We start from the raw sequence: 115,343 nt of genomic DNA, 5'->3' as shown, positions 1-115,343 counted from the left end.
AATTTGTCGGCAGTTTAAAAGATTTATCCAATATTAAAGTTGTAGGATTGATGACGATGGCTCCCCATACGGATGATGAACCTTTCTTAAGGGCCTGTTTCAGACAGCTGAAAACCATTCAGGAAGAAATCCGTTCACTTAATCTCCCATATGCCCCATGTACGGAATTATCCATGGGTATGAGCAATGATTATGTGATTGCAATTGAAGAGGGTGCCACATTTATTCGTATTGGAACTGCATTAGTTGGAAATGACTGAGAGGGGATGAATACAAATGGGTATTAAGTCAAAGTTTAAAACGTTCTTTTTGCTGGATGAAGATGAATACGAATATGAAGAAGAAAAGTATGAAGAAGAAGAATACGAGGAGAAAAAGCCCATGAAGTCGCAGCTTTCAAATTCAAAGCAAAATGTTGTGAGCCTTCAAAGTGTCCAGAAATCTTCCAAAATGATTCTTGTAGAACCAAGAGTATATGCAGAGGCGCAGGAAATTGCAGACCATCTGAAGAATCGACGCTCAGTCCTTGTAAACCTGCAGCGGATACAGCATGACCAGGCGAAGCGTATTGTCGACTTTCTCAGCGGGACGGTGTATGCAATCGGTGGTGACATTCAACGTGTAGGCGATAATATTTTTCTTTGCACACCTGACAATGTTGAAGTGAGCGGAAATATTTCTGAGTTCTTAAAAGAGGAAGATTTATCAGACTCGAGGTGGTAATGTAAATTATGGTAATGCTTTATGAAATTTTGTCTAAATTAATCCAAATATACTCTTGGGCGTTAATCATTTATATTTTAATGTCCTGGTTCCCGAATGCCAGAGAGACGTCGATCGGACAGTTCCTTGCAAGGATCTGTGAACCGTATTTAGAACCGTTCAGACGGTTTGTCCCATCGATAGGTATGATTGATATTTCGCCAATTGTGGCATTCATTGTGCTGAATCTTGCTCAATCCGGGTTGTACCAATTATTTAGATGGCTTATTTAATCAGTACTATGATAAGGAAAGATGCCTATAAAGGACTGAAACCGGTCAAACAGTTTCGGTCCTTTTATTTTGGGTAAAAACACAGAGGGGGTGAAAGTATGTCTTCGATCTATCAACATTTCAGGCCGGATGAAAAGGAGTTTGTAGATGCGGTACTCGAGTGGAAGCAGACAGTGGAAGGTCAATATACAGCGAAAAGAACGGACTTTTTGGACCCGAGGCAGCAGCATATTGTCGAATCCATCATTGGTCAAAACGATGAAATCATTCTATCCTTTTTTCCTGAAAATTCGGAGCGGAAACGAGCTTTATTGTATCCACCTTATTTTCAGCCAGAGGAAGAAGATTTTGGAATAAGGGCTTTTGAAATACAGTACCCGTCAAAGTTTGTTACAATAGAACATAGACAGGTATTAGGGACCTTGATGTCACTTGGATTGAAAAGGGATAAGTTCGGGGATATCCTGACAGGAGAGGATACCATTCAGCTGATGCTGGCAGATGAAATTGCAGATTATGTCCTAATGGAACTGACCCAAATAGGGAAAGCCAAGATATCTTTAAAGGATATACCACTGAGTGAACGAATGGAAAGTCGGGAAGAATGGCAGGAGAAAACGACTACCGTCAGTTCAATGAGACTGGACGTCATCCTTGCAGCAATCTATAATGATTCCCGCCAAAAGGCTCAAACCTTGATCAAAAGCGGACATGTAAAAGTGAATTGGAAAGCAGTTGAAAATCCCTCCTTTGAAGTCGAAGCTTCCGATGTTCTATCTGCCAGAGGGTACGGAAGAAGTAAGGTACTATCCGTTGAAGGAAGAACAAAACGGGATAAATGGCGAATCTCTGTGGGGATTCTGAAATAATTTAAGAAAAATAAAGGAATTCTCCCACATACTGTCGAAATTTTAGTTATAATAAATATGTAATTCACCAAGTACTGGAGGTGGCTCCCATGCCTTTAACGCCATTAGACATACATAATAAAGAATTTAGTCGTGGCTTTCGTGGTTATGATGAGGATGAGGTTAACGAATTTTTAGATCAGATTATTAAAGATTATGAAATTCTGATCCGCGAGAAGAAAGAAACGGAAGAACGTTTAAACTCCTTGAATGAACGTTTAGGTCATTTTACAAGCATCGAGGAAACGTTAAATAAGTCAATCGTCATTGCTCAAGAAGCAGGGGAAGAAGTCAAGCGGAATGCAATGAAAGAATCAAAGCTGATCATTAAGGAAGCCGAGAAGAATGCTGATCGCATCGTTAATGAATCACTATCCAAAGCCCGTAAGATTGCCATTGAGATAGAAGAACTCAAGAAGCAGTCAAAGGTGTTCCGTACTCGTTTCAAAATGTTGATCGAAGCACAGCTTGATCTTCTAGATACAAATGACTGGGATCAGTTAATGGAATTCGATTTGGATGCAACGGATTTAAAAACTTTAAAAGAAGAAGAGACATTGTCTTGACGAAAAGAGCAATACTTTCATATAATTGAACAACAATCTTAATTGTATTAATAGGCTAAGACAGGGACAGTACGTACTTATCATGAATCCTTTCTAGCGAGTCGGGGACGGTGTGAGCCCGACAAGGAAAGAAGCCCGGAAGATCACCCTCGAGCCCTGCTCATGAAATTTCTCTTAAAGAGTAATGAGCGGCGATTTATTCACGTTACGAATCAACAAGTGAGGACCATTTTCGGTCTTTATGAGGGTGGTACCGCGGGAAAGGCTTTCTCGTCCCTATTCAGGGATGAGAAAGCTTTTTTTTATTTCTTGAAAAAGGAAAGTTCACCCTGCCTGATTAAGAAGTGAAGGATATAGAAATGATGCTAATTAAGAGAAACGATTAGGAGGATGATTTCATGGAATATAAAGATACATTACTGATGCCGAAAACAGAATTCCCGATGAGAGGGAACTTACCGAAGCGTGAACCGGATACTCAGAAAAAGTGGGAAGAGATGGACATCTATCAAAAGGTACAGGAAAGAACGAGTGATCGTCCTTTATTCGTCCTTCACGATGGGCCTCCATATGCCAACGGGAATATCCATATGGGTCACGCATTGAATAAGATCCTGAAAGACTTTATCGTACGCTATAAATCCATGAGCGGTTTCCATGCCCCATATGTTCCAGGATGGGACACTCACGGTTTGCCGATTGAGCAGGCTTTAACGAATAAAGGCGTAAAGCGTAAAGAAATGACGATCGCCGAATTCCGTAAATTATGTGAAGAGTATGCGTATGAGCAAGTCGATAATCAACGTAAGCAATTTAAGCAATTAGGTGTACGGGGCGATTGGGAAAATCCGTATATCACATTAAAACCTGAATATGAAGCACAGCAAATCAAAGTTTTCGGTGACATGGCGAAAAAAGGTTATATCTACAAAGGGAAGAAGCCTGTCTACTGGTCACCATCAAGTGAATCAGCCCTTGCAGAAGCTGAAATCGAGTATCAGGACAAGCGTTCCCCATCCATTTATGTTGGTTTTGCCGTCACAGAAGGTAAGGGTGTCCTTGACGAAGGGACCCAACTCGTGATCTGGACGACCACACCGTGGACCATCCCTGCGAACCTTGGGATTGCCGTACATGGGGACTTGAATTATGTCGTTGTAAATGTAAAGGGAAACAGCTATGTCGTAGCCGAAGATTTGCTTGAAGAGGTTGCGGAGAATCTTGAATGGGAAAACCATTCTGTAACCAAAAAGGTCAAGGGTGCAGAACTCGAACATATCGTGGCAAAACATCCCCTGTACGATCGTGACTCCCTTGTAGTCCTTGGTGAGCATGTTACGACTGATTCAGGTACTGGCTGTGTTCATACAGCTCCAGGGCACGGGGAGGATGACTTCCTTGTAGGGAAGAAATATGGACTGGATGTTTTATGTCCCGTTGACGATAAAGGGGTTATGACTTCAGAAGCTCCGGGGTTTGAAGGTTTATTCTATGATAAGGCCAATAAACCAATCACCGAAAAGCTTCAGGAAGCTGGGGCATTACTGAAATTAAACTTCATCACTCACTCCTACCCGCATGACTGGAGAACGAAAAAGCCGGTTATATATCGAGCGACGGCACAATGGTTTGCATCCATCGATAAATTCCGCAAAGAATTACTCCAGGCGGTAAAGGAAACGAAATGGGTTCCCGCTTGGGGAGAAACACGTCTATATAATATGGTCAGAGACCGTGGAGACTGGTGTATTTCCCGTCAGCGTGCATGGGGAGTGCCAATCCCGGTATTCTATGCTGAAAACGGTCAGGAGATCATTACAGATGAGACGATCGATCATGTGTCGAAACTTTTCCGTGATCATGGATCAAACATCTGGTTTGAGAAAGAAGCAAAAGAACTGTTACCTGAAGGGTTTACACATGAAGGCAGTCCGAATGGGAAATTCACGAAAGAACAGGACATCATGGACGTTTGGTTCGATTCAGGATCTTCCCATCAGGCTGTTCTTGAGGAAAGAGATGACTTACAGCGTCCTGCTGACCTTTATCTGGAAGGATCCGACCAGTATCGCGGTTGGTTCAACTCCTCATTGACGACAGGCGTAGCCGTAACGGGTAAAGCCCCATACAAAGGCGTGTTAAGTCACGGATTCGCCCTTGATGGCGATGGAAGAAAGATGAGTAAATCATTAGGGAACGTCGTTGTCCCGGAAAAGGTAATGAAACAGCTTGGAGCGGATATCCTTCGACTTTGGGTGGCGTCTGTTGATTATCAGGCAGATGTTCGAGTTTCTGATCCAATCTTGAAGCAGGTGGCTGAAGTTTACCGTAAGATCCGTAACACCTATCGCTTCTTGTTGGGGAACCTTTCTGACTTTAACCCTGAGACAGATGCGGTATCCTTTGAGGGATTAAGAGAAGTAGATCAATTTATGCTCGTGAAGCTGAATGATCTAGTGAAGAATGTGAAAAATTCGTACGATAAATATGAATTCGCAAGCATCTATCATGCAGTCAATAACTTCTGTACATTGGATTTAAGCTCATTCTACCTGGATTTTGCAAAGGATGTTCTGTATATCGAGTCAGAGAATCACTATGAACGCAGAGCGATTCAGACGGTATTGTATGAAAGCCTGGTGGCCCTTACAAAACTGATGTCTCCAATCCTTTCCCATACAGCAGATGAGGTTTGGGCATATATCCCGGGTGCAGAGGGTGAAAGTGTCCAGCTGACCGATATGCCTGAAGTACAACAACTTGCAAATGCGGATGAATTGAAGGAAAAATGGAACACTTTCTTAGAATTAAGGGACGATGTTTTAAAAGCTCTTGAGGAAGCGCGTAATCAGAAGGTGATCGGTAAGTCATTGACGGCTAAAGTGACCCTTTATGTAAATGATGAAACGAAAGGCTTACTCGATTCCATCAAAGAGGACTTAAAACAGCTGTTCATTGTATCAGCCTTTGAAATCGGAGGAGCGGTGAACGAGGCTCCGGAGCATGCGTTAAGCCTTGGTGAAAACAACATCGTCGTTGAAAAAGCTGAAGGTGAAACATGTGACCGCTGCTGGATCGTAACAACAACAGTAGGAGAGGATAAAGATCATCCAACACTTTGCACACGCTGTGCATCTGTTGTGAAAGAAAGCTATTCTCATCTGGCATAATGGAAATAAGTAAGAGGTGACCTGTCATGTGGCAGGTCCCTTTTTTGTCTTTATATCCAACGTTTCAAATTCCATAATTGCTATATCTTGCAACACAATATTCAGGGTCATTTCCCCCATACTATAAATGGAGGGATCAAGATGACATATGACCGATACACATCCATTGTAGAAGAGCTGATAACATCTTTAAAAGAGCTTGAAGCAAGTCAATCTCAACACCCTTTAATCCAGCAATATATAAACGAAGAAATCACCGAGGTAAAACAGGCACTGAATCGTGTCCGGGATAATCAATACGGGTATTGTGAATTGAGCGGGCAGGAAATCCCATTCGATCACATGTTGATGAACCCAACCTGTACGACGATCGAAGATGCATACGAATGGAGAAGGTTTGGGAAGATCTCATCTTATTCTTAAATTTCTCCCGCGTTTCCATCGTTCTTCTCCAGTTTAAGTGTCTTTATTTCCCCTTTTATGCTAAAATGCAAAGGTAATCATTTAAAGATGTTCGGAGGTTGCCTTTGTGTATTATTATTTAGTGGCTTTGGTTGTAATTGGATTGGATCAATTAACAAAATGGTTGGTTGTAAGAAGAATGACCGAAGGAGAAAGCATTTCGATCATAGATAATGTCTTTTATCTTACTTCTCATCGGAATCAAGGTGCAGCATGGGGAATACTCCAAGGACAAATGTGGTTTTTTTACATTATTACAATAATAGTGATTGTAGGTATCGTGTATTATATGCAAGTCCATGCAAAAGGACATTCATTGTTTAGTCTGAGTCTTGCTTTCATGCTAGGCGGTGCAATTGGAAACTTTCTTGACCGTGTCTTCAGAAAAGAAGTGGTCGATTTCTTAAATACATACATCTTTTCCTATGATTTCCCGATTTTTAATATTGCCGATGCAGCATTAACCATTGGAGTAGCACTGTTACTGATTTATATGTATTTAGACGAACGAAAAGCAAAGAAGGAGAACAAAAATGGAAGTAATTCAGCACAACATACTTGAGGAAAACCAGGGAGAACGAATCGATAAGGTCGTAAGCCAGTTGAATAAGGATTGGTCCCGTTCCCAGGTTCAACAATGGATTAAAGAAGGTCATATTAAAGTAAATGAAGAAGCGGTCAAACCTAACTTCAAGTGCCCGTTGAATGCAGTCATCACTGTATCGATTCCGGAACCGGAAGAATTGGATGTAGAGCCGGAAGATCTTAACCTTGATATCGCCTATGAAGACGGGGATGTCATCGTCGTAAATAAGCCGAAAGGGATGGTCGTCCACCCTGCACCGGGTCATTATTCGGGCACAATGGTGAATGGATTGATGCATCACTGTAAGGACCTTTCAGGCATCAATGGCGTGCTGCGACCAGGGATTGTCCACCGTATTGATAAGGATACATCGGGATTGCTGATGGTGGCGAAAAATGACATGGCTCACGAGCATTTGGTCAATCAGCTTGTGGAAAAATCCGTTACAAGAAAATACACAGCCATCGTTCATGGTCTGATCCCCCACGAATACGGGACGATCGATGCCCCGATCGGCAGGGATCCCAAAGACCGCCAGAGTATGGCCGTCGTGGATAATGGCAAACAAGCGGTCACGCATTTCAAAGTGCTGGACCGATATAAAGATTTCACTCTCGTTGAATGTGAATTAGAGACAGGCAGAACCCATCAGATCCGTGTGCATATGAAATACATCGGTTTCCCGCTGGCGGGTGATCCGAAATATGGCCCGCGAAAAACGTTGAGCATTGAAGGACAGGCCCTTCATGCCGGCGTGCTTGGGTTTGTTCATCCCAGAACGGAAGAATATATGGAGTTTCATGCGGAGTTACCCGAAGAATTCACGAAATTGGTTAAGCATCTTGAAAATAACCGTTGACAAATTTCGACCTGCCCTTTAAGATGGTATTAATTGAATAAGTAACCTTTAATACGGTCCCGTGAGGCTGAGAAGGAGCAGTGTACGACCAAAATTCTTTGGCGTGCAATCAGATCATAACGATAAGTGTGCCCTCTCATCTCTACGGTGAGAGGGATTTTTTATTGAAATAAATGAAAATGAGGTGGCGAAAATGACAAAGAAAGCAACGGTACTGGATCAACCCGCCATTCGAAGGGCGCTCACACGGATCGCCCATGAAATCATCGAACGAAACAAAGGAATTGAAGATTGCGTCCTTGTCGGAATCAAAACAAGGGGCATTTATATCGCCAATCGATTAGCCGAGCGGATCCATGCGATTGAAGGGGAAGAAATCCCGGTCGGAGAAATCGACATCACCCTTTACCGTGATGATTTAACGACGAAAACAGAGGATCATGAACCAGAAGTGAAGGGTTCTGACCTTCCAGTTGATATTACAAACAAGAAAGTCATTTTGGTGGATGATGTCCTATTCACCGGAAGAACGGTCCGGGCAGGGCTAGATGCCTTAATGGATCTCGGCAGGCCAAGTCAGATTCAACTGGCTGTGCTGGTCGACCGTGGACATAGGGAATTACCGATACGGGCGGATTTCGTCGGGAAGAATATTCCGACATCAAGCTCTGAGAAGATCATGGTCGCATTATCAGAAGTCGATCAGGAAGACATCGTTGCCATACACGAAAAAGAATAGCGGAAGTCCTTTTAAGAGTGGTCCGGTGAGGCTGACAAAGGATGGGAATGAAGGTAGAATCAGGCCTTCTTGTACCCTCTTTGTGCCCTCTTTAGGACAAAGAGGGTTTTTTAATGGGTAAAAATGGGTATTAGAGGAGGAAACAAACATGAATCAAAATCAACAAGTCGTATTAGACGTAGAAGAAGTACCTAATATAGGAAAATGGATTACACTTAGCATACAACATCTATTCGCCATGTTCGGAGCAACGGTGCTGGTCCCGTTCCTGGTTGGATTAAGCCCTGGGGTTGCTTTGATCTCAAGCGGACTCGGAACACTTGCCTACCTCCTGATCACGAAGGGGAGGATCCCTGCTTACCTGGGGTCGTCATTCGCTTTCATCGCACCGATCCTCGCTGCCAAGAGCCTGGGAGGACCGGGGGCTGCCATGATGGGGAGCTTCCTTGCAGGAATCGTATACGGAATCGTCGCGCTGCTCATATCAAAGCTTGGATTGAAATGGCTGATCAGGATCCTCCCTCCGGTTGTGGTAGGGCCCGTCATCATGGTAATCGGATTAGGTCTTGCCGGAACGGCCGTCAATATGGCCATGTATGAAAATCCGGGAGCAGAACAATTGGTTTACAGTAACACGCACTTCATGGTAGCTCTTGCCACATTGGGAATCACGGTCATCTGTTCGATTTACTTCAAAGGATTTCTCGGGATGGTCCCGATCCTCGCTGGTATCATCGGAGGATATGTCATCGCGGTTTTCGCAGGGCTGGTGGACTTTCAACAGGTAATCGATGCTCCATTCTTCCAAATGCCGGACTTCTTTGTCCCGTTTGTCGATTACACGCCGAGCTTCTCTTGGGAAATCGTAGGGATCATGGTCCCGGTTGCACTTGTGACCCTGGCAGAACATACAGGGGACCAGATGGTGTTAAGTAAAGTCGTAGGACGAAATTTCATCGGAAAGCCGGGTCTTCACCGCTCCATCCTGGGGGACGGGGTAGCGACTGTGATCGCCTCCTTCCTGGGCGGACCGCCAAATACAACGTATGGTGAAAACATAGGAGTACTTGCCATTACAAGGGTGTTCAGCGTTTTTGTCATCGGCGGGGCGGCAGTACTTGCCATCATGTTCGGATTTATCGGCAAGATAACGGCCTTGATCGGTTCGATTCCCTCAGCGGTCATGGGTGGGGTATCCATCCTGCTGTTCGGGATCATCGCTTCAAGTGGCCTCCGTATGTTGATCGATAACAAAGTGGACTTAGGGAACAAGCGAAATCTAGTCATCTCGAGTGTCATCCTTGTAATCGGAGTCGGAGGGGCATTCGTAAAGATCAACGAGCAGGTTTCCCTTTCAGGAATGGCCCTTGCGGCAATCGTTGGGGTATTCCTAAATCTTGTCCTGCCAGGCAGGGAAGAAAGTGAAGGAAAGAACAACTTATTCGAAGAAGAGAAAGCTAAGCATGATGTTGCTTAAATAGAAACACCTTTTAACATGGTCCAGAGAGTCTAAGAAGGGTGAATTTGAACAAGACATGCGGGATTTTTCCGCACTGTCACTGTTGGTATGTTCAAAAACACCCTGTCGGGAAGATGACAGGGTGTTTTTTTTGGAAGAGAAGAGAGGAAAGGGTTGTCTCATGATGAAGAACTTGTTGACGATGAATGACTTATCAAAAGAAGAAATCATTCAAATACTGGATCAGGCGGAACGTTTTCAAAAAGGGGAAACCTGGGAGTCCGGGACCAGGAAATACGCTGCCAATCTTTTCTTCGAAGCAAGTACACGTACAAAATGCAGCTTTGAAATGGCGGAAAGGAAACTTGGTCTTGAAGTCATTCCCTTCGAAGCCCAAACATCAAGCATCCAAAAAGGTGAAAGCTTGTATGATACGGTGAAAACATTAGAAAGCATAGGAGTCGATACGGTCGTCATCCGTCACTCCCTGGAACGCTACTTTGATCAACTTACTTCTCTAAACATTAGTGTGATCAATGGAGGAGATGGATGTGGAAATCATCCCACTCAATGTCTGCTGGATCTGTTGACCATCCATCAGGAGTTCGGCCGATTCGAGGGAATCAAGGTATCCATAATTGGAGATATCGCCCATAGCAGGGTCGCCAGGTCCAATGCGGAAGCACTGACAAAACTCGGGGCAGAAGTCTCCTTCTCAGGCCCAAAAGAATGGTTCAAAGCAACAGACCGAGAACACTATTTGCCTGTAGATGAATGCATAATCGATTCTGATGTTATCATGCTTCTCCGTATCCAGCATGAACGTCACGAGATCACATCCACCCTGACAAAAGAGGAATACCATGAAAGCTTCGGACTGACGGAATCCAGGAAAGACAGGATGAAATCATCCGCTATCATCCTTCATCCTGCACCTGTCAACCGCGGCGTGGAAATAGCCGATTCATTGGTTGAATGTGAGCAATCTAGGATCTTCAAACAGATGGAAAATGGAGTATACGTGAGAATGGCCGTTTTAAAAAGAGCACTTGAAATCAACTGACTAGGGGGAATCTGAAATGAATTGGTTAATCCGTAATGCACGAATTGTAACAAAGAATGGTGATCTTGAGACTGTGGATGTCAAGGTGCAAGATAAGAAGATCATCGAGATCGGTTCAGGGCTGAAAGGAAAAGATCATGAGGAGTTTCAAGCAGAAAGGTTAGTGATTACACCAGGCTTTGTCGACCTGCATGTCCATCTAAGGGAACCGGGCGGCGAACATAAGGAAACCATCGAAACGGGAACGAAATCAGCAGCAAAAGGTGGTTTCACCACTATCGCGGCAATGCCCAATACAAGACCTGTACCCGACTCAGTGGAAAATCTTCAGTCCCTTAATCAGAAGATCTCTGAAACAGCAAGTGTTCGCGTGTTACCGTATGCTGCCATCACGGAAAGACAAATCGGGAATAAGCTTAATGACTTACCATCATTAAAAGAAAACGGGGCATTTGCATTCACAGACGATGGGGTAGGGGTACAATCAGCGGACATGATGTATCAAGCCATGAAGATGGCAGCCGGGATCAATGCCTCCATTGTCGCCCATTGTGAAGAGAATACCTTGATTTATGGAGGAGCGGTCCATGATGGGAAATTCTCCAAAGAGCATGACCTGCCAGGCATTCCTTCCATCTGTGAAGCTGTACATATATCCAGGGATGTGCTTTTAGCTGAAGCAGCCGGTGTACACTACCACGTCTGCCATATATCTACAAAAGAATCTGTCCGGGTGGTAAGGGATGCGAAGAAAGCCGGTATCAACGTGACGGCTGAGGTGACACCGCATCATCTTCTCCTCTCTGAAGACGATATCCCCGGGCTTGATCCCAACTTCAAAATGAATCCGCCTCTTAGAAGTAAAGAAGATCGACAGGCTCTCATAGAGGGGCTGTTGGACGGAACGATCGATTTCATCGCCACCGACCATGCGCCCCATACGGAAGCCGAAAAGTCGGAAGGGATGCAGCTCGCTCCGTTCGGAATCGTCGGGTTGGAAACCGCCTTTCCGCTACTTTATACAACCTTTGTGGAAAAAGGGGTCTTTACTCTGAAGCAGCTTATTGACTGGATGACCATCAAACCAAGTGAAGCATTTAATCTTCCGTTTGGACTACTTGAAGTAGGAGGAGAAGCGGACTTTACGCTCATCGATTTGCATGAACCAAAAGAAATCGACCCGGCTGGATTCTTGTCAAAAGGGAAAAACACACCATTCAAAGGATGGGAATGCAAAGGATGGCCGAAAGCAACTTTTTATCAAGGATCTCTTGTATGGAATGAAGGAGGAAACGAACAATGAAAAGACAACTGATTTTAGACGATGGAACGGTTTTCGTAGGAGAAGGATTCGGAGCAAATGAAGTAAGTATTGGTGAAGTGGTATTCAATACGAGCATGACTGGCTACCAGGAAATACTCTCAGATCCATCCTACTGCGGCCAGCTTGTCACCTTGACGTATCCCCTTGTAGGGAACTACGGCATCAACCGGGACGACTTTGAGTCGATCACCCCGGCCATCAAAGCGTTCATTGTGAGAGAAGTGGCGGACTTCCCTTCTAACTGGAGAAATGAATCAACATTGGATGAATTATTAAAAATAAAAGGAATACCTGGATTATCAGGAATCGATACTAGAAAGTTAACCAGGATCATCAGGAAGCATGGAGCCATGAAAGGTATCATTTGTTCCGCTGAACTAGATTACGGGGCAATGCTGGATAAGCTCCATGGTACCGATTTGCGAACAGATCAGGTCAAGCAGGTTTCCACGAAGACGGCGTATGCAAGCCCTGGAAGAGGTTACCGTGTGGTGTTGATGGATTTCGGGATGAAGCACGGGATTCTAAGGGAATTGAACAAGCGTGACTGTGATGTGATTGTGGTACCTTATGATACTTCAGCGGAAGAAATCAGACGCCTGCAGCCTGACGGGATCATGTTATCGAATGGACCGGGGGATCCGAAAGATGTACCCCAGGCGATTGAAACAATCAAGGAACTGCTTGGTGAAATTCCACTCTTCGGTATCTGCCTCGGACATCAATTATTTGCCCTGGCGTGTGGAGGGGACTCTTTCAAAATGAAATTTGGACATCGTGGCGGCAACCATCCAGTCAAAGATTTAAAATCTGGAAAGGTCGCACTGACTTCACAGAACCATGGCTATGCAGTTGATGAAAAGTCTTTAGCCGGGTCAAGATTACAGGTCACTCACCTGGCCATAAATGATGGAACGGTAGAAGGATTGAAACATTTGGACTTTCCGGCATTTACGGTGCAGTATCACCCTGAAGCTTCTCCGGGACCTGAGGATTCCAACTACTTATTCGATGATTTCCTGCAGTTGATGAAAGAAGAGAAAAGAAAGGAGCTTCAACATGCCTAAACGTACAGACATTAAAAGCATCTTGGTTATCGGAAGCGGACCTATCATCATTGGACAAGCGGCGGAATTCGATTACGCCGGAACACAAGCCTGCATCGCATTGAAAGAGGAAGGCTACAGGGTCATCCTCGTAAACTCCAATCCTGCCACGATCATGACAGACGCTGAAATGGCAGATAAAGTATACATCGAACCATTGACACTTGAATTCGTCAGCAGGATCATCCGTAAAGAACGTCCGGATGCGCTGCTGCCTACATTAGGTGGCCAAACGGGATTGAACATGGCTGTTGAACTGGCCCAGTCCGGGGTCTTGGAAGAATGCGGAGTTGAAATCCTCGGGACGAAGCTATCTGCCATCGAGAAAGCGGAAGACCGTGATTTGTTCAGGAACTTGATGAATGAAATGGGAGAACCGGTTCCGGACAGTGAAATCATCCATTCCCTGGATGAAGCCTATCAATTTGTGAACGAAATTGGGTATCCGGTCATTGTCCGTCCAGCCTATACTTTGGGTGGTACCGGAGGGGGAATCTGTCACAACGAAGACGAATTGGTCGAGATTGTAAGCTCAGGACTGAAATACAGCCCTGTCACACAATGCCTTCTGGAGAAAAGTATTGCAGGCTTTAAAGAGGTAGAATATGAGGTTATGCGGGATGCAGCCGATAACGCCATCGTGGTGTGTAATATGGAGAATATAGATCCGGTGGGGATCCATACGGGAGACTCGATCGTGGTGGCACCAAGTCAAACATTAAGTGACCGCGAATATCAAATGCTCAGGAATACAAGTCTGAATATCATCCGTGAGCTGGGAATCGAGGGAGGCTGTAATGTTCAGTTGGCACTCGACCCTGACAGCTTCCAGTATTACATCATAGAAGTCAATCCCAGGGTGAGCCGTTCATCTGCCCTGGCATCCAAGGCGACCGGCTACCCGATTGCAAAGCTTGCAGCGAAGATCGCCGTCGGTCTGACATTGGATGAAATGATGAATCCTGTGACGGGTAAAACGTATGCATCATTCGAACCTGCACTGGATTATGTTGTGACGAAGATCCCACGATGGCCATTTGATAAATTCGAAGCTGCAAAACGAAACCTTGGTACTCAAATGAAAGCAACCGGAGAAGTGATGGCGATCGGCCGGACCTTCGAAGAATCATTATTGAAAGCGATCCGCTCCCTTGAAAGCAATACGTATCATATGGAATTGAGTGACGCGGATCAATTTACAGACGAGTGGATAGAGAAAAGGATCAGGAAAGCAGGGGATGAGCGTCTCTTCTATATCGGCGAAGCGCTGAGAAGGGGAGTCACAATCGAGACCATTCATGAATGGAGCAAGATCGACCTTTTCTTCTTATATAAAATGAATAGAATCATAGAGTTTGAAAAAGAATTGGCATTGAACCCCTTCAGCTTTGAACTTGGACAAAAAGCGAAGCGCATGGGCTTCTCGGATATCACCATGGCACGGTTATGGGGGAGCCCGGAAGCAGATGTGTATACCTGGAGAAAAGAGCAGGACCTTATCCCGGTATATAAAATGGTAGATACCTGTGCAGCAGAGTTCGAATCTGAAACTCCCTACTTCTACGGAACTTATGAAGATGAGAATGAATCAAGGGTCACAGAACGTGAGAGTGTCATCGTCCTCGGTTCGGGACCGATCAGGATCGGACAGGGAGTGGAGTTTGATTATGCCACCGTTCACTCTGTTTGGGCCATTAAGGAAGCGGGTTATGAGGCCATCATCGTGAATAACAATCCAGAAACGGTCTCGACCGACTTCAGTATTTCGGACAAATTATATTTCGAGCCACTGACGGTGGAAGATGTCATGCACATCATCGACCTAGAAAAGCCAAAGGGAGTCGTCGTCCAGTTTGGTGGACAAACGGCCATCAATCTGGCAGATGAGCTGGTGAGAAGAGGAGTCAAGATTTTGGGTACTTCACTTGAGGATCTGGATCGCGCAGAGAACCGCGATAAATTTGAGCATACTTTGAACCAACTCGGCATTCCTCAACCGGAAGGCAAAACGGCAGTTTCCGTAGAAGGGGCACTTGAAATAGCAAAAAGCATCGGTTACCCGGTTCTCGTAAGGCCTTCGTACGTCCTCGGAGGACGGGCAATGGAGATTGTCTACAGGGAAGAAGAGCTGCTTCAATACATGAAAAATGCTGTAAAGGTCAATCCACAGCACCCGGTATTGATCGACCGTTATCTGATCGGCAAGGAAATCGAGGTGGATGCCATCTCAGACGGATCAGACGTGGTCATCCCGGGAATTATGGAGCATATCGAACGTGCGGGAGTTCATTCAGGGGATTCCATCGCGGTGTATCCTCCACAGCAACTCACGGAGGAACAGAAACAGACCATTATCGATTATACGACCAGACTGGCAAAAGGATTGAACATTATCGGTTTACTGAACATCCAGTATGTGATCTCAAAAGGCGAAGTATTCGTTCTGGAAGTGAACCCTCGTTCCAGTCGGACAGTGCCATTCATCAGTAAAATCACAAATGTTCCAATGGCGAATATTGCAACCAAGTCCATCCTTGGTTTATCCCTGAAAGATCAAGGATATAAATCAGGACTGGTTCCTGAAAAACAGGGTGTGTACGTCAAAGTTCCGGTCTTCTCCTTTGCCAAACTTAGACGGGTGGACATTACGCTCGGACCTGAGATGAAATCTACAGGGGAAGTAATGGGGAAAGATCAGACCTTGGAAAAGGCACTTTACAAGGGGATGGTCGCTGCAGGAATGCAAATGAAGGAATATGGCTCCGTGCTCATGACCGTAGCAGATAAAGACAAGGATGAAGCAGTCCTCCTGGCACAACGCTTTATCGATATCGGCTATCAAATCCTCGCAACCAAGGGGACGGCAGAGCATTTGGCCAAGGCAGGTATCACTGTCCGTGAAGTGGATAAGATCGGATCCAGCGGACCTACATTATTGGATATCATCCAAAGCGGTGAAACACAGCTTGTCATCAATACATTGACAAAAGGAAAGCAGCCTGCCCGGGATGGATTCAGAATTCGTAGGGAATCGGTTGAAAACGGAATTCCTTGTCTTACGTCACTGGACACTGCAGAAGCCATCCTGAGAGTGATTGAATCCATGACTTTCTCAGCAGAGGCACTTGACTCACTACCGAAAGTGAAAGAGGCGGTTTATCAATGATCGTTAACGAAAACATGGTTGTGCTTTCTCATGAACGGATAGCTGAAAACATTTATGAACTCGTTCTTCAAGGGAATCTGGTGGATGAAATAAAGGCCCCTGGACAGTTCGTTCATGTGAAAGTAGGGACGGGAATCGACCCTTTACTGAGAAGGCCGATTTCCATCGCCTCCCACGACCCTGAACAACATACCATGACCCTGATCTACCGGGCTGAAGGGAAAGGGACACGACTCCTTACCCTGGTGGATCGTAGTGAAAGGGTCGACGTATTGGGACCTTTAGGAAATGGTTTCTCCGTGGAAGGCCAACGTAAGACCGCACTGTTAATAGGTGGAGGGATTGGTGTTCCTCCCCTCTACGGTCTTTCCAGGAAGCTTGTAGAAAACGGTTGGGCAGTGAAGCACATTCTTGGTTTTCAAAATGAATCAGTCAGCTTTTATGAAGATAAGTTCGGGGAACTTGGGCTCACATATGTTGCAACTGTCGACGGCTCACTTGGGAGTGAAGGATTTGTCACAGATGTCATCTCTGAAGAGAAGCCGGACTTTGATGTGTTTTATTCCTGTGGACCGACACCCATGCTGAAAGCTCTTGAAAGGCAATTGGAGGGCAAACGCGGTTTCATCTCATTAGAAGAGCGGATGGGATGCGGAATCGGGGCGTGTTTCGCCTGCGTATGTCATAAACAGGATGATCCTGAAGGGTCGAGTTACGTAAAGGTTTGCAGTGACGGACCGGTATTTCCAGTAGGGGCGGTGCTTTTATGAAATCATTACAAATCGAATTGCCAGGCTTGTCTTTAAAAAACCCGGTCATGCCGGCATCAGGCTGCTTTGGTTTCGGTCGTGAATATAGTCAGTTTTATGATTTGAGCGAGCTTGGAGCGATCATGATCAAAGCGACGACGGAAGAGGCCCGCTTTGGAAATCCTACTCCAAGGGTTGCTGAAACAAACGGGGGTATGCTGAATGCAATCGGGTTACAAAACCCCGGACTCACCGGTGTGATGGAAAACGAACTTCCATGGCTTTCACAGTTTGATGTACCGATCATTGCAAACGTGGCAGGTTCCCAAGTGGAAGATTATGTGGAAGTGGCAAGGGTCATTTCTTCCGCTGAAAATGTAACTGCACTTGAACTCAATATCTCCTGTCCCAATGTCAAAACGGGAGGAATCGCTTTTGGTACCATCCCTGAAGTGGCTAAGGAATTGACTGAGAAGGTTAAAGAAGTATCACAGGTACCGCTGTATGTGAAATTATCACCGAATGTCTCCAATATCGTCGACATGGCCAAGGCTGTGGAAGCGGGAGGGGCGGATGGACTGACCATGATCAATACACTCCTCGGGATGAGGTTGGATATGAAGACGGGCAAGCCGGTTCTTGCGAACAAGACCGGGGGATTATCCGGCCCTGCCATCAAACCGGTTGCCATCAGGATGATTTATGAAGTGAGCCAGCAGGTGGATCTCCCGATTATCGGGATGGGTGGAATACAATCAGCTGAAGATGTGATTGAATACTTCTATGCCGGAGCCAGTGCCATCGCAGTCGGGACGGCGAATTTCGTTGATCCATTCGTATGTCAGCGGATCATCAATGAGTTACCTCCTCTACTTGAGGAGCTCGGAGTCGAGCATATATCACAATTAACCGGAAGGAGCTGGGGGAAGCATGAATCGAGCACCGTTCATAGCACTTGATTTCCCGACATGGGAGATGACTTCAACCTTCCTGGATCAATTTACAGAAAGTCTGAATGTGAAGGTCGGTATGGAATTGTACCTTCAAAATGGTCCGGCAATCATTGAGAAGATATTAAATAAAAATCATCGGATTTTCCTGGACCTTAAGCTTCATGATATCCCTCATACAGTGTACGGAGCCATGAAAGGACTTGCAGGATTCGACCTGGAGCTGATCAACGTCCATGCTGCAGGTGGCGGCATGATGATGGAAAAAGCGCTGGAGGGTCTCCATGCCGGAACCCCTGCCAATCATAAACGGCCCAATCTGATCGCTGTCACTCAACTGACCTCGACAACGGAAGAACAGATGCAGGAAGAACAGCTTATCCACACTACCATCAATGAGTCTGTCCTGCATTATGCCACTCTTGCGAAGCAGGCGGGACTAGATGGAGTGGTGTGTTCCCCCCACGAATCGGGACTGATAAAAGAACACTGCGGGAATGATTTTTTACGGGTCACTCCCGGGATCAGGTTAGCAGAAGATCACTTAGGAGATCAAAAAAGAGTCACTACACCGCAAATGGCGAAAGAAATGGGTTCTTCCTACATAGTCGTTGGAAGAAGCATTACAGGTGTTGCAAATCCGGTCCTTGCCTATGAGCGGATCGTACATGAATGGGAGGGCAAAGAATGAAACATGAAATCGCAAAGAAATTACTCGACATCGAAGCCGTATTTTTAAACCCGGCGGAGCCATTCACTTGGTCGTCCGGCATAAAGTCACCAATTTATTGTGATAATCGACTGACGCTGTCGTATCCTTCAGTGCGAAACAGCATCTCTGCAGGACTGTCCGAGCTGATCCGAAAACACTTTCCAGAAGCAGAAGTGATCGCCGGGACAGCGACTGCGGGAATTCCACATGCCGCGTGGGTGAGTGAGAAATTAAATCTTCCCATGTGTTATGTCAGGTCAAAGCCTAAAGCCTATGGAAAAGGAAAGCAGATTGAAGGGATCGCAGCCCCGGGACAAAAGGTCGTCGTCGTCGAAGACCTGATCTCCACGGGAGGCAGCTGTATAACTGCGGTTGACGCCTTAAGAGAAGCGGGATGTGACGTATTAGGGGTTGTGGCGATCTTCACTTATGAATTGGAGAAAGGGAAAAAGATGCTTGAAGAGCAAAACATTACATCCTATAGCCTATCCGATTATTCAAGCCTACTTGAGGTGGCGGTCCAAAATGAGATCATCCGTGAAAGTGAATTGGAACAATTGAAGCTTTGGAGAAAAGACCCTGAGACATGGGGGATGTAAGGTGGAAAGCAACTCGTTTTTTGAGTTGCTTTTTGTCATTTTTCTAAATAAAAACACTTTCATCCAGTCAAATCATCACTGAATGAAAGTGCATCTTGACCTATATCAATCTTTTAACGATCGGACCAAATCCAGATCCGGTGTCACGTAAACGGTTTGCTGTCCTTCATAAATGACAAATCCTGGTTTGGCACCTTTTGGTTTCTTGACCTGTTTGACTTCGGTATAATCAACGGGTACGGAGCTTGATTCACGGGCTTTACTGAAGTATGCGGCAATATTGGCCGCTTCCTTGATCGTTTCATCAGTTGGGTTAGGACTCTTGATGACAACGTGAGAACCGGGAATATCCTTCGTATGAAGCCAGACTTCATCTCTTCCTGCAACACGGTTGGTCAAGTAGTCGTTTTGTTTATTGTTTTTACCGACCAGGATCTGTGTCCCGTCAGTTGACGTGTATTGTTCCAGTACGGGCTTTGTATTGGCCTTTTTCTTTTTGGTTTGCTTTCGGACCTTCAGGTAACCCTCTTCTTCGAGTTCCTCCCTGATTTCCTCCACATCTTTCGTTGAAGCCGATTCTAGTTGTTGCAGTAATTGTTCGAGATACACGATTTCTTCCTGTGCTTTTTCAATTTGTTCATGGACGATCTTTATAGCATTCTTGGCTTTTTGATAACGTGAGAAATAATTCTGAGCATTATCGGAAGGCGATTTTTGAGGATTTAATGGAATCGTGATACTTTCCCCGTTTTCGTCATAATAATTGACTACGCTCACCTCCGTCATCCCACGTTCCACGGCATATAGATTCGAAGTAAGGAGTTCACCGAGCAGCTGATAGCGGTCAGCCTGTTGTGCATCGTCAAGCGTTCGCTCAAGTTTCGTTATTTTGTTGACGTTCTTATCCCTTTCATTTCGAATGAACCGCTCCAGGTCATTTCCTTGTTGCTTGACTCGATCGCGTGCAGCCTTCTGATAAAAGAAACGGTCAAGCAGTTCACTCAAGGAAGGAAATGTTTGTTTTTCACCCTGGAGATGTTGAAGGTCCATCCAGTAGAACGTTTCCTTATCTGCTGTGATCAGGGTTGGCGTTAAACAATAGTTCTTTGCATGAGCAATCAAAGATACGAATGACTCGGCAATGGCTGCCCCGCTACCGATTCCGGCACGGTGTACGACTTCCTTCGCGTAAAGCGGTGAGATACCGGCGAAAGATTGGACGATCTGTTTATCAAGCTTACCCGAATTGAAATCAAGGGCACGTAAAACATCTACAGTCTCTGCTTCGAGTGGATCGATTTTATCCTGTTGAGGCGGCAACACGTAGGTATGGCCAGGCAATACAGTACGATGCGTGTTCATGCTTGGTGAAATATGCTTGATGCTGTCAAGAATCATATTTCTTTCTTTATCGACCAGGATGATATTGCTGTGCCGGCCCATTATTTCAATGATCAGTTGTTTATAAGATACATCCCCGATCTCATTTCTGCCCTTCACTTCGAATACAATCATCCGATCTAATCCAATCTGATTGATCCCTTCAATGATCGACCCTTCAAGATGTTTTCTCAGCAGCATACAAAACATCGGTGGGACCGATGGATTGTCATAATTCTCAGCGGTCAATTGAACACGGGAGTAACTTGGGTGAGCGGATAAGAGCACTTTATGGTTCTTTCCATTTGCCCGGATGACCAGGATGATTTCATTTTTATAAGGTTGGTGTATTTTGTTTATGCGTCCGTGTAATAGGTTTTCATTCAATTCTTTCGTCATGTTTCTTGTGAATAATCCATCAAATGACATATATAACATCCTCTGCTTCATGCGATTTCAGTATAGTTTGATTTCTTCCGACTAGGGAGTGGTTGAAAAGTGTATCAAATGTAACCGATTTTATCTCCCCGAAAGGGAAAATGCAAAACATACTTAAATCATATCATTTTTTAGGACGAGTCTGAATAAGAATGCTATGAGAAGGACAACTTTTCGTATCGTAGGAGGAGAGTGACATGGTTGCATGAAATTTCATGAGATGAGACAAGAGGACATAGAGAAGTCATTAAATACCAATTATCAAGAAGGGCTTTCAACAGAAGAGGTAGCAATCAGACGGAAACAATTTGGGTACAATCAATTAGAAGAAGCTGAGAAGCAGTCAGCTTTATTGTTGTTTTTCAGTCAGTTCAAGGACTTTATGGTTCTCGTGTTATTGGCAGCCACCCTCATTTCAGGTTTACTCGGTGAATACATCGATGCCATCGCCATTATTGCCATTGTCTTCATTAACGGCTTTTTAGGCTTTTTCCAGGAACGGAAAGCCGAGAGGTCGCTTCAGGCTTTAAAGGAGCTCTCTGCACCCCAGGTTTCAGTGTTAAGGGACGGTAAGTGGGTAAAAATCGTTTCTAAGGATGTCATCATTGGGGATGTCATCCGCTTTGCAAGTGGAGACCGGATCGGGGCGGATGTACGTCTCATTGAAACAAATAATCTTGAAATAGAAGAATCCGCCCTTACCGGGGAGTCTTTACCCGTCACCAAATCCACAAACCCTGTAAATGGTGAAAATATGAGTCTTGGGGACTTGGAAAACATGGCATTTATGGGGACGATGGTCACGAGGGGAAATGGAATTGGTGTCGTGACTTCGATTGGTATGAAAACGGCGATGGGGCAAATTGCTGATATGATCCAAAACGCGGAAACCATGACGACCCCTCTTCAGAGAAGACTGGAAGAGTTAGGGAAGATCCTCATTACGGTTGCTCTTGTCCTGACCGGATTAGTGGTAGGAATCGGCGTGATACAGGGCCATGATATGTATACGATGTTCTTAGCCGGGGTTTCATTGGCCGTAGCAGCCATACCTGAAGGGTTGCCAGCCATTGTGACGGTTGCCCTTTCCCTAGGTGTTCAAAGAATGATCAAGAAGAAAGCCATCGTCCGAAAGCTGCCTGCAGTGGAAACATTAGGCTGTGCATCGGTGATTTGTTCTGATAAAACCGGAACCTTGACCCAGAACAAAATGACGGTTACACATATGTGGAGTGGAGGAAGGACGTGGACCGTCACCGGCACCGGCTATGAACCAGACGGCCAATTTTATACCGGGGAAAAAAGGGTGACGCCTCACAGTGAGAATGCACTGCAGCAGCTGTTGACTTTCGGGATGCTGTGCAATCATGCCGAGCTTGTGACCCGTGAAAAAACCTTTATCGTCGATGGTGACCCCACTGAAGGGGCTCTTCTTGTAGCAGGGTTAAAGGCCGGGCTTTCCAGGGAATCATTGCAGAAAAAATTCACGATTGTCAAAGAGTTCCCTTTTGATTCCACAAGGAAGATGATGAGTATCATCGTGGTGGATCAGAATGGAAAGCACTTCTCCGTAACGAAAGGCGCTCCTGACGTATTGGTCGGGAAAAGCGAATCGGTCCTGTGGGAGGGAAGACTTCAACCGAAATCACCAGAGATCACCGAAAAAGTAGAAGGTGCCATCAGTGAGATGTCTACCAATGCTTTACGAAACATTGCGATTGCGTATAAACCGATCAAGGATCGTGCTGTTGAAGCGTTGGTGGAAGAGGACGTGGAGGAAGGGGTGACCTTCATCGGTTTACAAGGGATGATCGACCCTCCGAGACCAGAGGTGAAGCAGGCGGTGAAAGAGTGTCGTGCTGCCGGGATCAAGACGGTCATGATCACCGGGGACCATGTTCTGACGGCGAAAGCCATTGCCAAACAGCTGGGCATCTTGAAAAATAAAGACCGCGTCATGGATGGAAAAGAATTAAACCAGATGGAAGTGCCTGAACTGGAAGAAATAGTGGATGAAGTGTCGGTGTTTGCACGTGTATCACCCGAGCATAAGCTGAAAATCGTCAAAGCCCTGCAAAACAGGGGGCATGTCGTAGCGATGACAGGTGATGGGGTCAACGATGCCCCTGCCATTAAATCCTCGGATATTGGAGTCGCCATGGGGATTACTGGCACTGATGTATCAAAGGAATCTTCATCGTTAGTCCTGTTGGATGATAACTTCGCTACGATTAAATCAGCCATTCAGGAAGGGAGGAACATCTATGAAAATATCCGGAAGTTCATTCGATATCTGTTGGCTTCGAACGTCGGTGAAATCCTCGTCATGTTATTTGCCATGATTCTGGCTCTCCCGCTTCCATTGGTGCCGATTCAGATTTTATGGGTGAACCTCGTGACTGATGGTCTCCCTGCCATGGCACTTGGTCTAGATAAGCCGGAAGATGATGTTATGAGAAGAAAACCGAGACATCCAAAGGAAGGTGTGTTTGCAAGGGGGCTAGGGTGGAAAGTGGTCTCCAGGGGATTCTTGATCGGCGGGGCGACGCTGCTTGCGTTCATACTGTCGTATAAGACTCATCCTGATCACCTGGCGTATGCCCAAACCGTTGCGTTCGCTACTCTGGTCATGGCTCAACTGATTCATGTGTTCGACTGCCGAAGTGAAGTTTCGGTGTTTTCAAGAAATCCGTTCGGGAACATGTATCTCGTTTTTGCCGTATTATCTTCACTCATATTAATGCTCTTAGTCATCTATATCCCTTCCCTGCAACCGATCTTCCATACAGTCCCGATCGTATTGAAGGATTGGCTCTTGATCATTGGTTTAAGCTCCGTACCAACCTTTTTGCTGGCAGGGTCATTTTTTGCAAGAAAAAAACAGTGAAATGTGGTATAATCCAAAAGGTAATAGAGAAAATCCTCTATTACCTTTTTTATATAAAGCGATATGTTGTACATAAGTGAGTGCTTCCCCTCTCAATATATCAGCACGGGATGAAAGTGAATTCGGTTATCTTACATACGAATACCGTCAAAGGATTGGATGTGATCGTAATGGTTGTCAGTATGACAGGCTTTGGAAGAAGCAAATCAGACTCTGAACAACATACTGTAACGGTTGAAATGAAATCCGTGAATCACAGATTCAGTGAATGTTACATAAAAATGCCGCGACAATTAATGAAGCTAGAGGATAAAATCAAGAAGCAGGTATCCCAAAATGTAAAAAGAGGGAAAGTTGATATTTTCATTACCATCACTGGGGACGGCCTTGTGCATAAAAATCTTCATATTGACTGGAAGCTCATTCAAGATTATTATCAGTTAGTAAATAAAGTGAAAGAAACCTTTTCCTTAAAAGATGAAGTGCAATTATCCCATCTCTTGAACAGAGAAGAATTCATCATGATTGAAGAAATGGAAGAAGAAAATGAAGAGCTCGAGAATCTGGTATTAAAAGCTGTGGATGAAGCGGCGCTGGACCTTAGAAAGATGCGGGAGAAAGAAGGGGAACTTCTCAAGAAAGATTTTCTCATTCATCTTAGTCGGTTTGAAAAGAATATCATTGAACTGTCCAGTCATGCTCCGGAAGTGGTCAATCAATATAGAGAACGATTAAGAAAGAGGATTGCCGAATACAACGAAGCATCTTTCGACGAAAGCCGTTTGCTTACGGAAGTGGCCATCTTTGCCGATAAGTCTGACATAACGGAAGAATTGACAAGACTTAAAAGTCATATTCAGTACTTTCACTCCACATTAATCGAATGTGGTCCTGTAGGCAGGAAACTGGATTTCATGATCCAGGAAATGAACAGGGAAGTGAATACGATTGGTTCGAAAGCAAATGATTCCCTCATTGCCACCATGGTTGTGGAACTGAAATCAACACTTGAGAAGCTGAGGGAACAAGTGCAAAATGTAGAATAAGAAGTTTAGTTTCCTATCATTCAGGCGAAACTAAACTATTGATTAGGAGGAGCGTTATGTCGATCAAGCTCATCAATATAGGATTTGGAAATATCGTTTCAGCCAACCGGATCATTTCAATCGTAAGTCCGGAATCAGCCCCGATCAAACGCTTGATACAAGATGCTAGGGACCGGGGAACACTCGTTGATGCTACATACGGAAGAAGAACTAGGGCGGTCATCATTACGGATAGCGATCACGTTATTCTTTCAGCTGTTCAACCCGAAACCGTTGCTCATCGTTTGACAGATAAAGAGGATTTAGTAGAAGAAGGGCAGGGTAAATAAATGAAAGAAAAAGGATTGCTGATCGTTCTTTCCGGACCATCAGGTGTAGGGAAGGGAACAGTTCGTAAAGCGATTTTTTCCCAGGAAGATACAAGGTTTGAATATTCCATCTCCATGACCACGCGGAAACCCCGTGAAGGAGAAGTGGATGGTGTAGATTATTTCTTTAAATCAAGAGAGGATTTCGAAGTGCTGATCGAGCAGGGAAAACTGTTGGAGTATGCAGAGTTTGTAGGGAATTATTATGGAACCCCTGTAGATTATGTCCGGGAAACCCTGGATGCAGGAAGAGATGTCTTTCTTGAAATCGAAGTACAAGGTGCACAACAAGTCAGGGATAAATTCCCCGAAGGTTTATTTATCTTCCTGGCACCCCCAAGTCTTTCTGAACTTCAGAACCGCCTCGTTACAAGAGGCACTGAGACAGATGATTTGATCAGGGGCAGAATGAATACCGCAAGAAAAGAAATCGAAATGATGAATTTATACGATTACATTGTTGAAAATGATCAGATTGAACATGCGGTAGATAAGATTAAATCCATCGTTCAGGCAGAACACTGCAAACGGGAACGAGTGCAACAACGATACTTAAATATGCTGGAGGCTGAATAAATGTTAAACCCATCCATTGATTCATTAATGAAGAAGATTGATTCTAAATATTCGTTAGTCAGTATTGCGGCTAAGCGTGCAAGAAACCTGCAAGACACGGGGGATTACCGTTTGAACCGTTATGATTCTCATAAATTCGTAGGTAAAGCCCTTGAAGAAATTCATGCCGGTCAGTTATCTATGAAAGAAAGAGACGCCAAAGCCGTTTATTCTGATGAATAGACTGGCGGATCTTATTGAATAACTCCAGGGGTTGACTCGGAAGATTTCATCATCTTTCGGGACAACCCTATTTTCTTTTTCTATCAATATCCTTCATAATATAAGAAGGATAAAGAGTAATGGGGGAAAGTAGAATGATGCAGGGGAAAAAAATACTATTATGTGTATCTGGCGGAATAGCTGTATACAAAGCGGCAGCCTTGACAAGCAAACTGGTGCAGGGCGGTGCTGAAGTGAAGGTGATCATGACGGAGTCGGCACGTAAATTTGTGGCTCCTCTTACGTTTCAGGCATTATCCCGTCAAGATGTGTATTGGGACACCTTTGATGAAAAAGATTCATCAAAAATTGCTCATATCGACTTGGCGGATTGGGCTGACCTCGTACTGGTGGCACCAGCCACGGCAAACATCATCGGGAAGCTTGCAAACGGGATTGCAGATGACATGATCACAACGACGATTCTTGCAACAACGGCACAGGTGTGGATAGCCCCGGCCATGAATGTACATATGTATGATCATCCAGCGGTAAAACGGAATATTGAAACCCTTTTTGGATTTGGCTATCAATTTGTCGAACCAAGTGAAGGGTATTTAGCTTGTGGGTATATTGGCAAGGGAAGATTGGAAGAACCGGAGAAGGTAGTGGAGCTGGTTGACCGTTTTTTCCAGGACCGTGACAGTGAAAGAAAGCTCCTTGAGGGGAGAAAAGTAATGATCACGGCCGGTCCGACAAGGGAGATGGTGGATCCTGTGCGATTCTTCTCCAATCGTTCAACCGGAAAGATGGGATACGCCCTTGCTGAAGCGGCCGTTTCCCTTGGAGCTGATGTCGTATTGATCTCCGGACCTTCGGTGTTACCGATTCCAGCAGGTGTTGAATTTGTCTCCGTGACCACTGCTGAAGAAATGTATCATAGGGTGCATGAAGTATTTCCATCTGCAGATATCGTCGTAAAGAGTGCAGCAGTCGCCGATTACCGCCCTAAAGAAATATATGAAGATAAGTTAAAGAAAAAAGATGGAAATCTAGTGATTGAATTTGAGCGTACAAAGGATATCTTATTGAGCCTTGGTGAGAGGAAAACACACCAATACCTTATCGGGTTTGCCGCGGAGACGACAAACGTCGAAGCATATGCGAAAGCGAAGCTTGTGAAAAAGAGGGCAGATATGATCGTCGCAAATAATGTGAAAGAAACGGGATCAGGGTTCGGAACAGATACAAATAAAGTATCGATTGTCACGAGTGGGGAAGACGCTCGCGAGCTGCCTTTATTATCAAAGTTAGAGGTAGCCAAAGAAATCTATAAAGAAGCCGTCCGGCACATGAAGAAGGGTTCCTCACATGAACGTAGCTAGCGTCATTGTCGACGTTCCTGCCATGCAGACGGATCGAACGTATGATTACAGTATCCCGGATGAATGGAAAGGCAGCATCGTTCCCGGTATGAGGGTCGTCGTGCCTTTTGGTCCGAGGAAAATCCAGGGATTTGTCATTGCATTAAAGGAAAAAGGGGAAGTCTCGAAACTCAAATCGATCGTCGAACCGATGGATCTCGTACCCGTCCTGAATAAAGAATTACTCGCACTCGGGAGCTGGTTGACCGAGAAGACCCTATGCTTTAAAATCTCAGCCTTTCAAGCGATGCTTCCAGCAGCCATGAAAGCGAAGTATGAAAAATTCCTTCGACTTGAAGAAAACAGGAATCCGGGTGAACTCCATCTCTCCCTCCAACGCTTTTTCCAGGACGGAAGAGAGGTCTCCTGGAATGCAATCGAAGAAAGCGGCCTTCTCCCCCTCATACATAAAGAGGTGAAAAAAGGGTCTGTCGAAGTCATCTACAGGGTGAAAGCCAAAGGGAATAAAAAAACCGTACGGAAGCTTTATCTGAACGTACCGATCGATCAAGTGGATGAAGTGAAAGATGGTTTGCCGCCACAGGCCAGTAAACAAAAACAAATCATCGAATATATGATGGATGCGGCACCAGGTGGTGATGGGATACTCGCATCCACCCTGACGGAAGTGATGGCCACGACTTCAAGTACCGTAAAATCTTTAGTCCATAAAGGGATCCTTGTTGAGAAAAACGTGGAAATGTACCGTGATCCGTTTGAAAACAGAACATTCGAGAAGACATTTCCCCTCTCATTGACTTCCCAGCAGGAAGAGGCGATCGGGCCCATTTTAAGTACCATTGATCAAGAGAAGCATCATACATTTCTTCTTTACGGTGTTACAGGAAGCGGGAAAACAGAGATTTATCTGCAATCCATCCAACGGGTACTCGAGGAGGAGAAAGAAGCGATCGTGCTTGTTCCAGAGATTTCCCTTACCCCTCAGATGGTACACCGCTTTAAAGGAAGGTTTGGTGACGATGTCGCCGTCCTTCACAGCGGATTATCAGTCGGGGAAAAGTATGATGAATGGAGAAAGATCCAACGCAAGGAAGTGAAAGTGGTGGTCGGAGCCCGCTCTGCCGTTTTTGCCCCTTTTGAAAATATCGGGATCATCATCATCGATGAAGAGCATGAAACCAGCTACAAGCAAGAGGAAAATCCACGTTATCACGCACGGGACGTCGCGATCTATCGAGGGGAATTCCATCAATGCCCGGTGATCTTAGGCAGTGCGACCCCTTCACTGGAATCCTTCGCCCGGTCTTCAAAAGGGGTATACGGATTATTGACGCTTGATAAACGGATGAATGACGGCCCGCTTCCATCCGTAGATATTGTGGATATGAGAGAGGAACTCAGGAAGGGAAACCGTTCCATGTTTTCCACCAACCTGTTCGAAAAGCTCCAGGGGAGGCTTGAACGGGGAGAGCAAACTGTCCTTTTCCTTAATCGCAGGGGGCACTCATCGTTCATCATGTGCAGGGATTGCGGCTTTGTCCTGCAATGTCCCAATTGCGACATCTCCTTGACCTATCATCAATTTTCCAATGGGATGAAATGCCATTATTGCGGTTATGAAGAAGGGGTCCCATCCACATGTCCTGAATGTACAAGTGAGCATATCCGTTATTTCGGGACGGGTACACAGAAGGTAGAGGAGGAATTGACGAAGCACCTCCCAGATGCAAGGATCATTCGTATGGATGTGGATACCACAACCCGGAAAGGTTCACATGAAAAGCTGTTAACGGCTTTCGGGGAAGGTAAGGCAGATATACTCCTCGGTACTCAAATGATCGCAAAGGGCCTGGACTTTCCGAATATCACCCTGGTAGGTGTACTCAGTGCGGATACGATGCTCCATCTGCCGGATTTCAGGGCAGCGGAAAAGACGTTCCAATTATTGACTCAAGTAAGTGGAAGGGCTGGCAGGCACACGCTCCCCGGGGAAGTAGTCATACAAACATATACACCGGAGCACTACTCGATCGAATTAGCATCCAATCATGATTATAATCGTTTCTATCAGCAGGAAATGATGATGAGAAAAATGGGTTCCTATCCTCCTTTTTATTACATTACGCTGATCACATTAAGTCATGAAGATCTAATGAAGGTCGTTGATATTTCAGAGAAAATGACGGTTTTCGTCCGTTCAAAGCTATCCGATACAACGATTATCCTCGGGCCGGTTGCATCTCCCATTCCCAGGATCAAAAATAGATACCGCTATCAATGTTTGATAAAATACAAGCGTGAACCAAATCTTGCCAGTACGTTAAAAACAGTACTGGATCAATTTCAGCAGCAATATGCATCACAAGGGTTAACCATCTCCATAGATGTGAACCCTTATATGATGATGTAACACTATTCAAATAGAAAAATGGAGGACAGTTATGGCAATACTTCCAATCGTCATGCATCCCGATGCCATTCTCGAAAAAGAATGTGAGAAGGTAACGGATTTTGATAAAAAGTTAAAGAAATTACTTGCTAATATGTACGACACCATGATTGAAGCAGATGGCGTGGGACTTGCAGCACCACAAGTGGGAATCGACCTGCAGGTAGCGGTCGTCGATGTTGGTGATGATTCAGGAACAATCGAATTGATCAATCCTGAAATCGTACAAGCGAAAGGGTCTCAAACCGATCTTGAAGGATGTCTCAGCTTCCCCGGCCTTTACGGAGAAGTGACCCGTCCTTACTCAATCAAAGTGCGTACGCAAGACCGGAAAGGAAGAACGGTTGAATTTCAAGCCGAGGACTTTTTGGCCAGGGCAATACAGCATGAAATCGATCATCTCCACGGCATTTTATTTACAACAAAAGTAGAAAAATATATCACAGAAGAAGAATTAGAAGGGTATGAAGCTTAATGACGAAAGTGATCTTTATGGGAACACCCGATTTCTCGGTTCCTGTTCTCCAATCTCTCATAGATGAAAAATATGATGTGATCGCGGTTGTGACACAACCGGATCGACCCGTCGGAAGGAAAAGGATACTCACGCCTCCACCTGTCAAAGTGGCCGCTGAAAAGCACGGCATCCCGGTCTACCAGCCGGAGAAGATAAAGAATGAAGAAGAGTTAACCCAAGTGCTGGATTTAAAACCGGATCTTATCGTGACGGCTGCTTTCGGACAAATCCTTCCGAACGCTTTGCTTGAGGCACCTAAATATGGATGCATCAATGTTCATGCCTCACTGCTTCCTGAACTTCGGGGAGGCGCGCCAATCCATTATTCCATTCTACAGGGAAAAGAGAAAACGGGCATCACCATCATGTATATGGTGGAAAAGCTGGATGCGGGGGACATCATAAGCCAAGTGGAAGTGGAAATCGAAGAACGTGATCATGTGGGTACGCTTCACGACAAACTGAGCGTGGCAGGTGCTAAATTACTGATCGACACCATCCCTCCATTACTGAGAGGGGAAATCTCCCCCGTTAAACAGGATGATTCAAAAGCGACCTTTGCCCGGAATATCAAGCGTGAACAAGAGAAGATAGACTGGACGAAAGACGGGGAAGAAATCTACAATCATATCAGGGGACTGCATCCGTGGCCGGTTGCGTATACCACTTTAGACGGCTCTGTCATGAAAGTATGGTGGGGAGAAAAAGTGGACGTGGCCCTGTCATCACCCGGAAAAATCATCGGGGTTGAAGAGGATGGGTTCGTTGTGTCGACCGGCAATTCAACCGGGATCAAAATCACCGATTTACAACCTTCCGGCAAAAAAAGGATGAGTGCAAAGGACTACCTTAGGGGAGCGGGCGCACATATAAAAGCTGGCCTGATGTTAGGAGAAGAATATGAGTAAACGAAATAAAACCGTACGGGAAGCTGCCCTCGATGTCATCGAGGCAGTGGAAAAGAATCAATCATACAGTAATTTACTGCTTCATTCAGTGATCGAAAAAAACGAACTGCCGAGTAAGGATATCGGTTTATTGACGGAATTGACATACGGGACCATTCAACGCAAAATGACGCTGGATTTCTATTTAGCCCCATTCATCAAAGGTAAGCTGGACGATTGGGTTCGTCAATTGTTACGATTATCCCTTTATCAGCTGGTCTACTTAGATAGGATTCCGGATCGCGCCGTATTCTATGAAGCAGTCGAAATCGCCAAAAAAAGGGGACATAAGGGGATCACAGGATTAGTCAATGGGGTATTGAGGTCTGTACAGAGAAAAGGCCTACCGACTCTTGACTCCATCAAAGATCCTGTCGAAAGGGTCGCTATCGAAACGAGTCATCCATACTGGCTTGTCAAGAGATGGTCCGAACAATTTGGTTTAGAGAAGACGAAAGAAATGTGCGAAACCAACTTGATCGCTCCACACCAAACGGCCCGTGTGAATACTACCAGGATCAGCCGTGAAGAGCTCTTGAAGCAATTGGCGGAAAGCGGAAATGAAGTGCAGGAAAGTACGATCGTACCGGAAGCGGTCCAATCTCTTCGGGGGAACCTTGCGAAAACAGATGCATACCGAAATGGGTTATGTACGATACAGGATGAGAGCTCGATGCTTGTTTCTTATGCTTTAAAGCTTGAAAAAGGGATGAAAGTGCTGGATGCGTGTGCAGCACCTGGAGGGAAAACGACGCATATTGCAGAGAAACTCTCCGGAACCGGCGAAGTCCACGCCTTGGATCTCCATAAGCATAAAGTCAAATTAATCGACGAAAATGCTTCCCGACTCGGTCTTTCCAATGTACACACCGCTGCCCTTGATAGCAGGAAAGCAGGAGAGAAGTTTGAAAAGGGAAGCTTCGATCGGATATTGGTCGATGCACCATGTTCCGGTTTAGGCGTTCTCAGAAGAAAACCGGATATTAAATATGCAAAGAAAGAGGCAGATCTCTTATCCCTTCAAAAGATTCAGCTCGATATCCTCTCAGCGGTTGCACCCTTGCTGAAAAAAGGTGGACTACTGGTATACAGCACATGCACGGTGGATCGCAACGAAAATGAAGGAACCGTTTCAGCCTTTCTGAGTGATCACCCTGACTTTGAGTTTCATGCACTCGATCAACTCCCGGAAACAGTGAGACCGTTCATTGACGGGACCCAAATGCAAATTTTCCCACAGGATTTCGGAGGGGACGGCTTCTATATTTCGTGCTTCCTGAAAAAGGATTGAGTCGATATTCATCAAATGTTGAAAGTAAAGCAGGAAAATCCGCTGTGAAAGTCGTAAAAGTACAACAGACCTTTTAGTATGTTATGTGCAGAAGGAACTACTTGAAATAGGTGCAGAAGAAGAGAAGAGGTGACCTAAGTGAAGACGGTTTATTTTACGGACAAAGGGAAAGTGCGGCAGCTGAATGAAGATAGTGCCGGTGTATTCGTGAATCATCATGGAGATCATTTAGCTGTTGTAGCAGATGGGATGGGCGGCCACAGAGCAGGGGACGTTGCCAGTGAGCTTACCATTTCCATCTTAAAGGACTTATGGGAGAAAACCGAGAAATTTCACACCGCTGATGAAGCAGAAAATTGGTTAAAATCAACTATTAACGAAGTAAACAAAGAAGTATATACTTATTCTCAATCCAATTCCGAATGCGAAGGGATGGGTACGACTCTCGTCGGAGCCATCTGTACTTCTTTGTTTGCAACGATTGTCAATATCGGTGACAGCAGAGGGTACATCCTGAATGAAAACGGATTTCATCAATTGACCGAAGATCATACGCTTGTGAATGAATTGGTGAGAAGCGGTGAAATTTCAAAGGAAGATGCAGAGCATCATCCAAGAAAAAATGTCATATTAAGAGCGATCGGTACGGAAGCTTCAATTACGATGGATATTAAAACGATCATGTTCGAAGAGGAAGATATCATTCTTCTCTGTTCAGACGGTCTTTCAAATAAAGTCTCTGAAAAAGAAATGAAAGAGGTATTGGCCCGGGACCACTCCCTGGAAAATAAAGGGGAGTCGCTCGTTCATTTAGCCAATGAATATGGCGGTGAAGATAATATTACCGTAGTAATTGTCGAGTTTGCCGCTGAAACGGAAAGCGGGTGATAACATGATGGAAGGTAAGCGCATCAGTGGGCGTTACAGAATTATTAAACTCATTGGTGGAGGGGGAATGGCCAACGTTTATTTAGCTCACGATGTGATTCTTGATCGTGAAGTGGCCATTAAAATGCTCCGGATCGACTTTGCCAATGAAGAGGAATTCATTAAACGATTCCAACGGGAAGCCCAATCTGCTACTAGTCTTGCCCACCCTAATATTGTGAGCATTTATGATGTAGGAGAAGAGGATGATCTCTATTATATCGTCATGGAATATGTTCATGGCATGACGCTAAAGCAATACATACAGCAACACTCGCCTGTCAATGTCGACAAGGCAATCGATATCATGAAGCAACTGACAATCGCCATGTCTCATGCTCATCAGAATCATATCGTGCACCGTGATATCAAGCCTCATAACATCCTTCTGGATGAAGAAGGAAATGTGAAGATAACCGATTTCGGGATCGCGATGGCCCTTAGTGCCACGTCGATCACCCAGACCAATTCGGTTCTCGGATCGGTGCACTACCTTTCTCCTGAGCAGGCGAGAGGCGGGATGGCCACAAAGAAATCGGACATCTATTCTCTCGGGATCGTCATGTTCGAATTGTTGACGGGCAGATTACCTTTCTCAGGAGAGTCGGCTGTCTCGATTGCCTTAAAGCATTTGCAATCGGAAACACCTTCATTGAAAAGGTGGAACCCGGACATTCCACAAAGTGTGGAAAATATCGTACTAAAAGCAACGGCAAAGGATCCTTTCAGACGCTACGAGAGCCTTGAAGAAATGGATGAAGACTTGTCGACGGCCCTTGATGCTGATCGCATGAACGAACCTAAATTCGCCGTTCCTCTAGATGATGAGGCGACAAAAGCGATCCCTGTCATCACGGATCAAAAGGCATACTCGAATTTAGATGATACGATCGTCCATCACCAGACAAATACAGATGAAGTGCAAACCAAGCCGACCCCACCAGTGAAAGAGGGGAAGAAGGGTAAAAAAGATAAAACAAAACCGCCGAAGGGACAAAGTAAGAAGAAGTGGCCCATGGTGATCATTGGTTTATTCTTTTTATTGATCCTGTTGGGCGTCGCGGCTGTCACGATGGTGCCTGGTTTATTGGGGCCGAAAGAGATAGAAGTGCCGAACGTTTCTGAAATGGATCAAACCGAAGCGATATCCTCAATCATTTCAGCTGGGTTTGTGGTTGGTGAAACAAAAAAGGTATCCGATGAAGAAATTCCCGAAGGATATGTGATCAAGACCAATCCAAAAGCAGGCCGGATGGCGAATGAAGGATCTGCTGTCGATATCTATGTCAGTACAGGTAAAGAAAAAGTGGAAGTCGATGATTATGTCGGCAAGGACTTTGAAGAAGTGTCTGCGGATTTAGAGGATAAGGGATTCACGGTAGAGAAAGAAGAAGAGTTTAATGAGGAAGAGGCCCAGGGGACGATCACGGATCAGGACCCATCACCAGGGGAAGAAGTCGTGGCTGAGGAGACGACGATAACCTTTACGGTCAGTAAGGGGCGGGAATCCTTTGATCTTGACAGCTTGGAAGGGTTCGATCAAACTGCACTCGATAAATATGAAGCATCAAAAGGAATAAATATCATTGTACAAAGTGAAGAATTCTCATCAGAAGTAGAAGAGGGCAAGGTGATTTCCCATAAGCCGGTGGCAAGTACTCCCATTACAAAAGGGGAAACGGTTTATGTGATAATGTCCAAGGGTCCTGAACCTCCGAAGGAAGTACCGACTAAGGAGGTTACTGAAGACATAACCATCCCATATAAAGGACAAGAAGGGAAGCCGCAATCCGTGGAGATATTCATTGACGATAAGGACAGTGACCTTGACGACAGTGATGCTGACCAAGTCCAGGGAATTTATGAAGATACGACCATTACAATGACCTTCACTTTAGAAGAAGGAACCAAAGGGGAATATCTTGTTTTAGTCGACGGTGAAGAGTATAAAAGAGGTACTGTCGAGTACCCTAAAGAAGAATAGCATTCACGTGCCAAGGGGCTGTACCCGGGTTTTTATAGAACCTACGGGACAGTCCTCTTGTTTTCATTTATAATGGGAATGATACATAATGAAGATAACGGAAATATTTAGATAAACGTATGGAATAGGAGGTTTCGAATGCCTGAAGGAAAAATCGTAAAAGCATTGAGTGGATTTTACTATGTGCTCTCAGAAGGCAGTGTGACGCAATGCAGGGGCAGGGGCAATTTCCGTAAAAATAAAATCACGCCCCTTGTTGGTGATTATGTTGAATTTCAAGCAGAGAACAAAACGGATGGGTACATTCTGAAGGTATTGGATCGGAAGAATGAATTGGTACGCCCCCCCATCGCAAATGTCGATCAGGCGATTCTGGTCTTTTCAGCCAGTGAACCTGATTTCAGTCCTGCGCTCCTGGATCGTTTTCTTGTGTTGGTGGAGAGCAAAGGAATCGAACCGCTGATCTGCGTGACCAAAATGGACTTAGTGACGTCGGAAGAAGCAGAAAAAATTGAACAATATGTGAGCGAGTACCGTTCTTTTGGATATGAAGTTTTGATGACGTCTTCCAAAACAGAACATGGCCTAGAGGAGCTGACTCCGTATTTAAAAGATAAAATTTCGGTGTTTGCGGGGCAGTCGGGAGTGGGGAAATCGTCCCTTTTGAATGCATTGAATCCCGAACTGGAGCTGAAGACGGCCATGATTTCTTCCCACTTGGGCCGAGGGAAACATACGACCCGCCATGTGGAACTAATCGATATTAAGGATGGGCTGGTCGCAGATACCCCGGGATTCAGTTCACTGGAGTTTTCAGAGCTTGAAATAGAAGAGCTTCCGCGATGTTTCCCTGAAATGGTCGAAGTGGCCGAAGAGTGTAAATTCAGGGGCTGTCTTCATATCAATGAACCGAAATGTGCCGTGAAATCCGCCGTTGAAGCGGGAAGGATCCCTGATTACCGCTACGATCACTATTTGACTTTCCATAAAGAAATAAAAGAAAGAAAGCCGAGGTATTAAATATGAAAATCGCACCATCCATTCTTTCTGCCAATTTTGCAGAGCTGGGCAATGAAATTAAAGATGTTGAAAAAGGGGGAGCGGACTATATCCATGTAGACGTCATGGATGGCCACTTCGTACCGAATATTACGCTTGGGCCAATGATCGTAAAAGCGATCCGTCCACTAACAGCGTTACCTTTGGACGTACATCTCATGATTGAAAACCCAAGTCAATACATCGAAGCTTTTGCCGATGCGGGAGCGGACTATATTACCGTCCATGTAGAAGCAGACCCCCATCTGCATAGAACGATCCAAATGATCAAAAGCAAAGGAGTCAAAGCGGGTGTCGTCCTGAATCCAGGTACTCCTGCAGAATCGATCAGACCTGTCTTGCAAGATGTCGATATGGTCCTATTGATGACCGTGAACCCGGGATTCGGCGGGCAATCATTCATCCCGTCGGTCGTACCGAAAATTAAGCAGATCCGTGAATGGGCAAATGAAGCCAATCCTTCACTCGAAATCGAAGTGGATGGTGGCATCAACCCTGAAACGGCTGCCGTTTGTGCCGAAGCGGGTGCAGACGTATTTGTAGCTGGATCTGCCATCTACAATAAGAGTGACCGAGGGGCAGCAATCGAAGAGTTGAAGAAATCTCTCGTATAAGAGACGAAGGCTGATCCTTAAGGGTCAGCCTATTTTTATAAAATGGGAGTGGAGGAAATGGAAATCAATATCGTTGCCGGCGGACCGGGTCGATACATACCGGAATTAAACAAATATTGCAGTGATGAAGTCAACTGGGTTGGCGTAGACCGTGGCGTATATACCTTATTGGAGCAAAAGATCGAACCCTATATTGCATTCGGGGATTTTGATTCAGTCAACAAGGAAGAGTGGGAACTGATCCAGGGAAAAGTGCGGGAAGTCAATCGCTATCAGCCTGAAAAGGACGAGACGGACCTGGAGCTTGCCTTGAACTGGGCGATCGATCAGAAACCCGATAAAATTTCCATCTTCGGGGCCACCGGGGGACGGCTTGATCACTTCATGGGTAACCTGCAATTATTAATGACTCCGAAACTTTTAGAAGCCCGCATCAAAGTGGAAATGATCGACGTGCAAAATCGATTATCCCTTGCTGAACCCGGGGAGCATAACGTTGAAAAAAGCCCGGAATTACAGTATATTTCCTTTGTTCCCGTCACCGAAAATGTCGAAGGGATCACCCTCACCGGCTTTAAATATCCATTAAAAAATCGGAATATTTCAAGAGGCTCCACACTATGTATTAGTAATGAACTTATACAATCATCTGGTACTTTTTCCTTTTCAAATGGCATATTAATGGTGATAAGAAGCAGTGATTAAAGCTTCTCATGACCAGGCAGAAAAGAAGACGTACTTAACTGAAACTGCTTGAATAAACTAAACCGTTGTCAAGCGAAACATTACGTTCTTTAGATTGTGGGGAGGGACTAAAAATGCGCTTTTATACAATTAAATTACCGAAATTCTTGGGTGGACTTGTGAGGGCGATGTTAGGAACGTTTAAAAAAGAATAAATGGTTTGTTGGGGATGGCTTTGGTGCCATCTTCTTTTTTTATGGATGATCTAGAGATGAAGGAGGGGACTATTGTCTTTTTTGAGGCGAGCCCCTTCCGCTTTTCTGCGATGTCCAGCTCCGGCGGCTAGGCCCTCGAGGTCACAACTGAAAAATCCCATAAGGCAAAAAGCGCCTTTTGGGATTTCCCAGTTGTGCTTGTCGGGCCTGACCAAGCCGCCTCCGCTTTTCTGGGATGTCCAGCTCCAGGGGCTTGAGGCTCGAGGTCATAAGGCAAGTCACCCAAAAAGGCAAAGAGCGCCTTTCCGGGTGACTTGCCTTATGCTTGTCGCCTCAGAGCGAGCCCCTTCCGCTTTTCGGTGTGTAAAGTATTTTTTCTTGAAAGGTTTTAATTGTAGTATTGCATTATAGAAAGTTGTGTGATAAATTATTAAAGTATCTTTATGATAATAAGCGAAATGTGGAACTGAAATTAACTTCAGCTTCTTGTTAGTGAGGAGGGAATATATTATGGCAAAACAATGCGTAGTAACAGGCCGTAAAGCCAGCTCAGGTAACGCTCGCTCTCACGCAATGAATGCGAACAAGCGTACTTGGGGTGCAAACCTGCAAAAAGTTCGAATTCTTGTGGACGGAAAGCCTAAGAAAGTATGGGTTTCTGCAAGAGCATTGAAATCTGGTAAAGTAGAACGCGTATAATACTTAAAATGGGAAGGCGCCTAATGCAGGCGCCTTTTTTCATTAAAAACCATTTCCTGCACAGACCACTTGTGTAAGCTGATGATTAATCTTTGAATAATAAGGAAAAAATAGAGGGTAAACCCAACAAATGACGCTTGTGATAATAGTTTAGCTTTCAAAAACAGGATACTTATAGTAAAATGTTTTTAGCCAAGCATGTAATTAAAGGGGGAAAACATTCCATGTCCATCGAATTGAAAACGCAGTACGGACAAATTGATATTACGAATGATGTCATTGCAATGATTGCTGGAGGTGCAGCGGTGGATTGCTACGGAATTGTTGGAATGGCTTCAAAGAACCAAATTAAAGACGGTTTCACAGATATCTTACGTAAAGAAAATTTCACTCGCGGAGTGATCGTTCGTCAAGATGAAGAGGAAGTACATATTGATATGTATATTATTGTGAGTTATGGTACAAAAATTTCTGAGATTGCCCATAATGTACAATCCAAGGTTAAATATACTCTTGATAAGACCGTCGGCTTGGCGGTAGATTCAGTAAATATTTTTGTGCAGGGGGTTCGTGTCACGAACCCGTAGTGAGGAGGAAGATTCGTGTCGATTACATCTTTGGAAGGAAAACGTTTTGCCCAGATGGTGATACAAGGTGCCACCAAATTATCTGCCAATGCGCAGCTGGTTGACTCGCTGAACGTTTTTCCTGTTCCTGATGGTGATACTGGAACAAATATGAATTTATCAATGACTTCCGGTGCAAAGGAAGTTCAAAACCATATTCAAGATCATATTGGAAATGTGGCTACTGCCCTTTCAAAAGGATTATTGATGGGAGCAAGAGGTAACTCAGGTGTTATCTTATCCCAATTGTTCAGAGGCTTTGGTAAGGCGATTGAAGGGAAAGAATCCTTATCAAGTGCAGAGTTTGCCAATGCACTTCAAACAGGGGTCGAAACGGCTTATAAAGCGGTTATGAAACCTGTGGAAGGAACGATTCTAACGGTTGCGAAGGATGCTGCGAAAAAAGGTGTTTCTGTAGCTGAGACTGAAAGTGATTTCGTGAAGCTTATGCAGGCAATTGTCGACGAGGCGCAGGCTTCTTTGAATCGTACACCTGATTTACTTCCTGTATTGAAGGAAGTGGGAGTAGTCGATAGTGGAGGACAGGGACTTCTGTTCGTTTATGAAGGGTTCCTTGCAGAGCTTAAAGGGGAAAAGGTTTCGGACCAGGTGTCACTGCCATCCATGAATGACCTTGTGAGTGCTGAGCATCATAAGACGGCTCAGGATTTCATGAGTACAGAAGATATTGAATTTGGATATTGTACAGAATTCATGGTCCGATTCGAAAGTGATAAGCAGTCATTTGTAGAAGAAGACTTTCGCCAGGATTTAAGCAAGTACGGTGATTCCCTGCTTGTCATCAGTGACGATGAATTAGCCAAAGTACATATCCACTCCGAGCAGCCGGGGGATGTATTGACGTATGGACATCAATACGGAAGTCTCATCAATATTAAAATTGAAAATATGAGACAGCAGCACAGCAGCATTGTAGGAGAATCCAAGCCTGCTGTAGCAGAAGCTCAGACTCCGGCCAAGGAAGTCGACTTTGCCATTGTGACTGTATCAATGGGTGAAGGGATTGCCGAATTATTTAAGAGCATCGGAGCAACTTCTGTGATCGAAGGCGGTCAGACGATGAATCCGAGTACGGAGGATATCGTGAAAGCTGTAGAAGAAGTGAATGCGAAGAAAGTCATCATCATGCCGAATAACAAGAACATCATCATGGCTGCCGAACAAGCGGCTGAAGTTCTTGAAATGGAGGTAGCCGTTGTCCCGACGAAGACCGTACCCCAGGGAATGGCTGCGTTACTTGCCTTTAATCCATCAGCTTCTGTAGAAGACAACAAACAGTTGATGACCGAGGCTTCGAAGCAGGTGAAAACGGGTCAAGTCACATTTGCTGTGAGAGATACGTCCATCGATGGCGTTTCGATTTCAAAAGATGACTTTATGGGAATTGAAGAAGGCAAGATTGTCGTTTCGGATTCCGACCGTCAAAAATCTGCTCAAACCCTATTGGAGACAATGCTTGATGCTGACTCTGAGATCTTGACCATTCTATACGGTGAAGATGTGACCGAAGAGGATGTTGAGTCACTCAGAGAGTATGTGGAACAACACTATGAAGACGTAGAAGTGGAAGTTCATAATGGTAAACAACCACTTTACTCCTATATATTCTCAGTTGAATAAGGATTAAAGGAAGGGGGCAGCTCTAAAAGGAGTTTGTCCCCTTCAATTATGTTAGAATGGTAGTAGGAATCGGATGTTAGGTAAGGGGGAAAAGGCATGAAATACAAAAGTGTATTTGATATTATCGGTCCTGTGATGATTGGACCATCCAGTTCTCATACGGCTGGTGCTGCCAGAATAGGAAGAATAGCGAGAAACCTGTTTCGCCGGGAACCAAAATGGGCGACAATCTCATTTTATGGGTCGTTTGCAAAAACGTATAAGGGCCATGGAACAGACGTAGCCATTGTAGGCGGAATCCTTGATTATGATACATATGATGAACGAATTATCGAATCGATCAATGTAGCTAAGGGAAAAGGGATAAAGATTAAATTTCAAGAAGAAGATGCCATCACGGATCATCCGAATACAGCCCGCATCCGTATGGGAGATGATCAAGGTGAAATCGAATTGGTCGGTATTTCAATTGGTGGAGGGAAAGTTGAAATCATTGAACTTAACGGCTTTGAACTCAAACTCTCCGGCCATCATCCCGCAATACTTGTAGTCCATGATGACCGGTTCGGAGCGATTGCATCTGTTTCCAATGTCATTGCCAAGCATCAACTGAATATTGGGCATATGGATGTGTCCCGGAAAGAAAAAGGACAAATGGCTTTGATGACCATCGAGGTAGACCAACCGATAGATGAAGCGGTGATAAACGAATTGACATCACTGCCGAACATTACACAAGTAACACGGATTTCTGATTAATCAATTACAATAATGATAGCGTTTACATAAAGAGGAGGTTATTTACATGTTTCGAAATGTTGCAGAATTGGTTGAACTTGCAGAAAGTCAGAACAAGAAGATTTCTGACATTATGATCGAACAGGAAATTGAGTTTACGGGAAAAACATTTGAACAGGTTTATAGTCAGATGGAGAAGAACCTGGAAGTGATGGAACAGGCAGTGGCAAGGGGCCTCGAAGGTGTCAAGTCCCATTCAGGACTTACTGGCGGCGATGCCGTATTATTACAGAAATACATTGATTCAGGTCGTTCCCTGTGTGGTGATACGATATTGGATGCAGTGAGTAAAGCCGTGGCAACGAACGAAGTGAATGCTGCGATGGGAACGATTTGTGCCACACCAACTGCAGGATCTGCCGGAGTGGTTCCCGGGACACTGTTTGCTGTCAAGAATAAGTTGAATCCAACTAAAGATGAGATGATCCGCTTTTTATTTGCATCCGGTGCCTTTGGTTTCGTGGTGGCGAATAACGCTTCCATCTCAGGTGCTGCTGGAGGCTGTCAGGCAGAGGTGGGATCTGCAAGCGGGATGGCTGCGGCTGCCATCGTCGAGATGGCCGGTGGGACCCCTGGTCAATCAGCAGAAGCCATGGCAATCACATTGAAGAACATGCTTGGTCTGGTATGTGATCCTGTTGCGGGACTGGTGGAAGTACCTTGCGTGAAACGGAATGCTATGGGAGCTGCCAATGCCATGGTTGCGGCGGATATGGCACTTGCAGGTATTACGAGCCGCATCCCATGTGATGAAGTGATTGATGCAATGTACAAAATCGGTCAAACCATGCCGGTAGCTCTTCGTGAAACGGCTCAAGGGGGACTGGCGGCTACGCCGACAGGCAGAGAGCTTGAAGCGAAAATCTTTGGGGTTTCCCTGAATAAACGTGAAGACTCGTAATGAAGGACTGACAATCCAGAACGTTAAGGGGATTGGTGAAGAAACAGCTTTACAGCTGAATGCAATGGGGATACATTCCGTTCTGGATCTGTTGGAATATCTGCCTTACCGCTATGAGGATTATCGGCTTAGGGACCTTGAAGAGGTAGCCCATGATGAACGTGTCACGGTTGAGGGGAAAGTGCATTCGGAACCCGCACTGATGTTTTACGGGAGAAAGAAATCCCGTTTGACCCTGCGGATTCTCGTAGGGAGGAATCTGGTTCAAGCGGTATTTTTCAATCAGCCTTACTTGAAAAAGAAAATCAATCTTCATGATACGGTGACGGTGACCGGGAAATGGGATAAAAACAGGCAAATCATTACGGTTCAGTATTTTCAGTCGGGCCCTCATGATAAACAGGGGGATTTTGAACCTGTATATTCCTTGAAAGGCACAGTGAAAAACAATACACTCAGGAAATTCATCAAGAAGGCTTTCAGTGATTACGGTCATTTGATTCAAGAGAACCTTCCGGGTCATTTAATGGAAAAGTATAAGCTTTCAAGTCGGAAAGATGCTCTGTATCATCTTCACTTTCCTGATTCCACCGAAGATATGAAGCAGGCAAGAAGACGGTTTGTTTATGAAGAATTCCTGTTGTTTCAGTTGAAGATGCAGGCCCTGAGAAAGTTTGAGCGGGAGCACTCAAGCGGCATGCCTCAACATTATGACTTGGAAAAAGTCAAATCATTCATTGATTCTTTGCCATTTCCATTGACGGATGCGCAAAAGCGGGTGGTGAATGAGATTTCAGCAGATATGAAATCTCCTTATCGTATGAATCGCCTTCTCCAAGGGGATGTTGGATCCGGTAAGACAGTCGTATCCGCCATTGCGCTGTATTCAAGTGTAACAGCGGGTTATCAGGGAGCATTAATGGTCCCGACGGAAATACTGGCAGAACAGCATGCGAATTCCCTCATTGAACTGCTGGGACCGATGGGGCTTTCCGTTGCCCTTCTAACCAGCTCTGTAAAAGGCAAGAAGCGTCGTCTTTTATTGGATAAACTGAAAGAGGGAGAGATTGATATTCTCATTGGTACCCATGCCCTCATACAGGATGAAGTCGAATTCAAGCATCTGGGCCTCGTCGTCACCGATGAACAGCACAGGTTTGGTGTCAACCAGAGAAGGGTCCTCAGGGAAAAAGGGGAAAGTCCTGATGTATTATTCATGACAGCAACCCCCATTCCGAGAACACTTGCCATCACCGTATTTGGTGAGATGGATGTGAGTATCATCGATCAAATGCCTGCGGGAAGGAAGTCGATTGAAACCTATTGGGCGAAAGCGGATATGCTATCCAGGGTCCTTTCGTTTATGGATAAGGAGTTAGACCAGGGACGCCAGGCTTATGTGATTTGTCCATTGATCGAGGAGTCTGACAAACTGGATGTGCAAAATGCCATCGATGTGTATAATCAATTGGTTCACTACTTTGAAGGACGTTACAAAGTCGGTCTGATGCACGGGAGACTCCGCCCCGAGGATAAGGATGGAGTCATGAGGGAATTCAGCGCGAACCACCTTCAAGTGCTTGTTTCCACCACGGTGGTTGAGGTTGGAGTGAACGTGCCCAATGCTACCTTCATGCTCATCTATGATGCGGAACGGTTCGGGTTGAGTCAGCTTCATCAACTGAGAGGAAGGGTAGGACGTGGAGAACATCAATCGTATTGTATCCTCCTTGCGGAACCGAAGACCGAGGTCGGGAAAGAGCGCATGAAAATCATGACAGAAACGAATGATGGCTTTGTCCTTAGTGAAAAAGATCTCGAACTGAGGGGTCCAGGTGACTTCTTCGGCAGAAAGCAGAGTGGACTCCCGGAGTTTAAGGTCGCAGATATGGTACACGACTACCGTGCGCTGGAAGTAGCAAGGGACGATGCTCAAGCTTTGATCGCATCGGCTCAATTCTGGAGTGATCCAGAGTTTGAACCGCTCAGGGAGTATTTATCCGGGTCGGGAATATTAGAGGGCGAAAAGCTGGACTAGAAAGGCAGATTGTGAGATTATTTCTTGCAATCTGCTTTTTTAGATTATATACTACTATTAGTACCTAGTACTAATACTGGACGGTGTTAAAATTGAGACTTTCGAAAAAAGAAAGACAGGGAAACCTTACTGACACAATCAAAGTAAATCCTTTTATAACAGATGAAGAATTGGCAGAACGGTTTCGGGTAAGCGTCCAGACAATCCGGTTGGACCGAATGGAATTGTCGATACCCGAGCTTCGTGAACGAATTAAGTACGTTGCAGAGAAATCGTTTGAAGACGAAGTGAAGTCGTTGCCTATTGAAGAGATTATTGGAGAAATTATTGATATAGAGCTGGATCAAAGTGCGATATCCATTTTTGATGTGAAGCGGGAACATGTGTTCATCAGGAATGGGATTGCGAGAGGGCACCACTTGTTTGCTCAGGCAAATTCCCTTGCAGTGGCTGTCATAAATGACGACTTGGCATTAACTGCGAAGTCAAATATCCGTTTTACCCGACCCGTAAAGGAAGGGGAACGGGTGGTCGCGAAAGCGAAAGTGATACATATGAAAGATCAAAAAGACCGAACAACGGTAGAAGTTCAAAGTTTAGTCGGTGGTGAGCTCGTGTTTACCGGTGAATTTGAAATGTATCGCTCTAAAAAATCTGTAAAGGATGAAGAGTAGATGAAGTTAGCCGTTGATGCAATGGGCGGAGACCACGCCCCGAAAGAAATCGTTCTTGGAGTAAAGCGGGCATTACGTGAATTCAATGATATTGAAGTGCTTTTATACGGGGATGAAAAGCAGATCAGTCAGTATATCACCCCGGAAGATCGCCTGACGATCATCCACACCGATGAAGTGATCGAAGGTACGGATGAACCTGTCAGAGCGGTGAAGCGAAAGAAGAATGCTTCGATGGTCCTCATGGCCCAAGCCGTGAAAAATGGGGAAGCGGATGCCTGTATTTCAGCAGGCAATACGGGTGCCCTAATGACGGCAGGATTGTTCATTGTAGGGAGAATTGACGGGATTGAGCGGCCGGCTTTGGCACCGACCCTTCCGACACTTGATGGAAAAGGGTTCCTTATGCTTGATCTTGGGGCAAATGTCGATGCGAAACCTGAGCATCTTGCACAATACGCAGTCATGGGAAGCATTTATTCCGAGAAAGTGAGAGGGATCAGTAATCCTCGTGTGGGCTTATTGAACATTGGAACGGAAGATAAAAAGGGAAATGAATTAACAAAGAAAACGTTCCAATTATTAAATAACCTGCCTATCAATTTTGTAGGGAATGTAGAGTCCAGAGACCTGCTGGACGGACCGGCCGATGTTGTCGTAACGGATGGTTTTACCGGGAATATGGTACTGAAGACCATAGAGGGGACCGCCCTGTCCGTCTTCTCCATGTTGAAAAAAACGTTCACGTCTTCAACGAAAAACAAACTTGCGGCAGGACTGGTGAAGAATGACCTGAAGCAATTAAAGAACATGCTCGATTATACAGAGTACGGTGGGGCTGGCCTGTTCGGACTAAAGGCACCTGTCATCAAAGCCCATGGTTCTTCCAATGAAGTGGCTCTGTACAATGCCATGAGACAAGCAAGGGAAATGGTGAAGCACGACGTTTCCAACACTATAAAAGATGCTATTAATGGGAGTGTGGAATAATATGAGTAAAATCGCATTTATCTTTCCCGGGCAAGGTTCCCAAACGGTGGGGATGGGGAAAGAATTAGCCGGGCAATATCCTGATGTGGAATCCTATTTCAGTAAAGCCGATGAACGTTTGGACACCAAGCTTTCAACGATTATCTTTGAAGGTCCCCAGGAAGAACTTACCCAGACAACGAACGCTCAGCCGGCCCTCCTGACCACGAGCATGGCCATCCTGGCCCGCTTGAAAGCCGAGGGGATTACGGCAGATTATACAGCAGGTCACAGCTTAGGGGAATATTCTGCCCTGGTGGCTGCAGGTGCCATCGGATTTGAAGATGCTGTGTATACCGTTCGTAAAAGAGGGGAATTCATGGAAGAAGCAGTACCAAGCGGAGAAGGAACGATGGCGGCCGTCCTTGGTTTGGGCAGGGAGTCATTGAAAGAAGTGACAGACCTCGTGACAGAAGAAGGGCATCCCGTTGGACTCGCAAACTTGAATTGCCCGGGTCAGATTGTCATCTCAGGTACGGTGCGTGGAGTGGAGCTCTCTTCAGAGAAAGCGAAGGAAGCCGGAGCGAAGCGGGTCATCCCACTTCAGGTAAGTGGTCCTTTCCATTCCCAATTGATGAAGCCGGCTGCCGAAAAGTTCGTTTCAATCCTGGATTCGATTACGATCAAAGACGCAGAAGTACCCGTCATTGCGAATGTGACTGCAGAGCCTGTAACAGGACATGAAGAAATCAAGCGTTTATTAATTGAACAATTGTACTCCCCTGTACAATGGGAAGATACTGTCGAGAAGCTTCTTGAATTAGGTGTGGATACATTCATCGAAGTGGGACCAGGTAAAGTCCTTTCAGGTTTAGTGAAAAAAGTGAACAGACGTGTGAAGACATATGCTGTTCAAGATGAAGCATCCTTACAACAAACCATTCAAGCACTGAAGGAGGAAGCTTAAATGAATTTAGAAGGTAAAGTGGCACTGGTGACAGGAGCATCCCGTGGAATCGGACGGGAAATCGCTCTTGAACTTGCCCGTGAAGGTTGTAATGTCGCCGTGAATTACGCAGGTAGTGAGGCGAAAGCAAACGAAGTCGTGGATGAAATCAAGAGTATGGGCAGAGAAGCGATTGCCGTACAATGTAATGTATCGGATGCTGAAGGTGTTCAGGCAATGGTCAAGGAAACGATCGGCGAATTTGGTTCCATCGATATCCTTGTGAACAATGCGGGCATCACCAAAGATAATCTGTTGATGAGAATGAAAGAAACAGAATGGGATGATGTCATCAACATCAATCTGAAAGGTGTATTCCTGTGTACGAAGGCCGTTACACGTCAAATGATGAAACAAAGAAGTGGCCGGATCATCAATATTTCATCCATCGTCGGAGTGAGCGGGAATCCAGGACAAGCAAACTATGTAGCAGCCAAATCGGGTGTGATCGGTTTGACGAAAACGACAGCGAGAGAACTTGCTCCCCGTGGAATCACTGTGAATGCCGTTGCCCCTGGTTTCATTTCGACGGATATGACCGATCAGCTTCCTGAAGATGTACGAAGTGAAATGTTAAAACAAATCCCGTTAAGCCGTTTTGGCGCTCCCGGGGATATAGCGAAAGTAGTGACATTTGTTGCATCCGATTCCGCATCGTATATGACTGGGCAAACGCTCCATATTGACGGCGGAATGGTCATGTAATGGGAAAAATGAAATAATTTATTCATCGTTTTCATGTATACTCTTTTCATTAGAGGTGGAAATGCTCTATAATACTTGAGGGGAGGTGACAAAAATGGCAGAAGTATTAGATCGTGTAACAAAAATTATCGTTGATCGTCTAGGTGTAGATGAATCTCAAGTAACTCTTGAAGCTTCTTTCAAAGAAGATCTAGGAGCTGACTCCCTTGATGTAGTTGAGCTGGTTATGGAACTTGAAGATGAATTTGACATGGAAATTTCTGACGATGATGCTGAAAAAATCGGCACAGTAGGTGATGCTGTGAACTACATACAAGCAAAGGCTTAATCGTTAGATTGAATAGAGAGGTGGGCGATCCATCTTATATTCTAACCATTTGAAACTTGGTAGGGGTTCAACCCCTACCAAGTTTATTTGTGTTCTAACTTCATTGTTCAAGAAATTTTTGCGTAAATGATTTTTTTAGAATAAACTTGATAGGTATACAATGAGAACATATTAGCAAGGTGGAGTGCCTGATGCGGAAGCAAAACAGAAGTAATGGATTATCTAAACATAAAAATGATTTGAAATTCAAGACATTTCAAAATCAAATGGGAATTCAATTTAAAGATGAAAAACTCCTTAAACAAGCTTTTACTCATTCATCCTATGTGAATGAGCATCGTCGAAAACCATATGAAGATAATGAACGCTTAGAATTTCTCGGGGACGCCGTTCTGGAATTAACGGTATCTCAATTTCTTTTCAAGAAATACCCCATGATGAGTGAAGGGGAACTTACCAAGTTAAGGGCTGCCATCGTATGCGAACCTTCCCTGGTGAAGTTCTCGATTGAACTGAATTTCGGTGAGCTCATCCTATTGGGTAAGGGTGAAGAAATGACGGGGGGACGTGAGAGACCGGCTTTACTCGCCGATGTCTTTGAAGCGTTTATCGGGGCGGTATACTTGGATCAAGGATTAGAAACAGTCATCTCTGTCCTTGAAAAAGTAGTCTACCCAAAAATCAATGTCGGTGCTTTTTCTCATGTGATGGATTATAAGAGTCAGTTACAAGAGCTGGTTCAAAGGGGCAGTGCAGGAATGATCGAATATAGTATCCTGGAAGAAAGCGGCCCTGCCCACAATCGTCAGTTCATTTCAAGAGTGAGCTTAAATGATGAAGAGTTGGGCATTGGAAATGGCCGGTCAAAAAAAGAGGCTGAACAAAAAGCCGCACAGAAAGCTCTGGAAAAGTTAAAACAAAAGCTGGACGCGAAATAGGGGGAAAGAAGATGTTCCTCAAACAACTAGAAGTAATGGGGTTTAAATCTTTTGCAGAAAGAATATCCGTGGAGTTTGTCCCGGGTGTCACGGCTGTCGTTGGACCAAACGGCAGCGGGAAAAGCAATATTATAGACGCAATCAGGTGGGTGCTTGGTGAACAATCAGCAAAAAGCCTGCGTGGGTCGAAAATGGAAGACGTCATTTTTGCCGGAAGCGATTCAAGGAAAGCCCTCAATATAGCGGAAGTGACCCTTGTCTTGGATAACGAAGACGGTGCACTGCCCATCGATTATAGTGAGGTCAGTGTCACAAGGAGAGTCTACCGTTCGGGAGATAGTGAATATCTACTGAATAAACAGCCATGCAGGTTGAAAGATATCATTGAACTGTTCATGGATTCAGGGTTAGGAAAAGAAGCTTTCTCGATTATCAGTCAGGGAAAAGTGGAAGAAATCCTGAACAGTAAGCCGGAAGAAAGAAGAACCATCTTCGAAGAGGCTGCCGGTGTATTGAAGTATAAATCACGGAAGAAAAAAGCTGAAAACAAGTTATTTGAAACACAAGAAAATCTTAATCGTGTGAATGATATCCTTCATGAATTGGAAGGGCAGGTGGAACCCCTCAAGCTCCAGGCTTCCATGGCCCGTGATTATCTGGAGAAGAAAGAGGAGCTGGAGAAGTTCGAAGTCGCTTTGACTGTGTATGATATTGAGGACTTACATAAGCAGTGGGAAAAGCTGAGTGGAGAATTCGAACAGCATGGACAAGAAGAATTGGTCCTTTCCTCTCGCATTCAGAAGAAAGAAGCGGTCCTGACACAAACAAGGGATAAAATTGCGGCGCTCGATGAGTCGATTTCAAACCTACAGGAAGTGCTCCTTTCCACAAGTGAAGAATTAGAGAAACTTGAGGGTAGAAAGCAAGTACTGGTAGAGCGGAAGAAAAATTCGTCCACCAATGAATCACAGTTGAAGCAATCGATTGAAGAAGCTGAAAATCAAATCGAACGTTTAGTTTCCGAAAAAGAAAAAGCAGAACGCGACTTCAAAAGGATCGATTCTGAAGTGTCCGGGTTAAAAGAACTCCTTGTCACGAAGCAGAATCAATTCAAGCACTATAACGAAAACATTGAAGATGTGATTGAATCATTTAAAAGTGATTACATTGAAAAGCTCAATCAACAGGCTTCTGCAAAAAATGAAATCCAGTATCTCAAACAGCAGCTGGAACAGCAATCCAGTCGCAGCGGTCGATTAGAAGCGGAAAATGAAAAGTATGTTTCTCAACGTGAAGACTTGCATTTGCGTCACAGGGAACGATCGAAAGAACTTCAATTGCAAAAAGAACAGATCGATGAGCACATCTACTTGTATCGTGAGGAACAAAAGAAGCTTGAATCCGTGAAATCCAAATATGAAAAGCAGGAGAAAACCCTTTATCAGGCATTTCAATTCCTGCAACACGCGAAGTCCAGGAAAGAAATGCTCGAAGAAATGGAAGAAGACTATTCAGGTTTCTTCCAGGGGGTAAAAGAGGTCCTGAAAGAGCGTTCGGGTCAGTTAACAGGTATTCAAGGGGCGGTAGCGGAGCTTATAACGGTTCCTAAATCATATGAAACGGCTATGGAAACGGCTCTGGCTGCTTCGATGCAGCATATCGTAGTCGATACAGAAGAAGACGGCCGTAAAGCCATTGCCTTTTTGAAGAAACATCAATATGGTCGTGCCACGTTCCTGCCGATGAACGTAATCAAAGGGAAATCCATACCTGAAAGCCAAAAGAATATGCTGAAAGGCCATCCTTCCTTTGTAGGCGTGGGAGCTGATCTGTTGCATTTTGATGATCGCTTTCAAATGGTGATTTCAAGCCTTGTGGGAAATGTCATCATCGCAAAGGATCTAAAGGGTGCGAACGAAATTGCGAAGCTTGTTCAATATCGTTATCGACTGGTTACGCTGGATGGAGACGTAGTCAATCCCGGGGGATCCATGTCCGGAGGTACCGTGAGACAGAAGAAAAATTCCCTTCTTTCAAGAAAAGCGGAACTGGAAGAGATGAAAGAAAAGCTTTCCAGTATGGAAGTTCAGACTGAACAGCTTCAAGCCCAAGTAAAATCACTTAAAGAAGAAAGCAGTTTTCGTGAAAAGAAACTGGAAGAATTGAGAGTGAAGGGGGAGAGATTGCGTCTCAAGGAACAGGAACTCCTCTCCCAACTTCGTGAAATTGAACTTTCCCAGCAGAATCTGGATGAAAGACTGTCCCTGTATGACCTTGAGAAAAAGGATTTTACGTCAATCAAAGAAAAACATGATTCCAGAACGAAAGAATTGGAAGCTTCTCTCAAGAAGATAGGGGAAGAGGTTATCCAGCTTGATCAAAAGATTAATGAGCTGACTCTACAGAAAAATAGTGAACGAACGTCCAAAGACGCTTTGTTGAATGAAATCAGTGACATTAAAGCGAATCTTGCCGCGCGGAATGAACAGCTGGTTAACAGCCGACAGCAGCTGAACCGGGTGCAGGATACGATGGCTGAGACAACCAGGCGAAAGATAAGTCTCCAGGATGACCTGGAATGGCTGCAGACAGAAATGAAGGATAACTTCTCGGGTGAAGAGCAGCTTGGAATCAAAGCAGAAGAGTGTGCTGTGCAAAAGGAAGAAACGTCCAAGTTGATCGCTGTACGCCGGGACGAGCGCTCCAGCCTTCAACATACCATCGATGATGAGGAGTTGGAGTTGAAAGAATTGAAGCGTCTGCATAAAGGATTGGTCGGTGCTCTCAGGGATGAGGAAGTGAAAATCAATCGTCTTGATGTAGAACTCGAGAACCGTCTTGATCATTTGCGGGATGAATATATGCTTTCGTTTGAAGCAGCAAAAGAGGACTACCCCCTTTCCATTGAGGTGGAAGAGGCAAGGAAAAAAGTGAAACTGGTGAAATTAGCTCTGGAAGAGCTCGGGACCGTCAATCTGGGTGCGATTGATGAATATGAACGAGTGAAGGAAAGATACGAATTCTTAGTTGACCAGAAGAATGACCTGACGGAAGCGAAGGACACTCTGTACCTGGTCATTAATGAAATGGACAGCGAAATGATCAAACGTTTTGATCAAACCTTCACCAGCATACAAGAGGAATTTGAAGGTGTATTCAAAGCCTTGTTTGGCGGTGGAAGAGCAGAGTTGAAACTGACCGATCCGTCTGATCTGCTTCACACCGGTGTGGATATAGTGGCGCAGCCGCCTGGAAAGAAGCTGCAGAATCTCGGGCTTATGTCAGGTGGGGAACGGGCTCTGACGGCCATTGCCCTGCTGTTTTCCATTCTGAAGATCCGCCCTGTCCCATTCTGTATACTGGATGAAGTGGAAGCGGCCCTGGATGAAGCGAATGTGCAGAGATTCAGTCAATATTTAAAGAAATTCAGTGATGAAACACAATTCATTGTCATCACCCATCGTAAAGGTACCATGGAAGAAGCCCATGTATTGTACGGGGTCACGATGCAGGAATCCGGAGTGTCTAAACTGGTATCAGTCAGACTACAGGAAACAAAGGAACTACTTGAAACTTAAATAAGGGTGTGGGAAAGTGAGTTTTTTTAAGAAGCTTAAAGATAAATTTACAGAGTCCAGTGATAATGTCACCGAGAAATTTAAAGATGGGTTAAGTAAAACAAGAAACAACTTCACGTCAAAGGTGAATGACCTGGTGGCCAGGTACCGTAAAGTCGATGAAGAATTCTTTGAAGAGCTGGAAGAAATCCTGATCGGAGCGGATGTCGGATTTGATACCGTCATGGAACTCATTGATGAACTTAAACTTGAAGTGAAACGAAAGAATATTCAAGATACGGAAGATGTCCAATCCGTCATTTCAGAGAAGCTTGTTGAGATCTACCAGGGCGATCGCGATGAGGACAGCAGCCTGAATATTCAAGACGATCAACTGACGGTTTTACTATTTGTCGGTGTGAATGGGGTAGGGAAGACGACGACCATCGGGAAAATGGCTCATATGTTCAAGGAACAGGGCAAAAATGTGGTTCTTGCAGCAGGGGACACTTTCCGTGCAGGAGCCATCGAGCAGCTTGAAGTATGGGGTGAACGTGTCGGGGTCCCGGTCATTAAGCAGGCGGCGGGAAGCGATCCGGCGGCTGTGATGTTCGATGCCGTCCAATCTGCCAAAGCGAAAAAGGCGGACATACTCATTTGTGATACGGCAGGAAGATTGCAAAACAAAGTGAATTTGATGAAAGAGCTTGAAAAGGTGAAACGGGTGATTGAAAGAGAAATTCCAGGAGCCCCTCATGAAGTATTACTCGTTCTTGACGCAACCACAGGTCAAAATGCCATGGTACAGGCCAAAACCTTTAAAGAAGCAACAAACGTCTCAGGTATCGTCCTGACGAAGCTTGATGGGACCGCCAAAGGCGGAATCGTACTTGCCATCCGGAACGAGCTCGAAATCCCCGTGAAATACGTGGGTCTGGGAGAAAAAATGGATGACCTTCAACCGTTCGATGCTGAAAAGTATGTATATGGCTTGTTCTCGACCCTCGTCGATGAAGAAGAATAGATCATGATCCACAAGGCAGCCTGCCAGACGATTAGATATAGTCTGGCAGGCTGCTCTACTTTTCTCTATGGAAAATCCATCAGTAACCTTGACAATCGCCCGTAAACACTGTATTCTTCATATGTAAAGGTTTTTCACTTAACAAGGAGGGATATCCGTGCTGGAGAAAACGACCAGAATGAATTATCTCTACGATTTTTATCAATCTTTGTTAACTCCTAAACAAAGAAGCTATATGTCCCTCTATTATCTCGACGATTTCTCTTTAGGTGAAATCGCTGAGGAATATAATGTCAGCCGGCAGGCAGTGTACGATAACATTAAGCGGACAGAGGCCATGATCGAGGAGTACGAAGAAAAGCTTTTATTATTTAAGAAATTTCAAGAACGCAACGAGATTCTTGACCAACTCAGACAAAAAATAGAAGAGCCATCAATCGATTCTTCTCATTGTTTAAAACTCATTGATGATCTTGAAATATTGGATTAGGAGGCGGCATGAATGGCATTTGAAGGATTAGCCGACCGACTGCAAGGTACAATACAAAAAATCCGTGGAAAAGGAAAGATTTCAGAAGCGGATGTTAAAGAAATGATGCGTGAAGTTCGTCTTGCTCTTTTAGAAGCAGACGTTAATTTTAAAGTGGTGAAGCAATTCGTCAAGAAAGTAAGTGAACGGGCTGTCGGACAAGAAGTCATGAAGAGCCTTACACCTGGTCAACAGGTCATTAAAGTTGTTCAGGAAGAGCTTACAAACTTGATGGGTGGCGAACAAAGTCAGATTGCCGTCGCTAAACGTCCACCGACTGTCATTATGATGGTTGGTTTACAAGGTGCAGGTAAAACGACGACCACTGGTAAGCTTGCGAACCTGCTTCGAAAGAAACATAACCGCAAACCGCTGTTGGTGGCTGCTGATATTTACCGTCCCGCTGCCATTAAACAGTTGGAAACGATCGGAAAGCAATTAAGCCTTCCCGTGTTTTCACTGGGGGATCAGGTAAGCCCGGTTGAAATTGCGAAAAAAGCCATCGAAAAGGCTAAAGAAGAACATCACGATTATGTTCTGATTGATACGGCAGGTCGACTTCACATTGATGAAAACCTGATGGGAGAGCTGAAAGAAATCAAAGAACTCTCCAATCCGGACGAGATTTTCCTCGTGGTGGATGCCATGACCGGTCAAGATGCAGTAAATGTCGCTCAAAGCTTCAATGACGCTCTTGGCATATCGGGTGTTGTCCTGACAAAACTCGATGGTGATACCCGTGGTGGTGCAGCGTTATCCATCCGTTCCGTCACTGAAAAGCCTATTAAATTTGTAGGTATGGGTGAGAAGATGGATGCCTTGGAAGCCTTTCATCCTGAGCGTATGGCGTCACGGATCCTTGGTATGGGAGATGTTTTATCCCTCATTGAAAAGGCTCAGGCAAACGTGGATGAAGAGAAGGCCAAAGAACTGGAACAAAAAATGCGCACAATGTCTTTCACATTTGATGATTTCCTTGATCAACTGGGTCAAGTGAGGCAGATGGGTCCACTGGACGAACTTCTCAAAATGATGCCTGGAGCAAACAAGATGAAGGGTCTCGATAAGATTCAAGTCGATGACAAGCAGATCAGTCACGTAGAGGCCATCATCCAATCTATGACCGGTGATGAAAAAACCCACCCTGAAACGATCAATGCTTCCCGTCGTAAACGGATTGCAAAAGGGAGCGGGACATCCATTCAAGAGGTGAACCGTCTTCTGAAACAATTCGAGGACATGAAGAAAATGATGAAACAGATGAGTGGGATGCAAGGAAAAGGCAAGAAAAAAGGGATGAAATTCCCATTTATGTAAGTAATTCGTTCGGTTTTTCAAAAGAAAAATTGAACTGTTAAGAAAAAACACTTTACAAACAAAATACACATTTGATATTATACTAACTTGTGTGAAACTATTCGGAGGTGCTTTAATTATGGCAGTAAAAATCAGATTAAAACGTATGGGAGCAAAAAAATCTCCTTTCTATCGTATCGTAGTTGCAGATTCTCGTTCACCACGTGATGGACGTCAAATCGAAACAGTTGGAACTTACAACCCGGTTGCTAAACCAGCTGAAGTGAAAATCGATGAAGAGTTAGCTCTTAAATGGTTATCAAACGGTGCTAAGCCATCTGACACAGTTCGTAACCTATTCTCAAACCAAGGCATTATGGAAAAATTCCACAATGCTAAAAACAGCAAGTAATCGATTAGATCGATGAAAGATCTTATTCTAACGATTGTGAAACCCCTGGTTGACCATCCGGACTCTGTCCGCGTCGATTTGGATGAAGGAACGAACGGGTTAACTTATAAGTTATCCGTTCACCCCGAGGATATGGGTAAGGTCATTGGGAAACAGGGGCGAGTAGCTAAATCGATTCGAACTGTGGTATACGCTGCAGCAGGATCTTCACAACAGAAGAAAATCTTCTTAGAGATAGTGGAGTAAGAAAGCTTCCTTTAGCCCATTACAACAAGCTCTAAGAATCAGGGGACTGACCCACAAAGGTTACTACTTAGCCTTAAGACGTCAGTCCCCTTTTTCATAGGGTTGACCGCCGTGAAATGGTATACTATCGTCAGTCGGGTTCTAAGCCCCTATATAAGCCGTTTCTCCCCTAGGAACACCCTTAAGGTCATTACTTCAGTGAGGGGTGAATAGAAGGAGGAGGAAAGACGTTGAACGTGATACATACGATAACCATTAAACAAGTCCTCACAGAAAAGAGTAAGGACCTGTTAATGAAACGCTATGAAAATCAAAAGTTTCATCTGAAAAAGGAAAGTGATCAGCTTCAGTTCGAAATGAAAAAGATTGAACGTGGCAAGAAATACCCCACTCATAAATTAAATCAGCATTTTGAAAGAGAATTGAATGAACGGGCAGAGAAAATCAAGCTGTTGGATTTTCAAATGGAACAGCTGAATATCCTCCCGATCGGCAGCGAGCTGAAGGAAAAGGAAGTCCAAGGTATGATGGACATCCAAGTTGGTGACAATTGGGAGGAAGAAACCCTTTCAAAAACGATTGTAATAGAAGACGGTATAGTGAAAGAAATACGTTAATGCAAGAGGTGAATACGATGGAAAAGTGGTTTAATGTAGGTAAGATTGTCAACACTCATGGAGTTAAAGGGGAAGTAAAGGTCGTATCGACGACAGATTTTCCTGAAGAGCGTTATCAGAAAGGGAACACTCTCTATTTGTTCCGGAATGGCCAGGAACCCCTCGGTCTCGTGATCAAATCGCACAGAAATCATAAAAGTTTTGATTTGCTAACGTTTGAAGGGTATGAAAATATCAATGAGGTCGAGAAGTTTAAAGAAGGTATCCTGAAGGTTCAGGAAGACCAGTTACAGGAACTGGACGAAGGAGAATACTATCTCCATGAAATCGTCGGCTGTAAGGTAGTGACGACCTCAGGAGAAGAGCTGGGTACCGTCAAGGAGATTTTGAGCCCGGGGGCGAACGATGTATGGGTAGTGAAGGGTGAGCGAGGGAAAGAGTACCTCATCCCCTACATAGAGGATATCGTTAAAACGGTCGATATTGAAGATCAGCTTATTACCATTGAGCCGATGGAAGGCCTCTTGTCATGATGAGAATTGACGTCCTCTCTTTATTCCCTGGTATGTTCGAAGGGATCTTCGGTGATTCCATCTTAAAGAAAGCCACTGAGAAAGCAGCCGTTACGTATAATGTAATTAACTTCCGTGAGTACGCTGATAACAAGCATAATCAGGTGGATGATTACCCTTACGGAGGAGGGGCCGGGATGGTTTTGAAGCCTCAGCCTATATTTGATGCAGTCGATGCCTTGGGAAAAGATGAAGAATCTGCGCCCCGGGTCATCCTTATGTGCCCGCAGGGAGAACGATATACCCAGCAAAAGGCAGAGGAGCTTTCGAAAGAAGATCACCTCGTGTTTATCTGCGGTCATTATGAAGGCTATGATGAACGAATCAGAGAGCACGTGGTAACCGACGAAATCTCCATTGGTGACTATGTGTTGACCGGCGGGGAACTCGGTGCGATGGTGGTCATAGATAGTGTTGTCCGTCTGCTTCCCGGAGTACTTGGGAATGAGGATTCCCCCATACTTGATTCGTTCTCTTCAGGTCTCTTAGAGCATCCTCATTACACCCGTCCTGCGGATTTCAGGGGGATGAAGGTACCCGGAGAGTTGATTTCAGGAAACCATCGTCTGATAGATGAATGGAGAGAGAAAGAGAGCCTGAGAAGGACCTATGAGAGAAGACCGGATTTATTAGAGAGTTACTCCCTCACAGACCGACAAAAGGCGTGGATAGAGGAATGGAGAAACTCTAAATAGGCTATTGCATCCTGAATGCCTGTATGATATTATATTCTTTGTGGTTCCAGGAGTTAGCTCCTGAAGTCATGGATCCCGATGTTCCGCTGCAATCAATCGCTTTTGTAAGAGCATCTGTTGGAAGGAGTTGAATAAGATGCACAAATTAATCGAAGATATTACGAAAGAACAACTTCGCTCTGATCTACCATCTTTCCGTCCTGGTGATACAGTACGTGTACACGTTAACATCGTTGAGGGTACTCGTGAACGTATTCAGGTTTACGAAGGAGTAGTAATCAAACGCCGTGGTGGCGGTATCAGCGAAACATTTACTGTTCGTAAAATTTCTTACGGTGTAGGTGTTGAGCGTACTTTCCCTGTACACACACCTAAAATCGCTAAATTAGAAGTTATTCGTCGCGGTAAAGTCCGTCGTGCGAAACTTTATTACCTGCGTAATCTGCGTGGTAAAGCGGCTCGTATTAAAGAAATTCGATAAGAACGTAAGAAAAGGAGCTTGGAGACAAGCTCCTTTTCCTTTTTCTAAAACCCTTCGTTCGAGGGAATAGAAAGAGGGTATCGACTATTTTCGGGAAACCACCAATTTTTAATGAGAATTAGAAGAATTTCTAGTAGAATAGAAAAAGATAGAAATAATCATGGGTGGTGGAAATGTGGTTAAAGAAAAAAACGAGTGGTGGGAATGGATGAAGGCCCTGTTAATCGCAGTCGGATTAGCAGCTATCATCAGATTCTTTTTATTTGCCCCCATCGTAGTTGACGGATTATCAATGATGCCTACTTTACATAATGGTGACCGAATGATTGTAAGTAAACTGGGAGAGCCTGAGCGGTTCGATATCGTCGTTTTCCATGCTCCCGAGCAAAAGGATTATATCAAACGGGTCATCGGCCTGCCGGGGGATAAAGTAGAGTATAAAAATGATACATTATATATTAATGGAAAAGCCTATACTGAACCATATCTCAAAGAATACAAAGATCAATTGAACGTCGGTGTCTTAACCGAAGATTTCTCATTAAAGGATATAACAGGTGAAGAAAGAGTACCGGATGGAGAAATTTTTGTTATGGGGGATAACCGTCGATTCAGTAAAGATAGCCGCCATATCGGGACGGTCTCGACCGATGAGGTAATCGGGGACACGAAAGTGATCTATTGGCCTGTTAAAGATTTCGGTTTGGTGAAATAATAGAAAAAAGTGTTTGGAGGTGGTCATATGACGATACAATGGTTTCCAGGGCATATGGCTAAAGCTCGTAGACAAGTTACTGAGAAATTAAAACTTGTAGACATAGTGATTGAATTAGTAGATGCAAGAATCCCGTTATCATCCAGAAATCCGATGATTGAAGAGATCATCGGTCAAAAGCCGCGACTCGTTTTATTAAATAAAGCAGACATGGCAGACACGAACAGGACCAATCAGTGGATTGCCTACTTTAAAGAGCAGGGAATCACCGCGCTTGCGGTAAATGCACAGGCCGGCAAAGGTCTTCAAGTCATCGTGCAGGCTGCTAAAGAAATCCTGAAAGATAAATTCGATCGTATGAAGTCGAGGGGAATGAGGCCACGGGCCATCAGGGCGATGATCGTGGGGATTCCAAACGTAGGTAAATCCACCTTGATCAACAGACTGGCGAAGAAGAATATCGCCAAAACTGGAAATACACCTGGTGTGACGAAAGCCCAGCAATGGATCAAGGTCGGTAAAGAGCTTGAACTGCTCGATACCCCCGGCATTTTATGGCCGAAGTTCGAAGATCCCAAGGTAGGCTATAAGCTGGCATTGACGGGAGCCATCAAAGATACCATCCTGAATTTGCAGGATATAGCCGTATATGGCCTTCGTTTCCTTGCAGAGCATTATCCAGAGCGATTAGAGGAGCGTTACGGCCTCGAAGAGATATCTGAAGAGGTAGTGGATAGCTTTGATAAGATCGGGGCTAAAAGAGGCTGTCTGATGGCCGGTGGAGAAGTCGATTATGACAAGACTTCTGAAATCATCGTCAGGGATATCCGGAATGTTCAGTTAGGACCTATGACATTTGATTTTATCGGTGAAGCTGAAAAAGAAAGTGAATAACGGCAGAGGCTGTATGGAGGGAGTGGATCTCTTTGACACAGCCTCTTTATTTTTGTGCGGGATATCCGATATATACGAGGAGGAACAAAGGTGACGAAAGTACATAGAACGATCAGTGAAATCAAACAATTGATCGGGACACTGAAAGAGTCTGATCCGATTTTGGAAGAATTGAAACAGGATGAGAGAAAAGGGGTTCAGAAACTTCTGCTTCAGCTTGAAAGGGAACGAAAGAAGCAGGCTAAGGAGAAAAAGGAGTTTCAAGACCTCACACGATATGAGCAGGAGCTGCGTCTTCAAGGATTTACCCGCATCGCCGGGATAGACGAAGTGGGAAGGGGGCCACTTGCAGGGCCTGTCGTAACGGCAGCGGTCATCCTTCCCCAAGACTTCTACCTGGCGGGATTGAATGACAGCAAGAAACTTTCAGAAGGAAAAAGAGAAGAGTATTATGAATACATCCAACATCATGCGATTTCAATTGGAGTTGGAATGGTCCACGCGGAGGAGATCGATTCCATCAATATTTATCAAGCGACGAAAAAAGCGATGAAGGAAGCAATCGTCCAGCTGCCGGTTCAGCCTGATTACTTATTGATCGACGCAATGAAAATTGTATCGCCATATCCGAGTCAGTCAATCGTCAAGGGGGATTCAAAAAGCATATCCATTGCGGCAGCTTCTATTATCGCAAAGGTTACGAGAGACAGGATGATGCAGGAATATGCTGGACAATATCCCGGCTATGCTTTCGAGAAAAATGCAGGATATGGAACAAAAGACCATTTAAAAGGACTTGAGCAATTAGGAGTGACCCCACTTCACCGGAAAAGCTTCGCACCGGTAAAAGAGCTTCTCGAGACAAAGGGATAAGCGTTTTATTGTAGGATGAATAACAGGGGACAGGGGGAGAGAGATGACCCACATTCACGGTACTGCAAGGAATCAGACACTTTCCTCCCTTGGTGGAAAACCATTTTCGGTCCAGGGAGGAAAGGTTATCAATATAAAGGTACATAAGTTGATGGGTGATGATCTGGCAGAAGTATCCGCAAACGGTCAGCGGTTCTTGGCAAAGCTTGAAACCCCTTTAAAAGCAGGGGAGCGTCAATGGGTGGAAGTGAAGCAGACAGAGACAGGAATCAGCCTCAAATTGATCCCGTCTCCCCAAGTAGATGGTGAGGGTATAGCTTCTAAGCTCTTGCATCATCTATCCATTTCGGGCGATGAGAAAGCTATGACTTCTTTGGTAAAGGACCTTGTGAAGGATAAGATACCGATTCATAAAGAGATGCTGGTGTTTGCAGGGAAGCATGTGACAGGGAAAGATGCACCTCTTCATTCAAAAATCATCGTGGAAATGGCTAAGAGGAACATGCCATTTACAAACAGGGTATTCCTTTCGATGAAAGCCGGGGAAAAAGGTGATTTTATTTCCCTTCTGGATACTCTTTCTTCAAGGTTAAGCGAAGCGGGAGGAGATGGAGGCACTCTTCAAATGATTCGAAGGATTCAGGAACCCTTGAGAAGGAATATATCTGAAAATCTTGTCATCAAAGCTTTGACGGGTTTAGCGAATTCTTCCCAGACGTACGCAACCCGTTTGGGACATTTCGATGTATTAAAGTCCCTTGGATTCATCCCGGGCGAAACGGTCATGAATCAATGGAAGGAAGGATTAGCGGGCATGATCCTTGATAGGGTCACTTCAGATGGGGAGGGCGAGCCGGCGTCTTTTGAGGGTCTTCGAAGCGGCCGTAACCAGGCTCCAGGTGTGAGTGGGTCCGGTCAAGAATACACTAAATCAGCTTTCTCCCTTGTGGATAAATGGATGAACATCCTTACAGGCTCAGAAACCCGCCTGGAGGGAACCCAAGAAGAGACGCCTGAAGCAGCGGCAAGACAGCTGATCGGATTAGCAGGGAAGGAAAGGCTCGTGGAAATGAACTTTAGCAGGCTTGAACAGATATGGGGGAAAGGTGTCCCTTCATCCAATCAGGAAAAAATCTTTCAGATGCTCTACCATCAGACGGTATCGGACCTGACGGAACAACTCAGGGGAGATGAATTGGCCAAAGTATTAAAAAGGGTGATCGGTGAGTTTGGAATCAACTATGAAGCTCAGGTCCATAAAGGACTTGAGATCCAGGGCAATACGCTGAAGGAGCATCTTATCGGGCTAAGCCAGCAACATCCGGCGACAGACATCCGCCAATTAGCCGATGACATTGTCCTGAGGATGAACCATCAAGTGCTTCACTCCCAGGATCCATCCCCTCTCCTTACAATCGTTCAGCAGTTTCCAATGTATCTGTTCGGACGAAATACGGATATCACGTTACAATGGACAGGAAAAGAGAAGGAAAAGGGAGTCATCGACGGTGACTATTGCCGGGTATTATTTTACTTGAATATGAAGGAAATGGATGAAACCTTGATCGATATGCAGGTTCAACACCGTGTCATTTCACTTACCGTTTGGAATGACCATCCAGCAGCAGAAGCCTTGTCCCAACCACTCATTCCTGATCTGAAAAATGGCCTCGAGAAATTGGACTATCAGCTATCCTCCGTAAAGGTGAAGAAACCCGATAAACACGAAAGCCTCTCAGAAAAGATCTTAGGGGACGAGTCCAACCGAACATTTTCCGGAGTTGATGTAAGGATATGAAAGCCCGTCACGAGAGGAAAGAAGCGATTGCTCTGGGGTATAATCAGCAGGATGGATCAGCCCCGAAAGTCGTGGCAAAAGGAAAAGGGATGATCGCTGAAAATATCCTGTTAAAAGCGGGTGAGCATGGAGTACCTGTTCAAGAGGATAAGAGCCTGTTATCCCTGCTTGGCAACCTGGATATCGGTGAATCCATCCCGGAGGAATTATATGGGGCCGTAGCGGAAGTGTTCGCTTTTATATACCGTTTGGACAAAGACATATCAAAGAAAGAATAACCAGATGGGACTCACCGTGAAGATGAAGGTTGCTAGATTGATTAGGTGAAATATATTTTTTGAGTATAATAATTTATATGCATATCTCACAGTGAAAATGGCGTAATGTGGATGAATTCTATCTAAATATGTTCAGAATTTTTAAATTAATATAATATTTTTAGCATAATGGTAGACATATATACTGTCATTTTATACAATGAAAGCGCAGTCTATTTTTTGAAGAGTTTGATAGGAGGATGGAAAATGAATATCCATGAATATCAAGGTAAAGAAATCCTCAGAAATTACGGGGTGTCCGTACCAAATGGTAAAGTGGCTTTTACAGCTGAAGAGGCAGTAGAAGCGGCGAAGACGTTAGATTCCAGCGTATATGTTGTAAAGGCGCAAATCCACGCAGGTGGACGGGGGAAAGCAGGCGGAGTCAAAATCGCCAAGAGCCTTGACGAAGTGCGTACATATGCAGAAGAATTAATCGGAAAAACTTTAGTTACTCACCAAACGGGTCCTGAAGGTAAGGAAGTAAAGCGCTTACTTATCGAAGAAGGCTGTGATATCAAGAAAGAGTATTATGTAGGTCTAGTACTCGACCGTGCAACTTCCCAGGTTGTCCTGATGGCATCTGAAGAAGGCGGAACGGAAATCGAAGAAGTAGCGGAACAAACACCGGAAAAAATCTTTAAAGAGTACATCGATCCAGTGGTCGGATTAACAGGTTTCCAAGCGAGACGTATTGCATTCAATATCAATATCCCTCAAAAACTTGTAGGAAAAGCGGCTAAGTTCATGATGGGTCTTTACAATGTGTACATCCAAAAGGATGCTTCAATTGTCGAAATCAACCCTCTAGTAGTGACAGGTGATGGAGACGTCATGGCACTTGATGCGAAGTTCAACTTCGATTCAAATGCATTATACCGTCAAAAAGATGTCATCGAATTACGGGATCTTGAAGAAGAAGATGCGAAAGAAATCGAAGCTTCCAAATATGACCTGAGCTATATTTCCCTTGACGGTAATATCGGCTGCATGGTTAACGGTGCAGGACTTGCCATGGCTACGATGGACATCGTGAAGCATTATGGCGGAGATCCCGCTAACTTCCTGGATGTTGGGGGCGGTGCAACGGCAGAGAAGGTAACAGAAGCATTCAAAATCATCCTTTCTGATGAAAACGTTAAAGGTATTTTCGTTAATATCTTCGGTGGAATCATGAAGTGTGACGTCATTGCAACGGGTGTAGTTGAAGCAGCCAAGCAGATCGGTCTTCAAGTACCACTTGTGGTTCGTCTTGAAGGAACGAATGTTGACTTAGGAAAAGAAATCCTTAATGAATCAGGATTGAATATTATTGCAGCTGAATCCATGGCAGACGGCGCACAAAAAATCGTTGAGCAAGTAGGCTGAGAAAGGCGGGGGACTAATGAGCGTATTTATTAATAAAGATACCAAGGTTGTTGTACAAGGAATTACAGGATCAACAGCTCTTTTCCATACAAAGCAAATGCTTGAATACGGTACACAGATCGTGGCAGGTGTTACACCTGGAAAAGGCGGAACAGAGGTTGAAGGCGTACCTGTTTTCAATACTGTGGAAGAAGCGAAGAAAGCAACTGGCGTAAATGCTTCCGTTATCTATGTTCCTGCTCCATTTGCAGCAGATGCAATCATGGAAGCGGTAGATGCCGAGCTTGATTTGGCCATTTGTATCACAGAGCATATCCCTGTATTGGATATGGTGAAGGTTAAGCGTTATATGGAAGGCAAGAAAACACGCCTTGTCGGGCCTAACTGTCCCGGAGTCATCACTCCTGACGAGTGTAAAATCGGGATCATGCCTGGTTACATCCATACAAAAGGTCATGTGGGGGTTGTTTCCCGTTCTGGTACACTAACGTATGAAGCCGTTCACCAACTTTCACAAGCTGGAATCGGACAGTCAACGGCAGTCGGTATCGGTGGAGACCCTGTAAACGGTACAGATTTCATCGACGTATTGAAGGCATTCAATGATGATGAAGATACGTATGCCGTGATCATGATCGGTGAAATCGGAGGTACTGCAGAAGAAGAAGCCGCTGAGTGGATCAAGGCAAATATGACGAAGCCGGTAGTAGGCTTCATCGGTGGGCGTACTGCACCTCCAGGGAAACGTATGGGACATGCCGGTGCGATTATTTCAGGTGGTAAAGGAACGGCAGATGAGAAAATCCGCGTCATGAATGAATGTGGAATTCAAGTTGCGCCGACTCCATCAGATATGGGTGAAACATTGATCAAGGTTCTTAAAGAAGAGGGAATCCTCGATAAATGTAAAACGCATTAATCTTTTATTGAGACTGACGGCTTGGCTGTCAGTCTCAGTTTTATCTATTCAAATGATAGTTAGGAGGCTTTTAATGAAAGGAAACCGCCATCTTGTCTTTCATATTCACCACTGCCGAGGAATTGGCTTGAAAGGAATAAAACGATTAGTTGAAACTCATCAGGAACTTCACTCTGTCCTTACACTCCCTATATCAAAGCTCCAACAGATAACCCGTGCTACTACTACGAATATAGAAACCTTCTATAAAGACCTCCATTCCTTTCCTTCAAAACGCTATATGCAGCTCTATGCCGAGAATAACATAGAGTGGATCACCGTTTATGATGAAGATTATCCCGCCTTGTTGAAAAATGTGTATGATCCGCCATTTCTACTCTTTTTAAAAGGGGACAGGAAACTGCTCCTCTCTTCTCCAAAATTGGCTGTCATAGGTTCCAGAAATGCCACTTCCTACACAGAAAAAGTACTTCACACCATGATTCCACAACTGGTCAAACGTGAGGTTGTGATTGTAAGCGGACTGGCAAAAGGGGCAGATACGATCGCTCATAAAGAAGCGATAAGATCAGGTGGCAGAACGATAGGGGTGCTTGGAGGAGGATTCCAGCATATTTATCCTAAGCAAAATATGGATTTGGCCAATCATATGAAGGATCATCACCTCCTACTTTCTGAATATCCCCCATATATCAAACCGGAAAAATGGCATTTCCCATTTAGAAATCGGATCATCAGTGGGCTCAGTGATGCGGTACTTGTCACAGAAGCGACAAAAAAGAGCGGTACCTATATCACGGCGGATTATGCTTTGAATGAAGGCAGAGAAGTTCTGTGCATACCAGGGTCCATACACGATCCGTTAGCAGAAGGAACAAACGCCCTGATACAAGAAGGTGCAAAGATGGTTCTGACAATAGAAGACATATTCTCAGAGCTCAGGGTATAAACTTTGAAAATATGATGTAAAATCTATTAATAAAGGGATTTTGTGAACATGAAACGATGAATATCACATGTATTTTATACAAAATGGTTGCATTTATGGTAAAACTGTTATACATTTTGCAACAGGTATCAAAAACTGTATATAAGAGAAATAAATAGATAAGAGCAGTACTTCTCTACACTGAAATCATTCTTACACCTATGTGAATGTAAGTGTAAACGTTTCCGTTTGTGCTTGTTGAAAGAACATTCCAAGGTGCTATAAAACAGTGATTATTTTCCTCTTTAAGGAGGCTTATTGGATGGCAGATTATTTAGTAATAGTGGAATCGCCGGCTAAGGCGAAAACGATTGAACGTTATTTAGGTAAAAAATATAAGGTCAGGGCATCAATGGGCCACGTCAGGGACTTGCCAAAAAGTCAGATGGGCGTCGATGTCGAAAATGAATTCGAACCGAAGTATATCACCATACGCGGCAAAGGCCCCGTATTAAAAGAATTAAAAACCGCAGCAAAAAAAGTGAAAAGAATCTTTCTGGCAGCCGACCCCGACAGAGAAGGGGAAGCAATCGCCTGGCACTTGGCTCATAGCCTTGATATGGATACTACATCAGAATGCCGGGTCGTATTCAACGAAATTACGAAGGATGCGATCAAAGAATCATTCAAGCACCCCCGTGCAATCAATATGGACCTGGTGGATGCCCAACAGGCACGAAGGATCCTGGACCGGTTAGTCGGTTACAACATCAGCCCATTATTATGGAAAAAGGTTAAAAAGGGACTGAGTGCAGGACGGGTCCAATCCGTTGCAGTCCGGTTGATCATCGACAGGGAAAATGAAATCAAAGCCTTCACTCCTGAAGAGTATTGGTCCATCGAAGCAGAATTCACAAAAGGTAACGATACCTTCCAGGCATCATTTTATGGCATGGACGGTAAAAAGGTGGAATTGAAAACCGAAGAAGAAGTAAAGGATGTCCTTGGTAAGGTGAAAGGGAAGTCTTTCGAAGTGAATAAAGTCACAAAGAAGGAAAGAAAGAGAAATCCCGCACCACCGTTTACCACTTCATCCCTTCAGCAGGAGGCAGCCCGTAAATTGAATTTCCGGGCAAAGAAGACGATGATGCTTGCACAGCAATTATACGAAGGAATCGAAATGGGGAAACAAGGAACCGTCGGATTTATCACGTACATGAGAACGGACTCCACCCGGATTTCTGAAGTAGCTCAGAAAGAAGCCAATGAATATATCGTGAATAAATATGGCGAGGATTTTATCAAACAGTCTGAGCGTAAAGAGAAAAAACAACAAAAAGCCCAGGATGCCCATGAAGCCGTTCGGCCTACCAGTACCTTGAGGGACCCGTCTTCGGTTAAACAATTCCTTTCAAGAGACCAATATCGCCTGTATAAATTGATTTGGGAGCGTTTCGTAGCAAGTGAGATGGCACCTGCTGTCATGGACACGATGAGTGTAGATCTCGTAAACGGCTCCGTTATGTTCAGGGCATCTGGTTCGAAAGTGAAATTCCCGGGTTTTATGAAAGTATATGTTGAGGGATCAGATGATCAAAAAGAAGAAAAGGACAATTTCCTTCCTGCACTTGAAGAAAAAGATAAAGTGAAGAGTGAAAACATTGATCCCAATCAGCATTTCACACAGCCGCCGCCAAGATACACCGAGGCAAGACTCGTGAAAACATTGGAAGAACTCGGTATCGGCAGACCGTCCACATATGCTCCGACACTTGATACGATTCAAAGGAGAGGATACGTTACTCTGGATAACAAGCGATTTATCCCGACAGAACTTGGAGAAATCGTGCTAGAGTTAGTGAGGGAATTCTTCCCTGATATCATCGATGTCGAGTTCACAGCTAACATGGAACGGAGCCTGGATGACATCGAGGACGGCAATGTGAAGTGGGAAAGAATCATTGACCGGTTTTATCAGGATTTTGAAAAACATCTCGAAAAAGCAGAAAATGAAATGGAGAAAATTGAAATCCGCGATGAACCTGCCGGGGAAGACTGTGAAGAATGCGGTCACGCAATGGTATTCAAAATGGGACGATACGGTAAGTTCATGGCCTGCAGCAATTTTCCTGATTGTCGTAATACCAAGCCGATCGTGAAAGAAATCGGTGTGAAATGCCCTAAATGTGAAAAAGGGAATATCATTGAGCGTAAAAGCAAGAAGAAGCGTATTTTCTACGGATGTGACCAGTATCCCGAATGTGATTTCTTATCATGGGATAAACCGATTGAACGGAAATGTCCGAAATGTTCAGAGCTGCTCGTGGAGAAGAAGCTTAAAAAAGGTAATCAAATTCAATGCACGAATTGTGATTATAAAGAAGAACCTCAGAAATAGTGATGAAAAACGATTGATTGTTGAACAATGAACGAATACAATGGAACGAGGGACTGTCCCAACAGGTGATTTCTCTATTACCTGGTGGGTCAGCCCTTTTGTGTTTTCTCTGAATCTTTGTAACAAAGGATACATATTTTCAATATATAATTATCTTTCTTATCATTGTCCCTTGGTGTACAATGCAAATTGGATAAAGCGCTCGGAATGTAGGAGGTCAACAGATAAATGTCAGTAAATGTTATTGGAGCAGGGTTAGCAGGAAGTGAAGCGGCTTGGCAAATTGCGAAAAGGGGAATAAAGGTCAACCTTTTCGAAATGAGACCCATCATCAAAACCCCTGCCCACCATACAGATAAATTTGCAGAATTGGTGTGCAGTAATTCACTCAGGGCGAATACACTTACGAATGCAGTCGGAGTATTAAAAGAAGAAATGAGATGTTTGGATTCAGTCATTATGGCAGCAGCGGATGCCTGCTCTGTACCGGCTGGAGGCGCACTTGCCGTCGATCGTCATGAATTTGCAGCACATGTTACAAATAAAGTGAAGAACCACCCGAATGTTACCGTGTTTAATGAGGAAGTAACGGATTTACCGGAGGGTATCACCATTGTTGCTACCGGGCCGCTGACGAGTGAGGGTCTTTCTAATCAAATCAAACGACTGACAGGGGAAGAACATTTATACTTCTATGACGCGGCTGCCCCGATCATAGAAAAGGATTCCATCGATATGGACAAAGTATATTTAAAGTCCCGATATGACAAAGGGGAAGCTGCATACTTGAACTGTCCGATGACCGAGAGTGAGTTCAATCGATTCTATGAAGCCCTTATCTCCGCAGAGACGGTGCCGTTGAAAGAATTTGAGAAAGAAGTATTCTTTGAAGGATGCATGCCCATTGAGGTAATGGCTTCCCGCGGGAAGAAGACGATGTTATTCGGCCCCCTTAAGCCGGTGGGACTTGAAGATCCCAAAACAGGTAAACGTCCATATGCCGTGGTACAGTTGAGACAGGATGATGCCGCGGGGACCCTTTATAATATTGTCGGATTCCAAACCCATTTAAAGTGGGGACCTCAGAAAGAGGTTCTGCAATTGATCCCTGGACTAGAGAATGCTGATATTGTGCGTTACGGCGTCATGCACAGGAATACCTTCATCAATTCACCGAAGGTCCTGAAGGATACGTATCAGTTAAAGGATCATGGGAACCTGTTTTTCGCCGGCCAAATGACAGGTGTGGAAGGATATGTGGAATCTGCTGCAAGTGGATTGATTGCTGGTATCAATGCCGCCAAACTCGCAGTTAAAGAAGAACCCGTCGTGTTTCCATTTGAAACGGCCATGGGAAGTATGGCAAGATATATCACTACAGCGAATAAACATAACTTTCAACCGATGAATGCCAATTTCGGTCTTTTCCCGGAATTACCAAAAAAGGTAAAAGGGAAGAAAGAACGCAATGAGCAGCATGCAAACCGGGCCTTGGAAACAATTCAGAACTTTGCGAAAAAAGTGTAAAATTCATTGCAAGGGTTCCCCGGTTGTGTTACTATTTAGTAGCCCTTGTGAGGTGTTAAACATGAATAAGCAATTAGAAGAACAATTACATTCCTTTACTGAATATTTACAAATAGAAAAACATTATTCTGTTCATACATTTGAACAATATCGTCATGATATCGAAGAATTTTACGTATTTATGAAAGAACAAGGTTTACGTTCACTAAAAGATGTCGAGTATTCTGATGCACGACTTTTTTTAACTAAGCTGCATGATCACGGTTTAAAGAGGTCTTCCGTCTCAAGGAAGGTTTCGAGCATAAGAAGCTTTTACCGTTATTTAAATCGGGAAAAGCAACTACTCGATAACCCCTTTTCCTATGTTAATCTTCCGAAGAAGGAACAACGATTGCCTGCCTTTTTTTATGAAGAGGAAATACAGGCATTGCTGGTTGCTTGTGACGGGGACACCCCATTAGAGATGCGTAACCTGGCTATATTCGAACTTCTTTATGCCACGGGGATCCGTGTAAGTGAGTGTACGAATATACAGTTGGGTGACGTGGACCTTGGGATGTCTACGCTCCTGGTAAAAGGGAAAGGGAAAAAAGAAAGGTATGTCCCATTTGGAAGCTTTGCACATGATGCCTTAGAACAATACATATTACATTCCCGGCCGAAGCTTGCGAAGGATGTTTCCCATACTCAATTGCTGGTCAACCATCGTGGTGGAGCATTAACCCAAAGAGGCATCCGTCTCATTTTAAATAAGATTATCGAGAAAGCATCCTTGACGGGGAAGATACACCCCCATATGCTGCGTCACACGTTTGCAACCCATTTATTGAATAATGGCGCCGATTTAAGGACGGTTCAGGAACTTCTTGGACACGCTCAGCTTTCATCCACACAGCTGTATACCCATGTTTCCAAGGATCAGTTACGAAAAACGTATTTAGCACATCACCCACGTGCTTAGAAGAGTTGGAGGTTTAGGAAATGGAACAATTCCACGCAACCACAATATTTGCCGTACAGCATAATGGCAAGTGTGCGATGTCCGGTGACGGACAGGTAACATTCGGTAATTCAGTTGTCATGAAGCATACGGCAAAAAAAGTACGAAAGCTTTTTAATGGAAAAGTATTGGCTGGATTCGCGGGATCCGTTGCCGATGCGTTCACTTTGTCTGAAATGTTTGAAGGGAAGCTTCAGGAGTTCAACGGCAACCTTCCAAGAGCTGCAGTCGAGCTCGCAAAACAGTGGAGGAGCGATAAAGTACTGAGAAAGCTTGAAGCGATGTTGATTGTCATGGATGAAAGCCACCTTCTGTTAATTTCGGGGACAGGTGAAGTGATTGAACCGGATGATGGGATCCTGGCCATCGGTTCCGGTGGAAATTACGCATTATCCGCCGGCAGGGCATTAAAGCAGTATGCCGGAGACCACTTGACTGCAAAGGAAATCGCACGTTCTTCCCTTCAAATCGCTGCCGATATATGTGTATATACGAATAACCAAATTATCGTTGAAGAGCTTTAAGCTATTACAGGTAAGAATTGATATTCTCTCACACTATAGGAAAGTAAGGAGTGTGCCATTTGATGAAGAGTACTGATCACTTAACCCCGAGACAAATAGTTGAACGATTGGATCAATACATTGTAGGCCAAAAGGACGCCAAGAGAGCGGTTGCCGTAGCGCTGAGAAATCGTTACAGACGGAGCCTTCTATCCGATGTATTGAAAGATGAAGTGATTCCAAAGAATATCCTAATGATGGGTCCGACGGGTGTCGGTAAAACGGAAATAGCCAGAAGGATCGCAAAATTGGTCCGTGCCCCATTTGTAAAAGTGGAGGCAACCAAGTTTACGGAAGTGGGTTATGTTGGACGTGATGTTGAATCGATGGTCAGAGATCTGGTTGAGACATCCGTCCGTCTGGTGAAAGAGGAGAAAATGGTCGGTGTCCGGGAAAGAGCAGCTGAAAATGCAAGTCGGCGTCTGGTAGAGCTTGTGGTTCCGTCCAAAAAGAAATCATCTTCTTATAAAAACCCATTCGAAATGATCTTCGGCGGCAACGGGGCACAAGGTACATCTGAAGAAGAGGAAGAAAAGCAGGAAGAGATTTCACTCCAAGAGCAAAGAAGAAGAATGGAAAAAAGACTTGAAAATGGTGAATTGGAAGAGGAATTCATCACAATTGAAGTCGAGGAGCAGCCAGCATCCATGTTTGATATGCTCCAAGGTTCAGGAATGGAACAAATGGGGATGAATATGCAGGATGCCCTGAGTAATTTCATGCCGAAGAAAAAGAAAAAGCGTAAATTGAAGGTGAAGGAAGCAAGAGTTGTGCTGACAAATGAGGAAGCTCAAAAGCTTATTGACATGGATGAAGTAACCCAGGAAGCAATCATTCGTGCAGAGCAATCCGGGATCATCTTCATTGATGAAATCGATAAAATTGCCAGCAAGAGCTCAGGCCAATCTTCTGCTGATGTATCCAGGGAAGGAGTTCAACGGGATATCCTTCCGGTCGTGGAAGGATCGACCATTGTCACGAAATATGGATCAGTGAAGACAGATCATGTCCTATTCATTGCAGCCGGTGCCTTCCACATGAGTAAACCTTCTGATCTTATCCCTGAATTGCAGGGACGTTTCCCGATCAGGGTGGAACTTCAGAAGTTGTCTACAGACGACTTCGTGCGGATCCTTGTTGAACCGGATAATGCCATTATTAAACAATATATTGCTTTAATGGAAACAGAAGGTATACAAATTGAATTTTCTGACGATGCTATTCGTAGACTCGCTGAAATCGCTTATGATGTGAATCAAAACACCGATAATATCGGGGCCAGACGACTTCATACAATCATGGAAAAACTACTTGAAGACCTATCCTTTGAAGCGCCTGATATCACCCTGGAGACGGTAAAGATCACACCGCAATATGTGGATGATAAACTTGGCGCCATTTCAAAAGATAAAGATCTGAGTCAGTTCATTCTTTAAGTTTTTCTTTACCCTTTATGGGGTATAGGTAGATGGATTAAGGATCATATAAAATTAAATAATAGATACACTTTAGTTGTAGTAGGAGGAAACGTAATGAATTTATTAGGTAAAACAAGAACAATCAATGCCATGCTGCAAAAAGCAGCTGGGAAACCGGTGAACTTCAAAGAAATGTCAGAAACATTAAGTCAGGTGATTGAGGCGAATGTATTCGTAGTTAGCCGTCGTGGAAAACTACTTGGCTATGCCATCAATCAACAAATCGAAAATGAGCGGATGAAGCAAATGCTTGCTGACCGTCAATTTCCTGAAGAGTATACTCAAAATTTATTTAATGTACAAGAAACATCTCCCAACCTGGATGTGAACAGCGAATATACCGCTTTCCCTGTTGAAAATAGAGAGTTCTTCAAAAATGGTTTAACGACCATCGTCCCGATCATCGGTGGTGGGGAAAGATTAGGAACATTAATCCTTGCTCGTCTTGAAGAAAGCTTTGAAGATGATGATCTGATTCTCGCTGAATATGGAGCAACTGTAGTAGGGATGGAGATCCTTCGTGAAAAAGCCGATGAAATCGAAGTGGAAGCCAGAAGCAAGGCTGTCGTCCAGATGGCAATCAGCTCCCTTTCATACAGTGAGTTAGAAGCCATTGAACACATCTTTGAAGAACTTAATGGAAATGAAGGACTTCTGGTTGCTTCTAAAATCGCTGATAGAGTCGGAATTACGCGCTCAGTGATCGTCAACGCCCTTCGCAAGCTTGAAAGTGCAGGCGTTATTGAATCCCGTTCTCTGGGAATGAAAGGTACTTACATCAAGGTATTAAATAATAAATTCTTGGTGGAATTAGATAAATTGCGTACAAACTAATATAAAAAAGCTGTTTCCCTCTCGGGGAAACAGCTTTTTTTTGTATTAAATTGATGCTGAGACAAAAGTGATTAGGTAAAAGAAAATCCCAACGAGTATTCGAAGTTCATATTTAAAATCGAAATCGTTCGGATATATCATTTAGCTATTTACGTGTTGTTTTTGGATGAAGTGAGTAGTGGTTGATTTCCGCTCCAGGTGCTCGCTTTCCGCGGGGCTGGCGGTGAGCCTCCTCGGGGTCTCACCTGTCCAGCGTTTCCCGCAAGATTCGAGCACCTTCCGCTACAATCAACTTTACAAGCGTAAGTGCCAGTCCTATAGCTTCTCAGCTTATATGGACTGTAGTGAAATGTCAGATTGTTTAGGGAAAATAAGTCGAATGGACTATCGGCAATTGTTCTTTTTGTATTGTCATCTATGATGGTGATAGTACAATAAAGTTACAACAATGTTACGACCAAATTCGACATCCTTCCGAACTGGGGGATAAATAGAGGGGTTTAAGGATTCACCTGATCTTAGGTGAAGTTTTCTTATGCATATTGGGAATGAATTTCTCGCATGTGACCGGTCTATTGGGGATATGTAAGGTGCCCTCTTTCTTACTATTCCATCTCCTTGTAATATCAATGTAACAAAATGAGAAAAACCATTTTTATTTGTAAAAATATCCATGGGAATATAAGGTTAAAAAGTAGATGAAAAGTCACGAATACGACGAATATCTCCATCTTTCTTTAAAATTTACGGAATATTCATAGACACTAATCATGCTAAACATTACAATAAATACTGTTGTATGATAAATATGTCAAAAATAGTTGAAACATGTCAAAAAAACGGATAGAGGTGCCTAAAGTGAAACTTTTTTCCAACACCTTCTCAACACTCGAAAACGGGCTGAACTACGCCTCGTTAAATCAGAAAGTGATTTCTCAAAATATTGCGAATGTAGATACACCGAATTATAAAGCGAAAAAAGTAGAGTTTAAGTCGATATTGGATCATTCCACTCAACAATTGGAAGCGAAAAGAACGAATCAGCGTCACTTTACCTTTGGATCAGACAGTCAACATCCTGCCGTAAAGACGAAATCCTCTTTTCAATACAACCATAATGGAAATGGTGTAGATCTGGATCAGGAAATGTCAGAGATGGCAACCAATCAAATTTATTTTAATGCCCTGTCAGACCGGATAAATGGGAAGTTTAACAGTCTGCAATCAGTCATAAGGGGTGGCAAGTAAGTATGGGGTTATTTACAGGTATGAATTCAACGGCTTCTGCATTAACCGCCCAACGGTTAAGGATGGACGTCATTTCGTCCAACATGGCTAATGTGGATACAACGAGAGGGAAAATGGTGGATGGTGAATGGCAGCCTTATCAACGAAAGTCTGTCGTGATGGCGCCAAAGGAAGAGCAGTTTTCGTCTTTTTTAAACCAGGCGATGAACACAAGGGGCAACCACTCAATTGGAAGTGGAGTGAAAGTTTCAAGGATTGAAGAGGACGATGAAACACCATTTAAAATGGTGTATGACCCTCTGCACCCAGATGCAAATGATGATGGGTATGTACGCCTGCCCAATGTAGATCCCCTGCGGGAGATGGTAGACCTCATTTCAGCTACACGGTCCTATGAAGCAAATGTGACAGTATTTAATGCAAATAAAGCAATGTTAATGAAGTCATTAGAAATCGGTAAGTAAAGAAAGGTTGTAGTCCTATGGCCATACACAATATAAGTTCGGTAACACCGACGGTTATAAGTCCGTCATTTTCAAAAAATAATAGTTCTCCTTCAGAGGCAACAGAAAACTTCAGTCAATTACTTAAAAAGTCCATCGACGAAGTCAATAAGATGCAAGTGCAGTCAGATCAATTAACGGAAAAACTTGTCCGGGGTGAAAACGTTGATCTCCATCAGGTGATGATCGCTTCACAAAAGGCAAGCATCACCCTGCAAGCGACAATGGAAGTCCGTAACAAAGTAGTGGAAGCATATCAAGAGATAATGAGAATGCCAATGTAGTAGGCTCATGCAGTCGAGTACCGGAGGATTGTAATGAATGAATCGTTTAAGAAATATACAGAGCAAATAAAGACTTATTGGACAAGCAGAACAAAAAAACAAAAAATCAGCATGGGAGCCATCTTTCTGATTGCCGTCATCCTGATCAGTGCGGTTAGTTATTTTTCAACGCGGACGACTCTCGAACCGTTATATAGCAATTTATCACCTTCTGAAACGGGAACCATCAAAGAGAATCTGGATGGCAGAGGAATCCCTTCAGAAATTACCGATAGTGGATCGACCATCATGGTCCCTAAAGAACAGGTCGATACACTGAAAGTCGAACTGGCTGCAGAAGGGATACCTAACTCAGGGAGCATCGACTATTCTTTCTTCAGTCAAAATGCCGGATTCGGCATGACCGATAATGAGTTCAATGTCATGAAATTGGACGCCATGCAAACGGAATTGGCCAATTTGATGAAGGGAATTGACGGGATCCAGGATGCAAAAGTCATGATCAATCTTCCTGAGAAACAGATTTTCCTAAGTGATGATGTGCAAAATGCATCTGCCTCCATTGTCCTGGATACCAAGCCGGGTTTCACATTTGACCAAAAGCAAATCAAATCACTTTATCATCTTGTTTCGAAAAGTGTTCCAGATCTTCCTACAGAGAATATCGCCATCATGAATCAATATTTTGAGTATTTTGATTTAGAATCTCAAAATAATTCCACGGGAAGCGGAAATTTTGCACAGCAAATGAATGTAAAGAAAGAAGTCGAGCGTGATATTCAACGTCAGGTTCAAAACATGCTCGGTACGCTGATCGGCTTTAATAAGGTAGTAGTTTCCGTGACTACTGATATTGACTTTACCCAGGAAAACCGCGAAGAAAACCTCGTGACACCTGTCGATGAAGAAAATATGGAAGGGATCGCAGTCAGTGCTCAGAGGATTACTGAAACGTTCTCGGGTGAAGGTACTCCTCCAGGAGGGACACCAGGTGCCGGAGATGCCAATGAGCCTACGAACAGCGGTGTTACATACGGCTCCAGTTCAGAATCGAATGGTGACTATGAACGGATGGAAGAAACGATTAATAATGAAGTCAACCGGATCAAAAAAGAGATTGTAGAAAGTCCTTATAAGATTAGGGACCTGGGAATACAGGTCATGGTGGAACCGCCTGATCCCGAAAAAGAATCGTCCTTACCACAGGACAGGGTTGATGATATACGTCAAGTATTATCGACGATCGTACGCACGTCCATTGATAAGGAAGCGAACCCTGAACTCACGGATGACGCAATTGCAGAAAAGGTAGTCGTCTCGGTTCAGCCGTTCAATGGGAAAGTGGATGTTGCATCTGAAGAGAAACCTGCACTGCCTTGGTGGACATATGTTGTGGGAGGCATTCTCCTTGTAGTGATTCTTCTTTTAGTATTTTTCTTATTACGTTCAAGAAAGAATGAATCGATAGAAGAAATGGAATATGAAGAAACCAGAGAGCCGGTCCAGATCCCGGATATTGAACCTAAAGAAGAGACAGAAGGTTCGATTCGCCGTAAGCAGCTGGAAAAAATGGCTAAAGATAAACCGGAAGAATTTGCGAAACTGTTACGTACCTGGTTAGCAGAGGATTAGGAGGAATGAACATGGTTAGAAGAGAGAAAGGTTTAACAGGTAATCAAAAGGCGGCCATCCTCCTGATCTCTCTTGGTCCTGATGTATCAGCATCCGTTTACAAGCATTTGTCGGAAGAAGATATCGAGAAATTAACATTAGAGATTTCCGGAGTGAAGAAGGTAGAAACGGAAGCTAAGGAAGACATTTTAGAGGAATTTCATCAAATCGCCATTGCACAGGATTATATCTCACAGGGTGGGATCGGCTATGCGAAGACGGTCCTGGAGAAGGCGCTTGGATCTGAGCAGGCCACAGCGATCATTAATCGCCTGACCTCTTCCTTACAGGTCAAACCCTTTGACTTTGCAAGAAGAGCGGATGCAGCTCAAATTCTTAACTTCATCCAGAATGAACATCCTCAGACGATTGCATTGATTCTATCCTATCTTGACCCTCAACAAGCAGGTCAGATACTTTCAGAGCTTCCACAGGAAGTCCAGGCAGATATCGCGAGAAGGATTGCGGTGATGGATGGAACCTCTCCTGAAGTGATCAGTGAGGTGGAAGCCATCCTTGAAAGGAAACTTTCAGCCACAGTTACACAGGATTATACGCAAACCGGCGGGGTGGAAGCGGTAGTGGAAGTGTTGAACGGGGTAGATCGTTCGACAGAGAAAACCATCCTGGATGCCTTGGAGATTCAAGATCCGGAATTAGCCGAAGAAATCAAGAAGAGAATGTTTGTATTTGAAGACATTGTCACACTCGATGGCCGCTCCATCCAGCGTGTGATCAGGGATTGTGATAATGAAGATCTGCTTCTCTCACTTAAGGTGTCAGGTGATGAAGTGAAAGAAGTGGTATTCAGGAATATGTCTAACAGGATGGTTGAGACCCTTAAAGAAGAAATGGAATTCATGGGGCCTGTCCGATTGCGGGATGTTGAAGAAGCACAGTCGCGGATTGTAGCAGTCATAAGAAGGTTAGAGGATTCTGGTGAAATCATCATCGCCCGTGGTGGAGGAGACGATATCATTGTCTAGGATCATAAAGTCTACCGTAACTCAATCTATTGAAGACAACCGCAAAGTAATCTCTCTTAAGAGAGTTAAGCCGATGGGAGACGCATCCCCAGAGGAAGATAGGTTAATAGGGGATGCATCGATTCGAAGGGATCAAATCATAGAGCAAGCGACCATCGAAGCAGAACGAATCATCCGGGAAGCAAATGAGGAGGTTCGTCGCGAAGAAGAACGGTTGTTACTTGATAAAGAAAGATGGATAACAGAACGGGAACAGCTTATGCAAGAGGCTTATAATGCCGGATTCCTGCAAGGAGAAGAAGAAGGCAGAAAGAAAGGCTACCAGGAATATGAGGACAAACTGCAGGAAGCAAACGAGATTACAGAGAACAACAGGGAACAGTATGAGGGTTACATTCAAAGGGCAGAGAAAGTCATTATAGATCTTGGGATAGCATGCGCCGGCAAAATCATGAATCAAAAATTGAAGGATGAACCGGATCTATTCCTTTCCATCGTGGAACGGGGACTAAAGGAAGTGAGGGATCTGCCTCATATCCAAATACATGTGCATCCAACGAGACATAAGCTTCTTGCTGAGAACAAGTCTGAACTCGAAGTCATGTTCCCCACTGATATTCAATGTTTTATCTATGCAAACGATGATCTTCTCCCTGATGAATGCTACATTGAAACGAATCAAGGTCGGGTCATTGTCAGTGTGGATTCTCAATTGAAAGAATTGAAGCTTAAGCTCCACCATGTTCTCGAAGGTGATGTTCAATGAAAGCAGCAGATCTTATCTCTCATATCCCCCATATCCCAACATTCAAAAAGTTCGGGAAGGTGAAACGGGTAGTCGGGTTGATGATCGAGTCTCAAGGTCCCGAAAGCTCTGTAGGTGAAGTGTGTCATATCCATATTCTCTCCCGTGGTAAACAAAAAGTGATAAGAGCAGAGGTCGTGGGGTTTAATGATGATTTGGTGATCCTTATGCCATATACCAACATGCAGGATATATCACCAGGCAGTTTAGTCGAAGCAACGGCAAAACCATTGGAAATCAAAATCGGGCCATCGTTAATCGGGAAGGTGATTGATTCCCTCGGTCATCCCCTAGATGGAAGTCAATTACCGTCTGGATTAAGCACTGCCTATACAGAACAGGAACCACCCAATCCGTTATCAAGACCTCCCATTGATGAAAAAATGGAAGTGGGCGTAAAAGCCATCGACAGCATGCTGACCGTCGGTAAAGGGCAAAGGGTGGGAATCTTTGCCGGAAGTGGTGTGGGAAAAAGCACACTGCTTGGAATGATCGCCAGAAATACGAAAGCTGATTTAAACGTCATCGCTTTGGTAGGGGAACGCGGCCGGGAAGTAAGAGAATTCATTGAAAGAGATTTAGGTGAAGAAGGATTGCAGAGAACGATTGTAGTGGCTGCCACTTCCGACCAGCCTGCTCTCATGAGAATTAAAGGCGCCTTTACGGCAACAGCGATTGCGGAGTACTTCCGTGATAAAGGCATGAACGTCATGCTGATGATGGATTCTGCCACCCGGGTTGCCATGGCACAGAGGGAAATCGGGTTGGCGGTTGGGGAACCGCCTACAACTAAAGGCTATACTCCTTCCGTTTTCGCCATTTTACCGAAGCTGCTCGAGAGAACCGGAACAAACCTCCATGGAAGCATTACGGCGTTTTATACCGTTCTCGTAGATGGTGATGATTTGAATGAACCGATTTCAGACACAGTGAGGGGGATACTCGATGGTCATATCGTACTCGACCGTCAGATTTCGAATCGAGGCCAATATCCTGCCATTAATATCCTGAAGAGTGTCAGCCGGTTAATGAATCACCTTGCCTCTAAAGAACATTTACAAGCTGCGACTAGAATAAGAGAGTTATTGAGTACCTATATGAATTCAGAAGATTTGATTCAAATAGGGGCATACAAAAAAGGGACTTCCCGTGAAGTGGATGAAGCCATCAACTATTATCCGGGAATCATCTCCTTCCTGAAGCAAGGTGTATACGAACAGATTTCCCTGCCCTCGAGTGTTGACGAGCTTATCAAGCTATCGGAAAAAGGTGGATGATCCGAATGAGTTATCAGTATAAATTCCAACGAATTTTAACTTTGAAAGAAAAAGAAAAAGATGAAGTCCAGGAGATGTACAGGGGTTCCATTGAAAAGTTTGAAACCGTTGCGGGTAAGCTATATGAATTTTTGAAAAAGAAAGAAACCCTTGAGCTCCATCAGGAGAGTAAATTACAGGGGGGCTTATCTGTCCAGGATATCCGTCATCACCAACAGTTCATCACCAATCTTGAAAAGACCATCTCTTACTATCAGGATCTAGTGATCCAAGCAAGGAATCGGATGAATTGGTATGAAGAAAAACTGGTGGATATGAATGTAGAAGTGAAAAAATACGAAAAGATGAAAGAAAAAGATTTAGAGCGGTTTCTTCAAAATATCCAATCGATGGAAAATAAGCAATTAGACGAAGTGTCGGTTGTTCAATATTTGAAACGGGGAGTTAGGTGATTTCATGGCAAAGGTAATCGAAGAGGAAAAGAAAGATTCACATAATCGTTTCCAAAGATTCATTTTTATCATCGTCATTCCTCTCTTGTTTGCTATCACCTTTGCTTTGGTCATCATGACGTTTGCGGGAATCAATATCTTTGAAAAAGCGCAATCACTAGGATCGGACATTCCTTTTTTGGCAAAGGTCATCCCTTCAGATGCTGAAGAGGACAGAAAACAATTACAAGAGAGAATCATTTCATTAAACGCTTCGATAGAAGATCAAGAAGCCAAAATAGCCCAGCTTCAAAGTGAAATGGATAAAAAAGACAGTGACAACGAGCAACTTCAGGCAACCATCCAGCAGCAGAATGAAGAAATGAATGAATTAAGGCAGATTGGTGAAGACAACAAGCGGGCTTTTAAGGAGGTTGTCAATACCTTTGAAGCGATGTCTGCGAAAAGCGCCGCCCCGGTTCTCATGAACATGGAAGATGAAGAGGCGATGAAGATCCTTTCAACTATTAAACCAGACATGCTGGCAGATATTTTGGAAAAGATGCCGCCAAAGGATGCTGCAAGATATACAAGTCTTCTATCAGCAGAGGAATGATCCGTTTTGTTTCTTAAAGGAGGTGAATGAATGGAAATAGGAATCGCTACACAAAGGGTAAACGCTGCATCACCCCTGTATAAGGAAGCGAATCTTCCAAAAAATGAAGTTGGATTTTCACAGCACCTTTTGGGGTTTGTCGCCAACCAAAGCAGTGAATTGAAAGAAGTCAAGGCAGTGGATGGCCTGTCAATTCTCGTAAATCTTGAAGCCATCCTTGCAGCTGGTAAACTGGAGGATCTCGGCCTCACACAAGAGCAGTTGGATCAACTATCAAAAGTGAAAGAACTGGATGTTAATCAAATTGCAGACATTCTAGGTGTAAGTACTGAAGCAATCACAACCCTTTTTTCTGAATTTAAGTCTGTCATGTTGGGAACGGGGTCACCTGTCGATCCGGAGCAGGTCGAGGATGTTTATGAAGACCTTCTTGGAACACTTCAAGTATTACAGTCCGCCCTTTCAAAGGATACCAGGGCCGCAAAGTCTTCTTTAGAAAATTCTTTAAAAGAATTAAATAGCCAAGGTCAAATCGAAGGCGCCGTCAAATTGGCAAAAGTTTTGGAACTTTTTGCTCGTACTCGTGATATGCATGTCACAGATGCATCCAAAGCGGCAGAGTTAAAAGATGTGGTGAAGAATATTCAATCGGGGATAGAGGGTACATTACCAAAACTTGCACAAACGTCAGGTGACTGGTCAAGGATTCTGCGAGAAGCCTATACGCGCAAGGTACCTGAAGAAACGAATGATAAGAATCCTGATTTAAATGGCTCCACGAACGAAAAGAAAGGAATTCTACCAGTTCAGGGAACGAATCTTCAGTTTGTCCTGCCTAAGGCTGAAACCTTTTCAATGAATCTGCCATCGACTGGCCGCTCCCTTCAATACGAGCAATTTGTTAAAGAATTTCAGAACATCCTGGGTAAATCGAATATGATGTCCCAACCAAATATGAGCAAGCTGCTGATTAAACTGTATCCAGAACAATTGGGTTCTTTAAGAATTGAATTATTGCAGCAGAATGGGGTCATGACAGCGAAAATCCTGGCATCTACCACAAGTGCCAAAGAAATGCTGGATTCACAGATTCATGGATTGAAGCATGCTTTCAGTGCCCAGAATCTGAATGTTGAGAAGATTGAAATCGCGCAGGCATTCACGGATACTGAGCGTCAGCATAAAGGACAATCCGGGCAGCAGTCCCATCAGCATAAACAATCCGATCAACCCGAATCGACACATGAAGAGGAAAGTCAATCCTTCAAGGATTATCTTGTAAATACTGAAATATAGGTGATGACATGACGAAAATAGATCCCAGTTTACTATATTCCACCGTTCAGACTAAGCGTGAAGCAGGGGGGGATATTTTAGGGAAAGATGATTTTCTTAAAATCCTCATGACTCAATTGCAAAATCAAGACCCGATGAATCCCATGCAGGACAAGGATTTCATCGCACAAATGGCGACTTTTTCTTCCCTGGAGCAAATGACCAATCTTACCAAGACGATGGAGAAGTTCGTGGATAATCAAAGCCAGACACAACTGATTTCTTATAATCAATTTGTAGGGAAAGAAGTGACCTGGCATAAGATCATTGAATCTGAATCAGATGAAGTACCTGAAATTCAAGAAGGACAAGGACTTGTTAAGGGAGTCCGTTTTAAAGGTGATTCGGTTGAATTCATCATGGAGGATGGAACGATCTTGAATCCGGGGAATATTTCTCAAGTGAATACTTCAGGAAGCGGAGAGTCATCTCTCGTAAGCGCATCCCTTCTAATAGGCAAGAAGGTGACATGGAGTGGTGCGGATGGGGAGATGAATGGAGTGGTTCAATCCGTTTCGAAGAAGGATTCCCAAATATGGATTCATACCGATTCAGGAGAGAAAATCTCCAGTAATGCATTGTTGAAAATAGAATCTTAGGGAGTGGTTTAATGGAAAAAACGTTCATTCACCGCTCACTGCAACCTATCTCGTCTAATTATCATAGCAAAGCAGTTAATCGATCTGCACGATCTTCTACATCATTTGCAACTCAATTGGATAAGGCGATCAAAGATGTCTCTTCATTGCAAATCAGTAAACATGCAAAAATGAGGATGGAACAAAGAGGAATTTCGATCCCTTCTGAAACGTGGGAGAAGATAGGGGAGAAAGTGAAAGAAGCGAAGAATAAGGGTGTACAGGACTCACTGGTAATTCTGAAAGATGCCGCATTGATTGTAAGTGCCAAGAACCAAACGGTGATCACTGCACTCGACCGTGAAGAGGCAAATTCTCAAATATTCACCAACATTACTGGAACCATATTAATCGATTCATAGGCCGGACCTCGAGAAGGAAGCCTATATGCTGTGGAATGACTGAAACAGCACATACGAAAGGGGAAAACATTCATGCTACGTTCAATGTATTCAGGTATAAGTGGAATGAAAAACTTTCAGACCAAATTAGATGTAATCGGTAATAATATCGCCAATGTCAATACGTACGGATATAAAAAGGGCCGGGTCACGTTCCAGGATCTCATGAACCAAACCGTGTCCGGTGCCAGCAGGGCAACAGACAACCGGGGAGGTCAAAACGCAAAGCAAGTAGGGCTTGGATCGTCATTATCATCCATCGATACAATCCAGACACAGGGAAGTCTTCAAACTACCGGACGCTCATTGGATGTCGCCATATCAGGAGATGGATACTTCGTTGTGAGGCAAGGAAATAACGAAATGTACACGCGTGCCGGGAACTTTTACCTGGATTCAAACGGAAATCTTGTGACGGGTCAGGGTAATCTTGTTCAGGGATTTCCCGTTGATGCTGCCGGAGTGGTCAATAAGAGTGGCGCTACGGATATAAAGATTGATACGAACACGACCATGGCACCTCAAGCGACCAGTGTAGCTACTTATAATGGGAATTTGAAGTCCAGTGCACCGAATAATACCCAAATAGAATTAGAGACAAAAGTGAAAGATTCATTGGGGCAGGATATCAGTTTGAAAATCGTGATGGAGAAGACAGGTTTAAATCAATGGAAGGCCACTGTATCAAGTTTGACACCAGGTGTAACTGTTAATGAAAATACAACAATTTCTTTTGACAATGCCGGTAAGGTACAATCACCAGCAACAGGATATGTTCCTTTTGCTATCACATTAAATAACTCAACGGGAGCAAATCCAACCCAAGATATAGACCTGGACTTCTCCAAGATCACTCAGTTCGACAGCTCCTCCTCTGCCAATGTAGATACGGTTGATGGAAATGCAGAAGGGTATCTTGAAAGCTTCAATATCGGTTCTTCCGGCGAAGTGAACGGAGTATTTTCAAATGGGGAAGTAAGAGTGTTGAGTCAGTTGGCCATGGCCACATTCTCTAATCCCGGGGGATTGACAAAGGCAGGTAATAATCTATTCCAAGCTTCCAATAACTCGGGCCTGCCAAACCAAGGTGTAGCAGGGGAAGGACGTGGCGCCCTTCAGTCCGGGGCACTTGAAATGTCCAATGTAGACCTCTCAGAAGAGTTCACTGAAATGATTGTCGCTCAACGTGGTTTCCAGGCAAATACACGGATCATCACAACATCAGATGAAATCCTGCAAGAACTTGTAAACTTGAAACGTTAATTCCTTGAAAGGGAGGAAGGGAGTGGCTGAGGAGATCAGTCACTCCCGATAAATGAATGATTACATTGACCAGGCTGAATGGTAAATCGTTTACGTTGAACGCCCTATACATAGAAACAGTCGAAGCATTTCCCGATACGACCATTCTATTAACAAATGGTAGGCGGTATGTTGTGAAAGAATCAGTGGATGAGGTCAATACCCGCTCACTTGCCTTTTTTCAAAAAGTGAATCTGCTTCATCTGCCCCAGGAGGGAGGTAGTACAAGTTGAAAAGTAAAACGATGACTATCATGATGATTTCATTGGTGACCATCACCCTCGTCGGTGTCATAGCACTGGTGGTATTGCTGAAGTTTACAGGGGATGAAGAAGCGAAAGGTCCCACCATTGAAGAAGTGATTGAAAACTCGGTGGACATACCTGAAATGACCACGAATTTAATGAGCAACGACTTTATTCGTATCTCTTTCAAAATCCAAACGGATAGCAAGAAAGCGAAAAAAGAATTAGCGAAAAGGGATTTTCAAGTGAATAATATCATCATAGAAGAGCTTTCAGAATTGAAAGCAGAAGAACTGCAAGGAAAAAAAGGGAAAGAATTGGTCGAGACAAAGGTTAAAGACAAAGTGAACTCCCTTATGCAGGAAGGCGCGGTTGAAAGAGTATATATCACCTCTATGATGATTCAATAAATAGGCCTGAAGGTTTGGAGGTGAAGGGATGGCTAGTGAAATATTGTCTCAAAGTGAAATTGATGCTCTGTTATCTGCCCTCAATACCGGGGAGATGAGTGCAGATGATTTCAAGAAAGAAGAAGAAGAGAAGAAAGTCAAAGTATATGATTTTAAGAGAGCCCTGCGCTTTTCAAAAGACCAGATCAGAAGCTTAACGAGGATTCATGAGAATTTCGCAAGGATTTTAACGACCTATTTCTCTGCTCAACTAAGAACGTACGTTCAAATTAATGTAGCTTCAGCTGATCAGATCCCTTATGAGGAATTTATTCGTTCCGTACCTAAAATGACGATTTTGAACGTTTATGAACTGCCGCCATTGGATGGAAGGATCCTCATGGAAATTAACCCGAACATTGCCTATTCGATGATGGATCGGGTCATGGGGGGCAGAGGGATCAGCGTCAATAAAGTGGAAAGCTTAACGGAAATTGAAACGAGAATCATGAGTCAACTATTTGAAAAGGCGTTCGAGAATCTCAGGGAAGCCTGGAGCACAGTGGTGGATGTCGATCCAATATTTGCTGAATTTGAAGTGAATCCACAGTTTCTGCAAATGGTCTCTCCCAATGAAACCGTAGTGGTCATTTCCTTGAATACAACGATTGGTGAGACCAGTGGAATGATCAATATTTGCATTCCTCATGTCGTATTGGAACCGATCCTTCCGAAACTATCCGGCAGTTATTGGATGGAATCAAAGCGGAGAGAAAGCACCCCTGAAGAAACCGCTCAGCTGGAGAGAAGAATCAAGAGGGCACAAGTTCCGATCGTAGCTGAATTAGGACAATCTGACATAACCATCGAGGAATTCCTTATGCTTTCGATCGGTGATGTCATTGAAATGAATACCCGAATCGATGATCCTTTAACTATAAAAATAGGTGAGATTCCTAAATTCACTGCACAGCCTGGTAAATCAAATAAAAAAATGGCCGTGCAAATATTAGATTCGTTGAAAGGGGGAGACGACGAAGATGAGTGATATGTTATCGCAAGATGAAATAGATGCGTTACTTCGTGGTTCGGCGGAGCCTGAGGAGAAAGTAGAAGACCGCAAAGAGATTAAGATGAGTGATTACATCAGCTCCATAGAAGAAGATGCTTTGGGTGAAATCGGGAACATTTCGTTTGGAAGTTCTGCGACAGCACTTTCCACCTTATTAAATCAAAAGGTGGAAATTACGACCCCTAAAGTAACGATCATTGATAAGAACTATTTAGAAGAGGAATTCCCTCATCCTTATGTAGCCATTCAAGTTCAATATACCGAAGGGTTCTCCGGTGTGAATTTGCTCGTGATCAAACAATCGGATGCGTCTATCATTGCCGATTTGATGCTTGGTGGCGATGGAAGAAACCCATCCGGGGATCTCGGTGAAATTCAGCTCAGCGCTGTACAGGAAGCTATGAATCAGATGATGGGTTCAGCTGCTACATCCATGTCGACTGTATTCAGTAAGAAAGTGGATATTTCACCTCCATCCATTGATCTCATGTACATTCCCCGGGGAGAAGGGGAAGAAAACATCCCGGATCAAGATCTGCTTGTTAAAGTATCGTTTTCATTAAAAATTGGAGATCTGATTGACTCTAATATCATGCAGCTCCTGCCACTATCCTTTGCCAGAAGCTTAGTGGATGAATTAATGAATGGCGGTGCCACAGAGGAAGTGGCGGCAACGTCGGCGCCGAGTATGGTGGAAACACCGAATTCCGTTCCTGAACCGGTATATAGTGGGATCACTGAAAGTGTGAATGCACCTCACCAGTCCCACTCTCAGCATTTGGGGGGACACAGCGGACACACTGAACCCGTGCATGTACAACCGGCTACATTCAGCAGTTTCGAGCCTGCTACACTGGGACAACAGGAAAGTAAAAATTTAAATATGCTGTTGGATATTCCACTTCAAGTGACAGTTGAGCTCGGAAGAACAAATCGATCTGTCAGAGACATCCTCGAATTATCGTCTGGTTCGATCATCGAACTTGATAAGTTAGCGGGAGAGCCGGTCGATATCCTTGTGAACAGCCAGTTGATGGCTAAAGGGGAAGTCGTTGTCATCGATGAGAACTTCGGTGTCAGGATCACCGACATTGTTAGTCAGAGTGATCGAATTAAAAAACTAAAATAATAGAATATTTTATTAGAGATAATGGAGGATGAGGGTAATGGCGAATAAGATTCTAATCGTAGATGATGCAGCCTTTATGAGAATGATGATCAAAGATATTTTAACGAAAAACGGATTTGACGTAGTAGGGGAAGCAGCAGATGGAAGTCAGGCTGTAGATAAATATAAGGAGTTAAAACCCGATCTTGTGACGATGGATATTACAATGCCAGAAAAAGATGGTATCGCGGCCTTAAAGGAAATCAAGTCAATTGATGCCTCTGCGAAAATCATCATGTGTTCAGCCATGGGCCAACAAGCCATGGTCATCGATGCGATCCAAGCTGGTGCGAAGGATTTTATCGTAAAGCCGTTCCAGGCTGATCGTGTAATCGAAGCGATCCAGAAAGCGTTAAGCTAACAGTTAATAAGAAGGTGCATGTATTGAAAAAGTTTCAAATTCTATTTGCAATAGTGCTTTTCATCTTCACGGCAGCCGCCGGGGATATGAAAGCTTTTGCTGAAGTGAATAATGTGAAAGACTGCATAGAGCATCCAGAAACATGCGAGGGGCAGCAAACGGATGGAGTGGAAGGTTCTGAATCAGGGCTTGCCACTTCCGTTACGTTTATAGATTACCTGAAGATGATCGTTGCCCTTATCTTTGTAGTGGCACTCATATATTTTTTATTAAAGTTCATTAATCAAAAAGGAAGATCATTTCAGCAAACAAAATTAATCAACCATTTAGGCGGGACCCCACTTGGGGGGAACCGTTCAGTACAGATCGTAAAGGTAGGCAAACAGGTACTGGTCTTAGGTGTGGGTGAAGATATCCAGCTTTTGAAAGAGGTAAGGGATGAAAAGGAAAAAGAAGAGATTCTTTCTTATTATGAAGATTCCCAATTTCCCGAAACTAAATATGCCGTTTCAAACTTGATGAACAGAGTCAAAGGATCTTCGCCGAATAAGACGGACAGGTCATTTCAAGCCCAGTTGAAATCACAGCTTGAGGAAATGAACAAGGGTAGGAAAAAGATGCTCGAGGAGTTAAAGAATAAGGGGAAACAGTCTGATGAATGAATTCATGGAGTTTTTCAATAGCAGCTCAGCAGATGATGTGTCGACCAGTGTAAAGCTGTTGTTACTGTTCACCGTCTTATCCCTTGCACCCAGTATCCTGATATTAATGACTTCTTTTACCCGGATCATGATCGTCCTGTCCTTTGTCCGTACGTCCCTCGCCACTCAGCAAATGCCACCGAATCAAGTATTGATCGGACTTTCTTTATTTCTTACTTTCTTTATTATGGCTCCTACTTTCCAAGAAGTGAATGATGAAGCATTGACACCTCTATTTAACGAAGAGATCAATCTGGAAGAAGCATACACTAAAGCTTCGATTCCTTTTAAAGAATTTATGAGTAAACAGACGAGACAAAAGGATCTGGAATTATTTCTGGAATATTCAGGTGCTGAACGGCCCGCATCAGTGAAAGATATTCCCCTCACATCCTTAGTGCCGGCTTTCGCATTGAGTGAGATCAAGACGGCTTTTCAGATAGGATTTATGATCTTTATCCCATTTTTGGTCATCGATATGGTCGTTGCGAGTGTCTTGATGTCCATGGGTATGATGATGCTGCCGCCTGTCATGATTTCATTGCCGTTCAAAATTTTACTGTTTGTTTTAGTGGATGGCTGGTACTTAGTAATAAAATCTCTTTTACAAAGCTTTTAAGTAGGTGAGTTACAATGAATGCTGAATCCGTAATTGCCATAGCAGAGAGGGGTATCTACGTAACTCTCGTAGTATCAGGCCCATTACTGCTACTGGCCCTGGTTGTCGGGCTGATTGTAAGTATTTTTCAGGCGACAACCCAAATTCAAGAACAGACACTTGCATTCATTCCGAAAATTGTCGCCGTGCTGATCGGCATCGTTTTCTTTGGGCCTTGGATGTTAACGAAGCTTGTGACGTATACTTCGCAGATTTTTTCAGATTTAACAAGGTTCGTAGGGTAGTAGAATGGAAGAGCTCGTACCTATTCTATCGGTATATCTACTCGTTTTTGTGAGGGTTTCGGCATTTTTTGTCACGATGCCGCTGTTTTCATATCGAAATATACCTGCACAGCATCGAATCGCCTTCTCAGTGGTACTATCATGGGTCATGTACTATACAATCGACTCAAAGGCATTTGAAATCAACGGACAATACTTCCTTTTGATCATGAAAGAGGCTATGATCGGACTTTTGATCGGTTTTGTAGCTTATATGATTATAACGGCTATTCAAATAGCGGGGGGCTTCATTGATTTTCAAATGGGGTTTGCCATTGCGAACGTGATCGATCCTCAAACAGGAGCCCAAAGTCCTATAACGGGACAATATTTGTACACATTCGCCCTTTTATTATTGCTCGCCCTTAATGGGCATCATTTACTGCTCGATGGGATTTTTTACAGTTATCAATTGATTCCGATCGATTCTGCCTGGATTCCTTTTGGAAATGAGAACTTAATCGAATATGTCATCACGTCTTTTAATTCCATGTTCATTATCGCTTTTCAGATGTCCATTCCTGTCGTTGCGACTCTTTTCCTTGTAGATGTGGCACTAGGCATCGTAGCGAGGACCGTACCCCAGCTGAATATCTTTGTGGTTGGGTTTCCCATAAAAATCGGCGTAGCCTTCATCGTATTATTTATAGTCATGGGGGTCACTTTTACGGTCATGCAGAAATTGTTTGAAATGATGTTTGTAACCATGAGGGATTTAATGAAAATTATTGGAGGCACATAAATTGAAGTGGCTATCATTAGACCTACAGTATTTCAGTGGGGAAAAGACAGAGAAAGCAACGCCCAAAAAAAGGGATGACGCCAGAAAAAAAGGTCAAACAGCGAAAAGTCAGGATGTCAATACGGCCATCATTCTGCTGGCTGTCTTTTTATTTCTGACCTTCAGTGCTTCTTATATAGGGGACATCGTGTTTGATTTATTTCATCAAACGTTTCAGGAATATATGCTAATGGATCTTACTGAAAATACCGTTCAGGTCATCACCATGGACTTGATGAAGGAGATTGCCCTGCTGCTTGGTCCGATCATGCTCGTCGCACTCGTTGCCGGTTTAATCTCCAATTATATACAAGTAGGTGTGATGTTTACGACAGAGCCCTTACAGCCTAAATTGGAGAAGATTGACCCTATTAAAGGATTTAAGCGGATTTTTTCCCTGCGTGCCATTGTCGAATTATTAAAATCCATCCTGAAAATTTCATTTGTAGGGGCCATTACCTTTGTGGTTCTATGGATGAACATCGACCGGGTGTTGAGCCTTTCCTTTAAATCGGTGGGGGATTCCTTGACGACCATGGCAAGCCTGACGATCCAAATGGGGATTGCGGCATCCCTTGCGTTATTGTTTTTATCTCTTTTTGATTTTCTTTATCAGAAATACGATTTTGAGAAGAACATTCGAATGTCGAAACAGGACCTGAAAGACGAACATAAAAACATTGAAGGGGATCCCCTCATCAAGTCTAAGATTAAGCAAAGACAGCGGGAGATGGCCATGCGGCGCATGATGCAGGAAGTACCCGAGGCAGATGTAGTGATCACCAATCCCACTCACTTTGCCATTGCCCTTAAATATGATGAGAATAAAATGGATGCCCCATACGTCGTGGCAAAGGGTGTTGATTACCTGGCGCAGAAAATAAAATACATCGCAGGTGAAAATGACGTCGTGATGGTAGAGAACCGGCCGCTGGCCCGTTCGCTCTACGACTCGGCAGAAATCGGCGATAGCGTACCTGAAGAATTTTTCAAGGCAGTAGCAGAAATTTTAGCTTATGTTTACCGAATCAAAAACCAGATGTAAGCAGTTAGGAGAGAAACAATGTCAGCAAGAGATTTATCCGTTTTAGCCAGTGTCATACTAATCGTTGCCATGCTTATTATTCCATTCCCATCCTGGTTATTGAGCTTATTGATCATCATCAATATTTCCCTTGCATTACTTGTCCTCCTAATCTCCATGAATATGAATGAACCATTACAGTTTTCTATATTTCCTTCCCTATTATTATTATTGACGCTTTTCAGATTGGGTCTAAATGTTTCCACAACGAGATCGATCCTTAGTAAGGGTGAAGCGGGGGACGTTGTGGAAACCTTTGGAACATTCGTTGTAGGTGGGAATATCCTTGTTGGACTTGTTGTATTCATCATATTGATCGTCATACAATTCATTGTCATCACAAAAGGTTCTGAAAGGGTGTCTGAAGTTGCCGCACGATTTACACTCGATGCCATGCCCGGGAAACAAATGAGTATCGATGCTGATTTAAATGCCGGGATGATCTCTGAGCATGATGCAAGGAACCGGCGTGAAAAAGTAGGCAGAGAAGCGGACTTCTATGGAGCAATGGACGGAGCTTCTAAATTTGTAAAGGGTGATGCCATCGCAGGGATCGTCATCGTATTGATCAACCTGATATTTGGGATCATCATCGGAATGACCCAACAAGGGCTCCCTATCGCAGAGGCCGCAACACGTTACTCACTTCTGACAGTCGGCGACGGGATCGTCAGTCAAATCCCGGCTCTGTTAATATCAACAGCAACAGGTATCGTCGTGACGAGGGCTGCGTCTGAAGGGAATCTGGGGCAGGATATTATGAATCAGCTGCTTGCTTATCCTGTCATGCTCTATGTATCCGGGTTCACTATTTTCATGCTGGGCATAGCCACGCCAATAAACGATATTTTGACAATACCGGTAGCAGCCCTACTCGGAATCGGTGGTTATATGTTGTCAAGGGCGCCTAAAGAAAGCGAAACGGATATGATGGAAATGGAGGAAGAGGTGGAGCAGGACGAAATGAAGAGTCCTGAAAGCGTCGTAAACCTACTCAATGTCGATCCGATTGAATTTGAATTCGGATACGGATTGATTCCTCTTGCAGATGCAAACCAGGGGGGAGATCTTCTTGACAGGATCGTGATGATCAGACGTCAATTGGCCATCGAGCTTGGCCTTGTCATCCCTGTTGTCAGGATCCGGGATAATATCCAGCTTCAGCCGAACGAATACAGGTTGAAGATTAAAGGAAATGAGATGGCTCGTGGGGAACTCCTCTTAGATCACTATCTGGCGATGAGTCCAGGGGTGGAAGATGACTCCATTGAAGGAATCGATACGATCGAGCCGTCTTTCGGCCTTCCCGCTAAATGGATAGCAGAAGATATGAAGGAGCAGGCAGAGATATTCGGATATACTGTGGTAGATCCTCCTTCAGTGGTGTCAACTCACATCACGGAGATGATAAAGAATAATGCACACGAACTTCTAGGCAGGCAGGAAACGAAGCAGCTCATTGATCATCTGCAGGAATCTTATCCGATACTTGTGGAGGAAGTGACACCGAATCCATTGACCGTAGGAGAGGTACAAAAGGTACTCGCCAAGCTATTAAAAGAAAATGTTTCCATCCGGAATTTACCGATCATTTTCGAGACACTTGCCGACTACGGGAAGATGAGTTCGGATACCGATTTGTTAGCAGAGTATGTAAGACAGTCACTCGCAAGGCAAATTACGAATCAGTATGTTCAGGGGGACACTTCCTTAAAAGTGGTCACCATGAGCGGCAAGGTGGAGAAAATGATTGCGGATGCCATTCAGCAAACAGAGCACGGCAACTATTTATCCATGGATCCCAATGACTCCCAGGGCATTCTGGAAGCTGTCGCCTCTCAAGTGGAACAGCTTTCCCTAATGGAGGAATCCCCCGTCATTCTCTGTTCTCCTGCTGTGAGAATGTATGTAAGACAGTTAACGGAAAGATATTTTCCACAGGTACCAATCATTTCGTATAACGAATTAGAGGCAAATGTAGAAGTACAAAGTTTAGGGGTGGTGAATGTAGGATGAAAGTAAAGAAGTACACGGCTCGATCCATGAATGAAGCAATGAAAAAGGTCAGGGCTGAACTGGGTGAAGATGCAGTCATTTTAAATTCCAAAGTCTCATACACAGGAGGCTTTATCGGATTGTTCAAGAAAAAAATGATTCAAGTCATCGCAGCCATTGACCCGGAGGTTGAAAATGAAAAGCTGGAAATCAGCCGGTTGAAAACGAAGCAAGCTTCATCACCGGTCATTCAACCTGACTTGGAAAAAGGACAGCACGATTCCAATCGATTGGTAGAAACAGAATTAAAGGAATTAAAGCAAATGATTTCTTCCATGAAATCCAGGGACCATTTTGAAAAATTCAGTGATGATGCAAAGGAAGTTCTGCTTCACCTTAAGAACCAGGACGTTAGTGACGCTACTCTGTTTCAATTGGGGGATGCGATGGAAGAGAAAATCAAAAGTGAATCGGTTCAAACAGTCAATAAGGATGAGTGGGCTCATAAAGAAGTGAAACGCTTTTTTCACCAATATTTAAAAGAAATCAGCTTTGGTGGAATTAGTTACAATAGAAAATATATCAATGTCATTGGCCCTACAGGTGTTGGTAAAACTACGACGCTAGCCAAAATGGCCGCTGAAGCAGTGATAGAGAAACGCATGAAAATAGCCTTTATCACGACGGACACCTACCGGATTGCGGCGATTGAACAATTGAAAACATATGCGGGCCTCCTGAACGTCCCTGTTGAAGTGGTATATAAAATGGAAGACTTCAAAAAAGCAATCGAGAAGTTCGTGGACTACGATCATGTATTCATTGATACAGCTGGTCGTAACTTCAGAGAAAGAAAATATGTAGAGGATTTGCAAAAGATCATCGATTTCGATCATCAAATGGAAACCTACCTGGTTCTGTCATTGACAAGTAAAGAGAGGGATATGAGGGAAATCATTACTCAATTTTCTTCTATTGATATTGATCGTTTTATCTTTACTAAATCAGACGAGACATCAAGCTACGGTTCCATGATCAATATGATGTCTGAAGCGAAGATCGGTGCAGCCTACGTAACGAATGGTCAGGATGTCCCTGAGGATATTACCGAGGTGAAAGAGGATGACATCGTAAGTATGCTCATGAAAGGATTCAGCTATGAAAGATCAAGCATATAACCTGAGGAGGAAAATGCTCCTCCCAGGTTCTGAACCTGCTAAAACGATTGCGATCGTAAGTGGAAAGGGAGGGGTCGGTAAATCGAATATATCTACAAACCTCTCCATCCTCCTTGGTAAAGAGAATAAGAAGGTCCTATTATTTGATATGGATATAGGGATGGGTAACATTCATATTTTACTTGGAAGTCATCATTCATACTCCATCATGGACTATATTGAGGAAAAAGAACTAGATATCAACAAGATTATATGTGAAGATATTCATGGTATCTCTTACATAAGTGGGGGTAATGGCCTAAAAGATATAGTGGAGTGGAAAGTAAAACAAATGGAACGCTTTTTTGAAGTAATGGAATACGCCATCCATAAGTATGATTATATTCTATTCGATATGGGTGCAGGTGCCACGAAAGAAACACTTGAATTTCTCCTCGCCATGGATGAAATCATTGTTGTCACCACTCCTGAACCGACATCCATTACCGACGCCTATTCTATGATGAAATATATCTACATGAAGGACGGGGAAAAACCCTTCTATCTTTTATGTAATAGGGCGGAATTCAAGAATGAAGGACTTCAAACCATTACTAGATTACAAGAAACAGTGAGGAAGTTCCTTCACAAGGAAATCGTATCCCTGGGCGTACTGCCTGAGGATTCAGCTGTCAGGAAGGCCGTCATTCACCAAACGCCGATTGTTGTGGGTTATCCTGCATCAGCCATGACACTGAGCCTGCATACGATGGTTCATCGCCTGACAGGCACGAGAGAAAGGGAACGTAAGGGGACAGGGTTTGTAAGGACAATTCGAAAATTATTTTTTGGGAGGTAAAAGCCCTGAATGAAAAAGGTTCTAGTTGTAGATGATTCAGCATTTATGAGAAAACTTATCAGTGAATTTTTAACGGGCACCAAACAGCTGGAAGTGATAGGGATTGCAAGGAATGGAGAAGACGCGATTGCTAAGATTAAGAGACTTCGACCCGATGTCGTAACCCTTGATGTAGAAATGCCGAAGATGAATGGGATAGATGCATTAAGGAGAATTATGGAAGAGTGCCCTGTTCCTGTCGTCATGCTTTCTTCCACTACCATTGACGGGGCGAATGAGACTGTTAAGGCCATGGAGCTTGGAGCTGTTGATTTCGTTGCGAAACCATCAGGGACCATTTCGTTGGATCTCCATAAGATTCAAGATGAAATGGTTGAAAAAGTAGTGGCTGCAAGCAAGGTGAATGTGACGAAAATAATCAGGACGTTTAAGAGGGAAACAGCAAATGACCCTGGAGTCGGCTCACTTGAAATGACGGGACCATTACCGATCGATCGTACATGGGGTGTGAGTTCCCCTAAGATGATTCTGATAGGAACCTCGACGGGCGGTCCCCGGGCTTTACAAAACGTATTAACAGGGTTACCCCGTCACCTGGATGCGCCGATCGTTGTCGTTCAGCATATGCCCCCGGGATTTACAAGGTCACTGGCCAACCGGTTGGATGGTCAAGCCTCCATACATGTGAAGGAAGCCGAACATGGTGAAATCCTCGCAAATGGAACGGCTTATATAGCCCCGGGTGGTGTACATACAAAGGTGGTAGAGACGGGGGGGCAATTATCGATCCAACTTTCGAAAGAGGAACCGAGAAATGGTCATAGGCCTTCGGTTGACATGTTGTTCGAGTCTGCAAGCCTGATTCGACATTATGCAAAAATAGCTGTGGTTTTGACCGGGATGGGTTCTGATGGTTCGGAAGGACTGATCAAGCTTAAAGAGCAAGGCGAAGTGAAAGCTATTGCAGAATCAAGAGAGACTTGTATTGTGTTCGGGATGCCAAAATCGGCTATCGCTACAGAGTTAGTGGACAGGGTGGAACATATCGGGGATATCCCTCGATCAATTATGACATACATGGTGTAGAGAGGTGTGGAGCACATGGAGCTGAGTCAATACTTAGAAGTGTTTATAGAAGAAAGTAAAGAAAATCTGCAAACCTGCAATGAGCAACTGCTTGAATTGGAGAAAAACCCGGAAGATCTTACGATTGTCAATGAAATCTTTCGATCTGCACATACGCTTAAAGGTATGTCTGCCACAATGGGATATGAGGATTTAGCAAACCTTACCCATAAAATGGAAAATGTTCTCGATGCCATCCGAAATGAAAAAATAAAGGTGTCACCTGAAATATTGGATGTGGTGTTTAAATCCGTCGATGATCTTGAAGCCATGGTGTTCTCCATTGCCGATGGAGGAGATGGTAAGCGGGATGTCACAGAAGTGGTAGCGATGCTTGGGGCCATAGAAAAAGGAGAAAGTCTGCATGCAGCACTTGTTGACAGTGAGGTCGCTGCAACGGCGGAAACTGCTGAAAGACAGACATTATCCATGCAATATGAAGCCTTTGAGCAAACGGTCATCCAACAATCCCATGAACAAGGATTCCGTTGTTATGAAATCTCCGTTTCACTCCGGGAAGATTGTCTGCTTAAAGCTGCACGGGTGTATATGGTCTTTGAAGTGTTGGGGAAATTAGGGGAAGTCATCAAGTCCCTTCCGACAGTAGATCAGCTTGAGGAGGAGCAATTCGACCATTCCTTCGTTATTGCGGTTGTGTCCAAAGAAGAGGCCGTTCATATAGAAAGCGCGGTGCGTAAAGTTTCTGAAGTGGACGAAGTCTCTGTTGTGGAACTAACGAGCCTCGATTTGCAGAATCAGCATCAAATAGCGGCTGCTATTACAGAACCGGCACAGAAAGAAGTTGAAGTTAAAGAACAAGAGACTTCTAAACCTGCCGGCAACGTGACGAAGCATTCGAATCATTCCAATAAAACGATTCGGGTCAACATTGAACGACTGGATGTCCTTATGAACCTTTTTGAGGAGCTAGTCATTGATAGGGGAAGATTAGAACAAATTTCCAAGGATTTGAATAACCCTGAATTAAATGAAACAGTGGAAAGAATGACAAGAATATCTGGGGATTTGCAAAACATCATCCTTAATATGCGTATGGTGCCTGTTGAAACCGTATTTAATCGCTTTCCACGAATGGTCAGGCAGCTGGCACGGGATTTGAATAAAAAAATCGAATTAGAAATCATCGGTGCAGAAACGGAACTTGATCGAACGGTAATAGATGAGATAGGCGATCCCCTTGTTCACTTGATACGAAACGCATTGGATCATGGTATCGAAATGCCGGAACTCCGTGTGAAAAATGGAAAGCCGGAACAGGGAACCGTCAAGTTGAAAGCGTATCATAGTGGGAATCATGTCTTTATCGAACTGGAAGACGATGGGGCAGGCATCAACAAAGAGAGGGTCCTCGAAAAAGCGATCCAGAAAGGAATCGTCTCAGATGAAGCCGCTCATACATTAACCGATCGACAAATCTACGAACTCATACTGGCTTCAGGATTCTCTACAGCCGAACAAATTTCGGATATATCCGGAAGAGGAGTCGGGTTGGATGTAGTGAAAGCGACGATCGAGTCTCTGGGTGGTTCCATTACGATTGATTCAACGGAAGGGCAGGGGTCATTGTTTTCTATCCAATTGCCACTCACCTTATCCATCATTTCTGTCATGCTGGTAGAAATCCAAGATGAAAAGTATGCCATCCCTCTCTCTTCCATTATTGAGACGGCAATTGTAAAAAAGAAAGAAATCATGAAAGCTCATAATCAGAGAGTGATCGATTTCAGAGGGAAAGTTGTGCCATTGCTGTTCCTTGAGGATATATTCGAGGTACCGAAACATTCCAAGGATGAAGAATTGTATTCTGTTGTCATAGTTCGAAAAGGTGAAAAAATGGCCGGGTTAGTCGTCGATTCCTTTATTGGTCAGCAGGAAGTTGTATTGAAATCCTTAGGGAATTATTTGAACGATGTATTTGCGATCTCTGGTGCGACCATTTTAGGAGACGGGCAAGTAGCGTTGATTGTTGATTGCAATGCGTTAATAAAATAGGAGGTAAGGGTAATGAGTGAAATAATAGATGCAGTGGAAGATCTAAAGCTTATCGTATTTCAATTGGTGGATAAGGAATACGCCATTCCAGTGCACCAGGTGCGATCCATCGAGAAGCTCGAACATATTACAAGAGTTCCGAGAACCGCCTCCTATGTGAAAGGTGTGATCAACCTCCGCGGGGTTGTGACACCGATCATCGACTTAAGGAGCAGATTCGATCTGCCAGTTTCAGAGCCGACTGACAGTACACGTGTGATCATTGCAGGATTAGAGGACAAAGAGGTTGGTCTGATCGTGGATGCTGCCAATGATGTGCTGGATGTTTCCAGAGAATCGATTGAACCTTCCCCGGAAGTTGTGGGAGTCGTCGAAGCTGAGTACATCGGTGGAGTCGTAAAGCAAAACAAACGCCTGCTGATCATCCTCCATTTAGATAAAATACTTCAATCCATCTAAGGGGCGAGAATAGTTTGGGCTACGAAAAAAAGATATCATCGATGCATTTAGATATATTGAAAGAAATCGGTAATATAGGGGCAGGTCATGCTGCGACTGCCCTTTCCACCCTGCTTGATAAAAAGATTGACATGAAAGTACCGAGCGTTCAAGTCGTTTCATTTGATGAGATGATGGAAATGGCGGGAGGTCCTGACAATGTGGTCGTAAGCGTATTCTTACGGATTGAAGGGGAGGCACCTGGGAGCATGTTCTTCCTATTGCCACTTGAACAGGCGTCCATGTATATCCGAAGCATGATCCAGGATCGCTCCTTCTCGTTCAATGCCCCGCCTTATTCAGAACTGGGGCTATCTGCCATGCAGGAATTGGGGAATATTCTTTCTGGTTCATATTTATCCTCCCTGTCTGACTTTACAAATCTTAAGCTTCTCCCGTCCGTACCTGCTCTATCCGTTGACATGGCGGGCGCGATCATCGGTTGTGGATTACTGGAAATATCCCAGGTGAGTGATTATGCAATCGTCATAGACACTGCCCTGAAGGAAGAGGAAGTAGAGGAGTCGGAAAGTGTGAAGGGTCACTTCTTCCTCCTGCCGGATCCCGAATCCTTTGAAATCATTTTTCAATCATTGGGTGTAAGCCTATGATGGTCACCAGTACTGTTGTTAAGGTCGGAATTGCGGATATGGATATCGTCGAGGGCGAAGGCTCGATCCGCACCTCGGGCCTTGGATCGTGCGTCGGGGTCGTTTTATATGATGAGCTTCTCAAACTGGCCGGGATGGTCCATGTGATGCTCCCTCACTCCTCGATCGGAAATGAAACAAAACCCAATCCCGCCAAATACGCCGACACAGGAATCGAAGAACTAATAGGTCAACTAAAAAACCGTGGGGCAAGCATTAAAAGACTTAAGTGCAAAATGGCCGGCGGTGCACAAATGTTTCAATTTCAATCGAAGAGTGACGTCATGAGGATCGGTCCAAGAAATGCGGAAGCAGTAAAAGTTGCCCTACAGAAGCATGGGGTGCCGGTCGTTTCCGAAGATTTAGGGGGCAACAAAGGAAGAACGATTGAATTCTTTACGTCCACCGGGATTCTTCATGTACGTACTGTAAATGAAGGTACAAAGGAATTGTAAAGTCATTCATTCTGCTCAGGTAAAATCAATCACTAAGCGTTCCCGTGAAAGAATTAGTCAGCAAGGAGGATTCTTATGTCTCAACATTCCACTCGAACAGATGAACAACAATATTGGGAGAAATGGATCAACAGTCGTGATACAGAAGCCGGAGATATGTTAGTGAAAAAGTATATGCCACTTGTGTCGTATCATGTGCAGCGGATTTCCGTTGGCCTGCCAAGGAACGTCTCGAGAGAAGATATTAAGAGTCTTGGTTTGATGGGGTTACTGGATGCACTCCAGAAGTTTGATCCCACAAGAGATTTAAAATTTGATACATATGCGTCGTTCCGGGTCAGAGGGGCCATCCTTGATGGGCTGAGAAAAGAGGACTGGCTTCCCCGGTCTACAAGAGACCGGGCGAAGAAAATCGAGGCCAGGACCGTGGAGCTTGAACAAACGCTTTTACGCCACGTGACCGCTGAGGAAGTGGCCGCTTCATTGGAAATGACGCCTGATGAAGTATACCAGACCACTAATGAACATTTCTTTGCCAATGTCCTTTCCATGGATGAGCAATTGACGGATGACGATCACGAATCTCAAAATTATTCCATTAAAGATCATAAAACGATTTCACCCGAAGACGAAGTATTGAAAGGTGAAAAACTGAATGAATTAGAGAAAACGATCTTGACCCTTTCAGAGAAAGAACAGCTTGTGTTAAGTTTATTCTATAAGGAAGAACTGACGCTGACGGAAATTGGTGAAGTCATGGGCTTGTCCACATCCAGGATTTCGCAGATTCACTCAAAATCCATTTTCAAATTACGAAATCTACTGGGCTCATGAATGCTGTGAACAATGAGGGTGCAATAAACCACCAATAATACACACTGATGGACTGTCCCTGCAACATGCACGTATGGGAGCAGTCCTTTTACTTGCCGGAAAAAATTAATCTAAAAGAAGTAGTAAAATCAAACAAAATAGGGTGATGACATGGTTACGTTTCTACTTTTTATATCTTTTCTTCTAAATATCGTTTCCCTGCTTTCAATCGTCATTTTATATTCCAGGCAAAACCGTTTTGTAAACATGGAAAAAGAGCAAAAGAAGATCATTGCTGAAATGGAAGATATCATTTCAGCTTATCTGATTGAAATGAAAGAAGAAAATGATGAATTCATGCGAAGGTTCAATACACAATTCCATAACGATAAAGAGAATGTCCTTCACGCCGAAGAAAATGAACAAGAGGATCTAGAGGCTTCTGAGAAGGTCACAAAGTGGACAGGTGCCGGGTATAAGCGCGCTTCACAAGCTTATAAACAGATGAAAGACCATGGACCGGAACCCGATGATCAATCCAAAGAACCCGAACAAGACCCACTCCTGAAAAAAGTATTGACTTTAAAGGAAAAGGGGATGTCAATTGAAGAAATAGCCGAATCTCTTGGGAAAGGTCAAACAGAAATCGAGCTCCTGCTGAAATTCCGTCAAATTATGTAGGAAGTCCTTGCCTGTCTGGGATAGGTGTGCTATAGTATTCATGGTGTGATTACACACGTTTCCCGAGTGGGGTAGATGGTGCTATTCTTTAGAATAGTTTCTACTTTCCAGATGACGGAAACGGAGGAGAAAAACAAAAACCATTTAGGAGGAAACACACATGTCAGTAATTTCTATGAAACAATTGCTTGAAGCTGGTGTACATTTCGGACACCAAACTCGCCGTTGGAATCCAAAAATGAAGAGATACATCTTCACTGAGCGTAACGGCATCTACATCATCGACCTTCAAAAAACAGTTAAAAAGGTTGAAGAAGCTTATAACTTCGTGAAAGAGCTAGCTGGTAACGGCGGTAAAGTTCTTTTCGTAGGAACAAAAAAACAAGCACAGGAGTCTGTTAAAGAAGAAGCAGAACGTGCAGGTATGTACTACATCAACCAACGTTGGTTAGGTGGAACACTTACAAACTTCGAAACAATCCAAAAGCGTATCACACGCCTTAAAAACATCGAAAAGATGGAAGAAGACGGTACGTTTGAAGTACTTCCGAAGAAAGAAGTTGTACAACTTAAAAAAGAACATGAGCGCTTAGTTAAATTCTTAGGCGGAATCAAAGATATGAACACGCTACCTGATGCATTATTCATCATCGACCCTCGTAAAGAGCGTATCGCAGTAGCAGAAGCTCGTAAACTTCATATCCCTATCGTGGGTATCGTTGATACAAACTGTGATCCGGATGAAATCGATGTTGTCATTCCTGCGAATGATGATGCGATCCGCGCGGTCAAGCTTCTAACAGGTAAAATGGCGGATGCTATTTTAGAAGCTAAGCAAGGTGAAGAAGCAGCTGTAGCAGCTGAGTAATCAACGAAAGGTGATAAGAGGGCTTACCCTTATCACCTTTTTTTAAAGAATATTCACATCTACCGCACTCTACCAGAGTGTCGGTACATTTTATGACTCATACCAATAGGTCCCTGAAGTCTACATAGTCAAACTAAGGAGGAAACCCACTATGGCAATTACTGCACAAATGGTTAAAGAACTTCGTGAAAAAACTGGCGCTGGAATGATGGATTGTAAAAAAGCGTTAACAGAAACTGACGGAGACATGGACAAAGCAATTGACTTCCTACGTGAAAAAGGAATCGCAAAAGCAGCTAAAAAAGCGGACCGTATCGCGGCAGAAGGAACTACTTACATTGCAAGCGAAGGAAACACTGCAATCATTCTTGAAGTGAACGCAGAAACAGATTTCGTTGCGAAAAACGAAAACTTCCAAAACCTTGTTAAAGAACTATCTGATCACCTTCTTGCAAACAAGCCGGCATCTGTTGAAGAAGCTCTTGAGCAAAAAATGGCAAATGGTTCAACTGTAAGTGAATTCATCAACGCTGCCATCGCAAAAATCGGGGAGAAAATCACTCTTCGCCGTTTTGAGATCCGTACGAAAGATGATAACGCTGCGTTCGGTGAATACCTGCACATGGGTGGTCGCATTGCTGTTCTTACAGTAGTGGAAGGTACGACTGACGCAAGTGTAGCGAAAGATGTTGCAATGCACGCAGCAGCATTGAACCCTAAGTATGTTTCCCGCGATCAGGTTTCTGCTGAAGAAGTAGAACGTGAGCGTGAAGTACTTAAGCAACAAGCACTAAACGAAGGAAAGCCTGAAAACATCGTTGAAAAAATGGTAGAAGGCCGCCTTGGTAAATACTTTGAGGATATCTGCATCCTGGATCAAACATTCGTTAAGAATCCAGACCAAAAAGTACGTCAATACCTTGAAGCAAACAAAGCTACTTTAACTGATTTCACTCGTTACGAAGTAGGAGAAGGTCTTGAAAAGCGTCAAGAAAACTTCGCTGAAGAAGTAATGAATCAAGTTAACAAATAAGATCAGCTAAAGTTGAACATTATTTAGTAGGGAACACCTAGTGTGTTCCCTATTTTTCAAGAAAAAATCTATTCTTACGGAGGTTCCCATGAGCGTTCCAAAATACAAACGTGTCGTTCTTAAACTTAGCGGAGAAGCATTAGCTGGTGATGATGGCTTCGGAATTAATCCTTCTGTCATTAAAAATGTAGCAGAAGAAGTGAAAGAAATCGCTGAACTTGATGTAGAAGTAGCAGTTGTCGTTGGCGGAGGAAATATCTGGCGTGGTAAAATAGGTAGTGAAATGGGAATGGATCGTGCATCTGCAGATTATATGGGGATGCTTGCGACCGTCATGAACTCTTTGGCTCTTCAAGACAGTCTTGAACAGCTGGGCATCGAAACGAGGGTTCAAACATCCATTGATATGCGCCAAGTGGCAGAGCCATACATTAGACGCAGAGCCATCCGTCATCTAGAGAAGAAACGGGTTGTGATCTTTGCGGCAGGTACAGGTAATCCATACTTCTCGACGGATACTACTGCTGCGCTCCGGGCGGCTGAAATCGAAGCAGAAGTGATTCTTATGGCTAAGAACAACGTAGATGGTGTATATTCAGCGGATCCCAAGAAGGACGAAACGGCTGTTAAATATGAAGAACTATCCTATTTAGATGTTCTGAAGGAAGGCTTGGCCGTAATGGATTCAACAGCATCTTCTCTATGTATGGACAATGATATTCCGCTTATTGTATTCTCAATTATGGAGAATGGAAATATCAAGAGAGCCATCACTGGTGAAAATATCGGTACAATCGTAAGGGGGAAATCATAATGCCAAACACGATCATCACAAATGCAAAAGAAAGAATGACAAAAGCCATTCAAACGTTTTCACGTGAGTTAGCGAGCATCCGAGCAGGAAGAGCCAATGCTTCCCTGCTCGATAAGATCTCGGTTGATTACTATGGTGCACCAACACCAGTCAATCAATTAGCCGGAATCTCTATTCCTGAAGCCCGTATGCTTGTCATACAGCCTTACGACAAATCAGCTTTAGGTGACATCGAGAAGGCAATCCTTAAGTCGGACCTAGGAATTACACCTACAAGTGATGGGAACATCATCCGTATCGTCGTTCCTGCTTTAACGGAAGAACGACGCAAGGAACTTGTGAAGCTTGTAAAAAAAGAAGCGGAAGATGCAAAGGTTGCCATCCGTAATATCCGTCGTGATGCTAACGATGAATTAAAGAAAAAAGAGAAGAACGGTGACATCACTGAAGATGATCTTCGTGGTTACTCTGATGATGTTCAAAAAGCGACGGACGAAAGTATCGTCAAAATTGATAACATCGCAAAAGATAAAGAACAAGAAATGCTGGAAGTGTAATCTTTCTTAAACAATCATTAGGGGCTGTCCTGTAAGTGAACTCATATTCCTTATGGGCCGGTCCCTTTGTTTTAGTAGAGTGGCAAGAATAAACAACATAGCTTTCCTTTTCTCTGATGGAGCGTTTCGTTCCGGTCGTGATTGGGCGAACGGCCTGGACAAACGATCGAATATTTATATGAATATACATAATCTATTTTCTTAAAGATATCTTCCTTGTTTTTTGATATGATAGTAAAGGTAAATATTTTTTGGATTGTTGGTGGAGGATTTTTTTATGCTAAACAAGCTTAAGCAATGGAAACGACAGCAAACTTCCGAGGAAGTGGATGATCGATTTCAGGAATTACTAAAACACCCGATTCCGGGTCATATAGCGATTATTATGGATGGTAATGGACGATGGGCCAAAAAAAGGGCATTGCCAAGGGTTGCAGGACACCATGAAGGCATGAAGTGTGTCCGGAAGATTACCAAATTGGCAAATGAACTGGGACTCGAAGCCTTGACCTTATATGCTTTTTCTACAGAGAACTGGAAACGCCCTAAAATGGAAGTCGAGTTCCTTATGAAATTACCAGAGGAATTTCTGGGGACGTTTCTTCCCGAATTGGTTGAAGAAAATGTGCAAGTGAAGATGATGGGGTCCCCGGATGCCTTGCCTGTCCATACGAAAACAGCCGTTAAAAAGGCAATGGACGCAACCAAGCACAATGACGGGCTTATCCTGAACTTTGCTTTGAACTACGGCAGCCGGTCAGAAATCATCGATTCCATGAAGCATGTCTTAAAAGATGTTCAGAATGGAATACTAGATGAGAGTGATTTAAACGAAGAACTATTTTCAAGTTATTTGATGACTAAAGATTTAAAAGATCCAGACCTGCTTATTCGAACGAGTGGAGAAATCCGTTTAAGTAACTTTATGCTTTGGCAATTGGCTTACACGGAATTCTTTTTTACAGATGTACTGTGGCCGGATTTCGGTAAGGAACATTTAGTTGAAGCCATCGAGGCATATCAAGGTCGTTCAAGAAGATTTGGTGGGTTACAAAGCGAGGAATCCTAATGAAACAAAGAATTATTACAGCAGTGGTAGCGGCAGCAATATTTTTACCAATCATCATTTTTGGCGAAACGCCATTCATCATTCTAATGTATCTGATTGCTTCCATCAGTTTATACGAGGCTTTAAAGATGAGGGGCCGATGGATTTTCAGCATCCCGGGCTTGTTATCCCTCGCTCTTTTGTGGGTGTTCCTCATTCCGACGGAAACGATCGGGATCATAACAGATTTCGGTTACTCCAAGATTGAGCTTGCCTTTCTTGCCGTGTTATTATTTTTAACGTATACAGTGGCGACCAAGAATCGTTTCAATTTTGATGATGTGGCGTTTTCACTTTTAAGCGTTTTATATGTAGGGATCGGTTTCTATTATTTTATGGAAATCCGTCTGGAAGGCGTGCAATTTGTCTTTTATGCGTTATTTATCATTTGGGCAACCGACTCGGGTGCTTATTTCATCGGCAGGGCAATGGGGAAAAAGAAGCTATGGCCGGAAATCAGTCCGAATAAGACCGTTGAAGGCTTCGTTGGTGGCATCATCTGTGCTGTCATCGTGGGCGTCATCATGACGTTTTTCACCGATCTGGAAATGTCCATGCCTAAACTAGTGATCGTGACAGCGATTCTATCTATTTTTGGGCAAGTGGGAGACCTGGTGGAGTCTGCTCTCAAAAGGCATTACAAAGTGAAGGATTCAGGGCAGTTACTGCCTGGGCACGGTGGTATGCTGGATCGTTTCGATAGCTTGTTATTTGTTTTACCCCTCCTTCACTTTTTGTTATAACTAATTAAGGTGAGGAAGGTCGTAATCGGGAGGAGTGTAGTTGTTGAAGAAAATCAGCTTGATGGGTGCAACAGGGTCCATTGGGACACAAACCCTGGATGTCATCAGGGAACATCCTGAAGAATTTAGACTGACAGCCATGTCTGTCGGCAAAAATATAGAAGAAGCCAGGAAGATGATCACTGAATTCAATCCCAGGCTCGTATCTGTACAGCGTAAAGAAGATGCTGAAACCTTATCGGGGGAATTTCCTTCATCTGTAAAGGTCCTTTATGGTGAAGAGGGATTAGTGGAGGTAGCGTGTCACCAGGATGCCGATATCCTTGTGAATGCGGTACTTGGGAGTGTAGGGCTGTATCCTACCCTTCAAGCCATCGAGGCTGGGAAAACGATTGCGATTGCCAACAAGGAAACATTGGTAACAGCCGGTCATCTAGTAATGGAAGCGGCAAGGGCCAAAGGGACGTCCCTGTTGCCGGTCGATAGTGAACATTCCGCTATCTTCCAGGCCCTTCAGGGAGAGCGTGAAAAGAACATAGAAAAGTTAATCATAACGGCTTCAGGGGGAAGCTTCAGAGATCGTACGAGGGAAGAATTGGTCGGGGTCACGGTACATGAAGCGTTGAATCACCCAAATTGGTCGATGGGGGCTAAGATCACCATTGACTCGGCATCGATGATGAATAAAGGGTTAGAAGTCATTGAGGCTCATTGGTTGTTCGATATCCCATACGATCGGATTGACGTTGTACAACACAGGGAAAGTATCATCCACTCGATGATTCAATTTCAAGACTCATCTGTCATGGCCCAACTGGGTACACCGGATATGCGTGTTCCCATTCAATATGCCCTTACCTATCCGGACAGGCTGCACAGACCCGGGAAAAGGCTGGACCTTGTAGAAATAGGAAAACTCCATTTTGAAGAAATGGATTTAAATCGTTTCAGGTGCCTGGCTTTTGCATACGAAGCGGGAAGGATCGGCGGAAGTATGACGACGGTTCTGAATGCCGCAAATGAAGCAAGCGTAGCACTGTTCCTGGATAATAAAATATCCTTCCTCGACATAGAAACATATATTGAAAAGGCTATGAATGCCCACCAGGTTATACATAGACCTGACCTTGAAACCATACACGAGATAGATCTCGAGACCCGTCGACTCGTTTCAGGTTGGTTGTAGGCAATGGTCTTTAGCATGTTTACACAGTCTGTTACGTAGAATGATAGTGGACATGTTTTTTACGGGATACTTTAACATTTAAATCTGTTACCAACAGGTTATAAAAAAGGTGGTTTTTTATTTGCAAACGGTGATTGCCTTTATTGTTATTTTTGGGGCTTTAGTATTTTTTCATGAACTTGGGCATTTAATCTTCGCTAAACGTGCAGGGATCCTATGCCGTGAATTTGCCATAGGGTTTGGTCCTAAAATATTCTCTTATAAAAAGGATGAAACAACCTACACCATTCGTTTACTGCCTCTAGGGGGCTTTGTACGGATGGCGGGAGAAGATCCCGAAATGGTGGAGCTCAAGGCCGGTCATCGTGTGGGGCTTGTACTCGATCATGATGAAAAGATCGTTAAAATTGTCATGAATAATAAAGATCGCTATCCTAATATACGTGTCATCGAAGTGGAAGAAGCAGACCTCGAACATAGACTGCATATCCGTGGATATGAAGAAGACGAGGAAGAATTGAAAACCTTCCCGATTTCACGAGATGCGGTATTCATTGAAGATGGTGTGGAAACGCAGATTGCCCCATGGGATCGACAGTTCGCTTCCAAGACCCTTCCCCAAAGGGCATTGGCCATCTTTGCCGGACCATTATTTAATTTCATTTTGGCTTTCTTTATCTTTATCCTGGTTGGTCTATTACAGGGTGTACCTACAAACGACCCGGTACTTGGGGAATTGACTGAAGACGGGGCAGCGAAAGAAGCCGGTCTTCAAAAGAATGACATCGTCATGAGTATCGACGGGAAAGAAATATCCACCTGGGAGGATATCGTGACGATCATTCAGAAACATCCGGGAGATGAACTGAGATTCAATGTTGACCGGGATGGCTCAAATACCGAAATCCCTGTCACTCCAAAACCTCAGGAAATCGAGGGGAAAGAGATCGGGATCATCGGCGTTCACAGCCCCGTCGAAAAGTCACCGCTCAAGGTCGTCTCCAATAGTGCCCAGCAAACCTATGAATGGACCAAAATGATTTTTGTCCTGTTAGGGAAGCTTGTGTCTGGAGAATTTTCCATCGATGCCCTATCAGGACCTGTCGGAATCTATCAATCGACAGATGTCGTGGCGAAATCAGGAATATATTATCTGATGAGATGGGCAGCGATCCTTAGCATCAACCTGGGAATCATGAATCTATTACCGATCCCGGCCCTTGATGGAGGCAGACTTCTTTTCTTCGCCGTAGAAGCGGTCAGAGGAAAACCTGTAGATCGTCAAATGGAAGGAATGGTCCACTTCGTCGGATTCGCCCTTCTCATGGTACTCATGCTCGTCGTCACATGGAATGACATACAAAGATTTTTCCTATAGAATTCAACGAATGAACCAAAACAGGCAGTTTCTCCCTTAGTAATCAAAAAATGAGGGTGTTACTGCCTGTTCATTTAAGTTAAAATAGTGAGAAGGAAATTCTTACACTACATAAATAATTTATATGGTATGAGGTGCTAGTAAATGAAGCAACAAAATACATTCATTCCGACACTGAGGGAAACTCCTGCTGATGCAGAAATCAAAAGTCATCAGCTTCTCTTGCGTGCGGGATTCATCAGACAAAATGCCAGCGGGATTTATAGCTTTCTGCCACTGGGAAATAAAGTGTTGAAAAAAGTAGAAGAAATCATCCGTGAGGAATTGGATGCAGCAGGTGCTGTTGAATTGCTTATGCCTGCCCTTCAACCTTCCGAACTCTGGAAGGAATCTGGCCGTTGGGGAACGTATGGACCGGAATTGATGCGAATGAATGATCGTCATGACCGTGAGTTTGCCCTTGGAGCCACCCATGAAGAAGTCATCACCAGCTTAGTGAGGGATGAAATTAAATCGTACAAGCGCCTGCCTCTCACCATGTACCAGATCCAAACGAAATTCCGTGATGAGAAACGCCCCCGCTTTGGACTATTGAGGGGAAGGGAATTCATCATGAAAGATGCGTACTCTTTCCATGCATCGTTTGAAAGCCTCGACGAGACGTATGATGCACTATTTAAAGCGTATTCAAACATTTTCAGTCGATGCGGTTTGAATTTCAGGGCGGTCATTGCTGATTCCGGTGCCATGGGCGGAAAAGATACACATGAATTCATGGTGCTATCAGAGGTTGGTGAAGATACGATCGCCTATTCTGATTCTTCTGATTATGCAGCCAATATCGAGATGGCTGAAGTGGTGGATGCCTACACCGAATCCACAGAAGAGATGCATGAAATGGAAAAGGTATCAACACCTGACGTCAGATCAATTGAAGAAGTATCTTCTTTCTTATCTGTAGAGAAGGATCAATGTATTAAGTCGCTTTTATTTAAAGTGGATGATGAATTTGTTTTGGTATTATCACGTGGTGATCACGAAATCAACGATATCAAAGTGAAGAATCTTTTACATGCAAGCGTGGTTGATCTTGCTTCAGCTGAAGAAACGAAAGAGGTCACCGGTTGCGAAATTGGATCGATCGGTCCCTGTTCGTTAAATGTGAAGATTGTAGCTGATCAGGCAGTCAAATACATTCGTAATGGTGTTATAGGAGCGAATGAATCAGGATATCATTATATCAATGTGAATCCTGAACGTGATTTCGAGGTATCCCAGTATGCAGACCTGCGTTTCATCCAAGAAGGGGATCCTTCTCCTGACGGACAGGGGACGATTCTTTTCGCAAAGGGAATAGAAGTCGGACATGTTTTCAAACTTGGAACCAGGTATTCAGATGCTTTAGGAAGCTCTTTCCTTGATGAAAACGGCCGGTCTCAATCCGTCATTATGGGCTGTTACGGTATAGGGGTCTCCCGTACTTTAGCTGCGGTTGCGGAACAATTCAACGATGACAGGGGTCTTTTATGGCCAACGAATCTGTCTCCATACGACCTTCATTTAATCCCAATCAATATGAAGGATGAAGCACAGGCCACACTATCGAACGAACTATATGACACATTTAAAGAAAACAGATATGATGTATTAATGGATGATCGGGCTGAACGTCCGGGAGTGAAGTTTGCCGATTCAGACTTGATCGGCCTGCCGATCCGCGTAACAGTAGGGAAGAAAGCCGGAGAAGGAATCGTAGAAGTGAAAGTTAGAAAAACCGGTGAAATGCTGGAGGTTCATAAAGATGAACTTCTCTCCAAGCTGCAAGAACTATTCAAGACTCTTTCTTAAATCTAAAAGGGCTCGACTTTAAAGGAGGCCATCCTTTTGCTGTCAGCCCTTTTTATTCTGTAAACAAAATGATCCAAGAGTAGAAATGGGGGAAAGGAATATGGAAGAAAAGCCCCTGGGCAAAAGGGAAAGGTTTCAAATGCTTCTGCAACAGTTAGGCTTAACAGAGGATGCCTTTGTGCAGTACTTCAGACATGCTGAAATTGAGAAATTGGCAGTGTACCGCAAGGAAAAGAAATGGCATTTTTACTTCACGTTTGAAGAAATCATCCCTTGTAACGTGTGGAGCAAATTTTCCATTGCACTGCAAACATCCTTTAAGCATATTGCGAATGTAGGCTATTCGATCAAAGTGTTGAATCCCAATGTGACGGATCAGCATATTTTAGATTATTGGCAGGACTGTGTAAAAGAAATTCAAGGGATATCACCGCCCTTATTAAAATTATTGAATACCCAAAAGCCGAAGATCAATGGAAACAAAATCATTGTTCAGGCTTCAAATGATACAGAAGCAACACAGCTTAAAAGAAAATACGGAGATATGATCACCTCCACTTTCGAAAACTTCGGGTTTCCCAGATTCGTTCTGGATGCCGAGGTAAGTCAAGTGGAAGAACAAAGCAATGAATATGAGAAATTCTTGGAAGAAAAGCTAAAAGAAGATCAGGAACGAGCAAAACAGGCACTAATCGAAATGGAAAAAGCAGAAAAAGAGGGTCCAAGTGATGCACCGAGTGGGCCATTCATGCTTGGGCTTACGATCAAGGACGATGCTGACTTCCGAAAAATCGAAGAAATTTATGACGAAGAGCGCCGTATCGCCATTGAGGGTTATGTGTTCGACTGTGAAACAAGAGAACTCAGAAGTGGACGCACCCTGCTTACATTCAAGGTGACCGATTACTCAAGCTCGATACTGGTCAAAATGTTCTCCAGGGATAAAGAGGACGCAGCAGTCATGAACAACATGAAAAAAGGTATGTGGGTCCGCTGCCGCGGAAGCATACAAAACGATACATTTGTTCGCGACCTTGTGATGATTGCCAATGATGTGAATGAAATCAAGCCGGTACTCAGGCTCGATACTGCCCCGGCTGATGAAAAAAGGGTAGAACTGCACATGCATACTCCAATGAGTCAAATGGATGCCGTCTCTTCTGTTGCAAGCCTTGTATCCCAAGCGAAAAAATGGGGTCATAAAGCGGTTGCGATAACAGATCATGCTGTTGCACAATCCTTCCCGGAAGCATATAACGCAAGTAAGAAAAATGATATTAAACTTTTATATGGTGTGGAAGCCAATCTCGTGGATGATGGGGTGCCGATAGCCTACAATGATCGGGATCTTCCCCTCGAAGACAGCACCTATATTGTATTTGACGTGGAAACGACGGGGCTTTCCGCAGTATACGACACCATCATTGAACTCGCCGCGGTGAAAATAAAAGATGGAGAGGTCATTGATAAATTCGAGTCATTTGCGAACCCTCATCATCCGTTATCTGCCACGACGATTGAGTTGACAGGCATTACGGATGACATGGTACAGACCGCTCCAGAGATAAATGATGTCCTTCTTAGATATCATAAATGGGTGGGGGATGATATCCTGGTCGCTCATAATGCATCCTTTGATATGGGGTTCCTGAATGCAGGGTATCAAAAAGCCGGCATCGAGAAAGCTACCAACCCCGTCATAGATACATTGGAGCTTGCAAGACTGCTTTATCCACAATTTAAGAATCACCGTCTGAATACACTGGCAAAGAAATTCGATATTGAATTGACCCAGCATCACCGGGCCATCTATGATGCAGAAACAACTGGGTATCTCCTATTGAAGATGTTGAAAGACGCAGTCGAAAAAGGGATCACGAACCATAATCAATTCAATGATTATATGGGGAAAGGTGATGCGTATAAACGATCAAGGCCGTATCACTGTACATTGATTGCCCAGACGGAAGAAGGGCTGAAAAATCTTTATAAGCTCGTTTCCATTTCTCACATGAATTATTTCTTCCGGGTACCGAGGATCCCACGCTCACAACTGCAAAAGTACCGTAGGGGAATCCTGGTCGGTTCAGGTTGTGACAAAGGCGAAGTATTCGAAGGGATGATGCAGAAAGGGAAAGAAGAGGTTGAAGAAAAGGCCCATTTCTACGATTATCTGGAAGTTCACCCTAAAGAAGTGTATCAGCATTTGATTGAATTAGATCTCGTTCAAAGTCAGAAGAACCTGGAAGATATCATCCAAAATATCGTTGAGCTGGGACGGAAACTGGATAAGCCTGTTGTGGCGACTGGAAACGTTCATTATTTAAATGAAACGGACAAAATATACCGTAAGATCCTCGTGGGGTCACAAGGTGGAGCCAATCCGTTGAATCGTCATGAACTTCCTGATGTCCATTTTAGAACAACGAATGAAATGCTGGATGCTTTCTCTTTCCTTGGTAAAGAAACGGCTAAAGAGATCGTAGTGGATAATTCCAATAAGATTGCCGATATGGTAGATGTCATTAAGCCGATCAAGGACGATCTATATACACCGAAAATCGAAGGTGCCGACGA

The 115,343-nt window shown here is 44.0% G+C and carries 115 protein-coding genes and 1 other annotated feature (2 of these 116 cut by a window edge); of the genes, 114 read left to right on the top strand and 1 reads right to left on the bottom strand.

The features are described from left to right. From V8G47_RS05040 to pyrE, 19 genes are all read left to right on the top strand, one after another. On the top strand, positions 1–260 hold the 3' portion of the coding sequence (locus V8G47_RS05040; protein WP_336199122.1) for a YggS family pyridoxal phosphate-dependent enzyme. Its footprint begins 415 nt before the window's first position; only the last 260 of its 675 coding nucleotides appear in the window; its start codon lies off the left edge, out of view; the stop codon is at positions 258–260. Between the two features lie 16 nt (positions 261–276). Next, positions 277–723 carry a cell division protein SepF gene (locus V8G47_RS05035; RefSeq protein WP_336199121.1) on the top strand — a complete coding sequence of 149 codons (447 nt, stop codon included), beginning with the start codon at positions 277–279 and terminating at the stop codon, positions 721–723. A gap of 8 nt (positions 724–731) precedes the next feature. Then, entirely contained in the window at positions 732–995 is a 264-nt protein-coding gene (locus V8G47_RS05030) for a YggT family protein (RefSeq protein WP_060669855.1), read from the top strand. A gap of 98 nt (positions 996–1,093) precedes the next feature. Then, positions 1,094–1,864, top strand: a complete 771-nt coding sequence (locus tag V8G47_RS05025; protein ID WP_336199120.1) for a YlmH family RNA-binding protein — start codon at positions 1,094–1,096, stop codon at positions 1,862–1,864. 89 nt (positions 1,865–1,953) lie between these two features. Further along, positions 1,954–2,469 (top strand): DivIVA domain-containing protein, encoded by a 516-nt coding sequence (locus V8G47_RS05020; RefSeq protein WP_034755815.1) that lies wholly within the window; start codon positions 1,954–1,956, stop codon positions 2,467–2,469. A 48-nt stretch (positions 2,470–2,517) separates the two neighbouring features. Next, positions 2,518–2,750: a binding site (T-box leader), on the top strand. Between the two features lie 117 nt (positions 2,751–2,867). Continuing rightward, positions 2,868–5,639, top strand: coding sequence for an isoleucine--tRNA ligase (gene ileS, locus V8G47_RS05015; protein ID WP_336199119.1), 2,772 nt, complete (start codon positions 2,868–2,870; stop codon positions 5,637–5,639). 141 nt (positions 5,640–5,780) lie between these two features. Next, a complete protein-coding gene (locus V8G47_RS05010) occupies positions 5,781–6,062 on the top strand; it encodes a hypothetical protein (RefSeq protein ID WP_336199118.1) in 282 nt (93 codons plus the stop codon). Between the two features lie 106 nt (positions 6,063–6,168). After that, the gene (gene lspA, locus V8G47_RS05005; protein WP_336199117.1) at positions 6,169–6,663 is read left to right on the top strand and encodes a signal peptidase II; all 495 of its coding nucleotides are present in this window, start codon (positions 6,169–6,171) and stop codon (positions 6,661–6,663) included. Beyond that, entirely contained in the window at positions 6,635–7,546 is a 912-nt protein-coding gene (locus V8G47_RS05000) for an RluA family pseudouridine synthase (RefSeq protein WP_336199116.1), read from the top strand. The genes lspA and V8G47_RS05000 overlap by 29 nt, the downstream gene beginning before the upstream one ends. Positions 7,547–7,739: 193 nt before the next feature. Beyond that, positions 7,740–8,285, top strand: a complete 546-nt coding sequence (pyrR, locus tag V8G47_RS04995; protein ID WP_336199115.1) for a bifunctional pyr operon transcriptional regulator/uracil phosphoribosyltransferase PyrR — start codon at positions 7,740–7,742, stop codon at positions 8,283–8,285. A 148-nt stretch (positions 8,286–8,433) separates the two neighbouring features. After that, positions 8,434–9,762 (top strand): solute carrier family 23 protein, encoded by a 1,329-nt coding sequence (locus tag V8G47_RS04990; RefSeq protein WP_336199114.1) that lies wholly within the window; start codon positions 8,434–8,436, stop codon positions 9,760–9,762. Between the two features lie 166 nt (positions 9,763–9,928). Further along, the gene (locus tag V8G47_RS04985; protein WP_336199175.1) at positions 9,929–10,807 is read left to right on the top strand and encodes an aspartate carbamoyltransferase catalytic subunit; all 879 of its coding nucleotides are present in this window, start codon (positions 9,929–9,931) and stop codon (positions 10,805–10,807) included. A gap of 16 nt (positions 10,808–10,823) precedes the next feature. Then, positions 10,824–12,110, top strand: a complete 1,287-nt coding sequence (locus V8G47_RS04980; protein WP_336199113.1) for a dihydroorotase — start codon at positions 10,824–10,826, stop codon at positions 12,108–12,110. After that, complete coding sequence (locus V8G47_RS04975) at positions 12,107–13,198, top strand: carbamoyl phosphate synthase small subunit (RefSeq protein WP_336199112.1); 1,092 nt, start codon at positions 12,107–12,109, stop codon at positions 13,196–13,198. The genes V8G47_RS04980 and V8G47_RS04975 overlap by 4 nt, the downstream gene beginning before the upstream one ends. Beyond that, the gene (gene carB, locus V8G47_RS04970; RefSeq protein WP_336199111.1) at positions 13,191–16,403 is read left to right on the top strand and encodes a carbamoyl-phosphate synthase large subunit; all 3,213 of its coding nucleotides are present in this window, start codon (positions 13,191–13,193) and stop codon (positions 16,401–16,403) included. The genes V8G47_RS04975 and carB overlap by 8 nt, the downstream gene beginning before the upstream one ends. Next, a complete protein-coding gene (locus V8G47_RS04965; RefSeq protein WP_336199110.1) occupies positions 16,400–17,173 on the top strand; it encodes a dihydroorotate dehydrogenase electron transfer subunit in 774 nt (257 codons plus the stop codon). The genes carB and V8G47_RS04965 overlap by 4 nt, the downstream gene beginning before the upstream one ends. Then, positions 17,170–18,111 (top strand): dihydroorotate dehydrogenase, encoded by a 942-nt coding sequence (locus V8G47_RS04960; protein ID WP_336199109.1) that lies wholly within the window; start codon positions 17,170–17,172, stop codon positions 18,109–18,111. Before V8G47_RS04965 ends, V8G47_RS04960 begins: the two co-directional genes overlap by 4 nt. Further along, a complete protein-coding gene (pyrF, locus tag V8G47_RS04955) occupies positions 18,083–18,793 on the top strand; it encodes an orotidine-5'-phosphate decarboxylase (RefSeq protein ID WP_336199108.1) in 711 nt (236 codons plus the stop codon). Before V8G47_RS04960 ends, pyrF begins: the two co-directional genes overlap by 29 nt. Further along, positions 18,790–19,413, top strand: a complete 624-nt coding sequence (pyrE, locus tag V8G47_RS04950; RefSeq protein ID WP_336199107.1) for an orotate phosphoribosyltransferase — start codon at positions 18,790–18,792, stop codon at positions 19,411–19,413. The genes pyrF and pyrE overlap by 4 nt, the downstream gene beginning before the upstream one ends. A 105-nt stretch (positions 19,414–19,518) precedes the next feature. On the opposite strand, the gene V8G47_RS04945 is transcribed toward pyrE, so the two are convergent. Next, complete coding sequence (locus V8G47_RS04945) at positions 19,519–21,222, bottom strand: Rqc2 family fibronectin-binding protein (RefSeq protein WP_336199174.1); 1,704 nt, start codon at positions 21,220–21,222, stop codon at positions 19,519–19,521. Positions 21,223–21,436: 214 nt separating this feature from the next. On the opposite strand from V8G47_RS04945, the gene V8G47_RS04940 reads away from it, so the two are divergent. The 95 genes from V8G47_RS04940 to V8G47_RS04470 all read left to right on the top strand — a co-directional run. Further along, positions 21,437–24,118 carry a calcium-translocating P-type ATPase, SERCA-type gene (locus V8G47_RS04940; RefSeq protein ID WP_336199106.1) on the top strand — a complete coding sequence of 894 codons (2,682 nt, stop codon included), beginning with the start codon at positions 21,437–21,439 and terminating at the stop codon, positions 24,116–24,118. 170 nt (positions 24,119–24,288) lie between these two features. Further along, positions 24,289–25,164, top strand: coding sequence for a YicC/YloC family endoribonuclease (locus V8G47_RS04935; RefSeq protein ID WP_336199173.1), 876 nt, complete (start codon positions 24,289–24,291; stop codon positions 25,162–25,164). A gap of 56 nt (positions 25,165–25,220) precedes the next feature. Then, complete coding sequence (gene remA / locus V8G47_RS04930) at positions 25,221–25,493, top strand: extracellular matrix/biofilm regulator RemA (protein ID WP_034755776.1); 273 nt, start codon at positions 25,221–25,223, stop codon at positions 25,491–25,493. Next, positions 25,494–26,108 (top strand): guanylate kinase, encoded by a 615-nt coding sequence (gene gmk, locus V8G47_RS04925; RefSeq protein WP_034755774.1) that lies wholly within the window; start codon positions 25,494–25,496, stop codon positions 26,106–26,108. Further along, complete coding sequence (rpoZ, locus tag V8G47_RS04920) at positions 26,109–26,330, top strand: DNA-directed RNA polymerase subunit omega (RefSeq protein WP_034755771.1); 222 nt, start codon at positions 26,109–26,111, stop codon at positions 26,328–26,330. A gap of 134 nt (positions 26,331–26,464) precedes the next feature. Next, positions 26,465–27,694 (top strand): bifunctional phosphopantothenoylcysteine decarboxylase/phosphopantothenate--cysteine ligase CoaBC, encoded by a 1,230-nt coding sequence (gene coaBC / locus V8G47_RS04915; RefSeq protein WP_336199172.1) that lies wholly within the window; start codon positions 26,465–26,467, stop codon positions 27,692–27,694. Continuing rightward, positions 27,681–30,104, top strand: coding sequence for a primosomal protein N' (gene priA, locus V8G47_RS04910; RefSeq protein ID WP_336199105.1), 2,424 nt, complete (start codon positions 27,681–27,683; stop codon positions 30,102–30,104). Before coaBC ends, priA begins: the two co-directional genes overlap by 14 nt. Before the next feature lie 31 nt (positions 30,105–30,135). Beyond that, complete coding sequence (gene def, locus V8G47_RS04905; RefSeq protein WP_336199104.1) at positions 30,136–30,618, top strand: peptide deformylase; 483 nt, start codon at positions 30,136–30,138, stop codon at positions 30,616–30,618. Further along, positions 30,618–31,568: a methionyl-tRNA formyltransferase gene (fmt, locus tag V8G47_RS04900; protein ID WP_336199103.1), complete on the top strand. Its 951-nt coding sequence runs from the start codon at positions 30,618–30,620 to the stop codon at positions 31,566–31,568. Before def ends, fmt begins: the two co-directional genes overlap by 1 nt. After that, positions 31,561–32,898 carry a 16S rRNA (cytosine(967)-C(5))-methyltransferase RsmB gene (gene rsmB, locus V8G47_RS04895; protein ID WP_336199102.1) on the top strand — a complete coding sequence of 446 codons (1,338 nt, stop codon included), beginning with the start codon at positions 31,561–31,563 and terminating at the stop codon, positions 32,896–32,898. The genes fmt and rsmB overlap by 8 nt, the downstream gene beginning before the upstream one ends. A gap of 138 nt (positions 32,899–33,036) precedes the next feature. Next, complete coding sequence (locus V8G47_RS04890) at positions 33,037–33,786, top strand: Stp1/IreP family PP2C-type Ser/Thr phosphatase (RefSeq protein WP_336199101.1); 750 nt, start codon at positions 33,037–33,039, stop codon at positions 33,784–33,786. Between the two features lie 7 nt (positions 33,787–33,793). Next, a complete protein-coding gene (pknB, locus tag V8G47_RS04885) occupies positions 33,794–35,809 on the top strand; it encodes a Stk1 family PASTA domain-containing Ser/Thr kinase (RefSeq protein ID WP_442970797.1) in 2,016 nt (671 codons plus the stop codon). A gap of 138 nt (positions 35,810–35,947) precedes the next feature. Beyond that, positions 35,948–36,829 carry a ribosome small subunit-dependent GTPase A gene (rsgA, locus tag V8G47_RS04880; protein ID WP_336199099.1) on the top strand — a complete coding sequence of 294 codons (882 nt, stop codon included), beginning with the start codon at positions 35,948–35,950 and terminating at the stop codon, positions 36,827–36,829. Positions 36,830–36,831: 2 nt separating this feature from the next. Continuing rightward, on the top strand, positions 36,832–37,482 hold the full coding sequence (rpe, locus tag V8G47_RS04875; RefSeq protein WP_336199098.1) for a ribulose-phosphate 3-epimerase: 651 nt from the start codon (positions 36,832–36,834) through the stop codon (positions 37,480–37,482). 57 nt (positions 37,483–37,539) lie between these two features. Continuing rightward, positions 37,540–38,187, top strand: coding sequence for a thiamine diphosphokinase (locus V8G47_RS04870; RefSeq protein ID WP_336199097.1), 648 nt, complete (start codon positions 37,540–37,542; stop codon positions 38,185–38,187). Between the two features lie 113 nt (positions 38,188–38,300). Then, positions 38,301–38,381 (top strand): stage V sporulation protein SpoVM, encoded by an 81-nt coding sequence (gene spoVM, locus V8G47_RS04865; RefSeq protein WP_032088878.1) that lies wholly within the window; start codon positions 38,301–38,303, stop codon positions 38,379–38,381. A gap of 510 nt (positions 38,382–38,891) precedes the next feature. Beyond that, positions 38,892–39,080 (top strand): 50S ribosomal protein L28, encoded by a 189-nt coding sequence (rpmB, locus tag V8G47_RS04860; RefSeq protein WP_034755741.1) that lies wholly within the window; start codon positions 38,892–38,894, stop codon positions 39,078–39,080. A gap of 224 nt (positions 39,081–39,304) precedes the next feature. After that, complete coding sequence (locus tag V8G47_RS04855) at positions 39,305–39,667, top strand: Asp23/Gls24 family envelope stress response protein (protein ID WP_034755738.1); 363 nt, start codon at positions 39,305–39,307, stop codon at positions 39,665–39,667. Positions 39,668–39,682: 15 nt separating this feature from the next. After that, positions 39,683–41,347, top strand: a complete 1,665-nt coding sequence (locus V8G47_RS04850) for a DAK2 domain-containing protein (protein WP_336199096.1) — start codon at positions 39,683–39,685, stop codon at positions 41,345–41,347. A 96-nt stretch (positions 41,348–41,443) separates the two neighbouring features. Continuing rightward, the gene (gene sdaAB / locus V8G47_RS04845; RefSeq protein WP_336199095.1) at positions 41,444–42,106 is read left to right on the top strand and encodes an L-serine ammonia-lyase, iron-sulfur-dependent subunit beta; all 663 of its coding nucleotides are present in this window, start codon (positions 41,444–41,446) and stop codon (positions 42,104–42,106) included. 46 nt (positions 42,107–42,152) lie between these two features. Next, complete coding sequence (gene sdaAA, locus V8G47_RS04840) at positions 42,153–43,046, top strand: L-serine ammonia-lyase, iron-sulfur-dependent, subunit alpha (protein ID WP_034755730.1); 894 nt, start codon at positions 42,153–42,155, stop codon at positions 43,044–43,046. Continuing rightward, positions 43,033–45,084: an ATP-dependent DNA helicase RecG gene (gene recG, locus V8G47_RS04835; protein ID WP_336199094.1), complete on the top strand. Its 2,052-nt coding sequence runs from the start codon at positions 43,033–43,035 to the stop codon at positions 45,082–45,084. Before sdaAA ends, recG begins: the two co-directional genes overlap by 14 nt. Before the next feature lie 92 nt (positions 45,085–45,176). Continuing rightward, positions 45,177–45,758 carry a transcription factor FapR gene (gene fapR, locus V8G47_RS04830; RefSeq protein WP_060669794.1) on the top strand — a complete coding sequence of 194 codons (582 nt, stop codon included), beginning with the start codon at positions 45,177–45,179 and terminating at the stop codon, positions 45,756–45,758. Beyond that, positions 45,759–46,748, top strand: a complete 990-nt coding sequence (gene plsX / locus V8G47_RS04825; RefSeq protein WP_336199093.1) for a phosphate acyltransferase PlsX — start codon at positions 45,759–45,761, stop codon at positions 46,746–46,748. 1 nt (position 46,749) lies between these two features. After that, positions 46,750–47,694 carry an ACP S-malonyltransferase gene (fabD, locus tag V8G47_RS04820; protein ID WP_336199092.1) on the top strand — a complete coding sequence of 315 codons (945 nt, stop codon included), beginning with the start codon at positions 46,750–46,752 and terminating at the stop codon, positions 47,692–47,694. After that, positions 47,695–48,438: a 3-oxoacyl-[acyl-carrier-protein] reductase gene (gene fabG, locus V8G47_RS04815; protein ID WP_336199091.1), complete on the top strand. Its 744-nt coding sequence runs from the start codon at positions 47,695–47,697 to the stop codon at positions 48,436–48,438. A 94-nt stretch (positions 48,439–48,532) separates the two neighbouring features. After that, positions 48,533–48,766: an acyl carrier protein gene (gene acpP, locus V8G47_RS04810; RefSeq protein ID WP_034755712.1), complete on the top strand. Its 234-nt coding sequence runs from the start codon at positions 48,533–48,535 to the stop codon at positions 48,764–48,766. 191 nt (positions 48,767–48,957) lie between these two features. Then, entirely contained in the window at positions 48,958–49,704 is a 747-nt protein-coding gene (gene rnc, locus V8G47_RS04805; RefSeq protein ID WP_034755710.1) for a ribonuclease III, read from the top strand. 11 nt (positions 49,705–49,715) lie between these two features. Continuing rightward, complete coding sequence (gene smc, locus V8G47_RS04800) at positions 49,716–53,282, top strand: chromosome segregation protein SMC (RefSeq protein ID WP_336199090.1); 3,567 nt, start codon at positions 49,716–49,718, stop codon at positions 53,280–53,282. Between the two features lie 16 nt (positions 53,283–53,298). Further along, a complete protein-coding gene (gene ftsY, locus V8G47_RS04795; RefSeq protein ID WP_336199089.1) occupies positions 53,299–54,285 on the top strand; it encodes a signal recognition particle-docking protein FtsY in 987 nt (328 codons plus the stop codon). Between the two features lie 178 nt (positions 54,286–54,463). Beyond that, positions 54,464–54,775, top strand: coding sequence for a putative DNA-binding protein (locus V8G47_RS04790; RefSeq protein ID WP_371928757.1), 312 nt, complete (start codon positions 54,464–54,466; stop codon positions 54,773–54,775). A 12-nt stretch (positions 54,776–54,787) separates the two neighbouring features. Further along, on the top strand, positions 54,788–56,131 hold the full coding sequence (gene ffh / locus V8G47_RS04785; protein ID WP_034755693.1) for a signal recognition particle protein: 1,344 nt from the start codon (positions 54,788–54,790) through the stop codon (positions 56,129–56,131). Positions 56,132–56,249: 118 nt separating this feature from the next. Beyond that, positions 56,250–56,522 (top strand): 30S ribosomal protein S16, encoded by a 273-nt coding sequence (gene rpsP / locus V8G47_RS04780; protein ID WP_034755689.1) that lies wholly within the window; start codon positions 56,250–56,252, stop codon positions 56,520–56,522. A 12-nt stretch (positions 56,523–56,534) separates the two neighbouring features. Continuing rightward, on the top strand, positions 56,535–56,768 hold the full coding sequence (locus V8G47_RS04775) for a KH domain-containing protein (protein WP_034755686.1): 234 nt from the start codon (positions 56,535–56,537) through the stop codon (positions 56,766–56,768). A 230-nt stretch (positions 56,769–56,998) separates the two neighbouring features. Continuing rightward, on the top strand, positions 56,999–57,385 hold the full coding sequence (locus V8G47_RS04770) for a YlqD family protein (RefSeq protein WP_098440794.1): 387 nt from the start codon (positions 56,999–57,001) through the stop codon (positions 57,383–57,385). Between the two features lie 17 nt (positions 57,386–57,402). Continuing rightward, positions 57,403–57,918: a ribosome maturation factor RimM gene (gene rimM / locus V8G47_RS04765; RefSeq protein ID WP_336199088.1), complete on the top strand. Its 516-nt coding sequence runs from the start codon at positions 57,403–57,405 to the stop codon at positions 57,916–57,918. Beyond that, positions 57,918–58,652: a tRNA (guanosine(37)-N1)-methyltransferase TrmD gene (trmD, locus tag V8G47_RS04760; protein ID WP_336199171.1), complete on the top strand. Its 735-nt coding sequence runs from the start codon at positions 57,918–57,920 to the stop codon at positions 58,650–58,652. The genes rimM and trmD overlap by 1 nt, the downstream gene beginning before the upstream one ends. 136 nt (positions 58,653–58,788) lie before the next feature. Then, complete coding sequence (gene rplS / locus V8G47_RS04755; protein WP_032088854.1) at positions 58,789–59,133, top strand: 50S ribosomal protein L19; 345 nt, start codon at positions 58,789–58,791, stop codon at positions 59,131–59,133. A gap of 175 nt (positions 59,134–59,308) precedes the next feature. After that, on the top strand, positions 59,309–59,848 hold the full coding sequence (gene lepB / locus V8G47_RS04750; protein ID WP_336199170.1) for a signal peptidase I: 540 nt from the start codon (positions 59,309–59,311) through the stop codon (positions 59,846–59,848). Positions 59,849–59,875: 27 nt separating this feature from the next. After that, on the top strand, positions 59,876–60,742 hold the full coding sequence (gene ylqF / locus V8G47_RS04745; RefSeq protein WP_336199087.1) for a ribosome biogenesis GTPase YlqF: 867 nt from the start codon (positions 59,876–59,878) through the stop codon (positions 60,740–60,742). 90 nt (positions 60,743–60,832) lie between these two features. Continuing rightward, positions 60,833–61,615, top strand: a complete 783-nt coding sequence (locus tag V8G47_RS04740) for a ribonuclease HII (protein WP_336199086.1) — start codon at positions 60,833–60,835, stop codon at positions 61,613–61,615. Positions 61,616–61,658: 43 nt separating this feature from the next. After that, a complete protein-coding gene (locus tag V8G47_RS04735) occupies positions 61,659–63,413 on the top strand; it encodes a hypothetical protein (RefSeq protein ID WP_336199085.1) in 1,755 nt (584 codons plus the stop codon). Continuing rightward, on the top strand, positions 63,410–63,691 hold the full coding sequence (locus V8G47_RS04730; protein ID WP_336199084.1) for an EscU/YscU/HrcU family type III secretion system export apparatus switch protein: 282 nt from the start codon (positions 63,410–63,412) through the stop codon (positions 63,689–63,691). Before V8G47_RS04735 ends, V8G47_RS04730 begins: the two co-directional genes overlap by 4 nt. A gap of 246 nt (positions 63,692–63,937) precedes the next feature. Further along, complete coding sequence (gene sucC, locus V8G47_RS04725) at positions 63,938–65,098, top strand: ADP-forming succinate--CoA ligase subunit beta (RefSeq protein WP_034755652.1); 1,161 nt, start codon at positions 63,938–63,940, stop codon at positions 65,096–65,098. Between the two features lie 16 nt (positions 65,099–65,114). Further along, positions 65,115–66,017 carry a succinate--CoA ligase subunit alpha gene (sucD, locus tag V8G47_RS04720; protein ID WP_336199083.1) on the top strand — a complete coding sequence of 301 codons (903 nt, stop codon included), beginning with the start codon at positions 65,115–65,117 and terminating at the stop codon, positions 66,015–66,017. Between the two features lie 73 nt (positions 66,018–66,090). Next, entirely contained in the window at positions 66,091–66,966 is an 876-nt protein-coding gene (gene dprA, locus V8G47_RS04715; RefSeq protein WP_336199082.1) for a DNA-processing protein DprA, read from the top strand. A 301-nt stretch (positions 66,967–67,267) separates the two neighbouring features. Next, positions 67,268–69,343: a type I DNA topoisomerase gene (gene topA / locus V8G47_RS04710; protein WP_336199081.1), complete on the top strand. Its 2,076-nt coding sequence runs from the start codon at positions 67,268–67,270 to the stop codon at positions 69,341–69,343. 228 nt (positions 69,344–69,571) lie between these two features. Next, positions 69,572–70,870, top strand: coding sequence for an FADH(2)-oxidizing methylenetetrahydrofolate--tRNA-(uracil(54)-C(5))-methyltransferase TrmFO (gene trmFO, locus V8G47_RS04705; RefSeq protein WP_336199080.1), 1,299 nt, complete (start codon positions 69,572–69,574; stop codon positions 70,868–70,870). A 61-nt stretch (positions 70,871–70,931) separates the two neighbouring features. Further along, the gene (xerC, locus tag V8G47_RS04700; RefSeq protein ID WP_336199079.1) at positions 70,932–71,831 is read left to right on the top strand and encodes a tyrosine recombinase XerC; all 900 of its coding nucleotides are present in this window, start codon (positions 70,932–70,934) and stop codon (positions 71,829–71,831) included. Between the two features lie 20 nt (positions 71,832–71,851). Further along, positions 71,852–72,394 (top strand): ATP-dependent protease subunit HslV, encoded by a 543-nt coding sequence (hslV, locus tag V8G47_RS04695; protein ID WP_060669750.1) that lies wholly within the window; start codon positions 71,852–71,854, stop codon positions 72,392–72,394. A gap of 62 nt (positions 72,395–72,456) precedes the next feature. After that, positions 72,457–73,869 (top strand): HslU--HslV peptidase ATPase subunit, encoded by a 1,413-nt coding sequence (gene hslU, locus V8G47_RS04690; protein ID WP_336199078.1) that lies wholly within the window; start codon positions 72,457–72,459, stop codon positions 73,867–73,869. 96 nt (positions 73,870–73,965) lie between these two features. Beyond that, the gene (gene codY, locus V8G47_RS04685) at positions 73,966–74,745 is read left to right on the top strand and encodes a GTP-sensing pleiotropic transcriptional regulator CodY (RefSeq protein ID WP_336199077.1); all 780 of its coding nucleotides are present in this window, start codon (positions 73,966–73,968) and stop codon (positions 74,743–74,745) included. 858 nt (positions 74,746–75,603) lie between these two features. Next, a complete protein-coding gene (flgB, locus tag V8G47_RS04680) occupies positions 75,604–75,993 on the top strand; it encodes a flagellar basal body rod protein FlgB (RefSeq protein WP_336199169.1) in 390 nt (129 codons plus the stop codon). Positions 75,994–75,995: 2 nt separating this feature from the next. After that, positions 75,996–76,457: a flagellar basal body rod protein FlgC gene (flgC, locus tag V8G47_RS04675; protein ID WP_336199076.1), complete on the top strand. Its 462-nt coding sequence runs from the start codon at positions 75,996–75,998 to the stop codon at positions 76,455–76,457. 17 nt (positions 76,458–76,474) lie between these two features. Continuing rightward, positions 76,475–76,780, top strand: coding sequence for a flagellar hook-basal body complex protein FliE (fliE, locus tag V8G47_RS04670; RefSeq protein ID WP_336199075.1), 306 nt, complete (start codon positions 76,475–76,477; stop codon positions 76,778–76,780). Positions 76,781–76,813: 33 nt separating this feature from the next. Further along, on the top strand, positions 76,814–78,412 hold the full coding sequence (gene fliF, locus V8G47_RS04665; protein WP_336199074.1) for a flagellar basal-body MS-ring/collar protein FliF: 1,599 nt from the start codon (positions 76,814–76,816) through the stop codon (positions 78,410–78,412). A gap of 11 nt (positions 78,413–78,423) precedes the next feature. Beyond that, positions 78,424–79,437 carry a flagellar motor switch protein FliG gene (fliG, locus tag V8G47_RS04660; protein WP_336199073.1) on the top strand — a complete coding sequence of 338 codons (1,014 nt, stop codon included), beginning with the start codon at positions 78,424–78,426 and terminating at the stop codon, positions 79,435–79,437. Continuing rightward, on the top strand, positions 79,430–80,203 hold the full coding sequence (fliH, locus tag V8G47_RS04655; RefSeq protein WP_336199072.1) for a flagellar assembly protein FliH: 774 nt from the start codon (positions 79,430–79,432) through the stop codon (positions 80,201–80,203). Before fliG ends, fliH begins: the two co-directional genes overlap by 8 nt. Beyond that, positions 80,200–81,519, top strand: coding sequence for a flagellar protein export ATPase FliI (gene fliI, locus V8G47_RS04650; protein WP_336199071.1), 1,320 nt, complete (start codon positions 80,200–80,202; stop codon positions 81,517–81,519). Before fliH ends, fliI begins: the two co-directional genes overlap by 4 nt. A gap of 5 nt (positions 81,520–81,524) precedes the next feature. After that, entirely contained in the window at positions 81,525–81,971 is a 447-nt protein-coding gene (gene fliJ, locus V8G47_RS04645) for a flagellar export protein FliJ (RefSeq protein WP_336199070.1), read from the top strand. A 4-nt stretch (positions 81,972–81,975) separates the two neighbouring features. Beyond that, positions 81,976–82,566 carry a MotE family protein gene (locus V8G47_RS04640; RefSeq protein ID WP_336199069.1) on the top strand — a complete coding sequence of 197 codons (591 nt, stop codon included), beginning with the start codon at positions 81,976–81,978 and terminating at the stop codon, positions 82,564–82,566. A gap of 30 nt (positions 82,567–82,596) precedes the next feature. Next, the gene (locus tag V8G47_RS04635) at positions 82,597–83,862 is read left to right on the top strand and encodes a flagellar hook-length control protein FliK (protein ID WP_336199068.1); all 1,266 of its coding nucleotides are present in this window, start codon (positions 82,597–82,599) and stop codon (positions 83,860–83,862) included. 8 nt (positions 83,863–83,870) lie between these two features. Then, the gene (gene flgD, locus V8G47_RS04630) at positions 83,871–84,500 is read left to right on the top strand and encodes a flagellar hook assembly protein FlgD (RefSeq protein WP_336199067.1); all 630 of its coding nucleotides are present in this window, start codon (positions 83,871–83,873) and stop codon (positions 84,498–84,500) included. Between the two features lie 11 nt (positions 84,501–84,511). Further along, complete coding sequence (locus tag V8G47_RS04625) at positions 84,512–84,901, top strand: TIGR02530 family flagellar biosynthesis protein (protein ID WP_336199065.1); 390 nt, start codon at positions 84,512–84,514, stop codon at positions 84,899–84,901. A 72-nt stretch (positions 84,902–84,973) separates the two neighbouring features. After that, a complete protein-coding gene (flgF, locus tag V8G47_RS04620; RefSeq protein WP_336199064.1) occupies positions 84,974–86,203 on the top strand; it encodes a flagellar basal-body rod protein FlgF in 1,230 nt (409 codons plus the stop codon). Positions 86,204–86,259: 56 nt separating this feature from the next. Next, positions 86,260–86,475: a flagellar FlbD family protein gene (locus V8G47_RS04615; RefSeq protein ID WP_336199063.1), complete on the top strand. Its 216-nt coding sequence runs from the start codon at positions 86,260–86,262 to the stop codon at positions 86,473–86,475. 11 nt (positions 86,476–86,486) lie between these two features. Next, on the top strand, positions 86,487–86,897 hold the full coding sequence (gene fliL / locus V8G47_RS04610) for a flagellar basal body-associated protein FliL (RefSeq protein ID WP_336199168.1): 411 nt from the start codon (positions 86,487–86,489) through the stop codon (positions 86,895–86,897). A 28-nt stretch (positions 86,898–86,925) separates the two neighbouring features. Further along, positions 86,926–87,924, top strand: coding sequence for a flagellar motor switch protein FliM (fliM, locus tag V8G47_RS04605; RefSeq protein ID WP_336199062.1), 999 nt, complete (start codon positions 86,926–86,928; stop codon positions 87,922–87,924). Beyond that, positions 87,917–89,077 (top strand): flagellar motor switch phosphatase FliY, encoded by a 1,161-nt coding sequence (gene fliY, locus V8G47_RS04600; protein WP_336199061.1) that lies wholly within the window; start codon positions 87,917–87,919, stop codon positions 89,075–89,077. Before fliM ends, fliY begins: the two co-directional genes overlap by 8 nt. A 37-nt stretch (positions 89,078–89,114) precedes the next feature. Then, positions 89,115–89,477, top strand: coding sequence for a response regulator (locus V8G47_RS04595; protein WP_034760212.1), 363 nt, complete (start codon positions 89,115–89,117; stop codon positions 89,475–89,477). Positions 89,478–89,500: 23 nt separating this feature from the next. Then, the gene (locus V8G47_RS04590) at positions 89,501–90,139 is read left to right on the top strand and encodes a flagellar biosynthetic protein FliO (RefSeq protein WP_336199060.1); all 639 of its coding nucleotides are present in this window, start codon (positions 89,501–89,503) and stop codon (positions 90,137–90,139) included. Further along, complete coding sequence (fliP, locus tag V8G47_RS04585; protein WP_336199059.1) at positions 90,132–90,797, top strand: flagellar type III secretion system pore protein FliP; 666 nt, start codon at positions 90,132–90,134, stop codon at positions 90,795–90,797. Before V8G47_RS04590 ends, fliP begins: the two co-directional genes overlap by 8 nt. A gap of 14 nt (positions 90,798–90,811) precedes the next feature. Then, positions 90,812–91,081: a flagellar biosynthesis protein FliQ gene (gene fliQ, locus V8G47_RS04580; protein ID WP_034760208.1), complete on the top strand. Its 270-nt coding sequence runs from the start codon at positions 90,812–90,814 to the stop codon at positions 91,079–91,081. A 4-nt stretch (positions 91,082–91,085) separates the two neighbouring features. Next, positions 91,086–91,862 carry a flagellar biosynthetic protein FliR gene (gene fliR, locus V8G47_RS04575; protein ID WP_336199058.1) on the top strand — a complete coding sequence of 259 codons (777 nt, stop codon included), beginning with the start codon at positions 91,086–91,088 and terminating at the stop codon, positions 91,860–91,862. A 1-nt stretch (position 91,863) separates the two neighbouring features. Continuing rightward, complete coding sequence (gene flhB, locus V8G47_RS04570; protein ID WP_336199057.1) at positions 91,864–92,946, top strand: flagellar biosynthesis protein FlhB; 1,083 nt, start codon at positions 91,864–91,866, stop codon at positions 92,944–92,946. An 18-nt stretch (positions 92,947–92,964) separates the two neighbouring features. After that, positions 92,965–95,001: a flagellar biosynthesis protein FlhA gene (gene flhA, locus V8G47_RS04565; protein WP_336199056.1), complete on the top strand. Its 2,037-nt coding sequence runs from the start codon at positions 92,965–92,967 to the stop codon at positions 94,999–95,001. Further along, on the top strand, positions 94,998–96,158 hold the full coding sequence (gene flhF, locus V8G47_RS04560) for a flagellar biosynthesis protein FlhF (RefSeq protein WP_336199055.1): 1,161 nt from the start codon (positions 94,998–95,000) through the stop codon (positions 96,156–96,158). The genes flhA and flhF overlap by 4 nt, the downstream gene beginning before the upstream one ends. Then, the gene (locus V8G47_RS04555; protein WP_336199054.1) at positions 96,139–96,996 is read left to right on the top strand and encodes a MinD/ParA family protein; all 858 of its coding nucleotides are present in this window, start codon (positions 96,139–96,141) and stop codon (positions 96,994–96,996) included. The genes flhF and V8G47_RS04555 overlap by 20 nt, the downstream gene beginning before the upstream one ends. Positions 96,997–97,005: 9 nt before the next feature. After that, a complete protein-coding gene (locus V8G47_RS04550; RefSeq protein ID WP_336199053.1) occupies positions 97,006–98,082 on the top strand; it encodes a protein-glutamate methylesterase/protein-glutamine glutaminase in 1,077 nt (358 codons plus the stop codon). A 15-nt stretch (positions 98,083–98,097) separates the two neighbouring features. Then, positions 98,098–100,134: a chemotaxis protein CheA gene (locus V8G47_RS04545; protein ID WP_336199052.1), complete on the top strand. Its 2,037-nt coding sequence runs from the start codon at positions 98,098–98,100 to the stop codon at positions 100,132–100,134. A gap of 12 nt (positions 100,135–100,146) precedes the next feature. Further along, positions 100,147–100,593 (top strand): chemotaxis protein CheW, encoded by a 447-nt coding sequence (locus V8G47_RS04540; RefSeq protein ID WP_261751148.1) that lies wholly within the window; start codon positions 100,147–100,149, stop codon positions 100,591–100,593. Between the two features lie 41 nt (positions 100,594–100,634). Beyond that, positions 100,635–101,243, top strand: a complete 609-nt coding sequence (locus tag V8G47_RS04535) for a chemotaxis protein CheC (protein ID WP_442970796.1) — start codon at positions 100,635–100,637, stop codon at positions 101,241–101,243. Beyond that, positions 101,240–101,737, top strand: coding sequence for a chemotaxis protein CheD (locus V8G47_RS04530; protein ID WP_336199050.1), 498 nt, complete (start codon positions 101,240–101,242; stop codon positions 101,735–101,737). Before V8G47_RS04535 ends, V8G47_RS04530 begins: the two co-directional genes overlap by 4 nt. Before the next feature lie 75 nt (positions 101,738–101,812). Further along, positions 101,813–102,571: a FliA/WhiG family RNA polymerase sigma factor gene (locus tag V8G47_RS04525; RefSeq protein ID WP_336199049.1), complete on the top strand. Its 759-nt coding sequence runs from the start codon at positions 101,813–101,815 to the stop codon at positions 102,569–102,571. 150 nt (positions 102,572–102,721) lie between these two features. Continuing rightward, positions 102,722–103,231 carry a DUF6115 domain-containing protein gene (locus V8G47_RS04520; RefSeq protein ID WP_336199048.1) on the top strand — a complete coding sequence of 170 codons (510 nt, stop codon included), beginning with the start codon at positions 102,722–102,724 and terminating at the stop codon, positions 103,229–103,231. Between the two features lie 160 nt (positions 103,232–103,391). Then, positions 103,392–104,099: a 30S ribosomal protein S2 gene (gene rpsB / locus V8G47_RS04515; RefSeq protein ID WP_034760179.1), complete on the top strand. Its 708-nt coding sequence runs from the start codon at positions 103,392–103,394 to the stop codon at positions 104,097–104,099. A 151-nt stretch (positions 104,100–104,250) separates the two neighbouring features. Then, a complete protein-coding gene (gene tsf / locus V8G47_RS04510) occupies positions 104,251–105,132 on the top strand; it encodes a translation elongation factor Ts (protein WP_034760176.1) in 882 nt (293 codons plus the stop codon). An 88-nt stretch (positions 105,133–105,220) separates the two neighbouring features. Continuing rightward, on the top strand, positions 105,221–105,946 hold the full coding sequence (gene pyrH / locus V8G47_RS04505) for a UMP kinase (RefSeq protein WP_034760174.1): 726 nt from the start codon (positions 105,221–105,223) through the stop codon (positions 105,944–105,946). After that, positions 105,946–106,503 (top strand): ribosome recycling factor, encoded by a 558-nt coding sequence (frr, locus tag V8G47_RS04500; protein ID WP_098440752.1) that lies wholly within the window; start codon positions 105,946–105,948, stop codon positions 106,501–106,503. Before pyrH ends, frr begins: the two co-directional genes overlap by 1 nt. Positions 106,504–106,780: 277 nt before the next feature. Further along, on the top strand, positions 106,781–107,572 hold the full coding sequence (locus V8G47_RS04495) for an isoprenyl transferase (protein ID WP_336199047.1): 792 nt from the start codon (positions 106,781–106,783) through the stop codon (positions 107,570–107,572). After that, positions 107,572–108,354, top strand: coding sequence for a phosphatidate cytidylyltransferase (locus V8G47_RS04490; RefSeq protein WP_336199046.1), 783 nt, complete (start codon positions 107,572–107,574; stop codon positions 108,352–108,354). Before V8G47_RS04495 ends, V8G47_RS04490 begins: the two co-directional genes overlap by 1 nt. Positions 108,355–108,397: 43 nt before the next feature. Beyond that, the gene (gene dxr / locus V8G47_RS04485; protein ID WP_336199167.1) at positions 108,398–109,540 is read left to right on the top strand and encodes a 1-deoxy-D-xylulose-5-phosphate reductoisomerase; all 1,143 of its coding nucleotides are present in this window, start codon (positions 108,398–108,400) and stop codon (positions 109,538–109,540) included. Positions 109,541–109,661: 121 nt separating this feature from the next. Further along, entirely contained in the window at positions 109,662–110,918 is a 1,257-nt protein-coding gene (gene rseP / locus V8G47_RS04480) for an RIP metalloprotease RseP (RefSeq protein WP_336199045.1), read from the top strand. A gap of 144 nt (positions 110,919–111,062) precedes the next feature. Further along, entirely contained in the window at positions 111,063–112,766 is a 1,704-nt protein-coding gene (locus V8G47_RS04475; protein WP_336199044.1) for a proline--tRNA ligase, read from the top strand. Positions 112,767–112,866: 100 nt separating this feature from the next. Next, on the top strand, positions 112,867–115,343 hold the 5' portion of the coding sequence (locus tag V8G47_RS04470) for a PolC-type DNA polymerase III (RefSeq protein ID WP_336199043.1). It continues 1,843 nt past the right edge of the window; the window shows 2,477 of its 4,320 coding nt (coding positions 1–2,477); its start codon is at positions 112,867–112,869; its stop codon lies beyond the right edge, outside the window.

This window comes from Rossellomorea sp. LJF3 (assembly GCF_037046045.1).
GTDB lineage: Bacteria > Bacillota > Bacilli > Bacillales > Bacillaceae_B > Rossellomorea.
Note: the sequence above shows the minus strand (reverse complement) of the source record. Positions and strands in the feature narration are given on the sequence as shown.

Excerpts from the sequence above, each read along its gene's own strand:
- pyrH (WP_034760174.1), top strand. The coding sequence starts at position 105,221 with ATGAGCGTTCCAAAATACAAACGTGTCGTTCTTAAACTTAGCGGAGAA.
- rimM (WP_336199088.1), top strand. The coding sequence starts at position 57,403 with ATGGAAAAGTGGTTTAATGTAGGTAAGATTGTCAACACTCATGGAGTT.
- V8G47_RS04735 (WP_336199085.1), top strand. The coding sequence starts at position 61,659 with ATGACCCACATTCACGGTACTGCAAGGAATCAGACACTTTCCTCCCTT.
- fmt (WP_336199103.1), top strand. The coding sequence starts at position 30,618 with ATGACGAAAGTGATCTTTATGGGAACACCCGATTTCTCGGTTCCTGTT.
- carB (WP_336199111.1), top strand. The coding sequence starts at position 13,191 with ATGCCTAAACGTACAGACATTAAAAGCATCTTGGTTATCGGAAGCGGA.
- rpoZ (WP_034755771.1), top strand. The coding sequence starts at position 26,109 with ATGTTAAACCCATCCATTGATTCATTAATGAAGAAGATTGATTCTAAA.
- V8G47_RS04965 (WP_336199110.1), top strand. The coding sequence starts at position 16,400 with ATGATCGTTAACGAAAACATGGTTGTGCTTTCTCATGAACGGATAGCT.
- hslU (WP_336199078.1), top strand. The coding sequence starts at position 72,457 with ATGAAGAGTACTGATCACTTAACCCCGAGACAAATAGTTGAACGATTG.
- remA (WP_034755776.1), top strand. The coding sequence starts at position 25,221 with ATGTCGATCAAGCTCATCAATATAGGATTTGGAAATATCGTTTCAGCC.
- fliF (WP_336199074.1), top strand. The coding sequence starts at position 76,814 with ATGAATGAATCGTTTAAGAAATATACAGAGCAAATAAAGACTTATTGG.
- V8G47_RS05030 (WP_060669855.1), top strand. The coding sequence starts at position 732 with ATGGTAATGCTTTATGAAATTTTGTCTAAATTAATCCAAATATACTCT.
- fabG (WP_336199091.1), top strand. The coding sequence starts at position 47,695 with ATGAATTTAGAAGGTAAAGTGGCACTGGTGACAGGAGCATCCCGTGGA.
- sdaAA (WP_034755730.1), top strand. The coding sequence starts at position 42,153 with ATGTTTCGAAATGTTGCAGAATTGGTTGAACTTGCAGAAAGTCAGAAC.
- ileS (WP_336199119.1), top strand. The coding sequence starts at position 2,868 with ATGGAATATAAAGATACATTACTGATGCCGAAAACAGAATTCCCGATG.
- fliP (WP_336199059.1), top strand. The coding sequence starts at position 90,132 with ATGAATGAATTCATGGAGTTTTTCAATAGCAGCTCAGCAGATGATGTG.
- V8G47_RS04525 (WP_336199049.1), top strand. The coding sequence starts at position 101,813 with ATGTCTCAACATTCCACTCGAACAGATGAACAACAATATTGGGAGAAA.
- V8G47_RS05010 (WP_336199118.1), top strand. The coding sequence starts at position 5,781 with ATGACATATGACCGATACACATCCATTGTAGAAGAGCTGATAACATCT.
- fliE (WP_336199075.1), top strand. The coding sequence starts at position 76,475 with ATGGCCATACACAATATAAGTTCGGTAACACCGACGGTTATAAGTCCG.
- ylqF (WP_336199087.1), top strand. The coding sequence starts at position 59,876 with ATGACGATACAATGGTTTCCAGGGCATATGGCTAAAGCTCGTAGACAA.
- xerC (WP_336199079.1), top strand. The coding sequence starts at position 70,932 with ATGAATAAGCAATTAGAAGAACAATTACATTCCTTTACTGAATATTTA.
- fliM (WP_336199062.1), top strand. The coding sequence starts at position 86,926 with ATGGCTAGTGAAATATTGTCTCAAAGTGAAATTGATGCTCTGTTATCT.
- trmFO (WP_336199080.1), top strand. The coding sequence starts at position 69,572 with ATGTCAGTAAATGTTATTGGAGCAGGGTTAGCAGGAAGTGAAGCGGCT.
- acpP (WP_034755712.1), top strand. The coding sequence starts at position 48,533 with ATGGCAGAAGTATTAGATCGTGTAACAAAAATTATCGTTGATCGTCTA.
- frr (WP_098440752.1), top strand. The coding sequence starts at position 105,946 with ATGCCAAACACGATCATCACAAATGCAAAAGAAAGAATGACAAAAGCC.
- dprA (WP_336199082.1), top strand. The coding sequence starts at position 66,091 with ATGAAAGGAAACCGCCATCTTGTCTTTCATATTCACCACTGCCGAGGA.
- spoVM (WP_032088878.1), top strand. The coding sequence starts at position 38,301 with ATGCGCTTTTATACAATTAAATTACCGAAATTCTTGGGTGGACTTGTG.
- gmk (WP_034755774.1), top strand. The coding sequence starts at position 25,494 with ATGAAAGAAAAAGGATTGCTGATCGTTCTTTCCGGACCATCAGGTGTA.
- V8G47_RS04940 (WP_336199106.1), top strand. The coding sequence starts at position 21,437 with ATGAAATTTCATGAGATGAGACAAGAGGACATAGAGAAGTCATTAAAT.
- V8G47_RS04475 (WP_336199044.1), top strand. The coding sequence starts at position 111,063 with ATGAAGCAACAAAATACATTCATTCCGACACTGAGGGAAACTCCTGCT.
- V8G47_RS04775 (WP_034755686.1), top strand. The coding sequence starts at position 56,535 with ATGAAAGATCTTATTCTAACGATTGTGAAACCCCTGGTTGACCATCCG.
- rsmB (WP_336199102.1), top strand. The coding sequence starts at position 31,561 with ATGAGTAAACGAAATAAAACCGTACGGGAAGCTGCCCTCGATGTCATC.
- hslV (WP_060669750.1), top strand. The coding sequence starts at position 71,852 with ATGGAACAATTCCACGCAACCACAATATTTGCCGTACAGCATAATGGC.
- plsX (WP_336199093.1), top strand. The coding sequence starts at position 45,759 with ATGAAGTTAGCCGTTGATGCAATGGGCGGAGACCACGCCCCGAAAGAA.
- flhF (WP_336199055.1), top strand. The coding sequence starts at position 94,998 with ATGAAAGTAAAGAAGTACACGGCTCGATCCATGAATGAAGCAATGAAA.
- coaBC (WP_336199172.1), top strand. The coding sequence starts at position 26,465 with ATGATGCAGGGGAAAAAAATACTATTATGTGTATCTGGCGGAATAGCT.
- pyrF (WP_336199108.1), top strand. The coding sequence starts at position 18,083 with ATGAATCGAGCACCGTTCATAGCACTTGATTTCCCGACATGGGAGATG.
- pyrR (WP_336199115.1), top strand. The coding sequence starts at position 7,740 with ATGACAAAGAAAGCAACGGTACTGGATCAACCCGCCATTCGAAGGGCG.
- rpmB (WP_034755741.1), top strand. The coding sequence starts at position 38,892 with ATGGCAAAACAATGCGTAGTAACAGGCCGTAAAGCCAGCTCAGGTAAC.
- smc (WP_336199090.1), top strand. The coding sequence starts at position 49,716 with ATGTTCCTCAAACAACTAGAAGTAATGGGGTTTAAATCTTTTGCAGAA.
- V8G47_RS04960 (WP_336199109.1), top strand. The coding sequence starts at position 17,170 with ATGAAATCATTACAAATCGAATTGCCAGGCTTGTCTTTAAAAAACCCG.
- V8G47_RS04535 (WP_442970796.1), top strand. The coding sequence starts at position 100,635 with ATGCATTTAGATATATTGAAAGAAATCGGTAATATAGGGGCAGGTCAT.
- rplS (WP_032088854.1), top strand. The coding sequence starts at position 58,789 with ATGCACAAATTAATCGAAGATATTACGAAAGAACAACTTCGCTCTGAT.
- trmD (WP_336199171.1), top strand. The coding sequence starts at position 57,918 with ATGAGAATTGACGTCCTCTCTTTATTCCCTGGTATGTTCGAAGGGATC.
- topA (WP_336199081.1), top strand. The coding sequence starts at position 67,268 with ATGGCAGATTATTTAGTAATAGTGGAATCGCCGGCTAAGGCGAAAACG.
- rsgA (WP_336199099.1), top strand. The coding sequence starts at position 35,948 with ATGCCTGAAGGAAAAATCGTAAAAGCATTGAGTGGATTTTACTATGTG.
- V8G47_RS04615 (WP_336199063.1), top strand. The coding sequence starts at position 86,260 with ATGATTACATTGACCAGGCTGAATGGTAAATCGTTTACGTTGAACGCC.
- rnc (WP_034755710.1), top strand. The coding sequence starts at position 48,958 with ATGCGGAAGCAAAACAGAAGTAATGGATTATCTAAACATAAAAATGAT.
- V8G47_RS04545 (WP_336199052.1), top strand. The coding sequence starts at position 98,098 with ATGGAGCTGAGTCAATACTTAGAAGTGTTTATAGAAGAAAGTAAAGAA.
- V8G47_RS04855 (WP_034755738.1), top strand. The coding sequence starts at position 39,305 with ATGTCCATCGAATTGAAAACGCAGTACGGACAAATTGATATTACGAAT.
- flgC (WP_336199076.1), top strand. The coding sequence starts at position 75,996 with ATGGGGTTATTTACAGGTATGAATTCAACGGCTTCTGCATTAACCGCC.
- V8G47_RS04495 (WP_336199047.1), top strand. The coding sequence starts at position 106,781 with ATGCTAAACAAGCTTAAGCAATGGAAACGACAGCAAACTTCCGAGGAA.
- V8G47_RS04730 (WP_336199084.1), top strand. The coding sequence starts at position 63,410 with ATGAAAGCCCGTCACGAGAGGAAAGAAGCGATTGCTCTGGGGTATAAT.
- ffh (WP_034755693.1), top strand. The coding sequence starts at position 54,788 with ATGGCATTTGAAGGATTAGCCGACCGACTGCAAGGTACAATACAAAAA.
- flhA (WP_336199056.1), top strand. The coding sequence starts at position 92,965 with ATGTCAGCAAGAGATTTATCCGTTTTAGCCAGTGTCATACTAATCGTT.
- rpe (WP_336199098.1), top strand. The coding sequence starts at position 36,832 with ATGAAAATCGCACCATCCATTCTTTCTGCCAATTTTGCAGAGCTGGGC.
- V8G47_RS04595 (WP_034760212.1), top strand. The coding sequence starts at position 89,115 with ATGGCGAATAAGATTCTAATCGTAGATGATGCAGCCTTTATGAGAATG.
- fliJ (WP_336199070.1), top strand. The coding sequence starts at position 81,525 with ATGAGTTATCAGTATAAATTCCAACGAATTTTAACTTTGAAAGAAAAA.
- sucC (WP_034755652.1), top strand. The coding sequence starts at position 63,938 with ATGAATATCCATGAATATCAAGGTAAAGAAATCCTCAGAAATTACGGG.
- fliI (WP_336199071.1), top strand. The coding sequence starts at position 80,200 with ATGAAAGCAGCAGATCTTATCTCTCATATCCCCCATATCCCAACATTC.
- V8G47_RS04980 (WP_336199113.1), top strand. The coding sequence starts at position 10,824 with ATGAATTGGTTAATCCGTAATGCACGAATTGTAACAAAGAATGGTGAT.
- V8G47_RS04985 (WP_336199175.1), top strand. The coding sequence starts at position 9,929 with ATGAAGAACTTGTTGACGATGAATGACTTATCAAAAGAAGAAATCATT.
- fliG (WP_336199073.1), top strand. The coding sequence starts at position 78,424 with ATGGTTAGAAGAGAGAAAGGTTTAACAGGTAATCAAAAGGCGGCCATC.
- fliL (WP_336199168.1), top strand. The coding sequence starts at position 86,487 with ATGACTATCATGATGATTTCATTGGTGACCATCACCCTCGTCGGTGTC.
- priA (WP_336199105.1), top strand. The coding sequence starts at position 27,681 with ATGAACGTAGCTAGCGTCATTGTCGACGTTCCTGCCATGCAGACGGAT.
- V8G47_RS04555 (WP_336199054.1), top strand. The coding sequence starts at position 96,139 with ATGAAAGATCAAGCATATAACCTGAGGAGGAAAATGCTCCTCCCAGGT.
- codY (WP_336199077.1), top strand. The coding sequence starts at position 73,966 with ATGAATTTATTAGGTAAAACAAGAACAATCAATGCCATGCTGCAAAAA.
- V8G47_RS04990 (WP_336199114.1), top strand. The coding sequence starts at position 8,434 with ATGAATCAAAATCAACAAGTCGTATTAGACGTAGAAGAAGTACCTAAT.
- sdaAB (WP_336199095.1), top strand. The coding sequence starts at position 41,444 with ATGAAATACAAAAGTGTATTTGATATTATCGGTCCTGTGATGATTGGA.
- V8G47_RS05000 (WP_336199116.1), top strand. The coding sequence starts at position 6,635 with ATGGAAGTAATTCAGCACAACATACTTGAGGAAAACCAGGGAGAACGA.
- V8G47_RS04935 (WP_336199173.1), top strand. The coding sequence starts at position 24,289 with ATGGTTGTCAGTATGACAGGCTTTGGAAGAAGCAAATCAGACTCTGAA.
- V8G47_RS04945 (WP_336199174.1), bottom strand. The coding sequence starts at position 21,222 with ATGTCATTTGATGGATTATTCACAAGAAACATGACGAAAGAATTGAAT.
- V8G47_RS04625 (WP_336199065.1), top strand. The coding sequence starts at position 84,512 with ATGGAAAAAACGTTCATTCACCGCTCACTGCAACCTATCTCGTCTAAT.
- V8G47_RS04790 (WP_371928757.1), top strand. The coding sequence starts at position 54,464 with ATGAATTATCTCTACGATTTTTATCAATCTTTGTTAACTCCTAAACAA.
- def (WP_336199104.1), top strand. The coding sequence starts at position 30,136 with ATGGCAATACTTCCAATCGTCATGCATCCCGATGCCATTCTCGAAAAA.
- V8G47_RS04540 (WP_261751148.1), top strand. The coding sequence starts at position 100,147 with ATGAGTGAAATAATAGATGCAGTGGAAGATCTAAAGCTTATCGTATTT.
- V8G47_RS04635 (WP_336199068.1), top strand. The coding sequence starts at position 82,597 with ATGGAAATAGGAATCGCTACACAAAGGGTAAACGCTGCATCACCCCTG.
- flgF (WP_336199064.1), top strand. The coding sequence starts at position 84,974 with ATGCTACGTTCAATGTATTCAGGTATAAGTGGAATGAAAAACTTTCAG.
- tsf (WP_034760176.1), top strand. The coding sequence starts at position 104,251 with ATGGCAATTACTGCACAAATGGTTAAAGAACTTCGTGAAAAAACTGGC.
- V8G47_RS04975 (WP_336199112.1), top strand. The coding sequence starts at position 12,107 with ATGAAAAGACAACTGATTTTAGACGATGGAACGGTTTTCGTAGGAGAA.
- V8G47_RS05025 (WP_336199120.1), top strand. The coding sequence starts at position 1,094 with ATGTCTTCGATCTATCAACATTTCAGGCCGGATGAAAAGGAGTTTGTA.
- rpsB (WP_034760179.1), top strand. The coding sequence starts at position 103,392 with ATGTCAGTAATTTCTATGAAACAATTGCTTGAAGCTGGTGTACATTTC.
- V8G47_RS04550 (WP_336199053.1), top strand. The coding sequence starts at position 97,006 with ATGAAAAAGGTTCTAGTTGTAGATGATTCAGCATTTATGAGAAAACTT.
- pknB (WP_442970797.1), top strand. The coding sequence starts at position 33,794 with ATGGAAGGTAAGCGCATCAGTGGGCGTTACAGAATTATTAAACTCATT.
- rpsP (WP_034755689.1), top strand. The coding sequence starts at position 56,250 with ATGGCAGTAAAAATCAGATTAAAACGTATGGGAGCAAAAAAATCTCCT.
- V8G47_RS05035 (WP_336199121.1), top strand. The coding sequence starts at position 277 with ATGGGTATTAAGTCAAAGTTTAAAACGTTCTTTTTGCTGGATGAAGAT.
- fliQ (WP_034760208.1), top strand. The coding sequence starts at position 90,812 with ATGAATGCTGAATCCGTAATTGCCATAGCAGAGAGGGGTATCTACGTA.
- pyrE (WP_336199107.1), top strand. The coding sequence starts at position 18,790 with ATGAAACATGAAATCGCAAAGAAATTACTCGACATCGAAGCCGTATTT.
- flgD (WP_336199067.1), top strand. The coding sequence starts at position 83,871 with ATGACGAAAATAGATCCCAGTTTACTATATTCCACCGTTCAGACTAAG.
- fliR (WP_336199058.1), top strand. The coding sequence starts at position 91,086 with ATGGAAGAGCTCGTACCTATTCTATCGGTATATCTACTCGTTTTTGTG.
- V8G47_RS04640 (WP_336199069.1), top strand. The coding sequence starts at position 81,976 with ATGGCAAAGGTAATCGAAGAGGAAAAGAAAGATTCACATAATCGTTTC.
- V8G47_RS04520 (WP_336199048.1), top strand. The coding sequence starts at position 102,722 with ATGGTTACGTTTCTACTTTTTATATCTTTTCTTCTAAATATCGTTTCC.
- V8G47_RS04870 (WP_336199097.1), top strand. The coding sequence starts at position 37,540 with ATGGAAATCAATATCGTTGCCGGCGGACCGGGTCGATACATACCGGAA.
- sucD (WP_336199083.1), top strand. The coding sequence starts at position 65,115 with ATGAGCGTATTTATTAATAAAGATACCAAGGTTGTTGTACAAGGAATT.
- V8G47_RS04490 (WP_336199046.1), top strand. The coding sequence starts at position 107,572 with ATGAAACAAAGAATTATTACAGCAGTGGTAGCGGCAGCAATATTTTTA.
- V8G47_RS05020 (WP_034755815.1), top strand. The coding sequence starts at position 1,954 with ATGCCTTTAACGCCATTAGACATACATAATAAAGAATTTAGTCGTGGC.
- V8G47_RS04530 (WP_336199050.1), top strand. The coding sequence starts at position 101,240 with ATGATGGTCACCAGTACTGTTGTTAAGGTCGGAATTGCGGATATGGAT.
- fliY (WP_336199061.1), top strand. The coding sequence starts at position 87,917 with ATGAGTGATATGTTATCGCAAGATGAAATAGATGCGTTACTTCGTGGT.
- fabD (WP_336199092.1), top strand. The coding sequence starts at position 46,750 with ATGAGTAAAATCGCATTTATCTTTCCCGGGCAAGGTTCCCAAACGGTG.